This is a genomic window from Bacillota bacterium (genome assembly GCA_040755295.1).
Taxonomy (GTDB): Bacteria; Bacillota; Desulfotomaculia; order Desulfotomaculales; family Ammonificaceae; genus SURF-55.
Map to the genome: position 1 here is coordinate 1 of JBFMBK010000007.1, position 115,343 is coordinate 115,343.

The window sequence follows — 115,343 nt, forward strand, 5'->3', positions numbered from 1 at the left end:
CCGCCTCTATTCCTAAGCGCCCGCCATACCATCATTGACTCGTCAATGTTCCGGACCCTGCAGTACTCCATCCATCTTGGTCATTGTTTTTCCACACTACAAGGTAGTAATCATCGGCTATAATGGTGCCACCATTCTGAGAGTAGTATTTCTGCTGATACAAGGTTGTATATGGAGTAACGGTAATTGAGCAAATTTTGTTATCAATTACAGTGTCAACTCTCCATACCTCAATAGTTATATCATGCGGAGTTGCACTAGCCCCACCTGTCTTGTAGTACTCCCATAGACTTCCTGAATTGGTCAGAGTGCCAGCTGTTAAGCTGTGCACAATTCCATTGTCTTTCCCATTGACGTAGTAGCCATCCCAGGGCATGTCCCAAGCGTAATTCGAACTATTGGCAAGCGCAGGAAGTGCCATGATCAGGAGCCACACGATTGCTATGCTTATGCGGATAATCTTTTTCATAATGATTACTCACTCCTCTTTCTTATAAAAAATTTTTTTTGAACGTTTCCCCTCAGAGCCTCCAGCATTTATCACCTCCCTTTCCCGTGCACCACTATCTCCGCATGAGGAAGTCATCAAATATCAACTCTTTCTCACCTCCCATACTCTTACCGCATATCTTGACAAGGAACCATTTTTAAGCTCCTACTTATATAACGCACAAGGGAGGGGTTTGGATTAATTTTCTTTAAAAAAATTTTCCTAAAACAACAATAGCCCCTGATTGCGCTCGCCGGCGTGACCAGGGGCTTATTAAGCCGATGAAAAGGTAATCCCTTAGTTCTTTTGCTAATATAATAAGGGAAGCATCATTTTTTAAATTGAAATCCTATATTTCTTTCATTGATTCCGCCATCTTGAGCGCTTTCTCCGGTAACATGCAGCCGGAAATTCTGTAGAACACTTCTCCCTGATTCCAGGACAGACTGAGCCAGCCGTCTTTTTTTCGTTCAACCAGCATTCCCTGTGCGTCACAAACCTTCAGCTCTGTTTTTTTGTAATCACCCGGATCAAACGCCTGGTCAACGTCCGGAGTTTCGGAACCCCACTGCTCAACGGTAATAAACTTCCCGTTGGCTTCGTAACGGCTGGTTATTCTTACGAGAGAACCGGATGCCTCTTCGCCGGTATGTCCTACCAGCCTGGAATGTCAAGGGGACGGTTCTTCTGACAACATTTGATAATGGATACTACAGCCGCTGCCGGTTGTATGCAAGGAACGCTCTGCGGGAGGGACGCCCACGCCGACACGGCGAAGGTTCGGCTAAGCAGACAGGCGCGCGCATCGTGCCGAAGTTACAGTAAGTTTAAAGTAGGATAGTTAAGCGAGTTTTTGTTACCAACCAGGCAGCAGTAAAGGCTGACGTCAGGCTCTATAAGTGCGCCGTTGTTTGCTCCGAAACAAGCCGATGTCGCGTCGTCCCGGAGCACAGCGTCTCCGGCATACACCCGGCAGGCAAATCTTATCGTTTCGCTTCAAGCTTCTTGTCCTTTCTAAGAATCCTCGGATAATTCAGTGAGTGTCCTAAGTCACTGTCATCTTCAGAACACGGTTGTATAACACCACCGCAGGCAGACCCTATAAGCTTCCGCACTTTTCCCGCCACGTATTAATGTACTGGGATGGCCGCCGACTCCCAATACTACGGTTTACGGTGTCAAGGCCGGCTGAAAAGTTCCGTTTTTTACTGATAAAATGTCCACATCCCCAACAGGGTCGCGTTGCCGAAAACACCTTCCTTGTAGGCGGCCCCGTTGACAGGTCTTCTTTTCGTTCGGATGGTTGTATATGGCTCAGTCAGGTTCAGCCGTTGACAGTTTGATTATTGTCTTTCTATAATTTAAGGGTAACGGTTTTGATCTTTCGTTCCATCTATTTAAAAGAGCCGCCCGTCAAGGGTGTGCCAAGGAGTGGTCGGAAATGTGCGAGGCTAATGCCTATCTCCGCCAGGGAGAGAATGACGAACTGGTGCTGGAAATGGTCGACAAGGTGGTTCCGTTTGAGGACGGGTTAATGCTTGAGGATATTTACGGGCGGAGGAAAATCGTCAAAGCCAGGATCAAGGAACTGGCCCTGGTTGATCACAAGATAATCTTGGAGCGGGAATAAACCGTGCAACAACAGGCATGGAGCCCGGCAGCGGGCTTTTCTTTTTAAGAACTATTCAGGTAATTTTGTAGGGCGCGGCGTTAGGTTATGGTTGAATAGTATAGTTTCTTATAGCTTGTTTCCGGGGTGGGAGATAGGGTGTCAAAGAGACTGAATGAAGGACTGCAGTTAACCTTTGAGGACCTTGCCGGACCGCAGACGCTTGAAGAGTTAAAGAACAGCATCAACGACTGCCGGAAGTGCGGTCTTTGGGAGGGCAGGACCAATGTGGTTTTCGGTGACGGGAACCCTTACGCGCTGGTGATGCTTGTGGGAGAAGGGCCGGGGGCCGATGAAGACCGTCTCGGCAGGCCGTTTGTGGGGGCGGCGGGCAAGCTTCTGGACCGGATCCTCGAAGCCTGCGGGATAACGCGGGAAGAGGTTTACATAGGCAACATTGTAAAGTGCCGGCCTCCCGGAAACCGCGTACCGCTCAGAGAAGAGGCGGAAGCGTGCCTGACCTTTCTACAGCAGCAGATCGGACTTATCAAGCCGAGGATCATCGTGCTGCTGGGCTCAACGGCCCTTCAGAACCTGATTAGTCCGGACGCCAGGATTACCAGGGTGCGCGGTCAGTGGCTGGGTCCGATTTACGGCGCCAGGGTGATGCCCACCTACCATCCGGCGGCGTTACTGCGCGATCCGGGTAAGAAACGGGAAGTTTGGGAGGATTTCCAAAAGATTCGGGACGAGTATAACGCCTTGAAGAACGGCTGACCTGCTTCCGGGCTTTATTGTTGCGTGACCGGGCAGGTGCGTAGTAGAATTATCGAACGATGTTGTCCGCTTTAGGTTCAGTCACCATGCCGTGATTCCGTCCCGGCGGGCTTGTTGCAGAACCGCTGTCAGCCGGCTTTCTGCGGCGCTTATATTAAAAACGCTTGTATCCACAAAGTCCTTGTCGCAAAGATCGAACTGCCTGTACCTGATCCTCACGAGCTCCAGCACCCGATGAAATTCCTCAATCAGGGGTTGTTCCTGTTTCGGACGAATCAGAAAAGGAAACGGCACGTCATAGACTCCTTTCATCCGGTTAATTTAACCGTCAAAACGGCGCCGGGGCATACCCGTAGCGCTCACATGGACGGCTGGTAGAATCCTATGCTTGAACCGGAAGAATAAGCCCATATTATTTGTCTTCACAATAAAACCTCGCGTCCGGTTCCAGGAGACTGCTGCAAAACGGCGTCTGTCTGTTTCAGAAGTCGGATACAGGATGTCGGAAGTCGGAGTTCTGAAAGGCATTCACTGTTACGATATCCTCACGTCAAATCTGACATCGACTTCTGACCTCTAATTCAGTACGCTTCGTTCCGGCCTTTGGGAAGTGCGAAGTGTGAGGTTGGAGATGTGCGAGGTTTGCAGGAATGTGTTCTGTGAATTGCGCCTTCGATTCCCTCTTCGAACCTCTCATATCTCTGCGCACGACAGGGACACTTATGGAACCCGAACCTTGACGATTGGCCGGTTATTTGATTAACTATAAAAGAAGTAAAATATTTATCGCTGAGTTCTCAAAGGAGAAACGGGGGACCCAGGTTTATGGGGTGAGTCCCAGCACTCAGAAAATAAATATCTTGCTAAAACAATAGAACGCCTTCATTGGGTGTTTGAGCATCTGAGTAAGATGATTCGTTCTGAGTGCTGGGTAGGGTTAGCTTTCAACCCGAACCCGTCAGCTAACCACGTAAGCGTAGAAGGACTTGTAGAACGCCGGCACGGTGTTTTACCCTTTTATTATGTACACCCCAGAGAACTCCGGGGTGTTTGTTATTTTCCGGAGGTAACAGTTTCCCCTGCAATATAACAGACGCCATATGAATTTTTCGCTAAGCCGCAATTTCAACCGGGCACGGCTTGTAAAGAGGCTTGAGTCCCATCCAGTTGTACGTTGAAAGGAGCGTGACATCTATGGGGAGGTTGATAATCGCTTCCAACAGATTGCCTGTTACAGTCAGCAGGAAAAAGGACGGTTATCATTTCCTGTCCAGCATCGGCGGGCTGGCTACGGGGCTCAAGTCTTTTTACGGCGCCCGTGACAGCATATGGGTAGGGTGGCCCGGAGAGATGCAGGACGATAAAGACAAGGTTTATGTTAAGGAGAAACTTTTAAAGGAGTTCAACTGCCACCCGGTCTTTCTTTCTTCCCATGATGTCGACGGGTATTACGGCGGTTTCAGCAACAAGACCATCTGGCCGTTGTTTCATTATTTCCCTTCGTACACCGTGTATGAAAAAACTTACTGGAAGGCTTACGAGCGGGTGAACCGGGTTTTTTGCTCCGAGATCGCAGGCCTGGCAAAACCGGACGATATCATCTGGATTCACGACTACCATTTCATGCTACTTCCCGGAATGTTACGGACGGATTTGCCCGGGGCCACAATCGGATTTTTTCTGCATGTACCATTCCCCTCGTTCGAATTATTCCGGCTGTTGCCCTGGCGCCGGGAGATTCTCACAGGGCTGCTCGGCGCGGACCTTATCGGTTTCCATACCTACGATTACGCGCGGCACTTTCTGAGCAGCGTGCTCCACCTGCTTGGCTATGACCATAAGATGGGGGAGATCACCACCAGGGACGGTATCGTTAAGGTTGATTCGTTTCCCATGGGAATAGATTACGACCGGTTCTCCGGGGTGGTAAGCGACGTGAAGGTTCAAAGAGAAGCCAAAGCCCTGAAACAGAGGTTGCGCGGCAGGAAGATTATTCTATCGATAGACCGGTTGGATTATACCAAGGGTATACCGCAGCGTCTGGAGGCCTTTGATCTTTTTCTTACAAAATATCCTCAGTGGCATGAGAAGGTCACAATGATCCTGGTAACGGCGCCTTCACGGGTCAGTCTGGACCAGTACCGGCTTTTAAAGAAGCAGGTGGATGAGTTGGTGGGAAACATAAACGGGAAGTATTCCACGGTCGGGTGGGTTCCCATCCAATACCTGAGCCGTACGCTGCCGTTTCAGCCTCTTGCGGCCATGTACGACGTTGCGGACATCGCCCTTATCACACCAGTCCGCGACGGCATGAACCTCATCGCCAAGGAATACATCGCTACAAAGGTGGACGGAAAAGGGGTCTTAATCATCAGCGAGATGGCGGGGGCGGCAAGCGAATTAGGGGAAGGTATAGTAATAAACCCGAACAATAAGGAGGAGGTTGCGGAGGCGCTGAAGGAAGCCCTGGAAATGCCCGAGGAAGAACAGATAGTGCGGAACAGGGTGATGCAGAAGCGTTTGAAGCGCTGGAACGTGACGCAGTGGGCTGAAAAGTTTATAGAGAAACTGCTTGAAGCGAAGAAGCGTCAGGAAGGGTTTCTGGTGAAGCGGTTGAACCCTGCGATAAAAGACGGATTAGTGGAAGAGTACGCAAAGGCCGATCGCCGCCTGATCTTCCTCGATTATGACGGGACGATTGTTCCGTTTTTCGACAGGCCTGAAGACGCAAAGCCGGATAACGAGATTCTAAGCCTCCTCAACGAAATCGCCTACATTTCACAAAATGAATTGGTTATCATCAGCGGACGCGGTAAGGATACCCTTGATCAATGGTTCGGTGATCTGCGGGCGAGCCTGATCGCTGAACACGGTTTGTGGATAAAAGAAAGAGGTAAAGAATGGGGAATGACCGAGTCCCTGACCGGTGAATGGAAGAAAGGGATGCGTCCAATATTCGATCTGTACGCGGACAGAACACCCGGGTCCTTTGTCGAAGAAAAAGACTTTTCCCTGGTGTTTCATTACCGGAAGGCCGAGCCGGAGTTGGGCGTGCTGAGGGCCGGGGAGTTGATGAACAACATCGCCGACCGCACAGCAAATTCGCAGCTTCAGGTGTTGCAAGGCAATAAAGTGGTCGAAGTTAAAAGCAGAGGGACAAACAAAGGGAAGGCGGCTTTGCGCTGGCTCGCAAAAGGCGGCTGGGATTTCATTTTGGCTGCGGGCGATGACTGGACGGACGAGTATATTTTCGCTGTTCTCCCCGAGACGGCTTACTCCATTAAGGTGGGGTTGGTCCCGTCACAGTCAAGGTTTAACGTCTCGTCGATCCAAGAGGTGCGATCGGTATTGAGGGAATTGGTATAATACCCGCAGTCATAAATCGTTCACACGGAGGTTGTTATGTCTTTTGATCTTCCATACGCAGCAATGTTGATACCCGTATTTTTTGTTTTGGGAGGACTCCTTGCCGGCATAGTCATAGAAAAGGTGGTTATAGCCGGCATCCACAGGATGGCCAGGAAGACCAAGTGGCAGGGTGATGATATTATTATTGGCTCCTTTTATCGAATCATAATATTCTGGGGTTTTCTGGCCGGCGTTTACGGGGCGGTCCTTACTGTTTCCCCGGCGCCGAGCATCCAGAGATTGCTTGACAAGATGCTTCTGGTGATCGCCATTCTATCCGTTACCTTGTTTTTTATGAGGCTCGCGGAAAGCTTTATCAACCTGTACGCCGAAAGAGCCAAAGGTGTTTTACCTTCCACAACGTTGTTCGTAAATATCGCCAGGGCTTTCATTTTAATCATCGGACTGCTTGTCACGTTACAAGCGCTGGGTATTCCAATAATGCCGATCTTGACGGCTCTCGGTGTAGGGGGTCTTGCGGTTGCGCTCGCGCTCCAGGACACGCTCTCCAATTTGTTTTCCGGGGTGCAGGTGATCGTTTCGAGACAGGTAAGACCGGGGGATTATGTGAGGCTCAACAGCGGCGAGGAGGGTTACGTAACGGATATTAACTGGCGCAACACCGCCATTCAGTCCTTGGCCGGAAACACATACGTCATTCCCAATGCCAAACTGGCCTCGGCCATAGTCACCAACTACAACCTTCCGGAACCGGAGATGTCGATGCTGGTCCAGGTCGGGGTAAGTTACGACAGCGACCTGGACAAGGTCGAGAGGGTGACCGTTGAGGTGGCAAAGCGACTGCTTTCGGAAATGCCGGGCGGCGTTCCCGAGGTCGAACCTTTTATCAGATACCACACCTTCGGCGACTTCAGTATTAATTTTTCCGTCATACTAAGGGTAAAAGAGTTTGTTGAACAGTATCCCGTGAAGCACGAGTTTATTAAACGGCTGCATCGACGGTATGCCCAGGAAGGGATTGAAATCCCGTTCCCGATCAGGACGATTCACCTGGAAAATGCGGAATGCGAAAATAATCAACCGCCAAGACACCAAGGGGAACAAAATGAGGAATGATGAATACGAAATGCGGAATCGAAATGTAAATCAATATTGCATTTGAGCCTTTTTTTCACGTTGAACGTTGAACGGGCCTGAAGAGCTACCTCAGTATAAGGTTGAACTACGCCTCCGTGGGGGCTTATTTTTTTTGTGATATAATGTAGCGGAGTATTTTTCGAATTGGTGTGATAAGGTGTCTACGTTTAAACTACAATCAAGTTTTACGCCGACGGGCGACCAGCCGGAGGCCATCAGCTGCCTGACCGCGGGGCTGCAAAACGGGCACCTGATGCAGACGCTTCTTGGCGTCACCGGTTCAGGAAAAACCTTTACCGTAGCCAACGTAATTGCCGCGCTGGGCAGACCGGCGCTGGTGCTCGCCCCGAACAAGACCCTGGCGGCCCAGCTTTGCAGTGAATTCAAGGAGTTTTTTCCGGAGAATGCGGTCGAGTACTTCGTGAGTTACTACGATTACTATCAGCCGGAGGCTTACCTGCCGCAGTCCGACCTTTATATCGAGAAAGACTCTGCGATCAACGACGAGATAGATAAGCTGAGGCACGCAGCGACGGCGGCGGTCCTGGGGCGCAGGGACGTGATAATCGTGGCCAGTGTTTCCTGTATTTACAGCCTGGGCGACCCGGCGGAGTATGCGGCGCAGGTCGTCTCGCTACGGCGGGGGGAGCATTACAACCGGGACGAGATCCTTCGAAAACTGGTGCAAATCCGTTACGAGCGCAACGACATTAACTTCACCCGCGGTAAATTCCGGGTGCGCGGCGACGTGGTCGACGTTTTTCCGGCATCAACGTCCGAGGCGGCAATCCGGGTGGAGTTTTTCGGCGAGGAGGTCGAGCGTATCGTCGAGTTCGATCCCCTGACGGGAAACGTGGCCGGGGAACGCTATCATGTGTCCTTTTTCCCCGCTACGCATTATGTCACCACGCGTGATCGCCTCGAACCGATAATCACGGAGATCGAGGCGGAGCTGCAGGAGCGGGTGGCATGGTTTCAGCAGCAGGGAAAGCTTATCGAGGCGCAGCGGATCGAAAACCGCACCCGTTTTGACCTGGCGATGTTGCGGGAGATAGGGTTCTGCAAGGGGATTGAAAACTACTCGCGCTACCTTACCGGACGGGCGCCGGGCGAGCCGCCGTACACGCTTTTGGACTATTTCCCGAAGGATTTTATAATGTTTGTGGATGAATCGCACGTATCGATCCCGCAGCTTCACGGCATGCATGAAGGCGACCGGGCGCGGAAGCAGGCGCTGGTGGAATACGGTTTCCGGCTTCCCTCGGCCTTCGACAACCGTCCGCTCCGGTTCGACGAGTTCGTCGAGCGGGTAAACCAGGTGGTTTTCATTTCCGCCACGCCGGGTAATTATGAACTTCAAAAGAGCTCCCTAGTGGTGGAACAGATCGTCCGGCCCACGGGCCTGGTTGACCCTTCGGTCGTGGTACGGCCGACAAGGGAACAGATAGACGATCTGCTGGGGGAAATCAAGGCGCGGGTGGCTAAAAACGAGCGGGTGCTCGTGACCACTCTGACCAAACGCATGGCGGAGGACCTTTCTGATTATTTAAAAGAGGCCGGGATAAAGGTTCGTTACCTCCACAGCGATATAGATACGCTGGAGCGTATGGCGATTATACGCGACCTGAGGATGGGGGTTTTCGACGTCCTGGTGGGGATCAACCTTCTGCGGGAGGGCCTTGACCTGCCGGAGGTCAGCCTGGTTGCCATACTGGATGCGGACAAGGAGGGGTACCTCCGTTCGGAGCGCTCGCTTATCCAGACTTCGGGGCGGGCGGCGCGGAACATCAACGGACAGGTGATCCTGTACGCCGACAAGGAAACGGGTTCGATGCGCCGGGCGATTGCGGAAACGGAGCGGCGGCGGCGACTGCAGTTGGAGTACAACCGCACGCACGGCATCACACCCCGTACGATTTATAAACCGGTGCGCGACGTGATCGAAGCGACTAAGGTGGCGGAAGAAGAAGGGGTCTATCAGGTCAAACCCGGCGAGATACCGACCGAAAAGCTCAAGCGTATGGCGGCGGAATATGAAAAACAGATGCGCGAGGCGGCGCGCAGTCTCGAATTCGAGCTTGCGGCGCACCTGCGGGATATACTGCTGGAGTTAAGGGCCGAACTCGCGAAGAGAGAAGGGCCTTTTAAAAGAAGTCAGAAGGTAGAAGGTAGAAGGTAGGAGATAGCGAGTTGCGGGTTGCGGGTTGCGGGTTACGAGTTACGAGTCACGAGTCATGGGTTGCGGGTTACGAGTCTTTAGTTCCGGGATTCTTATCCTATATTCTGGCTACTGACTACTACATACTTTGATTTTAAAGCGGTGGGATATCAACGGTTATGCAAAAAACGATTTTGGTAAGAGGCGCAAGGGTACACAACTTAAAGAACATCACGGTGAGTATCCCCCGGAATGAACTCACGGTTATTACGGGGCTTTCGGGATCCGGAAAGTCCTCGTTGGCCTTTGACACAATTTACGCCGAGGGTCAGCGTCGTTATGTCGAATCGCTGTCGGCATACGCCAGACAGTTCTTAGGGCAGATGGATAAACCCGACGTTGACGGCATCGAAGGGTTGTCACCGGCCATTTCCATCGACCAGAAATCCGCAAGTCACAACCCGCGTTCAACCGTGGGTACGGTGACCGAGATCTATGATTATCTGCGGCTTCTTTACGCCCGCATCGGACAGCCGCACTGTCCCCAGTGCGGTCTGCCCATCCGGCAACAGGCGGTTTCCCAAATGGTGGACCGGCTGCTTGCGCTTCCCGAAGGGACCAGGGTCTTTATTTTAGCCCCTGTGGTGCGGGGGAAGAAGGGGGAGCATGCCCGGATTTTGGACGACGCCCGGAAGCAGGGGTTTATACGAGTGCGGGTGGACGGCGTGGTCCAGGAGTTAGCCGATGCCGAAATCCGGCTTGATAAGAACAAGAAGCATAACATCGAAGTCGTGGTCGACCGGTTGGTAATAAAGGAAGAGGCGGCCTCCCGCCTGGCCGACTCCTTCGAGACGGCGCTCAGGCTGGCCGACGGATTGGCGGTGGCGTCGGTCATGGACGGGGAAGAGCTGCTTTTCAGCAGCAGGTTTGCCTGTCCGGAATGCGGGATAAGCCTGCCCGAGCTTTCGCCGCGGCTGTTTTCCTTTAATAGTCCGTACGGCGCTTGTCCCGACTGCACCGGTCTGGGTTCCCATTTAAAGCCCGATCCCGAACTTATCATCGACCGGCGCAAGAGCATCCAGGAGGGCGCTGTGGCGGGCTGGTCGTTTTACAGTTATCAGTATCACTTGTTGGAAGGGCTGGCGAAACACTACGGTTTCGCCGTTAACGAACCGTTCGGGCGGTTGGCGCAGGAGCACCAGCGGATTATTCTTTATGGTACCTCCGGCGAGCGGGTGCGTTTCGTACACCACGATATGAGCGGAAGGCGCCGGGAGTACCTCGCGCCTTTCGAGGGAGTAATACCGTATCTTTCCCGGCGTTACCGCGAGTCGACATCGGACTATATAAAAAGTGAAATCGAACGTCTGATGCGGCCGCAGCCCTGCGGCACTTGCGGCGGCGCCCGTTTGAAGCCCGAGGCGCTGGCGGTGAAGGTCGGGGGACAATCGATAAATCAGGTGACTACGCTTTCCGTTGCGGAAGCCCTGCGGTTTTTTGACGAACTTGAACTGGGTGCGCGCGAGCAGATGATCGCCAGACAGGTTTTAAAGGAGATAAAGGCCCGCGTCGGCTTCCTCGCCAACGTGGGCCTGGATTACCTGACCTTCGACCGTTCGGCGAACACCCTCTCCGGAGGGGAGGCACAGCGCATTCGTCTTGCCACGCAGATCGGTTCGGGGCTGATCGGTGTGATTTATATTTTGGACGAGCCGAGTATAGGGCTTCACCCGCGGGACCAGGGGCGGTTGCTGGCGATGCTCAAGCGCCTGCGGGACCTCGGCAATACCGTGATTGTCGTGGAGCACGACGCGGAGACGATTCTGAGCGCCGACCATATCATCGATATAGGGCCCGGGGCGGGGGCGCACGGCGGACAGGTGGTGGCGGAGGGCCCGCCGGCTGAAATCATGCGCCATCCCCAATCACTCACCGGGAAATACCTGAGCGGACGGAAACAGATACCGGCGCGGGCCCGCCGGCGTCAGGAAGAGCGGTGGCTGAAGGTGCTCGGGGCGGGCGCTCACAACCTGAAGGGTATCGACGCGGCGTTCCCGGTCGGGCTCTTCACCGCTGTCACCGGTGTTTCGGGCTCGGGCAAGAGCACGCTGGTCAACGATATCCTTTATCGGGCGCTGGCGCGGGAGCTTCACGGGGCGCGCGAACTCCCCGGAACCCATCGGGCGCTCGAAGGACTGGAGAACATCGACAAGGTGATTAACGTCGACCAGTCTCCTATCGGACGCACTCCCCGGTCCAATCCGGCCACTTATACCGGGATGCTGACCGATGTCCGCGAACTTTTTTCACTCCTTCCGGAGGCGCGGGTGCGGGGTTATAAACCCGGGCGGTTCAGCTTTAACGTCGCCGGCGGCCGGTGCGAGGCCTGCCGCGGGGACGGCATCGTCAGGATTGAGATGCATTTTCTGCCCGATGTCTACATACCCTGTGAGGTCTGCAAGGGACGGCGGTACAACCGGGAGACACTCGAGGTCAAGTTCAAAGGGAAAAGCATCGCCGGTGTCCTCGGATTTTCGGTGGATGAGGCGCTGAAGTTTTTCGAAGACCTGCCGAAGATTTACCGTCGTCTGAAAACGCTGCACGACGTGGGTTTGGGTTATATCCGTCTGGGGCAGCCCGCGACCACGCTTTCCGGCGGCGAGGCCCAGCGGGTGAAGCTGGCGACCGAGCTCTCGCGCCGGAGCACCGGACGGACGCTTTACATCCTGGACGAGCCCACTACGGGTTTGCATTTTGACGACGTCGCGAGACTGCTCGAGGTGCTTCACCGGCTGGCCGACGCGGGCAACACGGTCGTTGTGATTGAGCACAACCTGGATGTGATAAAAACAGCGGATTACATCATCGACCTGGGGCCGGAGGGCGGCGACAGGGGGGGCACGGTTGTTGCCGAGGGTACTCCCGAGGAGGTGGCGCTTGCGCCGCCGTCTTACACCGGACAATATCTCCGGCAGCATCTGAGCGATCTGAAGGACAGGCTGGCCGCGGAGGCGGCGGGAAAATAGTTCAACGTTCAACGTTAGGGCTAATGCTGATGGGCTTTTGGGGTCGGTTTTAAGTTCAAAGTTTATAAAACAGGAGTCGAATTTAGAAAACAGAAGATGGACCAGAAGCTGATTATGACGGTTGACGCTGACGGTGGGGTAGATATCAGATTGGAGCATCCCTTAGCGGAAAAGGCGAAAAAGCTTCCGGAGCAGCCCGGGGTTTACCTTTTTCACGACGCGGCCGGCGAGGTGATCTATGTAGGAAAAGCCGTGTCCCTGAAAAACCGGGTACGTTCCTATTTTCAGAGCGGCCGTCACGCCAAGGTTCTGGCGATGCTGGATAAGGCCTTCGAACTCACCTTCATCGTTACCGAAAACGAGGTGGAGGCGCTGGTGCTTGAATCCAACCTGATCAAGCGCCACCGGCCCCGCTACAACATAATCCTGAAGGACGACAAAAGTTACCCTTACATTAAGGTCACCCTTGATGAAGAATACCCGCGGGTACTTTTTTCCCGGAGGCGGCTCAAAGACGGCGCGCGTTATTTCGGTCCCTTTACGTGGGCCGGCGCGGTATACGAGACGCTGCGGTACACCCGGACCGTTTTCCCGTTCCGTTCGTGTAAAAAGATGGTGCCGGAGCGCAGCCGTCCCTGTCTGAATTACCACATTAAGCGCTGTCCGGGGCCGTGTACCGGTCAGGTAGATCCCCGTGTCTACCGGCAGGGTATAAGTAACCTGTGTATGTTACTCGAAGGACGGTATAAGCCGGTAATGAGACAACTTAAAAAAGAGATGGAGACGGCGGCGGCAGGCCTGGACTTCGAAAAGGCGGCCGTGCTTCGCGACCGGCTGAAGGCTTTGGAGGCAATTCTTGTTCGACAGCGTGTGGTTTCCGGAAAAAACGAGTATCAGGACGTGATAGCGCTCGGCCGCTCGGGCGAGAGCGCGGTTGCGGCGGTGCTTCAGGTCCGGAGCGGAAGGCTGGTCGGGCAGGACCTGTTTACGCTGGCCGGGGCGGCCGGACGGAGCGACAACGAAGTGACCGCCGGTTTCCTTAAGCAATATTACAGCGGCGTGGCGACGTCGATACCGCGCGAGGTGATCCTCCCGGCGGATCCGGGGGATGAGGGCGCGGTCTTAACCGCTTACCTCAGGGGAAAGGCAGGAAAAACCGTCGTCCTTACCGTTCCACGCCGCGGCAGAAAAAAGGAGCTTCTTGAACTCGCGCGCAAGAACGCGGCGCTGGGACTGGAAGAAAAGGACCCGCAGGAGCTGCCGAAAGAGGACGCCCTCATAGGGCTGGTAAAATTCCTCGGGCTTAAAGAGCTGCCGCGGCGTATCGAGGGTTACGACGCCTCCTGTCTCCAAGGGACGGCGCCGGTGGCGGTGATGGTGGTTTTTCAGGACGGAAAACCGCAGAAAAACGGGTACAGACGTTTTGCGGCGGGACCTACGGGCAAACCGGACGATTACGGTGTTTTACGGGAAGCGCTGAAACGGCGTCTTGACCGGGCAAGGGAGGAACAGAGCGCCGTTGAGGAAGGTATTCTGTCTCAAAAGTCGGCCAAGTTCCTGCCGCTTCCGGACCTGTTGCTGGTTGACGGAGGCGCCGGCCAGGCCGCGGTGGCTCAGGAGGTGCTGTTGAGTTTCGACTTTACAGGGATCCCTGTGCTGGGGCTGGCCAAGGAAAACGAATGGCTTTACCGGCCCGGCCGGGCGGCGCCCATCATGATTCCCCGGGACAGCGCCGCTTTGATGCTTCTGCAGCGGGTGCGGGACGAAGCCCACAGGTTTGCGATTGGTTACCACCGCAAGCGCAGAGGAAGGAGTCTAAGGTCCGTCCTCGAAGAGATTGAAGGTATCGGACCGGTGCGGCGCCGCGAGCTTCTGCGCTTGTTCCCTTCGCTTGAAGCGCTTAAGACGGCGGATACGGACGCGCTCTGTAAGGTTCCGGGAATGAACCGGCGCGCCGCTGACGCGGTTAAACGCTACTTTCAAGATGCGGTGCAGGACGGAGTCAAGGAAAAAAACTAGTGCCGTTTAAACCGGGTGCAGGGGTATAACCGGCAACAACGGCGAATATAAACATAAAACCGTGACCCTGAAAAAAAACGGTTACAGAAGCTGATCATGGAAGGTCTAACAGGCGCGAACAATGAACAGGATAAAGCTGATTGCGGCGGACCTGGATGATACCTTGCTCGATCCCGGGCTTAACATTACCCCGCGGGTAAAAGAGGCGGTAAAAGGGGCTTTGGAACGGAAGGTGAGTGTCGTTATCGCTACCGGCCGGATGTTTTGCGCCGCGCTTCCTTTTGCCCGGGAGCTTTCTCTCGAAACTCCCCTTATCACCTACCAGGGAGCGCTGGTAAAGGACCGGGCAGGAAGGGTGTATTTCTATCAACCGGTGCCGCTCGAGCTTGCGCAAGACGTAATCACGCATCTTGCCCCGACCGGTTTCCACATCCAGGCTTACGTTGACGACACCCTTTGCATGCCGCGGCTTTCGCCTGAAGGGGAACGGTACGCCCGGCTTTCCGGGGTTATCCCACGGATTGTAGGGGACTTGCTGCGTTACTTGAATGTGCCACCGACGAAAGTACTGATGGTGGCGCCGGAAGAAGAAATCGACAAGCTTCTGCCGGGGCTTTTGAAGCGCTACGCAGGTCGTTTGCATGTGAGCAAATCAAAGCCTCATTTCCTGGAGTTCTCACACCCCGAGGCCACAAAGGGTGAGGCTCTGAAAAGGCTGGCGACCGCGTTCGATCTTAAACGGGAAGAAATAATGGCTGTCGGCGACAGTTACAACGACATTCCGATGCTTGATTTTGCCGGAACGGCGGTGGTTGTGGGAAACGCCCGAGAGGAGATAAAATCCCACGCCACTTACGTCACCGCGCCTAACAGCGAGGATGGAGTGGCGGCGGCCATTGAGAAACTTGTTTTAGGGAAGGTAGAAGATAGAAGGTAGAAGATAGAAGGTAGAAGATAGAAGATAGAAGAGGGGAGTCCTCAGTCGACAGTCCTCAGTCCGGGGAGCAGTGGAGGAGAGATGATTGTGGTTTGAGGGTTGTAGTTTTGACTTAGGACTTGGGACTTGACGATTCATCCCTCAGTGTCCTTCTGAGGTTATAATCGGTTCCGGCTTGTCCGGGTTAGGGGGAAATTGCTTGGGCAATTACGTGGTGGGGGTGGATCTCGGCGGGACAAAAATATACACGGCTCTGGCCACGCTTGACGGCAAGATACGGGCGGAATTGAAAGTCCCCACCCTTGCCCGGGAGGGCTATGAGGCTGTTCTCAACCGCATTGCGGAAACGGTAACGGAGGTACAGCGGTCGGCAGGGGTATCGGGAGGTCTTCTCCGAGTTGGGATCGGCGCCCCCGGACCTCTCAACACGGAAACGGGCGTTGTATACATGGCGCCTAACCTAGGGTGGCACAATGCGCCGCTCAAGGCTTCCCTGGAAGAGATTATAAAGGTTCCGGTTTTTGTCGATAATGACGCCAATCTGGCGGCATGGGGTGAGTTCGTTTACGGCGCGGGAAGAGAGAGCAACGACCTGGTTTACGTAACGGTCAGCACCGGGATCGGCGGTGGTCTGGTTCTGGGGGGGCGGCTTTACCGCGGAGCGGGTTACGGCGCCGGTGAAATCGGCCATATCACCGTCCTGCCCGACGGGCCTTTGTGTCAGTGCGGGAACAGGGGTTGTCTTGAGGCGCTCGCTTCGGGGACGGCGGTGGCCCGGGAGGCTAAAAACCTTATCGCCCAAGGGCAGGGACGGGCTATCCTCGCCGCGGCGGGCGGAGTGATTGAGACCGTGACTGCGGAAACCGTGAGCCTGGCGGCTTATCGGGGTGACGGCGAGGCGCTCGGTCTTTTCAACACAGCAGGCGGTTGGTTGGGGATCGGTGTAGGGGTTGTTTTAAACCTGCTTAACCCGGCCGTTGTTGTTCTCGGCGGTGGTATGATGAAAAGCGCATCCCTTTTCTGGGGGACTCTGGAGGAAGAAACGAGAAGCCGTGCCTTTTCAAGCGCGTGGGAGGCGGCGCAGGTAGTAACCGCCGAACTGGGTGGAAGGGCGGGTGTTTTCGGCGCCGTCGCCTATGCCCTTAAACCAGGATAACAGTTCGGAATTAATTGAACCGCCAAGACGCCAAGGATAAATGCGGAATGATGAATGCGGAATGATGAATGGATGCAAGGGGAACGTTGGCACCGCGGATTATACAGATAGGTATAACTAAGCGATTTTTTTGACTCAGGACTGGCGACTCGTGACTCGTGACTGGCAACTAATGGTGGAGGTTAAGAAATATAGTGCGTTTTGGTATAGAGGCGTGGAGAACCTTCGAACGGGGATGCGAGCGTGAGTGGCTGGTCACCAACGGGATCGGCGGTTACGCTTCCGGCACCATTATCGGGGCTAATACGAGAAGGTATCACGGACTCTTGGTTGCGGCCTTGAAACCTCCGGCGAGACGCTTTCTTCTCCTGGCCGGGCTTGACGAAAGAATAGAGAGCGCAGGAGTTTATTACAACCTGGCGACAAACCACACCGCGGGCGGGGTGACGGAAAGCGGTTATGTCCACCTGCAGAGGGTGGTCATCGACCCCTTTCCGGAATTCACCTATTGCTTCGGAAATATCCTCCTACGGAAGCTTATTTTTATGCCCTACGGCGTAAACGCCACTGTTATCCTTTACCGGATATACAACGGCGGCTCGGCGGCCCGTATCACCCTTGCGCCGATGGTCAACTGCCGCGGTCATCACGGAAACAGCTTCAAAGGCGAGATCGGTTTCCGCCAGGAGCCGGTTTCCGGGGGTGTAACGGTGCACGGCGGTGCAGGGTCGCCGCCCTTGATACTGCAGAGCAGCAAGGGGAAGTTTTATGCCTCACCAGACTGGTTTTACGGCATGCATTACCCCGCGGAGGCCGAGCGGGGGCTTAACCCCTGGGAGGACCATTTCCTGCCGGGACGGTTCGATGTGACGCTGCCGGCGGAGAAGGAGACCGTTTTCACGGTGACGGCTGCGGCGGGCGAGGGTCTCGATCCGGCCTCGGCCGGGGCGCTTCTTTCGAAGGAGAAAGAAAGATTTCAAAAGCTTGAAAAAGACACCGGCCTTAACGACCCGTTCGCCTTGGACCTGGCACGGGCGGCGGACGCTTTTATCGTTAAACGGGCCGCCACCGGTTCCGCGACCGTGGTTGCCGGCTACCCGTGGTTCACCGACTGGGGTCGCGACGCCATGATCGCTTTACCCGGTCTTTGCCTGATAACCGGCCGGTATACTGAAGCCCGGGAGATACTTACCCTGTTCGGTTCACACCTCAGGGGCGGACTTCTACCGAACCTGTTCCCGGAAGGCGGCGGGGAGCCGCTTTATAACACGGTGGATGCCGCGCTCTGGTACTTCCAGGCCGTCCATAAGTATTTTGAGTACACTGCGGACGAGGATTTTGTTTTGAAGAAAATGCTTCCGGTGCTGACCGGGATCCTGAACCACTATGCGGAAGGAACGCATTTTGGGATTCGGATGGATAGCGACGGCCTCATTCAGGCCGGTGATCCCGGTATACAGCTCACCTGGATGGACGCAAAGGTGGGCGGCTGGGTCGTCACGCCCCGGCACGGCAAAGCGGTCGAGATAAACGCCCTCTGGTATAACGCCGTCTGCATCATTGAAAACCTGTATCGTCATTTCGGGCTCGCTTTCCCTTTTACCGGGCTTAGCGACCGGGTTCGAAGCGGCTTTAACGCCTTCTGGTGTCCGGATGGCTACCTTTACGATGTCCTGCGCAGCGACGGCAGCGACCCCGCTATCCGTCCCAACCAGATTTTCGCCGTGAGCCTCCCGTATTCCCCGCTCGAACCGGAGCGGGCCCGGGCTGTGGTGCACCTTGTCGAGCAGGAACTCTACACCCCTTACGGTCTGCGTTCCCTTTCCACAGGAGATCCGGCTTATAAAGGCCGCTATACGGGGGATGTTAAAAGCCGGGATGCCGCATACCACCAGGGGACGGTTTGGAGCTGGCTCCTGGGACCCTTTGTTACCGCTTACCGGAAGGTCCATGGTCAGTCCGTGGCCAGCCGGGAAAGGGCGCGCGCTTTTATTGCGCCTTTTATAGATCATATCGGCGATCACGGGGTGGGTTACGTGTCGGAAATCTTTGACGGGGACGCGCCTCATTGGCCCAGGGGTTGCTTCGCCCAGGCCTGGGGCGTGGCGGAGATCCTCCGGGCGTACGTGGAGGACGTTCTGGAGGCCGATAAAGGGAAGAATAAAAAAAGGCAGCGGCAATAGTTTCAATAAGAAGTCTGTTTAAAAGGAGTCGTGCATACTGACCCGGCATTGCCGATCTGATGTAGCTATGCGAAGCTTATCAGGGCGCTCGGCAAAGCAGTACTATTTAAAAGGAGGAGATCGGTTGGTGGATCTTAATGACGCTGCGAAGTTAAAGGCTCTGGATTCGGTGGGAATGCACTCCGCGCTGGCGGATCTGGGCGCTCAGTGCACCCGGGCGTATGCCGCGGGGCAGAAGGCCCCCATGCGGACGGTAGACGACGTGCGGGCGGTGTTGGTGACGGGATTGGGGGGGTCCGCCATCGGCGGCGATCTTCTACGAGTTTACTGCCAGGAACGCCTCGGGGTGCCGGTTCAGGTGAACCGGGACTATACCCTGCCGGCGTTTGCGGACAGCAAAACACTGGTTTTTGCGGTAAGCTATTCGGGGAACACCGAAGAGACTTTAAGCGCTTACCACCGCGCCCGGGAAAAAGGGTCCCCGGTCGTCGTGTTAACCTCAGGCGGGAAGCTGCGGGAGCTTGCGGACGGGGATAACGTACCTGTCGTACAGATACCCGCCGGGTTGCAACCGCGGGCGGCGACGGGTTATCTATTCCTCCCGATGCTTGCGATCCTTGAACGGATGGGTCTCTTTGAGGGCGTTGGGGCGGAAGTGGATGAACTGGGGCGGGAAATGAAAAGGCATGCCGCCGTGTACGGTATAGAAACGCCAGCCGATAAGAACCCGGCCAAACGGCTCGCGCAGAAGTTTAAGGAACACATTCCGGTTATCTGGGGGGCCAGCGGCAGCACCGAGGTTGTGGCCCAGCGCTGGAAGGGGCAGATTAACGAAAACGCAAAGGCACCGGCCTACTGGAATGTTTTTCCGGAGCTTAACCACAACGAGATCGTGGGTTTTGAAAATCCCGCGGATTTGCTTAAGAAACTCTGGGTCGTTATGTTAAAGGATAAGGGTGATCACCCCCGTGTAGGCTATCGAATGGAAGTCACCAGCCGGGTTATAGCGGATAGGATCGCCGGTATTACCGAGGTAGTATCCACCGGAAGCGGTATGCTTGCCCGTCTCTATTCTCTTATTTACATGGGTGACTGGACGAGTTTCTACCTCGCGGTGCTTTATGGCATTGACCCCGGACCGGTTAAGGTTATAGACTACTTAAAAGGGGAACTGGCCAAGCGGTGAATTGAATTCGGCAGGGAAAAGCCGGAGGCCAGGAGGTTCATGGTCCCAAGTCAAATTCAATTAAATTCTTGAATGGTTTGCTTAAAAGAGGTACTTGGAATGCCGAGTTCCCGGCTGGTAATATTGACAGGGCTTTCGGGTGCGGGCAAGTCGCAGGCGGTGCGGTGTCTGGAGGACATCGGCTTTTTCTGCGTTGACAATCTGCCTCCCTCCTTGATCCCGACCTTTGCGGACCTGTGCGCGAGGGCGGCGGCGCCCATCCAGCGTATCGCCCTGGTCGTGGACGTACGTGGCGGTGAGCTCTTCGACGCGGTTTTCAAGGTGCTTGCGGGTCTGGACCAGGATGGGTTTCCGTACGAGATCGTTTTTTTGGAGGCTTCCGACGAAACACTGGTGCGGCGTTTTAAGGAATCCCGCCGCCCTCATCCGCTGGGCGGCGAACTGCTGGACTCGATAAGGGAAGAACGGATGCGGCTGCAGGAACTTAGGGGGCGGGCGCACAAAGTCATCGACACCACGGAGCTTCCGGTCCAGCAGCTTAAGGAACAACTGACCAACCTGTTCGGAAGCGGAGAGGATCTCCGCCGTTTCCGGATAACCGTTCTATCTTTCGGATATAAGTTCGGCATTCCGCTGGACGCCGACCTGGTAATCGACGTACGTTTTCTGCCCAATCCCCACTATATCGCACGCTTACGGCCGCTTACCGGGGATGACCCGGGCGTAAGGGAATTCGTTTTCGCCTCTGCGATAACCGTTGAATTTCTGACCAAATTCATCAACCTGGTGGACTTCCTGATCCCGTTATATATCAAAGAGGGGAAGACGATGCTGACCGTGGCCGTGGGTTGCACCGGTGGACGTCACCGGTCGGTGGCGATCGCAGACAGACTGGACGAGATTCTTTCGGCAAAGGAGTACCAGGTAACGGTGCGCCACCGGGACGTGCAGCGGGAAGTCAATCAGTAGGCTGATGTCTCCGCAGCGCAGGTCGGGGGCACGGTATATTGAAGCCGCCGTAGCCGACGAAACCAATTAAAGGCCGCGAGGGAGGGCCTTTTTTAACGTTTGTGTTTGCTTGCCGGTCGCCGTGTTTGTCCCGGCGGCCGTTCTTGTATGGTTCCTGTAAACCGCTGTGCAAGAGCAGGGTACAAGAACGCGGTTAAATGTGTTCTGGGTGGTAACCGGCACATAGAGACCCCTGTATGCTGAAGCGGGTCAGTACGACGGGAAATACAGCAACCGGCGGTTTGTATGCGAGCTGAAACGTTATACCCTTTAACGTGGGCGGGTTTCATAAGCCGTCCTGGGGGAAAAAGCATCGCAACCCGCCGCTGATTGGTGATATAATGTCGGTGAAAGGCGTTGTGATAATGGGCGTTTCGTCTTTTTCCGGGGCTGCCAAAGGGGATCTGGTACGGGTCATCGGGGAGCGGCCATGCTGTATTCTGAGTGAGCTTGCCGGATTGGCCAGGGTCGCCGCGCGCGCGGTAAAAGGTACCGGTGACGGGGTCGATATCCGCACCGAGAACCCTGCGGTCGCCAGAAAGGTATACAGGTTGGCGCAGGCCGTGTTCGATCTCCCCGTCACGATCGTTACGCGGGAACAAAGACGGTTTCGAAAAACGAAACTCTTCCTTGTCCGGATTCACGGGGAACCCAATAAAATCATGGTTAAAGTAGGTATTGCCGACCGTTTTGGACATCCCCTTCCAGGTATTCGACGTATGCTGTTGCAGAGAGAATGTTGCCGCCGGTCATATCTCCGGGGGCTTTTTCTTGGCGCAGGCTGGGTCAGCAACAGCGGCGAGGGGTATCACCTCGAATTCATATCCCCGTCAGCGGTTTGCGCCCAGGATATAATAGACCTGCTGAACCGGTTTGGATTAAAAGCACGCTCTGCCGCAAAGAAGAACGGTTATGTGGTTTATCTCAAGGAAAGCGCCGCGATAAGCCATTGTCTTAAGCTGATGGGAGCTGCCGGCGCGCTTTTGGATCTGGAAAACGCCCGCATTTTTCGGGAAATAAAGAACAGGGTCAACCGTCTGGTGAACTGCGAAACCGCCAACCTCAACAAGACCGTTGAGGCATCGCTGCGGCGCAAGGAAGAAATAGAACTTATTATTGCGCACATAGGGCTGGAGGGAATACCGGATGAACTAAGGGAACTCGCACGCTTAAGGCTGATTCATCCGGAAATCACCCTGACGGAACTGGGCGAACTGCTGTATCCTCCGCTAACAAAATCCTGTGTTAATCACCGCTTACGTAGACTATCCGCTATTGCCCGGCGTATAAAAAAGGATAAGGGTGTTTTAACCCACAACGTAACACCCGACTCAAAGTCCAAAAAACGGTTTCCCCGCGGGCGCAAGAAGATTTGGCGGAAAACAACCATACAAGGAAGATAATAATCGTACGAAATTAAGCCACATCGTGTTAAACTCCTGGAGGGAAGGTTATGGGTACCGGTCCGAATGTACGCCTTGAACACACGCAAAAACTGGTTTTTAGAAACGAACTTCAACAGGCGGTAGCGATACTGCAGTTCTCCTCACAGGAACTTGAAGGTTTCATTAGTGAACAATTGGTTGAGAATCCTCTGCTTGAGATGAGGGAAGAAGAAAGCTGCGGGGATTCCTTCGGAAATGAAGCAAAAGGAACCGAGGAGGAGCGGGAAAGCACAGACTGGATAGACTACTTTTCTGATTCAAGTGACTTGGGTCTGGCACGGGATGACGGTTCTGCTTCCCGCGGTGTCGACCCGGAACGCTCAAGCGGAGTGCTTACCCTTTACGACTTTTTGATCACCCAGGTCGGGTTACTGCGTCTTTCTAATTATGACCAGTTGATCTGCGAGTATATAATCGGTAACATCGACGGTGATGGTTATTTCCGAATAAACACACGGGAGGCCGCCGGATATCTCGGGGTCCCTCAGGCCGCGGTAGAGAAGGCGCTTAAGCTGGTGCAGACACTGGATCCTCCCGGTGTCGGGGCGCGCAACCTGAAGGAATGCCTTCTCTTACAGGCTGAGAGTGCGGGATTGTCCGAAGGGCTGGTAGGGGCGATCGTTTCCGGCCACCTTGAAGCGGTGGCTGCGGGCAAGTTGGCGGGAATCGCGCGTCAACTCGGCGTTGCGACAGAGGAAGTGTCGCAGGCGGTCGGATTTATACGCTGCCTTAACCCAAAGCCTGGGAGCAGTTTTCCCGGTGAACCGGTACAGTACCTTTTACCGGACGTGATCATTGAAAAGGTGGGCGGGGAATATGTGGTTCTGATTAACGAGAACGCCTATCCGCGTTTGGTGATAAACCGTACGTACCGAGAACTGGCCCGACGGGATACCCCTAATCCTGAAGCCAAGGATTTCATTCAGGCGAAGTACAAGCAGGCGCTTTGGATTATTAAAAGCATCGAGCAGCGCAGGACGACCGTTTACCGGATAGTTACCGAGTTGGTTAAGCGACAGCGCGGTTTCTTGGACGTCGGTATCGCTGCCTTAAAACCGCTGACCTTGAGGGAAGTCGCCCAGGCGGTGGAACTTCACGAATCCACGGTTTCGCGGGCGGTGTCCAGAAAATACGTGCAGTGCCCGAGGGGGATCTTCAAACTAAAGGTCTTTTTCAGCGGGGGCTTAAGCGACGCAAGCGGCCAAGCGGTAGCCGCCCAATCGATAAAATGGTTGATTAAGGAGATTGTGGCTTCTGAAAACCCGGAAAAACCCTTAAGCGACCAGGAGATCGCCAACATCCTTGCCGCGCGCGGGCTCAAGGTTTCTCGGCGAACGGTTGCGAAATACCGGGCGGATCAGGGTATCTCCGGGACTGCCAAGAGGCGGATTCGGACAGGGGATTCGAAGAAAAAAGTATAGAATTAACGAGGCATCTATTTAGGGTCAGGATTCAGTAGCCGGTGTTTATGCGGCTTACTGAGCGGTCTGAATTTATAACGGTTCTCTCAAATATTAGGGAAGGGGTAGTAAAAAGAATGAGTACAAGAGTAGGAATCAGCGGTTTTGGACGCATCGGACGGCTTTTCATGCGTGCGGCGCTCGGACGGAAGGGAATCGAGTTGGTTGCCGTGAACCATAAGTCAAGGAGGCTTTCCGGTAACGCGGAGGAATTCGCGGGTCATTTGGCGTACAGTCTTAAATACGATTCGATCCACGGAACGTTCGGCCCCGATGTGAGCAGCGCAGGAGGGCTTATCAAGGTTGATGAGCGCGAGGTAAAGATCTTCTCGGAAGCGGATCCGGGGAGCATTCCCTGGGGCGAACTGAAGGTTGACATAGTGATTGAGTCGACCGGGAAGTTTCGCGACGGCGCCGAAGCAGCCAAGCACCTTTCCGCCGGCGCGAAAAAAGTAATCATTACTGCTCCGGCCAAAAACGAGGATATAACGATCGTGATGGGCGTAAATAATGACTTATACGACCCTGATAAACACCATATCCTTTCAAACGCGTCTTGTACAACCAATTGTCTCGCTCCCGTCGCCAAGACACTTCACAAGCGTTTTGGTATCGTGAAAGGTTTGATGAACACAATCCACGCCTATACCAACGACCAGCAGATGCTTGATATGCCTTACAAAGACTTTCGCCGCGGCCGCGCGGCCAATATGTCCATCATACCTTCCACGACCGGGGCGGCCAAAGCCATCGGACGGGTTATGCCGGAACTCGAAGGCAGGTTGAACGGGCTTGCCTTCAGGGTCCCTGTTCCCAACGTTTCGGTGGTGGACCTGGTTGTGGAGCTTACCATGCCTGTAAGCGCGGCGGAAGTCAATGCGGCGTTAAAAGAAGCTGCGCAGACCGACTTAAAGGGTATCATGGATTACACTGAACTGCCGCTGGTTTCACACGATTACAACGGGAATTCCTATTCCTCTGTGGTGGACGGGTTATCGACCATGGCGATCGGAGACAACCTCGTCCGGGTGGTTGCCTGGTACGATAACGAATGGGCTTACGTTTCCCGTGCCGCTGACCTGGTTGAATATATCGCCGCAAAAGGTCTAAAGTAATTCCAGCGGGGAAGCATATTTTCAGGGGATTACTACGCGTATAGCGCGCCGTGATAAATGAAAATAAAGACCCGTAAGCTGATTACTTGGAAGCAGCAACGTAACATGGGCGGAACGCGGCGAGAAGTAATGCAGTGCAAGGAAGACCGGCGGAGACGAACCGGAGCGTACTTGGTGCGTACGTGAGGATTCGGCTCCGCCTGGCTGACGCAGCAATGCGTTGCTTATCGTCGCGCCCATCAGAAGAAGAACACATTTTCAAGGGAGATCGATTTATGCCGAAAAAAACCGTACGGGACGTCGATGTCAAAGGCAGGCGGGTGCTCGTCAGGGTAGACTTCAACGTTCCGCTTAAAGAAGGAAGGGTAGCCGAGGATTCCCGCATCAAGGCTTCGTTACCGACGATTGAGTATCTCCGCCGGCAGGAGGCGCGGGTTATCCTGGTCTCGCACCTGGGGCGGCCGAAGGGGACGCCTGACGACCAACTCCGGCTCGATCCCGTGGCTGCCAGGTTGGAGGAGCTTATAGGGCAGCCGGTCAAGAAGGTGAACGACTGCACCGGCCCGGTGGTTAAGGCGGCTGTTGAAGCGCTTCATTCCGGAGAAGTGTTGTTGCTGGAAAATATCCGCTTCGAACCGGGCGAGACAAAGAACGACCCCGGGTTGGCGCGGCAACTGGCCGATATCTGTGACGTCTTCGTAAATGACGCCTTCGGTACCGTGCATCGCGCGCACGCTTCGAACGTGGGCGTGGCGTCGCTGCGTCAGGCGGTGGCAGGTTTTTTATTGGAAAAGGAGCTTGACGTGCTGACCCGGCTTTTGAAACAGCCGGAGCACCCTTTTGTCGTGCTTATCGGGGGCGCAAAAATCTCGGATAAGATCGGCGTTCTGGAAAACCTGGTGGAGCGCGTCGACGGCCTGCTTATCGGCGGCGGGATGGCAAATACCTTTCTTGCAGCGCAGGGTCATAAAATGGGGCTCTCGCTGGTGGAGCCGGAAAAAGGGGACGTGGCGGGGAGCCTTCTTTCACGTGCCCAAGCGCGTAATTCGCGGTTGTTGTTACCGGTTGACCTGGTGGTTGCGGAAAGCCAGGAACCGGGTGCGCCGTACCGTGTGGTCCCGGTGGATGCCGTCCCCGACGACTGGATGGCGCTCGACATAGGTCCGGAAACGGTTCGTTTGTTTGCCGCGGCGCTGGAAGACGCCAAGACCGTTTTCTGGAACGGGCCGCTTGGTTTATTTGAACAGGTGCCCTTTGACACCGGTACGGTCGAAATCGCCCGGGCGCTTCCCGGAAACGGGGTTACCACGGTGGTAGGCGGTGGTGATACCGTGCGGGCCGTCAAGCGCGCCGGGGTGGTGGACAGGATTTCGCATGTGTCCACCGGCGGCGGAGCATCTTTGAAACTCCTGGAGGGGAAAGAACTCCCCGGGGTGGCGGTTCTGCAGGACAGGTAGGAGTCAGAAGGTAGAAGATATTATTCTGTATTCTGCATTCTTGATAAAGGGGGGAGATTCCTTGGCGCGCGTTCAGATGATTGCGGGCAACTGGAAGATGAATAAAACGATACCGGAAGCTGTTGCCTTTGCGGAGGAACTGCTGCGGAGCAACGGGTTGTCCGGCGTGGAAGTGGTGTTGTGCCCGGCTTTTCCCGCCCTCTGGCCGGTTGCCGAAGCTGTGTCGGGAAGCGCCGTCCGGGTTGCCGCTCAGGATGTTTTCTGGGAGGAGCGGGGGGCGTATACCGGGGAGGTCTCACCGGTGATGCTGAAGCAGGCGGGATGCCGATATGTAATCATCGGTCACTCCGAAAGACGGCAGTATTTCGGCGAGACGGACGAGACGGTTAACCGGAAGATAAAGACGGTTTTGCGCCACGGTTTACTGCCGATCATCTGCGTGGGCGAGATACTTGAGGAGCGGGAAGCGGGGAAGACCTTTGAGGTTGTCGGACGGCAGATACACGGCGCGTTCGAGGGAGTGGACGGTGACGCTGTAAAGGAGACGGTAGTCGCTTACGAGCCGGTTTGGGCCATAGGCACCGGACGGAACGCGGCGCCGGAAGACGCCCAGACGGTGAACCGCTTTATCCGGGAAAGCCTGGAAAAACTGTATTCCCCGTCAGTAGCGGAGCAAGTCCGAATCCAGTACGGCGGGAGCGTTACGCCGGAAAACGCCGCGGTTCTGCTGTCACAGCCGGACATCGACGGCGCCCTGGTAGGAGGAGCAAGCCTTAGGGTGGATTCGTTCGCCGGTATAATTACAGCTGCGCCGAAGGTATAAGGAGGTTGAAAATGAGTATCATCGCTGACGTTTTTGCAAGGGAAATACTTGATTCGCGGGGCAACCCCACCATCGAAGTGGAAGTGGCGCTTGAAGACGGTATCGTGGGACGGGCGGCAGTCCCTTCCGGCGCCTCAACCGGCACCTATGAAGCGGTTGAGCTGCGTGACAAGGATGAACCGCGCTACGGCGGCAAGGGTGTATCCACGGCGGTGGAAAGCGTCAACAGCGAGATCGCTACGGAAATGGTCGGGATGAACGCCGTTGACCAGCAGGAGATCGATGAACTCCTAATCGAGCTTGACGGTACGGAGAATAAATCGCGCCTTGGCGCAAACGCCATTCTTGGGACGTCAATGGCGGTAGCCAGGGCGGCGGCGGATTTCCTTGACTTACCCCTCCATCGTTATATCGGAGGTGTCGGGGCTTCGCTGCTCCCTGTGCCCATGATGAATGTCTTAAACGGCGGCAGACACGCCGACAACAATCTGGACATTCAGGAATTCATGGTTGTACCGGTCGGCGCCGGTACTTTTGCGGAAGCCCTCCGGATGGGCGCAGAGGTTTACCACCGGTTGAGAAAGGTCCTTCAAGAACGGGGGCTTACCGCCGCGGTCGGTGATGAGGGCGGTTTTGCTCCACGGCTCACTTCCAACGAAGAGGCGCTGAAGCTGCTGATAAACGCTATTGAAGGCGCCGGCTACCGTCCGGGGGAGGAAGTGGCCCTGGCGATAGACGCCGCGGCAAGCGAATTTTTCAGCGAAGGCCGGTACGTTCTAAAAGGCGAGGGGAGGACGCTAACCGCGGCGGAGATGACTGAATATTACGAAGGGTTGGTAAAACAATACCCCATCGTTTCCATCGAAGACGGACTGGCGGAGGAAGACTGGGAGGGATGGGAACTTCTGACCCGGCGCTTGGGAGATGCGGTACAGATCGTAGGTGACGACATATTCGTTACCAATCCCCGGCGGTTGGACCGGGGTATATCCGCGGGTGTGGCAAACTCGATACTTATAAAACTGAATCAGATCGGAACCCTGACCGAGACGCTGGAAACGATCGATATGGCGCGCCGGGCGGGATACACTACGGTAATTTCGCACCGTTCCGGTGAGACCGAAGACACCTTTATCGCCGACCTGTCGGTTGCGACCCGGGCCGGACAGATTAAGACCGGCGCCCCCTGCCGGAGTGAACGTGTGGCCAAGTACAACCAGCTTTTGCGAATTGAGGAGCAGTTAGGTGATAGTGCGCTCTATCCCGGAAAAGACGTTTTTCGGCAATCGGGAACCGGTAGTCAGTAGGTTGTAGTCAGTAGTTAGTAATCGGTAGTCAGGGAAAGATGTGCCGGATTGCTTCAACTGGATACTGAATGCCGCCTACTGAATTCCTTGCTAACAACCTGCTGTGAATCTTCAGTATTGCCGACGCGGCTGGGGCGTGTTATAATATTTTCCGGTTTGGAGGGAAATTAATGAAAATAATTATAACCGTTTTCTACGTTTTGGTGTGTCTTCTACTGATTGCCGCAGTAATCTTACAGTCCGGACGGAGTGCCGGACTTTCGGGGTCCATCGGCGGTGCTTCCGAGAGTATTTTCGGGAAGAAAAAAGGCCTGGATGATTGGCTGGCCAAGGTTACGGTGTGGGTGGCGGTGGTATTCGGCGCAACCTCGTTGTTGCTGGTGGTATGGAAGTAGGATTAAAGAAGAGTTTGCTAAGCAGAAAAGGTGAAAACGAAAGCCCGCCTGTACAGGCGGGCTTATTGCACTCATGCGGCAATTGGAAAAGGCGATGTTACCAACCGAAAGCCGCTCTTTTACGTGAACGCCTTTTCAATCGGCGGCGCAACTTGCTTTTTCCGTGACATGCAGCCTGCTACCCACATGGACGCACCCTCCGGCTTTTTGCCGAAAGCCTTCTCCATGATCGCCGCATCACCGGCGAAGTACAGCTCCGAACCTTCCTTAATGATATCCGTGCCGATGAAGACGACCATTTCATAACCCTTACCGGCCTTAAGCTCGTTAAGATACGCGGTTATCTCGCCGGCTCTGTCGTAACACTCGTTAATGTCCACCAGTTCGGTCTGGCCGATACCGACTTTCTTGCCCCCGAAATTGAAGTCCTTAAAGTCTACGTGGACAACGTCGGCGATGGGTTTGCCCTTGATGCTCGCCTTGGACTTCTTGATGTCGATGCCGAAGGTCATTATATCGGCAATCCCGGCGATTTTAGCCAGTTCCGCGGCCACCGCTTTGTCATCATCAGTGGTGGTGGGGGACTTAAAGATAACGGTGTCGGACAGAACCGCGGAAAGGAGCAATCCGGCAAGGGTCGCGTTGCCCTTGATCTGATCCATATATTTCTTGGCGAGAACGGTTGCGGTGCTGCCAACCGGCTCTACCAGGATGTTAATCGGCGTGTTGCAGATAAAGTTCATCTTGTGGTGGTCAATAACCTCAATGATCTCAGCCTTATCGCCGCCGTCTACCACCTGAGAGGGCTCATTATGGTCCACCAGAACGAGTTTCTTCCCCTCGGCGTTCGCCAGCAGCATCGGCGCCTGTACCTTAAAGTGGTCAAGTACAAAAGCCGTTTCCTCGTTGAGTTCTGCGGGTCTGGCTGCTGTATAGCCTTTCAGCGCGGCATATACGATCGCGGAACAGACGGTGTCGGTATCAGGGGCTTTATGCCCGATTACGAAGACTTCACTCACAATCCATACCTCCTAAGCATTATAAATACTACTTTCATTAAGTTCAAATTCTTTTTTTGCCGGCGGTGCGGTTTAAGCCGCAAGCAATGATTTCTAAGAAAATACTGCTGAATCCACCTCCTTTGTATCATTTCCTTGATACCTGAAGCGGTATTCCGATAAACTCTTCTAAGGAGATGCTTTTCCCGCTTCTCCTCAACTTAGCAATTAGTGAATATTTTCGCGATGTCCCCTGATTATTCCTTTTAAAATAATAAAAAAATTTAGACAGTTTATTTGACTTGAAGCAAGCTTCAAGGATTGCGGGCTGCGCAGCCGCTGAGTTGTCCCCAATCCCCCTCTTCGGGATTGGTAAGGTTTTGCCTCTTGTTTTTAACGGATTCAGAAAATTATAATGGGCAAGGTGAGGGTTATGGCAAACGCAAGGAAGCTTCTGCGAACGCTTGATTATACGCTGTTGATAACAGCGATCTTGATCATAGTTTACGGTCTTGTGACCATTTCCAGTGCGACGCACGCCACCAGTTCGGCGGGCGGTGACGCGTATGCTTTCGTGAAGCGTCAGATGGTTTCGGTCTGTATCGGGTTTATGGTCGCCCTTTTTTTCATTGGCTGGCGGTACGAAGACCTTTCGCGTTATGCTAGATGGTTATATATCATCAACCTGATTACACTGACGGCGGTAATGTTTATGGGGCACAGCGCCCTCGGCGCACAGCGCTGGATCAAGCTCGGGCCGATGCAGATCCAGCCTTCGGAAATCGCCAAGTTTGTAATAATCATAACCCTGGCCAATTTTCTTGCCCGCCATGAAGGAAAACTTGACCGACTGCGGGATCTTATACCTGTGTTTTTGTACGTGGGTTTGCCGCTGGTGCTTATCTTAAAACAGCCGGACCTCGGGACATCCCTGGTCTTTATAGCCGTCACCTTCGGTATGCTGTACATGGCCGGCGCCCGTCCGGTCCTGCTTCTGGCTCTCGGAGGAACGGGATTGTCCGCGGTTTTTCTCTGGATATGGGCGCACCTGACACATAACGTTTGGATTCCTCTTCAGGAATACCAGCTTGCCAGATTGACGATATTCCTTAACCCGTGGAAGGACTGGCAGGGGGCCGGTTACCACATGATCCAATCCCAGATAGCCCTTGGTTCAGGGGGGATCTGGGGACGGGGTTTATTCAACGGCACCCAGAACCAGTACAATTTTCTTCCGGAACAGCACACAGACTTTATTTTTTCTGTGGTGGGTGAAGAGCTGGGATTTATCGGCGCAGCGCTGCTGCTGATTTTATACCTGGTGCTGATGGTCCGGTGTGTGAGGATCGCCGCCGCCGCGAAGGATACCTTTGGGCGTTTAATAGCGACGGGTGTTACGACGATGCTGGTCTTTCACCTGCTGGTCAACTTGGGAATGACGATGGGGATTATGCCTGTAACCGGCATCCCGCTGCCGTTTTTCAGTTACGGTGGGAACGCGATGATTACAAACCTTGCGGCGGTCGGTTTACTGGAAAATATTTATTCCCGGCGGCAGAAAATCTTGTTTTAAACTAAAGTAAGAAAGAAATTACCACAGAGGCACAGAGGCCATATTCCTCATTCATAATTCATCATTATGTATTAATCATTTGATGAGAGGCTTTACGTGGCGCTTTTTGACGATTATGCCGGAGATTATGAGTTATGGTATTCGACTCCTCGGGGCGAGTTAGTCTGGCGGTTTGAGCGGGAAGCCCTTCTGCAGTTTTTAGATCACCTTCCGGGGGGGCGAGTACTGGATATCGGTTGCGGCACGGGCATCCTTTCCCGGGAACTGGCTTACAGAGGTTTGGAAGTGACCGGGATAGATATCTCCATGGCTATGCTTAATGAAGCCCGAAAAAAATCTTATGGTTTGGGTATTACCTTTCTATACGCCGACGGCGGCGCCCTTCCTTTTCCCGAATCAGCATATGATGCGGTGGTCTGTTTTACCGTACTGGAATTTGTGGACAGACCGGATGATATTTTAATTGAGGCCTGGCGGGTATTAAAACCCGGCGGGAAACTGGTGATCGGTTTTCTCAACCGGTTTAGTCCTTGGGCTGCGGCACGGCGCGGGCAGGGCGTGTTCACCCATGCCCGGTTTTATACATACTGGGAAATGCGGCGCTTATTGAAAAGGATTTTTCAAGATTTAGATGTTGAGTGGACGGGGGTGATTTATTTCCCGCCGTGGCTTGGGGGGAAGGACCTTAGATTTGCCGGGACCCTTGATTTTTTTGGGCGTCGCATCGCGAAACCTTTCAGCGCGGTTATTATCCTCCGCATCAGGAAAAAATAATAAAATTATGAAATTTTTCTTGACCTGCGTACCTATATTTTCTAAAATATAAGGAGGATTTTGAAGAAACGTGACGAAACGTGTCGTTATGTGTCTGTGCGGAGAGGGTGTTCGTCTTGGAACTATTCAGCGGAGTTCGCAGGGTTCAGTGTTCAGCGGCTGTTGCCGGAATCGTCTTCTTTATTCTGGTGGTGGCGCTGATGGATTATTCTACGGAAGGCCGGCCCTTCCAAATAATCGTGCCCCTATTCTATTTCCTGCCGGTAGTCCTGTCTTTTTTAATCTCCCGTGTCGCCTCAATAGCCATAACCGCCCTTAGCGCACTTTCCGCTTGCCTTGTTACCTTTTTAAAGGGAACGGTGTTGTATTCGGGCGATGCTCTAAACATCGGTATCCTGGTGGTGGCGGTTATTTGTGCCTCGGCGCTTTACCTCGTCGCCGGATCGTTCAGTAACGCGGTTGCCAAAAGGCAGCAGGCTGAAGAACGGGCGCGGCGTTTGCAGGAAGTGTTTTTTGGCGTTATTAGTTCCTTGAGCCGGGTGCTTGACGCACGCGATCCTCATACGGCCCGGCATTCCCAGAGTGTGGCTGATTACGCCCTCGCGATCGCAAAAGAGATGGGACTGAGCCCTTCCCATCGGGAAACCATCTATTTTGCCGGGATACTGCACGACGTCGGAAAAATAGGAATATCCGAGCAGCCGCTTCGGAAACCAGGGAAACTCACGATGGAAGAATGGGAAGAGATTAAAAGGCACCCCGTTTTGAGTTACAGTATCCTGCGCGATATCCCCGAACTGGAGGAGATAGCAATCATAACCCTTTATCACCACGAGCGCTGGGACGGAGAGGGTTATCCATACGGGGTGAAAGGGGAGAGTATCCCGTTGGGGGCACGAATCTTGTGTGTGGCCGATAGTTACGATGCGATGACGTCGGAACGGGTTTATAAAAAAGCGATATCCCGGGAGAAAGCCCTTAATGAATTAAGACGGTGTGCGGGAGGTCAATTTGATCCTGAGGTTGTGGAAGTGTTTTTACGGTGTTTCGAAAAGGGCACCCCGAATAAGCGGTTAGAGCATCCGAAAAAAGAATTTGATATTGTTGCCGTTTAAATGATGGGAAAGCCCGAAAGGGCTTTTTTTTATTGCCGGGGTAGTTATGCTTTATTTGTTCTCAGGGTGACATATTCCCGGAAACCGCCTCATAGGATTTCCTTGGAGACAGGCCTTATTCTGGAAGTCGGATGTCAGAGGTTGAAAGTCGGAACAGATAACGAAGCTGTGCGAATTAAGACGGTGTATCAAGCCTCCGACTTTTTGCTTAACTGCCTACCTCGAAAGGGGGATTCCTAAATGGCGGGACTAGGGGACTGGCCTCAGGTGCAGCCTCGCAGGGTCGGAAAAGGACGGCGTTATGCCGTTCAGGTGGTGGTTGCCTTCACCATCTTTCTTCTCCTCCTCGGGCTGAAAGAAATGGGTGGCGACTGGGGCGCCAGGGTCCAAAAGGACCTGCGTTCAATTCTGACCACGGAATGGAACTACCAGCCGGTCTTGGAGCGCGTGGTGCGCCATGGTTTGGAAGCGGTGGACGTCGACCTTCCCTATCTCGAGGAGCCGTCGAAACCGATCGCCGCCCCGGTGGAGAATCAGTTTTGTCTACCGGTATCGGGCCGGGTGGTGCGGGGCTTCGGATGGAGCAAGGATCCGCTTGACGGGCTGGAGAGATACCACACGGGAATCGACATTGAATCCTCGGCGGGAACACCGGTGAAAGCGGTCACCGGCGGCGAAGTGGTGAAAATAGCCACTGATCCGGTTCTTGGTAGTTACGTTATGTTGGATCACGGCAAGGATATCGCTACCCTTTACGCTCAACTGCAGGAGGTTGACGTGGCGCTGGGCCAACGGGTCGCTGGCGGAAGGGTCATCGGTCTGGCGGGAACAAAGGGGGATATCACGGGGAGCGGTCTTCATTTCGAGTACCGGGAGGGCGGGCGTCCGGTTGATCCCCTGGACAGGGTTTCTGTTTTCAAGACCGGGGATGGGCGGTAGTGGGGTTATCCCTCCGCGGAATGACCATCCGGGTCAACCCTTTGTTCCTGGCCGCCTTTCTGTTGTATTACGCCGCCGGGGTGCTCGACCGGGCGGTGATCGCGTTCGGCTCGGTCCTGCTCCATGAGATGGGACATGTTCTGGCGGCGAGCGGTTTCGGGGTAAGGGTAAAAAGCGTGGAGCTTTTCCCTTTCGGAGGCGTGGCGCGATTTGAAGGAACGGGTATCCTGCGCCCTGCGAAAGAAATCGGCATCGCCTTGGGGGGGCCGCTTACAAGTGTCGCCCTCTTCTGCGTCGGTCAGGGGTTGGTGCAGTATGGGTGTCTTGGCGGCGCCAGAGCGCAGTTTTTTCTGGCGGTTAACCTGATGATCGCCGCCTTTAATCTTCTACCCGGCCTCCCCCTCGACGGCGGAAGGATAATGCGCGCGCTGCTCACGACGCGGAAAGGTTCAGGCCCCGCAACGTCAATAACCGCAATAACCGGGCAGATAATCGGATTCCTGTTGACGGTCCTGGGGATCGGGGGATTCGTCGCTCATCTTTGGGGACTGGAAGCGGCGGCCGCCGGTCTTTTCATTCTTTATGCGGCGACGTCGGAGAAAAGACAGGCGGCGTATTTGTTCGCGCATAACCTTGTGCTGAAAGAGCGGGAGCTTTCGGAGCGTCTTGTGCTTCCCGGAGAGCTGTTGGTGGCGGTTGAAGAAGCGCTTCTTATCGAGGTTTCACGGCTTTTTAATCCGGGGCGTTTTTATTTTATAGCGGTTACGGACAAGAACGGGAATGGCGTTGGACTCCTCAGCGAAACAGAAGTGATTGCGGCCCTTACCTCTTTGGGATCGGGGACACAGATCGGGCTCTTGCTGAAAGAGTCACGGCGGTGTCTATTTTAGAGGAGTTAGCCATGCGGACGCAGGCGGCTCCGACTGAAGAATGAAAATGGGGTCACCTGTAAGTCGGTTGCTTTGATGCAGAAGAATAACATAAACGTAACGCGGCGAGAAGTGACGCAGCAATGCGTTGCTTATCGCTGCGCCCTACGAATGAACGCCTATTTTCGAAGGAGGATGCAATGGATCATGGTGTATTAAGGAACAGTTTTTTAGGTGGCAGGGTTTTAGAAACCAGGGAAGAATAGAGTAGGTCAGGTTTGACTTGTAAATCAAAATGTGGTATAAGTGTTTGCAGTTTTCTGGAGGATGAATCGGTGCAGGATGTTGAGCAGCTTTTTTCGCGGGTGGAAAAACCGGGACGTTATGTGGGCGGTGAGTATAATTCAGTCCGGAAAGGGTGGGATGAGGTACAGGTACGGGTAGCATTTGCTTTTCCGGATGTTTATGAAGTGGGAATGTCTCATCTGGGTCTGCAGATTCTTTATGCCGCCGTTAACGATAGAGCGGATTCTCTTTTGGAACGGGTATTCGCACCTTGGCCGGACATGGAAAGGCTCCTGAGAGAAAACAACATTCCGCTTTTTACCCTCGAATCACGCCGCCCGGTAAAGGATTTCGACATCCTCGCCTTCACGCTTCCATACGAGTTGACCTATACCAACGTCCTGAACATTATAGGACTGTCCGGGATTGACCCTGTCGCGGAAGCCCGTAAGAATGATGACCCTTTGGTTATTGCGGGTGGTCCCTGCGTCTTCAACCCGGAACCGCTTGCTTCCTTTATCGATCTCTTCGCCGTCGGCGAAGGGGAGGAAATAATCCAAGAGATCCTGGACGCCTATATCCTTTCCCGTAAAGCCGGGGAAGGACGCCGGGAATTCTTGCGCAGAGCGGCGGGTGTGCCCGGGGTCTACGTGCCTTCCCTGTATCAAGTCGCCTACGTTCAGGGTGAAGTTGAGGGAGTCAGCCCGCTGTACCCGGACGTTCCTGCACGCGTAGCTAAGAGGGTGATACGCGATTTTGATTCCGTTTCTTTCCCGGTTCATCCGGTGGTTCCTTTGATCGAGGCCGTTCATGACCGGGGGATGCTCGAGGTTTTTCGGGGGTGCACCCGGGGGTGTCGTTTTTGTCAGGCCGGTGTTATCTACCGCCCGGTGCGTGAAAAGAAAAAGGAAACCCTGATTAACCAGGGTCTTGAGTTAGCGCGGAATACCGGCTACGACGAGATTTCCTTAAGCTCCCTAAGCTCCGTTGACTACTCGAGCCTTTCGCCGTTGATTGACAGGCTGCTGGAGGCTTTCAATACCGAGCAGGTCAGCATATCGCTTCCTTCCCTGAGGGCTGATGCTTTTTCCGTAGGGATTGCCCGGCGGCTTCAGGAGGTGCGAAAAAGCGCGCTTACTTTTGCGCCCGAAGCCGGATCACAGCGACTGCGTGACGTAATCAATAAAAAGGTAACGCGCGAAGCTCTCTTGAGCGCTGCGGAAGCGGCTTTTGCATCCGGTTGGCTGCGGCTGAAGCTTTATTTTATAATCGGTTTACCCACGGAAACGGAAGAAGACCTGGAAGGGATCGGTGTTCTGGCCAGCGACCTCCTGGCGGTCGGAGAAAAGTGCGGTGTTCCCAGGGGGCGGCTGCAGCTCACCGTAAGCGCGTCCTGCTTCGTCCCCAAGGCGCATACCCCGTTTCAGTGGGAACCAATGGCTTATACGGAAGCGTTGAACGGTAAAATAACGTTCCTGAAGAACAGACTGAAGGATCGCCGGATCGACTTTGACTGGCATGATCCCAGGATGAGTTTTATGGAAGCCGTATTTTCCCGTGGCGACCGCCGGTTGGGCGGGGCGCTTCTGGAAGCCCACAGAAGCGGTTTCCACTTTGACGGCTGGCGAGAGTATTTTTCGTTGGAACGGTGGGAGGAATCATTTGCCAGAGCCGGGTTGGATCCGGCTTATTACGCTTACCACCGTTACAATTACAGCGATGTGCTGCCCTGGGATCATATCGATAGCGGTGTCAGCCGGGATTTCCTAATGGAGGAACACCAGCGGGCCTACCGGATGGAACCCACAGCCGACTGCCGTGAGGGCGAGTGCGCCGGTTGCGGTGTTTGCACAGTTTTCGAAGTGGAACCGGTTATTTCGGAGGTCGGAGATCGGATGTCGGAAGTCGGACCCTGATATAATCCGAAAAGTGCTGCTTAACAGTTCCGGCGGTAAGATGAAGCTTCTTAGCGACAAGTCCCGGAAAGGCACGGAGTTTTGAGATAACGGGCATGCACAGAAGTCAAAGGCGGTTTTGCTGGGGATCGGTCTCCCAAGATTGATTTTTTGCGACAGGGGGACGGTTGTGTTTCGTTACAGGGTAACCTTTAGAAAAGAAGGACCGGTGCGCTGGATAGGACACCTGGACGTTGTGCGGGCTTTCGAAAGGGCGCTCCGCAGGGCGGCGTTGCCGTTGTGTTACTCGGAAGGTTTTAATCCTCGGCCGCGTATGGTTTTTGCATTACCGCTGCCCGTGGGTGTATTAGGTTGCCGGGAATTGATGGACCTGTATCTCAGGACGCCGGTCAGTCCTGAGGCGGTGAAGGCGCGTCTTTCCGATGCCTTCCCGGAAGGGCTGTACGCAGGGATGGTAAGAAGGATACCGCGGAACGCGCCGGCGCTGATGGCTGTGGTAAACCGCTCAACATACCGGATTGAAGGAGTGATTGACTGCGGGATTTCGCCGGAGGCGGTTGCGGCAGCGGTACAAGCGGTTTTGGATGCAGGGGAGATTAAAATTACGCGTTATGGTAAAGGCAAGGTAAAGGAACACGACATCAGACCGGGGATTTTCAGTTTCGAAGCTAAATGTACCTCGGGGAGGGTCAGCGGGGTTATGACGGTTAAAGCCGGCCAGCAGGGGAATGTCCGTCCGGAAGAGGTTATTGGGGCCTTCATCCGGTTTGGAGGTTTTTGCACGGACCCGCTTGATTTTATGTATTACCGAACCGGCCTTTTTACCGTAACGGCTGATCGCATGATTAGTCTCGGGTAAAAGTCACAAGGAAAAACGGGAGCGAGAACAGTGTTAAAAGAGATAATAATTTCGAAAGCGGACGGGGGCAACCGCGTTGCGGTGCTGGAGGAGCACTCCCCGGTCGAGGTTTATTTCGAACCTCCCGGTGCGGAACTGGTGGGGAGTATTTTTAAGGGTAGAGTAGAAAACGTACTGCCGGGTATTGAAGCGGCATTTGTTGATATAGGGCTTGAAAAAAACTCCTTTCTGTACGTGCATGACGCGCGGGCTGTTGCCGAGAACCAGGGACGGCGTTTCAGAATAAAGGAATTACTCCGGACGGGACAAGAGGTAATCGTTCAGGTGGTGAAAGGACCCTTCGGGGCGAAGGGGCCTCGGGTAACCACGCAGATAACGCTTCCGGGGCGATACCTTGTACTGGCGCCTACGATGCAGCATACGGGCGTCTCCCGTCGCATCGCACCACCTGCGGAACGCGAACGTCTGCGGCGGCTTGCGGTAAATCTTTGCCCCCCCGGAATGGGGCTTATTGTCCGGACGGCGGCCGAAGGCGTGGGTGAGGGGGAACTGCAGCACGACCTGGAAACCCTCTTAAAGGAATGGGAAGATATCCGCCGGAAGGGCCGCGAGCCCGGGCCAAGGGCGCTGTACAGGGATATTGAACTTCTGCCGCGTATCCTGCGCGACTTTTTTACCCTTGATGTCACGCGTTTGATCGTCGACTCTACCGAGCTTGAGGCGCAGGTATTTGCCATCATGGATGAACTTGGGCCGGGACTGAAGGACCGGGTTCAACTGGAAACCGGCCGGGATTTGATGGCCGCCTACGGTGTAGACCGTGAGGTTGAACGGGCGTTGAAACGCAGGGTATGGCTCAAATGCGGCGGTTATATCGTTTTCGACCAGACAGAAGCGCTTACTTCGATAGACGTTAATACAGGGAAATATGTGGGTTCGCAAAGCCTTGAGGAGACGGTGGTAAAGACAAACCTAGACGCGGCGCGTGAAATCGCGCGACAATTAAGGTTGAGGAACATCGGCGGCATAATTATCATTGATTTTATCGATATGGTTGAAGAAAAACACCGGCAGGAAGTGTTGAACACTTTAGATGAGGCGCTTAAACGGGACCGCGTCCGCTCGCACATCCTCGGAATAACCAGACTCGGTCTGGTGGAAATGACGAGGAAGAAGGCTCACCCCGGGCTTTCGGAGATGCTGCTGAAGCCGTGTCCGTATTGCGAGGGTACAGGTCGTCTTTCCATTGATGAAGAAACAGATTCTTTGCCGTTAGGGTAAATAGGCGGTTTATGCCGGCCTTATCCTCAGAACTGTTGACTTTCGTACCGGGCTCGCCGTAGTTAAAAACATTTACAGCCCGGCATCACGTGTTCGGTTTGGGCGGGTTCGGGTCTCTTGTCATTCTGTGACAACTTTGTGTCTGAGCCTAAGCATATCTTATGCTTTAAATGTTTGAAATGACCGGAGGTGTAACCAGTTGATTGCTGGCGTACGGGTTCGGTTTGCTCCGAGCCCTACAGGTAGCCTGCATATAGGGGGAGCGCGGACGGCCCTCTTTAACTATCTTTTTGCCCGCGCTAACGGTGGCAGGTTTGTGCTGCGTCTGGAAGACACCGATTTTGAGCGCCGTATTGCCGGGGCAGAAGAAGGGATTATTCACAGTTTACGCTGGTTGGGCTTGAACTGGGCTGAGGGGCCGGACGTCGGGGGTGAATATGGTCCTTACCGCCAATCCGAACGGCTTGACGTCTACCGCCGGGAGGCCGAGCGCCTCCTGACGGCGGGATTTGCTTATCGCTGTTACTGCACACCCGAAGAACTTGCCGCCGATCGGGATGAAGCCCGGCGCGCGGGGCGCGCGCCCCGTTATAACGGCCGCTGCCTTCGGATCACCGCGGATGAGGCGGCCGGGAAGGCTGCGGCCGGTATCAAACCGGTAATCCGCTTAAAAGTACCCGAAAGCGGCCGGACTACGGTTGAGGACCTTATACGGGGTTCGGTGGTCTTTGAGAACTCTACGCTGGATGATTTTATTATAATGAAATCCAGCGGGGTTCCCACCTACAATTTCGCATGTGTGGTCGACGACGCCACGATGATAATCACCCACGTCATTCGTGCGGAGGAACACCTTTCAAACACACCTAAGCAACTTCTGATTTACCAGGCGCTTGATTATCCCGCACCGGTTTTCGCGCATGTTCCTATGATTCTGGCGCCGGACCGGGCTAAGCTTTCCAAGCGCCACGGGGCAACCGGGGTGGAGGAGTTCCATTCGCAGGGCTACGTTCCGGAAGCGCTCTTTAACTACCTGGCTCTGCTGGGATGGTCACCGGGCGACGAACGGGAAATACTCGGCAACGATGAGATCATACGGGAGTTTTCTTTGGCGGCGGTCTCCAAACATGCCGCCATCTATGATGTTCAGAAGCTCACCTGGCTTAACAGCCAATATATCAGCAGCATGGGGTTGGAGCAACTATACGAGCTTGCATTGCCTTTCTGCGTGGAAGCTGGTCTGGTCAGCGCTCAATCTGCGGTCACGGAGCGGGAGTACCTTCTCAGGGTGCTTAAAGCGGTGCGCTCACGCTCACGGACCCTGCGGGAACTGGCCGATATGGCCTCTTACTTTTTCCGGGACGACTTTGTTTACGACCCCAAGGGCGTTAAGAAGGTCTTCACTGCGCAGGGGGTGCCGGAACTGCTGCGCGAGGGTGGGAAGGCGCTTGCGCCGGTGGAGCCTTTCGAAGTCAGCAGCGCCGAAACCGCTTTCCGGGAGCTGATTGAAAAACGCGGGATAAGCGGCGGTACGCTGATTCATCCGACACGACTGGCCTTAACGGGGCGTACGGTCGGCCCGGGCCTCTTCGACGTTATCGCCCTCCTCGGGAAAAACCGGACTCTTGAAAGACTTCAACGAGCCGCTGCGTGGATCGAGCGAAACGTGGCACCTAAGTAACTCGGGGCAGTTTCTCTTGCCACGGATAACAGCTTTATTGTATAATAAATTTTGTGAATTGCGGGATGGTGTAACGGTAGCACGCATGGCTCTGGACCATGTAGTCTAGGTTCGAATCCTGGTCCCGCAGCCAATTGGGAAGTTAGAAGTGAGAGGTCGGAGGTTGGATTATAGAATTTAGAATTCTATTCTAACCTTGAACGTTGAACCTTGAACGGACCCCGAGATTCAATCCGTCTAAGCTTAACTTAACTCGGTTATATGGCGCTATCGTCTAGGGGCCCAGGACACCGCCCTCTCAAGGCGGAGACACGGGTTCGAATCCCGTTAGCGCTACCATTTCGAAAGACACACCCCGACTTGCCGGGGATATTTTTTTACAAAGGAATTATGCCGTCACCCTTTTGCGGACAACCTGTCCATTTATGACATGCTAGGAAAGGGTGTCCTGATATTCTGTGTTTATGCAGTGTGTGTCCGGACGGGGCCTGAATAGCTGTCCCGCCGGTTCCGGGGAGGTATCATCAAGCAGATCGACTTTTTCAAGGAGTATTACTCTGTATATTGGAATTAGGAGAGAAGGGAGTAGTGGTTTAATAGAACTGTATCACCTTCAGGAATTCTGTTATCATCAGCCCCGCCAACAACACCCAAAAGATCAGTTGAATCGAACTGCCCGGTTTGCAAAGCAAACCTGCTATCAGAAATATCATTCCGGATACGATTATAACAAAAGTAAAACTCTCTGATGGAATCAATCTTGTACACCTGCCACAATATGGTGACATAGGATTAATTTATTGTATATTACCATAACCTGAACTAGTTGAGCTATTATAATATTTTTCAAGCTTGAGGTAATATCGTAAAGATACTGAGGATGTGCCTGTAGGAATAACAACGAAGGCATCTTATCCGACACCCGGCGGGTGGGTGCCTTGCGTGCCGGCAGCTAAACCATTCTCTCCGGGGCCTCAAACTTAACGTAAAAGACGGTGCCTTTGCTGCTTGTATCGACCTTTATTCTTGCGTCGTGACGGTAAGCGATGCTGTAGCACACGGGCAGACCAAGACCGGTCCCTTCCTTCTTTGTGGTTAAAAACGGCGTGCCCAGTTTATCGAGAACCGCGTCTTCTATACCCGGACCCTGGTCTTCTACGGCCAGAACAACCGCTTTCCCTTCGACATAAGTCCTGATGGTGAGCAGACCGCCCGGATTCATTGCCTCCAGGCCGTTGCGGGCCAGGTTAAGAATTATCTGACGCATGTCGTTTTCGTTAAGAAGCAGATCGGGAATTTCCCCCAGTTCCTTTTTAATGGCTTTACCGGCGGCCGCGGCGTCCGACTCTATTAAGGGATACAGCGTTTCCACCGAGGAATTGAGGTTATGGGCGGATTTATTTCCGGGATTATCCCTGGTAAGACACAGGAATTCCCGTATTATGGAATTAACCCTGTCAAGTTCCTCAATCATCAGGGCGGAGTAGTTCCGGTACCAGGTACACTGTCCTTCTTCCCGGATGCCGGCCAATTGAAGGAAACCTTTGACGCTGCTGAGCGGGTTCCTTATTTCGTGGGCCATAGCTGCCGCCATTTCCGCCGCAAGAATGAGACGGTCCAGACGCGCGATTTCTTTTTCGAACCGTTTCCGTTCAGTAACGTCAGCGATCATTCCCAACGCGCCCGAGTATTCCCCGTCCTTACTAAAGATAGGACTTACGGACGCGATTGTCCAAAGCTCATCACCGTTTTTCCGCCGGTACTTGAAATCGAGTTTTTCGCATATACCTTTCCCGCGCCTCCGTATGTTGGATTCCGCGATTTCTTCCCATTTGTCTTCCATGAACTCCAGTAAGGGACGCCCCAGCATTTCTTCAACGGTGTAACCAAGCATTTCAGCCATCTTTTTGTTGACAAAGACAGTTTTGTTGTCGGCGTCGATGATCCAGGTCCCTTCGTTTGCGGTTTCAAGGATCTGTCGGCACCGCTCCTCACTCATCTTTAAGGAGTCTTTGGCCCATTTAAGTTCGGTGATATCAACCGTTACGCTGAGGATACATTTCTGGTTGTTTAAGGTAATTATTTCCGCGGAAATAAGCCCTTTATGTATTTCTTGTGATTCCGAACGAAACTCTACCTCAAGATTGCGAACCACCCCGTTTTGCGCTAAAGTCCTGGCTATTCTGCCGCGGTCACTCGCGCTCAACCAGATATTAAGTTCATCTGCCTTATGTCCGATCACCCTTTCAGGGCATGTGCCCATTGAATGGTAGAAGCTGTCGTTTACGCTAATGAAGCGCCAATCCTTACAGGTGGTAATGACCGTTAGATTGGGGTTGGCATCAAAAGTCTTTTTATAACGTTCTTCTGACAGCTTCAATTCCGAATATGGGTGTTTCGAAGAAAGGAAGATGATCCCCCTTAAGACAAAGACATGGCTTAACAGATTAAAATTGTGTCCCATTATTCCGTAAACGCCTGCAGGTTCCGCTGTAAATAGTGCCGTTCCTGCGGCGCAAAGGATGGCAAGGGCAAAAATATTTAAAACTTCACCCCTTCCGGTATTACATTTGAATAAAAGGAGTAGCAGATAGCCGCTGCAGTTGAGACACAGCCACCATGTTCCCAGGGGGGTGAGCCCGCCGCCTGTCGTATAGACCGGCGGGATGTTGCGCAAGGTGAGCAGTATGGTAATAACCGCAAAAGCTGTAACCAGGCTGAGAACCAGGAGTTGTGATTTAGGGCGCCCGGTTTTATAATCGGCTGCGGCAGCCAGGAAGGCCAGACCTTCGACGCTTTGACCTATATTCCGGAACCATGCCCACAGGTGGGGGTTCTTGTTGAAAAAGCAAGGGTACGAAATCATGTGCATAAACGGGAAAATAACAACGAGAAGAAAAGCGAATCCAAAAAGCCTGCCCAGAGGGGTTTCTGCATCGTAATTAAGCCACGAAACTAAGAAAACGGTCACTGCAACGGTAATGCATACGGTTTCCACCGCGAAGTGCCATACTAATTCCTGATGAGCGGACAGAAAGGGGAATATGGCTTTACTGAGTAAATAATTCGATATGCATATCAGAAGGAAAAACCCCAGATTCTTAGTGCGGGGAATCTTGCCCCAGGTTTGCCGACCGACGGTTAGTTCCATGGTTTCCATTCCTCAATGGCTTCGCAAAGACGTACACCAACATCATTCATGCGCAATAAATGAGGTGCAAATAACAATGTAATTAATGGGCGCTTGAAGAGACCGAGAAGCGGCATGAAGGCCCTGAAAATTACATAATACTGTTTCTTAGTCAGTGTATTCAAGTCCTCAATTTGCTTTATCTTGCTATTATTTAATTTTAATGGAAAAGTATGTTATTGCAATAACCAAATAATGTTGACGTATGCCGCTTCATGGAGAATTACGACTGACTTCGCGGTTATCGTACGCCATGAAACATGAAATATCGTTGCTATTCCTGCTTTTTGATACAATCTGTCAGTTCATGAAGGAAATAACCCGGCAAGCACGAATTTATTGAATTATGAAGCAATTAACATAATGCAGAATCTTCGGTCTATAACTTGTGCAAAGGCGATATTGGAAAATTTACTCCTGATCCATTACGGAACGGTTTGGTTCCAACCCCTGAGATATTCGGACAGCCGCCTGCAGCCAGGTGCAATCCCGTTCCTGAGTGAACAATGAGACTACGGGCGGTTTTCACTGTTTTTACAACCTCAGTGGTTTTAGGCAGAAGTCAGATGTCAGATTTGACGTGGGAATTTCATAACCGAGAATGCCATCAAAAACTCCGACTTCCGAAATCCTGCACCCGACTTCTGAAACAGACAGGCTCCGTTTGGCAACAGCCTCCTAAAGAGCATTAAGCCCGTGTAATATATAATCGATAGATGTTGGATCTATTGAAGCGTGTGTTTCTTAATATGAAACGTAACCTTAAGGCTTTTTCTAATATTACCGGTACTCCGAAACTAATTTAGACTCCTCTGGAGGAACCCTAATATGACTCTTCGCAAAAAAACGCTTCTGATCGTCGGGGTAGTACTGGCTTGCATGGTGGCGGTATTAAGTATCGGATCCCAAAGACTGCTTATGGAGGGCATTTCCAATATCGAGGATCAGAAAATCGAAAAAAACCTTGGCATATCGTTAAACGCCTTGTCGGGACTGTTGGAAGACCTGGATGTTAAACTGGCTGATTGGGCCGCGTGGGATGATACCTACGCTTTTATGGAGAATAAGAACAGTGAATACATCAAATCAAACCTTGTGGATTCGTCGTTCTTGAACCAGGATATCAACTTAGTTGCGTTTATCGATTCCTCAGGCCGGATTGTATTTGCTGGATGCTTTGATCTTGATACAAAAACTGAAACGCCCGTACCTCAAAGCCTCAAGAAGTACCTTTCTCCGGGCAGTCCGGTTTTCCGTAAGGAAGAGAGCGTAAAGGGGATAATCAATCTGCCCGAAGGCCCCCTGCTTGTGGCGGCACGGCCGGTCTTGACCAGTCAGGGCAGCGGGCCCAGCCGCGGGACGGCAGTGATGGGAAGATACCTCGACGACTCGGTAGTTGCGCAACTCGCGGAAACCACCGGTTTGTCGCTTACGGGACATTATTGGGACGACCCCCGAATGCCGCCTGACTTCCAAGAAGCGCGGGGTTTGTTAACCAACCGGACGTATCTTCTGTCACTACCTGCCGACGAGGCAAAAGCAACCGGATATGCGTTGGTAAAGGACCTTAACGGCCAGCCGGCTTTCATACTAGGGATGGAGACGCAGCGGGAGTTGTATTCGTTAGGCCGGGATAACATGCGCCGGTTTGTCTTATTCTTCGCAATGCTGGGGCTTGTACCCGGCTTTGTGGCCTTATTGTTTTTAGAAAGGGTTGTTTTGTCCCGTTTAGACCGTCTTGGCAAGGAAGTTCGCGGCATCGGCGCCAGCGGTGATCTGTCGGCACGCATACCGGTGACCGGCAAGGATGAACTATCGGGCCTCACAAGTACGATCAACGAGATGTTGGACGGTCAGGAGCAGTACCAACGGAAAATACAGGAGAGCGAGGAATTGTTTAAAACCTTGTCGGAAAGCTCCCAGACCGGTATTTACATTGTTCAAGAGGGAAGGTTCAAATTTGTTAATCCCCGTTTCCCAACACTTACCGGTTACAGCCCCGAAGAGTTGGTGGACATGGAATCATACCGACTGGTCTTTCCAGAGGATAGAAGCATGGCCAGGGAGAATGCGGTGGAAATGCTGAAGGGCAGGCGTCTTGTCCCATACGAATTCAGGATTCTGACCAAGGACGGTGAGATAAGGTGGATGATGGAAACGGTCAGCTCAATCCGATATCAGGGGAGACAGGCGACCCTGGGAAACTCCGTGGATATAACAGAGTACAAAACGGTTGAAGAGGCGCTGCGCGAATCGGAGGCAAAATACCGGACTGTTTTCGAAAACACCGGGACCGCTCTTGCTATTATCGAAGAAGATACAACACTGTCCCTAATAAATACGGAGTTTGAGAAACTCACGGGTTTTTCCAAAGGGGAAGTTCAGGGAAAGAAAAGTTGGACGGAGTTTGTATCGGACAGAGTGCTTTCTAAAATGCTTCAGTTTCATCGCCTGCGCCGGATTGACCCTGATGCCGCCCCGAGGGATTACGAGTTCGAGTTCGTTGACAGGAACGGTATGGTCTTGAATGTCCTGATTACCATCGCGATGATCCCGGGGACGAAAAAGAGCGTCGCTTCTCTCCTTGAAAACACCGAGCGGAAGCGGGCCGAGGAGGCGTTAAAGGAAAACGAGGCGCGCTTGCGCCAGATTACGGACAACATGCTGGATATCATCAGCCAAACGGACGTTGAGGGAGAGCTTCAATATATAAGCCCGTCGCATAGATACGTCCTGGGGTACGAACCGCAAGACCTGCCGGGAAAGACCGTGTTCGACTACGTACATCCGGATGATCGAAGCGGCGTGGTGGAAGCCTTTAGAAAGGTTATCGAAACCCGGTTGGGAACGCGGACGGAATATCGTTACCGGCATGCTGACGGGCATTATGTTTGGCTGGAAGCAAGCATAACGCACATGCTTAATGAGAATGACAGGGTAGCCGGGGCTGTTATCGGCGCCCGTGATGTTTCGGAACGGAAACAGATGGAGGAGCAGTTAGGGAACGCCAAGGCGCTTTTAGAGGGAGTGTTGGACGCCATACCGGACGCCGTCGGCATTCAGGATCCCGACCACCGGATCATTCGGCTGAACCAGGCCGGTTACCAGTTGCTGAACCTCACCCCCGAAGAAGCCCAGGGGAAAAGGTGTTATGAACTAATCGGCCGAGCTAACAGGTGCCGGCCGTGCGCCACCGAGCGGGCGTGGAAAACGAAGCGGTTGGAGAGGGTGGAGAAGTTCGTTCCCGAGCTTGGCTTATATCTGGACTGCCGGAGCAATCCCATCCTTGACGAGAATGGCGAGATACAGATGGTAGTGGAACAGTTTTACGATGTCACTGAGCGCCGGCGCATGGAGGAGCAGTTGTGGCACCTGAGTCTGCACGACAACCTTACCGGTCTATACAGCCGTACATACTTCGAAGAAGAGATGCGCCGGTTGGAGGGAAGCCGCCATGCCCCGATAGGTGTGATTGTCTGTGATGTGGACGGGCTTAAGCTTGCAAACGACACCCTGGGCCACAGTGCCGGAGACAGGCTGCTGATGGCCGCGGCTGAAGCAATCCGTAAATCTTTCCGCCCGGAAGACATGGTTGCAAGAATCGGCGGCGATGAGTTCGCCGTCCTTCTTCCCAACAGCGGAAGAACTATTGTGGAAGAAGCCTGTCGCAGGGTTCGTGATGCCGTCGCCGCGTACAATACACAAAACCCCGAGGTTCCCCTTAGCATTTCTGTCGGATTTGCGGTAAGCGATGAAAAGGGCGCCAACATGGTCGACCTTTTTAAAGAAGCCGACAACAATATGTACCGGGAAAAGCTGCACAGCAGCCAGAGCGCCCGCAGCGCCACCGTTCAAACCCTGATGAAGACACTTGAGGCAAAAGACTTTATCACCGAAGGACATGTTGATCGCCTGCAAAACCTGGTGGCTAGTCTGGCGGCTGCTGTAGGCGTTCCAGAGAGTAAGATAAACGATTTGCGTCTTTTGGCTTTATTCCACGACATCGGCAAGGTGGGCGTATCGGACCGCATCCTGCTTAAGCCGGGGCCCCTGACACCTGAGGAACGAGTCGAAATGCAACGACACTGCGAGATAGGGCACCGCATCGCCCAGTCCATTCCCGACTTGCCGCCGATTGCCAATTGGATTCTTAAGCACCATGAATGGTGGAACGGGGAAGGTTATCCTTTGGGGCTGGAGGAAGAAGAAATCCCGCTTGAGTGCCGGATCCTGGCCATTGCAGATGCCTATGACGCCATGACCAACGACCGTCCTTATCGCAAGGCGATGAACCGAAAGGAGGCTCTTGATGAACTGCAAAGGTGCGCCGGTACTCAATTCGATGAAGAGTTGGTTGAAGTATTCGTAAAAATGATCGAAGAAGAGTCAGTAAACTCGGAAGAATAAATGCACTAAGGTCAATCCTCCTTGAGCAGGATTGACCTTTTCCGTGTTGGGGTTTAGCAGGGCTGCTGTTAAGGTTCGACTTTCTCCGACCGGAGCAGGTATTGATGGAAAAAGTACTCTCCAAGCGCGATCAGTACTCCAAAAATAAGCAGTGAAAGAAGAGTGGTCCGAAAAGCCGGAACAAGAAGGTCAACCACATAGGCGGTTATTACGCCCATAAGACCGTCACCTATTGCCGCCACGATGTTGCCGAAAGCAGGAAGAACCAGCAGGTCGCCCACAAGATAATTAAGGGCGGTTGCTATAATGGCGACAACAATTACCCATCCCCAGGTATTCCCTCTAATGAAGCCCAGTGTAGCAGACGCAAAAACGAAAGTCATGACCAATTTGACCAGAAGAGCTGATCCTGTCTTACTCATGCTTTCACCCCCAATGTATTTTTTCCACGGAGGTGTTTTTTTATCCGGCGGTTCTGTCTTCCCGCTCTCGCGGGAAGATGCGGCTTTGTTGCGGACTAAAAAGCGAGCTGTTTTTAACGGGCTGAACTTTTTTGACGTTAAAAGGCGAATGGCAGTGAATTATCGTGATAATTAAAATATAATAATGGGGCAAGAGACAGAGTGGCCATGTTTTACCCGCGTCGTTGTGTATACGAATTATAGGAAAGTCATAAAGGAAATTCCGGCAGCTGTTATTTCGGGAGGAAATGAATTGACAGGAAAGAGGCCGAAAAAGCGAAACGACCAGAGCATGGGGAAAGACGAACGTATCGCAGACGGCGCCTGCGACGGCGGCCGCTCTTCCGGGCGGTCCCCCCGGCTGTTTATACCCCGGAAGGATTGGCGGGAAGATGTTGTTCCGGTGCGCGGGGAAGATGTGCGCTACCTTACGCGTGTCTTGCGGCTGGGCACCGGTGATGCCGTAACCGTTCTCGACGGTCAGGGGAGAGAGTTTAGCGCGGTCATAAAGACCGTCAGCAAGGAGGCGGTATTACTCGCCCTTGTAAGGGAGATTACGCCGGATACCGAAACGGGGGTTAAGGTTACGCTTTTTCAAGCCGTTCCCAAAGGGGACAAGATGGATCTTGTGGTCCAAAAGACAACGGAACTCGGCGCGTTCCGCATTGTGCCGGTTATCACGGAAAGAGTGGTCGTGCGTCCTGATGAAACGCAGGCTGCAAGGCGGCGGGACAGGTGGCAGCGGATAGCGCGCGATGCGTCGAGGCAGTGCGGCCGGTCCGTGGTGCCGGCGGTGGAATCCTTTCTTTCCTTCCAGGCGGCGCTGGAACTGCATCATGACGCTTCTCTTACGGGGATAATGCCATGGGAGGGAGAAGCGGATCTCTCGTTACGCGGTTTCTTGACGGGCGTCCTCAACGTTCCGCCCGCGGAAAGAAGAGGCGGTATTTCCATCTTTATCGGACCGGAGGGCGGTTTCAGCCTGGCTGAGGTTGAAGCCGCGCGTATGCTCGGGGTGGTAACGGTCAGTTTAGGGAAACGAATCCTTCGTACCGAAACGGCGGGAATGGTCACACTCGCCTTGGTGCTTCATGCGTTCGGCGAATTAGGATGATAGGGGTGTCACATGCCGAGTGTTGCTTTTTATACCTTGGGGTGTAAGGTGAACCAGTACGAAAGCGCGGCCCTTGCCTCGCTTTTTGCCGGTCACGGCTATCATATCGTCGACCCCGGGACGGGGGCGGATGTTTATGTAATCAATACCTGCACCGTCACCGGCACGGCGGATCAGAAGTCACGACAGGCCGTAAGGCGCGCCGTTCGACGGAATCCAAACGCTACGGTGGTGGTAACCGGCTGCTACGCCCAACTTTCGCCGGAAAAAGTAGCCGCTATTCCCGGTGTTGATATAGTGATCGGAACCAGTGGGCGCAAAGAAATGGTCAAAATGGTAGAGAAAGCGATGACGACCGGGTCCCGGATCGTGAGGGTTCACGATTTTACAGACGATTGCGCTTTTGAGGAAATCCCCGCCCTTTTTGAGGCCAGGACGCGAGCCTATCTCAAGATACAGGAAGGCTGCCGGGATTTCTGTACCTATTGTCTTGTTCCATACGCCCGGGGGCCGCTGAGAAGCCGGTTCCCGGATGCGGTCCTTCAGGAGGCGGAGCGTTTAGTCGCCGCCGGATTCAAAGAGCTGGTCCTGACCGGTATCAACATCGGAAACTACGGAATTGAACTCAGCCCGACGGTCGGACTGCATAGGCTGATTTCGCTAATCCTGGAGCTCCCCGGCGTCGCCCGGGTACGTCTGAGTTCGATCGAGCCGGGGAATGTCGTACCGGGTTTAGGTGATTTAATGGCGGATGAACCGCGGTTCTGCCCGCACCTTCACCTGCCGTTGCAGAGCGGTGACGATGACATACTTAGACTAATGGGCCGAAGGTACCGTACGGCGGATTACCGGGCTATGGTCGGTCGTCTGCGCGAACGTATGCCCGATGTTTCGGTTAGTACGGATGTGATGGTCGGCTTTCCGGGCGAAACCGAAGCAGCGTTTACAAATACGGTATCTTTTATCCATGAAACCGGTTTTTCCGGGCTTCACGTTTTTAAGTTCTCGCCCCGGCCGGGTACGCCTGCTCAGACCTTTTCGGGCCAGGTGCACGGGCGGGAAAAGGAAAGACGTTTGCGTCTGCTGCTTGAGGAAAGCGGGGATTTAACGGCCGCCTTTGCCGCCCGCTTTGTCGGCCGGGTGGTGCACGTGCTGGTGGAAAGGATGTGTCCCGAAGGGTTTTGCGAGGGGTTCAGCGAGCACTACCTTCCTGTTGCTTTTGAGGGGGCGGAAGAATCTGCGGGCCGTATCGTACCGGTAAAAATCTCTGCGTTCGATAAAGGAGTTCTTAACGGATTTTCCTCTTTTTAAAATAAAAGGGTCTATCTGTTGCAGTGCGGAAGGATTTTTTATAAACATGTGGAATATTCACATTTTGGAGGTGTAGTGCGTGGAAGAATGTCTCTTCTGCCGGATAATCAACAAAGAGATTCCGGCAACGGTGGTATATGAAGATGAAGACATCCTGGCCTTCAACGATATAAACCCCGTAGCGCCGATACACGTACTGCTTATTCCCAAGAAGCATATCAGCACTTTTTTCACCATGGAGCCGGGGGATGAAATCCTGGTGGGCAAGCTCCACCAGGTTGCCACGCGCGTAGCACAGAGCTTGGGCCTGACCGAAAAGGGATTCCGCTTGGTGTCCAATTGCCAGCGGGGTGGGGGGCAGTTGGTTTTCCACCTTCACTTCCACCTGATCGCCGGACGTCCTTTCGGATGGCCGCCCGGATAGTTGACAGGACCAAGAATTTAGGCTAAAATTTTTATATTTATTACTACTGGCAATTGGTTTTTCTTAGAATCACGGACAGTTCTGTTTTTAGTTCTAGTTTGGGGTTCAACCCCCGTGTTGTTAAGTTATTTGAGCGGGGGGAGGGGTGGTATGGCAGAAGTTAAGGTTGGCAAAAACGAAACCTTGGACAGCGCCCTTAAGCGGTTTAAGCGATCCTGCCAACGGGCCGGCATTTTAGCTGAAGCCCGCAGGCATGAGCATTACGAAAAACCGAGCGTGCGTCGGAAAAAGAAGTCCGAAGCGGCTCGGCGGCGGCGACGGTCGTTTAGCACTTAGGGACTAATAACTCTGAACAAAAAGTTGCCTTGTACATAAGGCAACTTTTTTATTTTTAGCATTCAGGCATCTCCCTACAGGAGCGTAGATAAGCTTTCGGATGTCAGGTGTAGGCGGTAAGAAGTTGAATTTCTCGAAGATTCGCTGTTGCGAATTACTCTGTTGGGTCTGACTCTGATCTTTGGCTTCCGTCATCTGAATTTGGTACGTTCAGCGCTGCCCAGGCCGCTTTCACGTTCTGCTTGCGTCGATAATTTTTTATTTTATCTCTCCCACGGGCATAGAGATCTATAGGAGCGCCGTAAATCTTTTAGTCGGCCTTAAATGTGTCCCGGAGCAGGGACTGCGGGCTGGAAGGAACTCTTGACTGTCCCCCTTACTTCGCAGTAATAAAACGGCCTTCTTGCGGAGGGATTTTTTTATGCATTTTCGGGATATGCAGCAAAAAATTAAAAGGAAGGCTGTCAGCGTATTGGAGTTACCAAGTGACGTGGCCTTGGACCTCCCTAAAATCATCATTACGGGAAATGTCCATGTTTTAATTGAAAATCACCGGGGTATTTTGGCTTACAGCCGGGAGACAATCAAGGTTCTGGTACAGGTAGGTGAAGTGATTGTGTCAGGCCGGAACCTGGTTATTCGCAGTATCGCCGCCGACGAGGTGGCGGTTGAGGGAGAAATTCAGGGGGTGACTTTCAGTTAAGTTGCGAGTTGCGAGTGACGAGTTCCGGGTTTCGCGTTCCGGGTTTCTTGCTTCCAACTCGCAACTCGTACCCCGTAACTCGAGACTCGCGACTTCTGTTTTAGGAGGGTTGATCTTGCGCTTCATTTCTTACCTGAGAGGTTATGTTTCTCTAGTAGTCGAAGGAAGGGCGCTTGAACGTTTCATAAACATGGCGGTGAGCCGTGGTATTAAGTTTTGGGACGTAGCCCGTTTGGACAAAGAAAGGTTGATCCTCCGGGTCCGCCTCGGCGCCGTGGGTTCTTTGAGGCATATAGCCCGCCGCACGGCCTGCAGTTTTAAGGTAACGGAGAAGATGGGACTTCCTTTTATGATTTGGAGCATGCGTAAACGCAAGGCGTTGTATGGCGGGGCGCTCTTCTTTTTCGCTGTGTTGTACTTTTTGTCTTCATTCGTCTGGTCGGTCGAGGTTCACGGGGCGAAAAGGACGGATCCGGCGGTTGTCCGCCGGGTCGCGGCTGAAGCCGGTTTAAAGACCGGTACACTTAGATATCGTGTCCGGGAGACGGAAGTTGAACAGTTGATAATGGAGAAGTTGCCCGACATCGCCTGGGTCGGGGTTGATGTACAGGGCAGCAAGGCCAGGGTCACCATAGCGGAGAAAAAGCTGCCGGTGAGGTTCCCGACAACCCCGGCGCATGTCGTCGCCCGAAAGACGGGTCTGGTAAAAGAGCTTCTTGTGCTTGAAGGCCAGCCCCTGGTCAGCGAAGGGGACACGGTGATTGCGGGACAGGTATTGATATCGGGTGTGGTGGTTCCGGAAGAGGTTGGGGAATCCGGGACTGTTCCCGGCCCGCCCGTTTATGTACGGGCCAAGGGGCTCGTTCGGGCACGTGTTTGGTATCAGGGTTACGGGGAGGCGGCACTGTTGGAAAAAGGCAGCCGGGATGGAAAAGTTGCGCGGACCTTGTTTATAAAGACAGGAGAACGTGAAATCAGGCTGGTTGGTCCAAGACAACCGCCTTTTCGATCCTTCAAGGTCCGGAAGACGTCAAAAAGGCCTATGCAATGGAGGAATTTTGGCGTTCCCGTGGAACTGATAATAAAAGAATACGTTGAGCTTGTACCTTATGAAACCCGGCGCAGCCGGGCCCAGGCCCGAGAGCTTGCGGAAAAAAGGGCGCGGTCGGCCGTAAGCTCTTCCTTACCGGGACAAAGGCTTATACTTAGGCAAAACGTGGAGGAAATCCGTACGGCGCAGCCCGAAGGCCTGGTCCGGGTGAGGCTTAAGGCGGAAGTCCTCGAAGAAATAGGTGTGGTAAAAGACTTTAATCCTTGAGGGGGTTAGTAATACAGTTTGACAGAGATTGAAATCAGGGTACCGATTGAGAACCAGACCGCAGCCGAGGAGATTCTCGGGCGTTTTGATGAAAACCTTAAGGTGATCGAAAAAGCCACAGGTGTTAAGATGGTTTTGCGTGACGGCGATTTTGTATGTATGGGGACGCCGTTTCAGGCCGAACAGGGGCAGGAGATATTGAACAGGTTAAAGGATTCCTTCCAAATGCGGGGAGAGATCACACCTCAGGATTTAAGCCGTGTTATTCAAGCGGTGAAGAGTGGTGAGGCTTCCGAGGAGAAGTCTTTGGGAGACGTGTTGCTTACGACGCCGCGCGGCAAGCAGGTGCGTCCGAAAACCGCGGGACAGCGCCGTTATGTGGAGGCGATGCGCCGGTATGATATTACGTTTTCAATCGGACCGGCGGGAACCGGAAAGACGTATCTGGCGGTGGTAATGGCGGTGGTCTGGCTCCGCCAGAAAAAGATAAGCCGGATCATTCTTACGCGGCCGGCGGTGGAGGCGGGTGAGAGGCTCGGTTTTCTACCCGGAGGACTGGAGGAGAAGGTTGATCCATACCTTCGCCCCCTTTATGACAGTCTTTACGACGTATTGGGGCTAGAAAACACCGAGCGTTACCTTGACAGGCGGGTGATCGAAATAGCGCCTCTGGCGTTCATGCGCGGCCGCACCCTTGAGGATGCATTTATCATCCTCGATGAGGCTCAGAATACCACGCCCGAGCAGATGAAAATGTTTCTTACGAGACTGGGGTTTGACTCCAAGGCCGTGATTACCGGCGATGTTACGCAGGTAGACCTCCCGCGGGGACAGGAGTCCGGGTTGATCGCGTCCCACCGGATACTAAGCGGGGTGGAAGGCATCTCCTTTCAGTTCCTGACAGGGGCGGATACCATAAGGCACCCGCTGGTGATGGAGATTATTCAAGCATACGAATCGGCAGGCGAAAAAGCCGATAAGTAACTATTCAGACCTGTATTACACTAGCGGAACGCGGTGAGATGCAAGCAGAGAAAAACAGATGTCGGATACAGGATGTTAGAGGTCGGAATCTTCGTAGAAATTCGCTAATGCGAATTTTCCCCGGATTACTCTGACTTCTGAAACGGCTATGCGCAGCCTGTCGCCGCGCCCAACGAAGTGCCTGAATAGTTTCAAGCCGATAAGGAGTGAAGTTTGTGCTGAGTCGCTTGGCCGAACGGGCGAGCGTTCTATCCGATAAATTTAAAACGACGTTTAAAGAACCGAGGTTGAAACGGGCGGGAGCGGCCCTGTTTTTATTTATTGCTCTTACACTGCTGATCGCGGTCAAATTCTATCCTGAAAGGGTAAGCCTGGAGGCCGGGCAGGTGGCTCCGCGTACCATCAAGGCCCCGCGCTCGGCGGTGTTTGAGGACAAGGCACGGACCGACGAACTCCGGCGGGAAGCTGCAAATAAGGTTCAGAAGATGTACGACGTCGACCCAAAGGTGGTCGAAACAGTTAAGAAGGATATAGCGGAGCTGATTCGCAAGGTTATCGTAGTCGGAAAACAACAGGAGAAAAACCAGGCGGATAAGGAGACGGCCCTCAAAGAAGCGCTTCCCTTCACATTGCCGGACAAAACCCTGAAGCCGCTTCTTGAGATACCGGAAGCCCGTTTAAAGCGTCTTAACCAGGAATTGAACCGTATCGTCGACCAGGTGATGGCTCCTCCCGGGATTCGTCAGGAGGATCTGACGAGTGTTGAAAAAACCTTCAATGACAGGCTCGGCCTGCTCAGCCTGGAACCTGCGGAAGAGGTTTTTGCGCAGAATATAATACTCTATACCGTCCGTCCGAACAGCTTCTACAACGCCGCCCGCACCGAAAAACTGCAGCAGGAAGCGATGGATGCGGTACAGCCTGTAGAAATTACCGTACGGACGGGGGAAAAGATAATCGGTGAGGGGGAAGTCGTTACACAGGAACATATTGCCAAGCTGAAGGCAGCAGGGCTTTACCAATCCACGTTCCGCGTGGGGGCGATATTAGGGGTTTCCTTTGTGGTCCTTTTGTTGGTCGGCGCTTTATTCTATTATCTTTTTCAGCAGCACCGTGAGGTTTACCTTGATCCGATGCACCTTTACCTGATCTCTCTGGTTATAGTGGGGGTGCTTCTGGTAGCTAAGATCGTCTTTGCCATCGATATAAGGCAGTGGACGGGGGTGACCTCACAACTGGGATATGCCGTGCCGGTGGCCACGGCCGGGATGCTGATCGCCATTTTGGTTGATTCGCGGATCGCATTGATGGTGGTATTCATGACCGCTATTTTTGCCGGGTTAATGACGGACAACCAGCTTCGTTTTGTATTGGTGGGTTTCCTGACCGGTATTACAGGCGTGTACAGCGTTTCTCACCTGAGTCGCCGGGGTGACTTAGTCCGGGCAAGCCTTTATGTGAGCGTTGCGGCCATTCTGGCGGCGCTGACGGTAGGACTTGCTTCGGGCACGCCGCTGTCGGTGCTTCTCCCGGTAGGCATCGGGCTTGGGCTCATAAACGGTCTACTTTCTTCAATCTTGACGAACGGCGCTTTACCGGTTCTTGAATATACGTTTGGAATAACCTCGCCGGTGAAACTGCTGGAGTTGACCAACCCGGGGGAGCCGTTGCTGAAGCGTCTGCTTATGGAAGCGCCGGGTACTTACCACCACAGCATAATTGTAGGCAATCTGGGTGAAGCCGCCGCGGAGGCGATCGGTGCGGATGTGCTTACGGTACGGGCGGGCGCGTATTACCACGACATCGGCAAGCTCCGGCGGCCGTATTTCTTCATGGAAAACCAGATGGGACAGAATAACCCGCATGACAAACTTGCGCCCACGCTGTCAACGCTCATCATCACCTCCCACGTCAAGGACGGGATCGAGTTTGCGCGTGAGAACAAATTACCGGAAAAGATAATAGGGGTTATCGAACAACATCATGGTACGAGCATGGTGGGTTTCTTCCACCAGAAGGCGCTGGAGTCGGACCAGAAGGACCTGGTGAGTGAAACGGATTTCCGTTACCCCGGGCCGAAGCCCCAGACACGCGAGGCGGCGATCGTTATGCTGTCCGACGCGGTTGAAGCGTCTGTCCGATCACTGAACCAGCCGATGCCGGGACAGATTGAAGGCTTGATACACCGCATTGTTAAAGACAAGCTGCAGGACGGGCAGCTTGACGAGTGCGCGCTTACCTTCAGGGATCTCGAATTAATCGGCGGCGCGTTCGCCAGGGTGTTGAGCGGCATCTTCCATCACAGGGTGGAGTATCCGCGACAGGACGAGAAATAGGTATTATCGGAGGGGATTCCCGGCGTCTTAACGAAAGCAAAAGTGAAAGATAAACGAACGCCGCGACAAGCAAAAGAAGTACTATTTTCAGTGGAGTTCGACATGCCGCCGAGGGCGGTCCAAATGAAGAATGAAAATGGGGCGACCCGTAAGCTGGTTATCAGATGCAGAAGAGTAACATAAACGGAACGTGACGAAGAGCGAGCGGTACAGGAATCTAGCACTCAATTCAACTAGGAAAGTAGCAGTTTCATAAAACGCTAAATGTCGTCAAAACCGCTTGTTTTTTTGCCAGGATAAGTTTGAGTGATGGGAGACGGGCCGGAGCGTGAGGGAAATATGTGAGGACCCGGCCGGTGAGCCTGACGAAGTAATGCGACGCTTATCGCCCACGATCTAAGGAAGAACGCTTATTGTATGGGGAGGAAAATCCGGGTGACGGTAATAGTACAAAATCTGCAGGATACAATACCGGTGACGGAGGAGTTGATGGCGACCGCCCAACGTGCCGCTGAAACCGCTTTGACTTTGAACGCGGCTCCGAAAGAGGCGGAACTCGGCGTCACTTTTCTTGATGACGCCGAGGTTCATGAACTTAACCGGAAGTATCGCGGGATGGACCAACCTACCGATGTCCTTTCCTTTTCTATGGGGGAGGAGGAGCCGCAGGAGGACGGTACGACAGTGCTGCTCCTCGGTGACGTGGTGATTTCAATCGAGACCGCCTCGCGACAGGCGGCGGATTCGGGGCGCGATCTGGCGATGGAAGTGGCGCAGCTTGTCATTCACGGAACACTCCATATCCTGGGTTACGACCACCAAACGGACGAAGAAGAGGCATTGATGAGAGCCCGGGAAGAAGAGATGCTGAGTAGAATAGGAAATCAAGCATGAAAAACTTTATTTTTAAAGGAGTCGCCCGGGCCGCGTTGCTGCATAAAGAAATCTGAAAATGGAGAAGTAATGCGAAACTCATCGACACGCCTCACGGAAGAACGCTTATTTTTGGGGGAGGTACAAAATGTCGGACGACTCTGAGCTGATTTTAATGGCTCTCGCGGCTCGCGAAGGCGCCTATGCCCCGTATTCAGGCATCCGCGTCGGGGCGGCGCTTCAAACAGGGGACGGCGCGATTTTTACCGGGGCAAACGTAGAAAACTCCTCGTACGGCGTGACGATCTGCGCTGAGCGGGTGGCTGTGGCGAAAGCGGTAACCGCCGGGCATCGGGGTTTCACAGTACTTGCCGTGACCTGGAACCGGGAAGGTTTTTGCCGTCCGTGCGGCGCCTGTCGCCAGGTTCTTCGTGAATTTGGTCCTTCGGTGCGGGTCTTGATGGCAAATGCGATGGGCGAATACGAGGAGGAAAGGCTGGAGTCGTTGTTGCCGAAGGCTTTCGGGAAATGAGCGAAAACGATCACCGTTCCGGGTTTGTGAGCATTATCGGCCGGCCGAATGTCGGGAAGTCCACGCTGCTAAACCGGCTGGTAGGTTCTAAGGTGGCTATTATCTCAGATAAGCCCCAGACCACCCGGCACAGGATCCAGGGGGTCTTGACCCTTCCTGACGCCCAGATTATTTTCCTCGATACGCCGGGTATTCACAAGCCGCGGCACCAGTTGGGTCAATACATGGTGAAGGTAGCGCTGAACACCCTCCGGGAAGTGGGACTCGTGTTGTTTTTAGTGGAGGCGAACGCCGCCTTCGGACCGGGTGACGAGTATATCCTTGAACGTCTGATAAGTGCGAAAACCCCTGTCGTGCTTTGCATTAACAAGATCGACCTGATGCCCAGGGAATCACTGCTTCCTCTCATCGCCGACCTGCAGCAGAAACATAATTTCGAAGCTATTGTGCCCTTATCCGCATTTTCGGGCGAAAACACGGACAGGCTTATGCAGGTTATTCTTTCCCACCTGCCTCCGGGACCCCGCTACTATCCACCCGACGAGGTCACCGACCAGCCCGAGAAAGTGGTGATCGCGGAGTTGATTCGTGAGAAAGTCCTGCACTTGGCCCGGGAAGAGGTCCCGCACGGGGTGACGGTCACGGTCGAAGAAATGGAACTGCGGGCAGGAGGCAAGGCAAGAAAAGACGGTTCACCGGGGATGCCGGATGCCGGGGGGAAAAGGCCGGAAATCACCCGGGTTTCGGATGCACAAAGCTCAATAAACCCCGAATCTCTTGGCCGAAAGGCCGGGAACGAAGCTCTGATGCGTCCTCCCGGTGAAGTATTGTTTATCCGGGCGGTGATATACACCGAGAGGGATTCACATAAAGCGATTATTGTGGGCCGCAAAGGGCAGATGCTTAAGAATATCGGTCAGCTTGCCAGGGAAGAGATTGAGGCTCTTTTCGGATCCCGGGTCTACCTGGACCTTTGGGTGAAGGTCAAGCCCAACTGGCGCCGGAACGGAACATTTCTCGGCCATTTCGGCTACCAGCAGGATTAACGGGCATGGGACCCGGCGCAGGGGTTTCTGCATGGTATTGCAGCGTATTTAGTAAGTTGACATACGGACTTCAGACTGCTAGAGTGGAAATTGTTATATGAGTTGAAAAAGCCTTCCAAGTGCAGTAATCGAGGGCTTTTTTTTTGAGGCGAAAGAAATGACCGTTGAGTCGAAAAACGTATTGGCTAAAATTCGAAACTTCCTGGCTGCCGGACCCAACGAAGGGTTAAGGAAACTCTTGCGTGAAGTGCATTATGCGGACCTTGCCGAGGCGCTTCCCGAACTTAATACGCCGCACCAAATAAAAATCATCCGCATGTGCGAGCCCGCCAAAGCGGCGGCTGTACTTTACGAGCTTGACCGTTCCGAGGTGGCGGCGCTGCTGGAGGGACTGGGCGAATGGCGGGTGGCGAGTATCCTCCGGGAGATGTCTCCCGATGACGCGGTTGACCTGCTAGGGGGTATGCCGCGCGAGGAGCAGGAGCGTTTCTTGACCCTGATGGGATCGACGGAAGCCGAAGAAGTCCAAGGGCTGCTTGAATACGGCCCGGAGACCGCCGGCGGCATCATGACCACCGAGTATGTAGCCGTCCGTGACGACATCAACGCCCGCGAGGCGCTTGAAAGCCTTCGGGCTACCGCTCCCGACGCCGAAACGATATATTACGTTTACGTGGTCAACAAGGGAAACCAACTGGTAGGCGTGGTTTCTTTGCGCGAGTTGATTCTTTCCTTGCCCGCCACACGGGTGGCCGATGTAATGCGCACCGAGGTTGTCAGTGTTGGCGTTCAGACGGACCAGGAAGAAGTCGCGCGGATTGTCGGGAAATATGACTTCCTGGCGGTTCCGGTGGTTGACGACCGGCGCGGATTACTCGGTATTATAACCTTCGACGACGTCCTCGACGTGGTGGAGGAAGAAGCGACGGAAGACATCCTCAGGCTGGCGAACGTCGAATACGAGGGGAGTTACTTTGAGACTGCCATCCTGAAAAGGGCCTGGAGCCGTCTCCCCTGGCTTATCGTATTGTTATTCGGCGAACTCCTTGCCGGCCGTGTTATTGAGAACTTCTCCTTTACTCTGCAGACAGCCACGGCACTGGCCTTTTTTATGACGGTGATGGCCGGCGGGCCGGGGAACCTCGCGACCCAGACGCTGACCGTAATCGTGCGCGGTCTGGCCACCGGGGAGGTCCACCCGCGGGAGGTCCTGTCGGTGATACTTCAGGAAATCAGGGTCGCGGTGATTATCGCTTTGGTTTCGGGGTTGGTCCTTACCGGAATTGCTTTCGTGTGGCAGGGACAGCTTATCATCGGTTTCATCGTTGGGGTGTCTCTGGCTTTGAGTATGACGGCGGCGGCCGTTGTGGGGAGTTTCGTGCCGCTGGTGATTAACCGGCTGGGGGTGGACCCGGCCCTTGCTTCAGGACCTTTCATCGCCACGCTGATGGATGTATGCAGCATGTTGATCTACTTGGGTTTTGCCACCTTCACGCTGCACCGCTTCGTGACCTGATCTTCTCACATTGTTTTTCAAGGGTTACGCGGGTCCGGCATCACCCTGTTCGTGATAATGTAGATAAAATGCCGGGTTGCCGAGCGGAGTCCTTCGAGCAATGCGCCGGAAAAACGACGTAACTACTATAAATGACAATAAACAAGAAATACAATAAAGGATGAAAACATGCAGGGGTTTTTTCTGGGACTGGCCAACGGGACAACCTGTCTTGCTTACTGTGCGCCGGTATTGGTCCCTTACCTTCTCGGGGAAGGAAAAAACGTCCGGCGGAATATCGTCGCAATGGGGCAGTTCCTGGGGGGCAGGCTTTGCGGTTACCTTTTCTTCGGCGTGCTCGCCTGGGCCACAAACCAGGCAATCCTTCGGGAGGCGGGTTTACGCGACTTGCTTTTTGGTCTGATGTATACGGTACTGGCTGCCCTGCTATTCGTCTACGGCTTTTCAAACCCGCCGTCGGCCTGCACGGGAGGCCTCGCCGGTCGTCTTGCTCCTTCGCTGTTGTCCCGGCGGCAGTACCTGCTGCCGGCAGCTCTCGGACTCCTAACCGGGCTTAACCTCTGCCCGCCTTTTTTACTGGCGTTTACGGGGGCGGCGGGCGCGGGAAGCCTTTATAAAAGTCTGATGTTCTTTTTCAGCTTTTTTTTGGGAACCTCGGTTGTTATACTACCGGCGGCGTTCCTCGGCGCCTTAACAAACTTAAAGCCAATACGCACCGTCGGCAGACTGTCGGCGGCATGCGTAGCCCTATACTATCTATACCTGGGGATTGTAATCATCGGAGGAGGGATCGGTGGTCGATGAGTGATGCTCCGGCAGAGGTTCAACCGCTCCTCCGGAAGGCCGGTCTTTTTAAAGACATATTATTGAACCTTCCCATGATGCTGTTGACGGCCATGATGCTGACCGGCGGGCAGGCGCCCGGGGATCTCCTGCACCGAACGACGCTGGCCGTAACCTTTATCTTCGTCAACCTGTTGTTCTTTTTAATGGTGCGAACCGGTAAGACCCATAAGTACCGTTCGTCTTTGTTTATCATCATCGCGGTTTGTTTCGTTATTTCTTTCGTTTCGAACTTGATCGAAGTGAGGGGGAGCATGGTCTTAACCGCGGAGGACATGTACAGCGGCGAAACCCCTTTCTGCCACCTGGTTATCCCGATGATAATCATTCCCGCAGCGTTGACGCGAACCATTATTTTCCCCGGTTCTATGCTTGAAGGTTTTGCCTCCATAGCCTCTATGATTGTTTTATGGACCGGTGCTTCCCTTGTGCTGGGCCGCGCCTGGTGCAGCTGGGTCTGTTTCTTCGGCGGGATGGACGAGGGGTTTTCCCGTTTGTGCCGCAGGCCTGTCATTAAGCGGATTGACCGCAAATGGACCTATTTGCCGTACGCGGTATTACTGGCGGTGGTCTTGACCTCGGCCCTCACCCTCAGTCCCACATACTGCGAGTGGCTCTGTCCCTTTAAGGCGGTCACTGAGTTTGTGGAGATCAACTCCTTCAAGGTCATGGTGCAGACCGTTATCTTCGTTTCTTTGTTCGTCGGGCTGGTTGTCGTTTTGCCGGCGTTGACCCGGCGCCGGATACAGTGCGGTCTGTTCTGTCCTTTTGCGGCCTTTCAGTCGCTGACCAACAAAATAAACGTCTTTGACGTCCGCATCGACCGGGATAAGTGCAACCTCTGCAAACGGTGCATAAACGCCTGCCCGACTTTTTCCCTCGATGAACAAAGCGTCCGAAACGGCCGTACGTGCCTGTCGTGTACAAAATGCGGCCAATGCGTGGATAACTGTCCCCAGCAGGCGGCTTCCTTCCACATCAAGGGCACGCCTGTCGCCGTCGGCGGGAAGGCGCGCATGCTGTTCCTCTACCCGGCCTTCCTTTTCGCCGTGATTATCGGTGGGGGAATGATTTCAGACGCGCTGGCGCGTATAATCAAGCTGATTTCAACCGGAAGCATGATTCATTAGCTGACAGGGGAAGGATGAGGAGATGCTCCGTCTAAAAAAAGTTTTGGGATACGCCGTGGCAACCCTGGCCGTTCCTCTGATAATGGCGACCTTTATTGGAATGGATACCTGGACTCACGGGCTGGTATCCGTTACGGGAATCACCGTTTCGCCTTGGTTTACCGGTGGCGAGGTGATCAGGACGATAGAGCATGGGAGGTACCGTACCACGCTGCACCGCCCGGTTTTCGACGGCTTGCTCGGAGAAAGAAAACAGGGGTTTGTACAGGTGGACTGGTCGCCGCCGGAGGCGCTGCCCGAGTATGTCTGCGAAGATGTCGATTACGACGGTGACGGCTTCAGGGATTTCTCCGTTAAAATCAATACCAGAACCTGCGCCGCCACTTTAATGCCCTGCGGTCCTACTGTGATATCCCTGGAGGGAAGCTACCGGCTCAAAGACGCGTTGGCGGTCAGGGTGCTGCTCAGGGGGCGGGAATGGCCGCGTGAGGCGCGCTAAGGCTCTTTAGTTTCACCCCAACGGTAGGTCGGCCGGTTTTTCAAACCCAAGAGATCAAGCAGGCGGCCCACGGTGAAGTCGACAAGGTCGCTGACGGTTTCCGGCCGGTGGTAGAAAGCGGGCACGGGCGGGGCGATTACCACGCCCATTCGCGCAAGCTTGAGCATATTTTCGAGGTGAATGGCGCTCAAAGGCGACTCCCGCGGCAGGAGAATGAGGCGGCGGCCTTCCTTCACGGTTACATCCGCGGCGCGCTGGATGAGGTTTTCGGCGTAACCGGCGGCGATACCGGCGAGGGTCTTCATGCTGCATGGCGCGACGACCATCCCGTCGTGCAGGAAAGAACCGCTGGCCACGGGTGCGATGAACTCGTCTTCAGTATACGTGTGGGTGGCGAGCGCGCGGATGTCCGCCGGGGAGTGCGAGGTTTCCAACGCGGTTATGACTTCGGCCTGGCGGCTGATAATAAGGCGGGTTTCTACCCGGCAATCGTTCAGCGCCTTCAAGAGCGTTATCCCATAGATAACCCCCGAGGCGCCGGTGATACCGACAACGACTCTCAAAGGTGACCTCCTGTCCTCACAACGTAACCATTCAGATCCCGAGTGGGCGCGGTAATAAGCGGCGCATGGCTGAACAGTTACCTAATAACAAGTTTTTCGGGCGAACTGTGGTTTGCTGACCGGCGCCCTTCGCTGCGTTTAATGGTTTCTCTAATGATTGTAGCCAAAACCGAGCCGATTTCCAAGGATTTTTACTGTAATGCCCTTTGAGTTTTTTCAAACGCCGCATTAGATTTAAGTATGGGGTTGGCGGGTCCTTGGCATATCGTCCGTCAATTGATAGAATTAAAATGCAGGCTTCCGGAAAATGATGCGGTTGAGTCCATGGAAGGAGAACGTTAAGGTCTATCATGCATTGGTGTGACAAATTGAGGGTGTACCTGGACGAGTACCAGGAGTTCGAGCCTACTTCGATAGCGCCGCCGCGTTACTTTACTCCTTATAAGCATGTCTATCCCAGGTGGGATTTGGCGATAAAGGCAAGACTTCCGGAATTAGGTGATGTGGTCCTGGCAGTGATGCGGGACCAGCCTCCGGGAATGGGCTCGCTGGCCGTTCAGGATGACAGTTGGTTCCTTCTGAAAGGCAGGACGATCGTTTCCCTGGATTTATGCGACCTGACCGAGGTTTCGCCGCAGACCGTTCTTTGGACGGGGCTTGCGGCATGGAAGAAACACCGGATAAAAGACATCTCTGATTTGCTCGACCAATTTTCACGGTAACTCGTTCTCCGATGTCACCCTTCAACATCTTGCGTTGTTTCCCCTTTTACTTTCCCTCCGGGGACCGTTAATCGCGCAACGCTGTATCTCCAACAATGCTTTTAGGGCGAATGCAGGTTCTTCCGCCCATTCCTGACGTTAAAACGGTACGGTTCCATTCATGCAAGTAAAATGCGAACCCCCCCGGCAGATGTTGCGTCATATATAGTATTGATGCGTCCTTATGGGATATTGGCCCAGCGGCGGGAGGCTTCGCTCACCCGGTCCAGACGCCGTATCGTGCCTTGTAGCGTAACACGCACCTTATAACTGAGCCCTACGAAAGGACGCTTATTTGCTGTACTTCAGTTTTTTATAAACGTTGAACGTTCAACCGACCCCACCCAGCACTTAGAGCAGCTTTTAAGCTTCGGTGCGAAGACCTTCATCAGCCTAAAGGAAGTGATGGCTTTTCGAAGCGTAAAGATAATACTGAGTGCCGGGCTGTCGGTATACGGTTTAATGTCCTGGTAAGGATCCTGGAAGAGATACGGGCGGCGGCGGGACATAAACCGGTAATCGTTCACTCATGGAACCGATGTGCGAAGCAGAAAAAGACGGTAGAGGGGCAACCTGACAGCCAGCATTTATACGGCACAGCGGCGGATGTTTCCATCGACGGGGTACCGCCGGCGCAGCTCGCAAAACTTGCAGCAAACTGCGGTGCGGACGGCATCGGCACGTACCCGAAACGGGGGTTTGTACACGTTGATGTGCGAGGTTATCGGGCAAGGTGGGAGGGCTGATTAAAGACAAGAGATATTTATGAGGGACCTTGTAGAACCGGTGTCTGTAAACATATGCCATAAAAAATATTTTTCGGCAAATGTCGCAACACGGGTAAATACTGACCCATGTCCGGTGCAACCGTTACCGGGACTAGCCAGTCCCGGTTTTTGTTATAGTATAGCGATTAGTCAGCCATAATCCTAAGGCGGGTGCCGTTTCCCGGCACACCTTTGGAACAACCGGTTCAATACTTAAAGGATGGTCGAGAATTAATGTTTTAAAAACCTGGTTTGAGGTTGGAATGTGATGACTGATAATGTCAAAAACCACATGCTCATACGGGAATTTGTATTCAAAAAAAAGAAGGGGTAAAAATTGAATTGTCTAATTTCGGGAATGAATGGTTTATTTTTAGTTCGATAAAGGCCCGGTGTGAAAGAAATGGTCGACTATTATAAAGACCTAGCGGACAATATCTGGAGTAAAATGGTGAACCTTATTGGGGTTCATACCGTAATGGTTTTGGTCCAGAGGGCGGTATGGATTACAGGCCAGAATTACGACGAAGCCAAGTCCATTCAATTCAACAAGGAGGGTATTACCTTTCAATTCGAAGGGGTTGAACGCGGACGCGCCAAAGCTGTATTTGAGGAGTTTATTGCGTCGCTTGTTGAAATTCTGACCAGGCTTGTCGGCAGGGATATCGTTCAAAGAATCATCGAAATAGATGACACGATAAAAAGCAGGGGAATCCAATGAAGCGTTTAAGAACCGGGATACACGGCCTGGATAGGATTTTGTCGAGTGGAATCCCCGAATACTCATCGGTATTTATCGCCGGGGCGCCGGGTACGGGAAAGACCATTTTGACACAAAACATCCTGCACAACCTGGCTAAAGAGGCGAAGGTCCTGTACATCTCCACATTGTCGGAGCCGCAGATAAAGGTTATCCGCTACCAGCAAGAGTTAACGTTCTTCGATCCCGATGCGTTTATGAAGCGCGTTATTTACCATGATATCGGCGGTATTATAAGGCAGGATGGCGCAAGGCGGGGGTTGGAGGAAATAGAAAGGCTGGTGAGGGAACACCGGCCTATAGCCGTCGCCGTTGACAGCATAAAGGCGATCGTCGATCTTATCGGTTCAAACCTCGAGTTCCGGGAATTCATTTCTGACCTGACGGTAAGACTTGCCGCCTGGGAGTGCACCGCTCTTTTTGTCGGGGAGTACTCGGAAGATGAGCTTGCCTCACGTCCAGAGACCGCTATCGCCGACGGTATCTTCTTTATTTACGGGATGGAAGAAAAGAAACACCAGAAGCGTTACCTGAGGGTGCTGAAGATGCGGGGGGCTGACTACGCGTCCGGGGAACACCTTTTGAAAATAACAAAAGACGGTGTAAAAATCTATCCGCGGCTCAACCCCGTCGTTGCCGACCAGAGTTATCTTGCTTTCGGCAATCGTCAGGCCACCGGGGTTTCCGGCCTCGACCGGATGCTGGGGGGCGGTATTCCCGCCGGTGCGACGACACTTATCGCGGGGAGCACAGGTACGGGGAAGACGCTGCTGGGTTTGAGTTGGCTTATACAGGGCGCAAGAGAAAACGAATCAGGGATGATCGCAAGCTTTGAAGAGAACCCGCTTAACTTAAAATGGTGCACCCGCACATTCGGCTGGGAGCTTGATTCTCTCGAAAAACAGAATCTCATTCGTTTCTTTCATTTTTCCCGATCGAATTGGACGTTGACGAGCACGTTTGTATCCTGAAGGAAATGGCGCGGGAAAGGAACGTGAAGCGGATAGTCGTCGACAGCATCTCTGCTTTTGAAACAGGGATGCCGGACAAACAAAAGTACACGGACTTTATCTGGGGCATGGCGGATTTTTTTAAGACACAGGGCATTTCGCTTTTGCTCACGCAAGAAAGTTGTAATCTGTTCGGTACGCCTAAGATATCGGATCACGGTATCTCCTACATCGCGGACAACATCCTGTTAATCCAGTATATAAGAAAGGAATTTGAACTTCACCGGTTCATTAACGTCCTGAAGATGCGCGGAAGCGGGCATGACAATCGTATGAAGGAATTGATAATCGGCGATAAAGGGCCGGTGGTACTCGACAGGCCGGGGTGGAACAACGGTTCCGATGCGTCCGGTTGCGCAAGCGCCGACGTTCAATAACAGGAATTAGACAATGACCGATTGGATCCTATCGCCCAAGTGGCGTGAATTTCAAGAGTCAATCGCGTGGACGTCCGGATTGACCATCGGGGTGATCGGCCGGAAGGGGGAGTTGGAAACCCTCTATAACCGGTTGCCGCCGTTTTCCGGCTTTGAGGATGATCCGGCGCTCGCCGCCGTTTACAAAGAATTTTTTCGGAATGTGCCACGGCTTTTACACGGGTCAAAGGGGAAAATATTCATACATGATCCGTTGAAACTCCCAAGCGCGTTTATTCCTCTGGGCAACGGTTCCTTTCTTTTCCTCAACGGTGGTTTCCACGAATCATATCAAGATCTTCGGTCTGCACCTGATGCACAGGACTCGGACGGTCTTTTCACTGAGAACGGCCGCCGGGATCGTATTTCAGCCGTCAAAATGAACGACTTAAAGAACAAAACAAAACGTATAGAGGCGGTATACGAGCGGATAGGCCGTTCTGCAATTGAAACCACGGAATTCGGACAGCAAATGGTACTCCTTTCAGCGATAGAGGAGATTAACAAGCTTATGGTGAGCCTTTTTTCCCCGGACAGGTTTGACCTGCAGCGCGTTCAGGATCTGGCGGTGAATTCGCTTGTAATCCTGCTGGATGCCGAGGGAGCATGTGTTTTTACCAACTACGGCAACGGTCAAATAACCACCGCATCCAAAGGACTGCACAAAGAACTCTTGGACGGGCTGAAAAAGGAATGGGCGGATACCGTTAGCCGTAGCGGGGAATCGGCGGGAGTCGTCCGGTGGCTCAGCGGGGGGAGGAATATTGATTCAAGATTCAGGATTGAAGCGGAATTCATGCGAAACAAGGGTTCCACAATTTTTCTGGGGGTTATTAATTCCGGGAATAAGTACGTGCGTATGGTTATTGAGGCTTTGGCCAGACAGGTTACCATCGCCGTCGAGGTGGCCGTGCTTTACGCCATTATCCGGCAGCAGATGGGAACGGTTATAAACTCGGTGCGTCACGGAATAGTTTTGATAAACTCCGAAGGTGAAGTAATCATGTTCAACCGCGCTGCTTCGGATACCCTGACGGTTTTGGGGATAAGCCTTGATTTCGGCTGTTCGATATTCGGGCTGGGGCTGAACCGGGGGATGGAAACCGCCATAAGAAAAGCGGTATCCACCGGCGACGCCTTTCTTCAGAAAAAGGGTGATTTCAGGAACGGGAAGGGCATGCTTCATTTGAAATGGGATGTCACCCCTCTTTTGGACGATAACGGCGCTATCACCGGCGCAATTCTGATTTTTGAGGATGTAACCGAGGCGGTAACCCTGCGGCGAAGGATGGAGGACTGCGAGCGTCTTATCACTGCAGGGGAGGTAGCCGCGGGCCTGGCCCACGAAATCCGCAATCCCCTAGCGGCGGCGGCGGGCGCCATACAGCTTTGCGAGATGATATCCGACCCGGCCAAGCAGCAGGAGGTACTAAGGAAACTGCGCGGCGAGTTGGACCGGATGAGCAAAGTGCTCACGGACTTCCTGCGTTTCGCCAAGCCCGGGGGAAAAGTGGACATCCAGCCGATAAACCTGGTCGCCCTGGTGAACGACCTGGAGTTCCTCATACGCAGCGAGGCTCTGCAGTATGAGGTTGCGTTAATCTTTAGTGAGGCTCCGGAGGTGTTTCCTATAGTGAGGGGCGATGAGAATAATCTCAAACAGGTATTTATTAATATTGCGAAGAACGCGATTGAAGCCATGCCGGAAGGCGGCCTGCTTAAAATCTCGTGGCTGCGCAATGACAACCGTGCGGGGGTACAGTTTGAGGATAACGGTCCGGGAATTCCCAGGGAAAACCTGCCGATGATCTTCCGGCCTTTTTATACCACCAAGCTCGGGGGCACCGGATTGGGGTTGTCGATATCCTCAGCTCTCATCAAGGATATGGGAGGGGAAATGAACCTGAAAAGCGTTCCGGGAAAGGGAACGACCATACAGGTGATGCTTCCGACCTGCACGGAATTAATAGGAGATGATTACAAACACTAAAATCCACGCATTTTTTACGGAGGGAGATGGAGATTCAAATGAGCAAGGTTGACGTGGTTGTTGTTGATGATGATAAAAGCGTACGCTGGTTATTGGAGGAAATGCTTTCTTTCGGTGAGATCAGTCATCGTGTTGCTGCCTCCGGTCCCGAGGGAATTCGTCTTATTCAGGAACACAAGCCGCGGCTCGCCATCGTCGACGTACGGTTGGGGTCAATGAACGGCCTCGATGTGGCTAGGCGGACCACCAACGGCGGCACCAAGGTCATTTTTATGACCGGTTATGGAGACGTCATCAAGGATAAGGTTGAAGATGATTTACCAGTGATCAGTATTATAGAGAAACCCTTCGATATTCAGGGTTTGCTGAGAATTGTCCGAAACGTTCTTGACGAAACAGCTTAACCCCTTCAGGGGGTATGTTACCAAGAGGTTACAGGCCCTATGGCCGGAGATGAAGTGCATAAACGCACGGGCACGGTTGTCGGGATACGAGCTGTGTTCGGTCTTCACCGGCTTGCTTCTTTGTCTATGGCATCGACAAGAGGCGACAGTTCCGTCAAGCGGTTTTCGGCCAAAAGAGCCTGCATGATCTGAATATGGTTGATAAAATCATGGCGTTGTTTCCTTACTGTGTCAATTTGTTTCCGCATTTCCGCGGCGGGCGCCTCCTGGGCGATTACCGCCGCTTCTCGTTCGGACAACTGAAGAATCCGCCAGATGATAAACGGCGGGAACAGCAATGCCGCTATCAACACGATAAAGGTGACGGTTTCGGTCGCTCGGTTGGCTTCGTCAAAACTTGAGCTGAAAAAAAATTCATTAATAACGGCGCCTAAGAGAATTACTTGGATCACCAGAGGCAATACGGTTTTTACACGGAACCCTAAATTTGCTTGTATCCATAAAAATCCGCCATTTTCTCCGGTAGCTGATATAGGCAAGAATCGCGGTAGGAATATCTATTGAAGGAGGGAAAAGAATTCTTTTAATGGGTGAAGCGAGGTAGTCAGCGGTAGAAACGCCGAGGACATAGTGCCAGGCAAAGGAACCTCCTACCTGGGTTATCATAGTAATAAATTCAAATAGGAAAACGACCAGGAAGACTTTAGGAAGGCGAAATAAAAACTTAATCATTAAGATATCAAGCATAATCGCTATAGCAACTCGTAATGATTGAGGACTGTAGAAAGCAACGGTACCGCAAACTCCGGAGATTACGGCAAAAGCCAATATCTATATCTGCTTTCATACACGTTATGCCTGGTGAGAACAAGGGCAAAGGGTAAACACACCAGAGGACTCAGAACTGATGTATAAAAAATTAATCCAAAATCAAGCATTGAAGGCGTGTTCACCATATGATTCCTTTACCTATCATGAAAATCACCCAACCTCTTTAATGTCCTTCCTTAATATCCCAAGTATGATGTATATTCAGAATAAAAAAGTATCTTACCTAAAAAATCTGAATGATTAATTTTTCTTTTTAATATTAAAGTACTGGGAAAATACTAGAGCGAGATTTAAAAGCTCTATTTAAGTTCATTGTACTTTGGTGTATTATTTTATACAACAGTGTTTATGTTTTCCAAGGAGGTCATTATGTCCGACAGAGCTTTTAAGGTTGTGGTCGCGGATGATGATGAACCGACCCGCAGTCTTTTAAAGACCATGCTGGAGACCTTTGAGAGGGTAACGGTTGTCGGTATGGCCGACAGCGGCAGGGGTTTGCTCAAGCTGGTGGAAGATACAGCCCCGGAAGTGATTTTTGTAGACGTTCAAATGCCTGATCTTGACGGGTTGAGTGCGGTCTTTCGTCTTCAAAAAGAACACCCGGATGTTTTTGCTGTTTTCATAAGCGCTCACGCTCACTATGCCGCCGAGGCGTTTGACCTTGATGCCGTGGATTACGTGGTGAAGCCGCTGAACCGGGACCGAGTCGGGCGGGCACTGGCAAAAGCGAGACGATTCGTTGAGTTGCGATCTATAGTCGCCGCTGCAGATTTCACGTTGAACGGTCCGGACAATACAAAAAGACTTGTGCTGAAGTGCGGTCATGGCGCAACCGTGGTAAAAACGGATGATATATTTTTCATTGAAAAAATGGGGAAAAGGTGCATCATCCACACGGACGGCAGCCGGTACGATACTGTGGACAGGCTTTCTTCTATAGAACGACAGCTTGATGCAAGGTTCTTCCGCTGCCATAAAAGTTTTATCATTAACATCAACCGGGTGGAGAGGGTTATTCCTTACGCGGACCGGGCATACGAGATCTCATTCCGCGGTTATCCTTATAAGGTCACGATGCGCCGTGACCGGTTTGAGGATTTCTGCCGGTTAGTCAAGAACGAAAAGAACGCGTAACAGGTGCCGTCACGAATTCGTGAAGGGGTCAGGTGGCAGTTATGTATTGGCGAATATCAGGCCGGAATGCGGTCTTTATTGTGGCTTTTTCCCAGTTGGTGCTGCTGTTTGTGGCTTATTACGTGCATTTCCAGGGAAAAGTCGTTTTCTCCCCAGGCCGGCTGGTTGTCCCGGTTGCCTTCGCGGCAAGCATACTGCTCGGTTTATACATCGCCAAGAGAATGGTTAACCTTTATGAAAAAGATGCTCTACTATCCACCAGAGCCGCTATGGCCGAGAGCTTCACCAGCCTGGCCCAATCGACGTATGCTCAGAACCGGGAGTTTACACGGCACATAGAGAGGATTTCATCCCTCTGCAGGGAAAACAGAGTTCAGGACCTGTCCGATTACCTCGCAGAAATGTCGGGGAACATCTCCGTGCTTAACAGCGTGTTGAAGGTGGACAATCCGATAATCGGCGCCCTTTTAAAAGCAAAAGCGACCGAGGCCGATATCAGGCGCATCAAGCTTGAGATCGATGTTTCAACCTCGCTTGATCATTTAGGGATAAGGGCTCTTGCGGTAGCGCGAATCATCGGCAACCTTATCGACAACGCATTTGATGCGGTTTCCGGTTTACAGGCGAACAGAAGGGTTGATGTGAGGCTCTACCGGGAAGGACCCCTGCTGCAGATTATGATCAGCAACCAGGGCCCGGCGATAAGTGCGGACGCCGCAAACCTTATTTTCAACCCCGGTCACACCACAAAGGGAGAAGGCCACAGCGGCCTCGGACTGCATATAGTAAAGACCCTTACAGAAGAACTGCTCGGCAAAGTCGATGTTATTTCGGACGAAGCAAAGGGGACGTGTTTTACAGTGACCCTGCCGGCGTAGTTTAGAGGTCGGGTGAGATGTGAGAGGTGAGATGTGAGAGGAAACCAAGAATAACCGCGGCATGTATTATATAACCTTACCGGGTTGAAAAACCAAATCCGTTCCACAAGGAAGTTTATTATTTTCCCCGTTGATGCTTTACGCTTCTACGCAGTATAATGCGGTTGGAGAAAGGCTGCGGCATAGACGACGAATCGCTGCCGATTGGCTTTCCAGCCGTCGTCTTCATAGATGCTCCTGCCGTTAAACCGCTGGAGTAATTACTGTATGTTTTTGTTTTAGGAGGAAAATAGCGCATGAGCATCAGGCATAAAATCCTAGCCGGTTATCTCAGCGTGTTTTTGATATTTGTGGTTCTGGGTTTCATGGCGCTGTCAAGCATGCACCGGATGCAACGTTCCTATGACGACCTTATTGTTCACCGGGCCGGTACGGTAAGCAAAACAAAGAATCTTTTACTGGCGGTTGAATATGAGGCTTTGATGCTGCGAACATACCTCCTGACCGGCAGTCGGGAGTATCAAACCGAATTCCGGCGGCAGGCAGACCAGGTGGACCGGCGGCTTGAAGAACTCGAGAAGGATCTGCGAACAAGCGATGAAAAAGCGCTTTTTAAGAATTTAAAACAAACGGTAGACGGTTTCACCGAGGTATACGCGCAGAGCATCGTTGCGGTGCGCGAGCGTCGGGACCTTACGGACCAGGAAAAGCTGACCGAGGTGGTTCGTCTTACGACGGCCCAGCGGGGTACGGTTCGCGGCGTAATCGCCCAGGGGCAGGCGTTCATCGACTACCAGCAGCAATTAATGGACGAGAAGGCGAAGAACAACGCCAGGCTGGTGAACAGAATTACCACCGTCGCCACCGTGCTCGGGCTCTTTTGTCTTCTCCTCGGAATCGCTGCGGCTCTTTATATTTCGAGGATGATCGCCGACCCTGTCCGGCGCATTGAAGAGCAGGTGAAGCGTATTGCGGCGGGCGACCTGACGCCGCAGGAACTTGAGGTCGCTTCCAGGGACGAGATAGGGCGTTTAGCTCGATCATTCGGGGTTATGCTGATGAACCTGCGGCGTCTCACCGGAAGGCTTCAAGCCACAACGGAAGAGATGGGCAATTTTGCCGCCGATTTGCGGGAAAAGGCTCAGGAAGCAGCGGCAGCGTCCAGCCACACCACAGCCGTTCTCAACCGGGCTCTTTCCGCTATAGAGGATGTATGCAGCCGAGCGCAGAAACTGTCCGGGGTTTCAGAGCGCACCACGGAACAGTCCGAATACATCCAGGAAACGGCGACCCGCGTTTTAAACCAGATGGAATCGACGGTCCGAATCGCCGCCAGGGCCAGCAAGGGGGTTCGGGACCTCAGCGCGGCGCTGACGGATGTAAAGCAGATTATCGAGTTCATCTCGCAGTTTGCCGATCAGGCTGACCTCCTGGCCCGGAAGGCGACAGACGAACTCACGGTGGAAGGAAACAGCGGTCAGACGCAAGGAGTCTTCGTGGATATGGCGCATGAAATCCGGACGCGCGCGCAGGAAGCCGCCCGCACCACCCTTGATGTCGCAGGCCTGATCACGGCGGTACAGGAACATACGCGCGAGGTTATTTCCTCGGTTGACGAGGACTGCCGCCTGGTGGGCGAAGGGCGCAGCGCTACAAGGAAAGCGACGGAGGCCTTAAGCGGGCTCGTGAAGGAAGTGCGGGAGGTCACCGCGCAAATAAAGGAGACAGCGGAATCCAGCCGTGACTTCAGCGCCGCGCTTGAAGGTGTAACATCCGCTTCGAAGGCGCAGACGGCGCTGGTGGAAGGGGTCGCAAAGGCCTGCAGCATGCTGGACGACCTGGTCGTCGAACTGCAAGAGGCGCTGGCTGCGTTGAAGCTTTAGACACTTGTTTCTATAAATAAATAGGACCACAGGCTCATAATAAGACCCCTTTCCCGTTCTACTCTTATGGGCGGGAACCTATTGTTGTTCTGCTTTCCGCTTTACCTCACCCTGATTACAGGTCTTACCTCAGAGAACAGCATCGCCTTTCCATATTTGATTCAGTTCTGCTGCGGGATTTGTGTTCCGGTAGAAATTACCTTTAAAGACGTCACGTCAATTATCCGAATATTTATAAAGGACTATGTACCGGCGGAATTAGGCTTGTACCCTCCTTTTACACAATTATTAAAAAACAAGGCTGTAGTCCTGGAAGAAATGAGACCATAGTCCCATGTGTGGGGTGAACGCGGCTGGTATAATAATGTCGAAAAATAACGAAAGGAGGCGTTCTTAATGAAGAAAGTAATTGCCATATTCAGCGTCCTGCTCCTTGTCTTAGGTATACCGGCAACAGCCCTTGCGGCTACGGATACAACCAATGTTACGGGAGACATCGCAGAAACGATTTCCATCAGCACGCCGGCAACGATCGCTCTGGGCGCCCTGACGGTAGCAGCGAACAACACGAGCGCCGACCAGACGCTTACCGTTTACGCCAACAACTCGAGCAAGACGGTGTCTCTCACGGTGTGTGACAACAATCAGGTTGCCGACATCGGGAAAATGGCGTCAGGGGCAAATATTCTGACTGACCCGCTTAACGTAAAAGGCGGGGACGTGGCCGCTTACACCGCCCTGCCCGAAGTCGCAGCCAGTACGATCACCTTGGAGAATGCGGGTGCGGTAAACGGCGCCACGGGACAGTACCAGGTTACTGATTTCAGCGTGAGGCAGTACGTGTACTGGAGCGATGAGCAGGCTGCCGGTTACGCCATCACCCTGCTCTTTACAACCGGTTACACCACTTAACGGTTTGGGGGCGGTTATCGCCCTTCAGGATACCGGGCGTGAGGGCTTGAAGACTTAACGGTGCCGGGATGCGCAGAATGCTGACCGGCACCCTCCAATTGGCCTGTAAGGTTCCGTCGGCGGTGGAAACGTTGAGCGCCCCGGCAACATGGGAACCCCTGCCGTACTCAGGAACATTCACGCGAAGCAGGTGTCTAAGTGATGTGAGGGTTGTTTCGATTAAGCCGGTACAGATAAAGACAGGCGGAACTTAGAAGATAAAAAGGGAGGTCGTGTGGCAGGGGAGGTGTTTACAATTCCGAGGAAGCGCCCGGACGGTGGGTTCGGTTTCGTTCATTAACTTATGGCCTCTCCCGCTTTAAACCATTTGATTGTCGCGGAGGGGAATGCCGTGAACGGACAGCCGCCTGGTTATAAGACAAGTCCATGTGCGACAACTTCCGGATTCGAGCCGAATGCCGGCAGGGTTGTCTTTTGCTTTTTACGGGCGGGTTCTGCATGTCAGACGCAATTATTCTACCATTATCGGGCTTTGGCAAGGGGGTAAAAAGTTGAGAAAGACGTTATCAGGGATTGTCGCTGTTTTGACGTTTATGTTAATTGTCGCCGTCTTTGGGGTTGAACGGGCCGGCGCGGCCTTCAGCGTCGGCGGCGCCATGGTGGACATGGAGGCTTCTCCCGGAACATATAAACATGTAATGCAGGTAAGCCTGGGACCCGACGACGCCGCCACCGATGTCCAGGTGATACTGGGGGGCCTCGGCCAGCAGTCCGACGGGGTCGTGAAGGTCCTGTCGCCGGCTGAAGACACCAGCCCTTATTCGGCATGCGGCTTCATCAGTCTGGACCAAAGCCGGTTTCACGTCGGACCGGACCAAAGCGTTCAGTTCAACGCCTTTATTAACATTCCGGAGAGCGTGGGCGCGGGGGGCAGGTACGCCGCTATCCGGGTCTGCACCGTTCCCTCGGGCGGGGGTACGCTGCAGGTTGCATCCGGGGTGGACATCCCCGTCAAGCTCACCATTAAAGGAACGAGTCTGACGCATACCGGTGAGATTAACGGACTCGGCGCCGGACCCGTAACCGTAGGAAAACCGGTAGAGATATCTACAACATTCAGAAACACCGGAAACCACCATTTCAAAATTAAGGGCTTTGTCACGGTAAGCAACGCCGACGGGCAGACGATCGGCAGCGCATCCATCCCTCTTACGGCTGCCAACGTGATTCCGACCATGTCCCGGCTGCTGAGATCGACCGTTACGCCCGTAAGCGTTCTCACTGCAGGTGAATACACGATACATGCCAAGATAATGGCTGAGGACGGCGCCGTGCTGGACGAGGCCGAGACCAAATTCACCGTGAACCCGGAGGAAGACTTCACAGATATCGCCGGGCACTGGGCTGAGAATGATATTAAAACAATGGCGCGACTGGGCATCGTCAGGGGCATGGGGGATAAAAGGTTCAACCCCTCGGGTGCGGTAACACGGGCGCAGTTCGCCGGTTTTCTTATCCGTAGTTTAAACATCCAAGAAACCCGGCCTTCTGAGGGCTATTTCGAGGATGTACCCTCGGACGCCTGGTACTATGGGGCGGTGGAGACGGCCTACGCCAACGGACTTGCCTTCGGTTACGGAGACGGGACCTTTAAGCCCGATGCGAACATAACGAGGGAGGAACTTGCGGCGATGGTGGTGAGGGGCCTTAATAAAGGTGGAAAGACAGTGGCCCCGGCGGACCATAAGGTTCTGTCGCAGTTCGTAGATAAGTGGAAAATAAAACAGTGGGCGCGGGATTCGGCAGCTATCGCCGTCAGGGAAGGCCTCATAAAGGGTCAGGAAGGCAAGCGGTTTGCGCCGTCTAAAAACGCTACCAGGGCGGAAGCGGTTGTAATGCTGAAGCGGATGCTGGTCAGCCTTGGAAGACTGTCCGGATGAGTGAGGGGGAACCTATAGCTTAAAACGTAGGCAAAGACTGAAGGTCGTGACAGGCGGCGTTGCGGAGCTTTATTACGAGCGAAGCGGCGACGGTCCGAAGGCGAATCGCTCTGCGAGGAAAAGGACGGAGAAATTACCCATGGTACTCTTGATGCGGCAAAAACCGAAGCATAGAAACCGCTATTTGTTATTGCGGCAAAGTCTGATGACAGCCGTAATGGTTGCTTGCTGCTTTATCTGCACCGGCACCGCCGCCCTGGCCGCGGGCTGGAGGACCGAGACGGTGGACAGCGGCGGGGTTGTCGGAGAATACACGGGCATAGCCGTAGATTCGTCCGCGTACGCGCACATCAGCTATTACGACGGCACCAACACCGACCTGAAGCACGCCTACCAGGACAGCAGCGGCTGGCACACCGAGTTCGCGCAGGCATCGGCCGCAAACGATATCGGACAATGGACGTCGATAGACCTGGATGGGTCCGATTACCCATACATAAGCCACTACGGCGCGAGCGGCAACAACCTGAAATATACCTACCAGAACGTTTCGGGCTGGAACAACGAGGGACCGGATTCGACGGGCGACGTGGGCAAGTACACCTCCACAAAAGTGGATGCGTCGAATTACCCACACGTCAGTTATTACGACGCTACCAACATCTACCTGAAGTACGCTTATAAGGATGCCGGCGGCTGGCACATAGAGACGGCGGACACCGGTGCGGGGACATGGACTTCCCTGGCGCTCGACTCGTCAGGCTACCCGCACATCAGCTACAAATATTCCGGGACCAGTGATCTGAGGTACGCCTATAAAGACGCCGGCGGTTGGCACATCGAGAGCGTGGATACCGCGGGCAACACCGGGGGCCACACCGCTATCGTCCTGGACGGCTCGAACTACCCGCACATCAGCTATCGCGACATCACCAACGCCAAATTGAAATACGCCTACAAGGACGGTTCGGGCTGGCATATCGAAGACGTGACCGTGGCCGGCAACGATGCATGGTATACCTCGATTGCGCTTGATTCGTCGGGTTATCCGCATATCAGTTACTATGACTACGTAAACTTTGACCTCGGTTACGCTTATAAGGACGGCTCGGGCTGGCACATCAGTACCGTGGACGGCACAGGGGACGTCGGGGCGTACACCGCGATAGCGCTGGTGTCCGATATCCCCCGGATAAGCTACTACGACGGTACCAACGGCGACCTGAAGTACGCCTGGTGGGACCCCGATACCGTCGCGCCTACGGTACAGAGCACCGACCCGGTTGATAGCGCTACCGATGTGATCGTCGGGAAAACAATTACCGTAACCTTCTCTGAGAATATCCAGGCCGGCTCGGCTTACGCGAGCGTAAACATAAAGGACCAGACCGGTGCGGATGTGGCGTTTGCCAAGAGCATCGCCGGCGATGTCCTCACCATCGACCCGACGAGCAATTTGAGTTATAGCGTGAGTTATACCGTGTATGTGCCCGCGAATTCAATAAAGGACATGGGGGACAACGGCCTGGCGGCCGACTGCACGTTCAGTTTTACGACCGAAGCCGACACAACGCCGCCGGCGGTGCAGAGTACGGACCCGGCCAACGGCGCTGCCGGCGTGGTCGTGGGCAAAACGATCACGGTCACATTCAGTGAAAACATCCAGGCGGGCGACAATTACGCTCAAATCACATTGAAGGATAATAACAACAATAATGCCGCTTTCACCAAGAGCATCGCCGACGCGGTGTTGACCATCGATCCGACCGGCGACCTCAACAGCAATTTAACCTACACCGCATCGATTCCCGCGGGTGCCATCAAAGACTTACTCAACAACGCGACTACAAGCGAATACAGCTTTAGCTTTACCACCGAGAATACGGGTTCCACCGCGACGGTGGACAGCACGGGCAACGTCGGGCAGTACACATCCATCAAGGTGGACGGGTCAAACAATCCTCGTATCAGTTACTACGACGTCACCAACGCCGACCTGAAGTACGCTTACAAGGACGGCAGCGGCTGGCACACCGAGACTATAGATAGTACAGGCACTGTGGGTTTGCATACCTCACTTGCCATTGACGCTTCCGGTTACCCCAGGATCAGTTATTCCGACAATACGAACTATGACCTGAAGTACGCTTACAAAGACGCCGCCGGCTGGCACACGGAAACCGCCGATAGTGGCGGCAGTGTGGGGCAATACTCTTCTATTGCTCTTGACGGTTCCGGCTACCCGCATATCAGCTATCATGACTGGATTTTCAACTACGACCTCAAGTACGCTTACAAAGACGCCGGCGGCTGGCATGCCGAAACGGTGGATGGTGCAGGGAGTACAGGTACATATACCTCCATCGCGCTTAGTGTTTTGAATTACCCTTATATAAGCTACTACGATTACACCAACTATGACCTGAAGCTGGCTTACAAGGACGCCGGCGGGTGGCATACCGAGACCGTGGACGGCGCGACCTACATGGTGGGTTCTTATACCTCCATAGCGCTTAATGGTTCCGGTTATCCGTGCATCAGCTACTATGACGATTCCAACGACGATCTGATGTACGCCTATAAGGACGCCGGCGGCTGGCATACAGAGACCGTTGACAGCACGGGCAGCGTGGGATCGTATACATCATTGGCCCTCGATACTTCCGGTTACCCGCATATCAGCTATTATGACGGCAGCCCACTCGATTTGAAATACGCTTATAAGGACGGCTCCGGGTGGCATCTTCAAACCCTGGACAGTAACGGCACCGTAGGGCAATATACGTCGATAGACATCGACTCATCCAATTACGCGCACATCAGCTATTACGACACGACCAACGGTGACCTAAAGTATATCTGGACGGGCGACACCAGTGCGCCGACGGTGAGCAGCACGGGCCCGGCATCCGGCGCGACCGGCGTACTCGTCGGTCAGACAATTACCGTCAATTTCAGCGAAAACGTGCAGACCGGGGACAATTACGCAAGCATCAACCTGAAGGATGAATCCGGCAATGACGTGGCCTTTGTCAAAAGCATCAACGGTGCGGCGCTTACGATCGACCCGACCAGCAACCTTGATTACAGCGTAACCTACACGGTCTACGTCCCGGCCGGCTGCGTCGAAGACATGGTAGGCAGCGCCCTGGCCGCCGACAACAACTTCAGTTTCACCACGGAGGCGGACACTTACGGGCCCACGGTGAGCAGCACCAATCCCGGTAACGGTACGGGTTGCGTGCCGACAGGCCAAACCATTACCGTTACCTTCGGTGAAAACGTCCAGGCGGGAAGCAGCTATGCGAGCATCAACCTGAAAGACCAGTACGGCAATAACACGGCTTTTGGCAAGAGCATCAACGGCCAGGTGTTGTCCATCGACCCTACCAGCAACCTTAAGTATTCGGTGACCTACACGGTCTATGTTCCCGCGGACTCGATCGACGACCTGCTGGGGAACGGGACGGACAGCGACTATACCTTCAATTTCACCACCGGAACCGGCACCGGTGACATGACGATCGTTGACGGCACGGGCTCGGTGGGGCAATATGCGTCGATAGCACTTGACGGTTCCGGCTACCCGCACATCAGTTACTACGACAGCTTCGTGAACTACGACCTTAAGTATGCCTATAAGGACGCCGGCGGCTGGCACACCGAGACGTTGGACAGCGCTGGGAGCGTGGGTACGTATACTTCTTTGGCTCTCGACGCATCCAATTATCCGCACATCAGTTATTACGACGGCACGAACTACGACCTCAAGTACGCCTATAAGGACGCCGGCGGCTGGCACACCGAAACCGTGGACAGCGCGGGGAGCGTGGGACAGTATACGTCGATCGCCCTTGATAATTCAAATTACCCGTATATTAGCTATTACGACGCTACTAACTATGATCTCAAGTATGCGTATAAGGACGCCGGCGGCTGGCATGTAGAGACCGCGGAGGGCGCCAACAGCGTGGGAATGTTTACGTCCATATCCCTTGATGCGTCGAACTACCCGCACATAAGCTACTACGACAACGTACCCAACTACGATCTGAGGTACACGTACAAGGACGCCGGCGGCTGGCACGCCGAAACCGTGGACAACAGCGCTACCTATCCCGGCCAGTACACGTCGATAAAGCTGAACGCGTCCGGTTACCCCCACATCGGCCATTACGACGGTTCCAGCGCCGACCTCAAGTACGCCTATAAAGACGCCGGCGGCTGGCACTTGGAAACCGTCGACAGCGCGGGGAGCGTCGGATCTTATACATCATTGGATCTCGACGCGTCGGACTACCCGCACATCAGTTATTTTGACGGCGGTAACTGGGACCTGAAATACGCCTTTAAGGACGGCAGCGGGTGGCATACATACACGGTTGATTGCACGGGGATGGTCGGACAGTTCACGTCGCTGGTCCTCGACACGAACGACGTGGCGCATATAAGCTACTACACGGTAACAAACGCCGACCTAAAGTACGTTAGTTGGTCGCCGGGAAGCAGCCCGGCGGTAGACAGCACCGACCCGGCGGGCGGGACCGTTGACGTGGTGGTCGAAAAAACCGTTACCGTTACCTTTGACGCGGACATTCAGGCCGGCGACAACTACGCCCAGATAGACGTGAAGCACCAGAACGGCACAAGCATTCCCTTTACAAAGAGTATCGCGGGCGCGGTGCTGACGATCGACCCGACCGGCAACCTGGCCAACAGCGTCAGCTACACGGTGTACGTCCCGGAAAACGCGGTGAAAGACCTAAACAACAACGGACTGGCCGACGATTACACCTTCAGCTTCACCACCGAGGCGGACGCCGGCGCGCCGACGGTGCAGAGCACCGACCCGGCAAACGGCGCCACCAGCGTGGCGATAGACAAGACCATAACCGTCACCTTCAACGAGGACATCCAGGCGGGTGACAACTACGGACTTGTCAACCTGAAGGACCAGGGGGGCGTCGATGTGGCGTTTACCAAGAGCATCGCCGGCGCGGTGTTGACCATCGACCCGGACAGCGACCTCAGCAACAGCGTTACGTATACCGTTTACGTTCCAGCGGGCTCGGTGAAAGACCTTACAAACAACGCCCTTGCTGCCGACTACACCTTCAGTTTTACCACCATAAGCGGGTCGACCACCATCAGCATCATCGCGCCGGACGGCGTCAGCGGTTGGAGTCTGGACCCGTCCGCCGGCCAGCCCGAGACAGAGTCCGGCACCCTTTCCGTTACCGTTGATCCTGCCGGCACACCCTGGGAGGTCACGGCGGCCGACAGCGACACCGTCAATACCAACGGGAGGATGACCGCCTGGAACGGTTCCTACGACACCGACAGCAAACTGCAGAACGCGATGAAGATTGCGGGAGATTACGAGGTGACTTTGCCCAGCGGCGGTAAGATCGCCGACGGCGCCGGGGGAGGGTCCGTCCCGGTGACCTTCAAACAGACGGTGGGCTGGGTGGACCAGCCGCTATCGGGGGGCTACTCCTATAAGATTGTTGTCACCTTTACCGCATCGGTCACGGTGTAGGGGGAGCGTATCATGTGTCTAAAGTCTTTTATAGCATGCCTGCTGGCATTTTCACTAAGCCTTGCGCCAGCAAACACTTGTTTTGCGAATCCCGGTTTGGTGGTCGGTGGGGCCACCATCGACAGGGAGGTCGGTCCCGGTATTTACAGCCACGTAATCGCGGTCAGCCTGGGGCAGGGAGACCCGGCCACCGACGTCCAGGTTAATGTGAAGGGTTTCGGGCAGAAATCCGACGGCGTCCTGGAACCTGTTTCGCCTGCTCTTGACACCGGTCCGTACACGGCGCGCGGCTTTATCAACGTAGACAGCGCGTCGTTTCACCTTGATCCGGGAGAATCGAAGGACGTTAACGTCACTATCAACGTTCCCGGCGGCGTCGGTGACGGAGGAAGGTACGCGGTGATAAGCGTTTGTTTGTCTCCTCCCGCCGGGGGAGACGTCAATGTGGCGTCCGGCATAGTCGTCCCCGTCGTATTGACCATTCAGGGGAGTGAGTTTGTTCACAGCGGGGAGATAAGCGGCCTGTCCGCCAATGTTGCAAACGAGGGACAGTATGTAGAAATAATGACCGGTTTTCGAAACACGGGGAACCATCACTTTAAAATTAAAGGAGAGGGTACGGTATACAGCGCCGGCGGACAGGCGCTCGCAACGATAAGCGAGCCGCTTGCCGCTTCTTCATTGATCCCCGCCATGTCCATGCTGCTTAAGGCAACTTACGCGCCGGCGGGAGGACTCAGCCCGGGTAATTACTCGGTCCTTTCTAGGGTGATGCTTGAGGACGGCACCCTGCTGGACGAAGCCACCGGGCAGTTTACGGTGACTGTTAAGACGCCCGGACCCGCAGGCGGCGGTTACTCAGGTTTGCCGGGGAGAAACCCAAATGTCAATACGCCATTATCCCCGGCATTTAACGATATCGCCGGGCACTGGGCTGAAAGCGACTTAAAGGTAATGTCCGGGTTGAGAATCGTCCGCGGGGTCGGCGGCGGAAAGTTCTGTCCGGACAGGCCGGTTACCAGGGCGGAGTTTGCGGCCTTTTTGATCCGGAGCCTGGGTATCGAAGAAGTCCAACCGAAGGGCGGTCATTTCAAGGATGTCCGGGACGGCGATTGGTATTACGGGGCGGTGGAAGCGGCTTTTAAGGCGGGACTGCTGCGGGGATACCCGGATGGTTCCTTGCGGCCGAACGCCCGGATTACCAGGGAAGAGATCGCCGCAATCCTGGCACGGGTTTTGACCCAGAACCAGAAACAGGCAACAACCGATATCGAGACGGTGTTAGCGCGATTCACCGATCGGATAAGGATCGCCATTTGGGCCCGAAAGGCAGCCGCGCTGACCGCGCAGGAACGCATAATCGAGGGCCGGAGCGGTGGGCTGTTTGCGCCAAAAGAGAACGCGACCCGGGCGGAAGCGGTTGTCCTGCTGAAACGGATGCTGGTCAGCCTCGGGAGGCTGTCTTGTTGATTAGTTAAGATAGCCGCAGGTTAAGAAGAGGCATGAAGAAACAGTGGGGGGCGGTTACTCCTACAGGATAGTGGTCACCTTTACCGCATAGGTTGTTGTTTAACCATACTTTAAGACATGCGGATACTTTAACCGCTTCAGTTTTTTCACAAGTCCTGCTTTTAAATTAGTAAGCAGGTCTTTTTTTTAGTCCCAAAATGGTATTATCCGTTGTATATTTAGATAAATCCAGGGTGAAAATTATAAATCCGATATGGAAACGGCGTCAGTTGTTGCCACGTGAAAAGACAATTATACGTGAAAAGTAAGGACAAAGCAGACGAGTAATTTTAATTAAAGGAGAGGATGCCGATTGAAACCATCAAAACCCAAAGTCGAAGTAAACGGTTGGACAACCAGGCGGTTGACCTGGCGTGGTTCCCTGATCTCGGCCGTTGTGTTTGCGCTTGCGCTCGTTGCCGCGTTTACGGACGGCGTGGCCGCAGCCGGCGCCTGGAACATTGAAACGGTGGACAGCGGGGGAAGTGTCGGGAAGTGGACCTCTATGGCTATTGACCCGGCGGGATCCTCCCACATCAGTTACTACGACCGGACCAACGGGGACCTGAAATACGCCCGCCAGGACGGAGGCGCGTGGGTCATTGAGTTTGCGAAACAAGCCGGCGCCAACGTGGGGAAGAGCACGTCGGTCGCGCTCGACGCGTCCGGTTACCCGCACATCAGTTACTGTACCGGCGGTACACCCACTAAATTAATGTACGCTTATAAAGACGCTTCCGGTTGGCATTCCGAGCTCGTCTGGGGAGGTACGGTAGACGTCGGCGAATACAACTCGATAGCGGTAGACGCGGACGGATACCCCCACATCAGCTTCTACAATTCCCAGGGCCGTTTGATATATGCGTACAAGGACGCCGGCGGCTGGCATTTCGAGGGGGTGGACGCATCGGTGAATGTCGGCGGCGCTTGGAATTCCCTGGTCCTCGACAGTGCCGGCAACCCGCATATCAGCTACAAGCGCATCACCTGTTGGTCAAAAAGAACCTACAATTGGACCCTAAAGCGCTGGATCTATAAGGAGTGGCTCGAACACAATCTGGCATACGCTTACAGGGACGGCGCCGGCTGGCACGTTGAAATCGTGGACAGCGGCAACAGAATGGGCCCGTATGACCACCTGATAGATACTACTTACGTGGAGGAAATGGAAAAGCCGAGAACGGGCAGCCACGGCTCGATATGCCTTGACGCCTCCGGTTTACCGCATATCAGCTACCGCGGCGGCGCGGCCTTGAAGTACGCTTATAAGGACGCCGGCGGCTGGCACGTCGAAAAGGCCGATGATGCAGCTACGGCCAATTTCACTTCAATAAAAGTGGGGGGTTCCGGCAGGCCGCAAATCAGCTATTACGACATTGTAAATTGCGATCTGAAGTATGCTACGAGGGATGCTTCCGGCTGGCTCATTGAAACGGTAGACTCCATCGGTGTTGTCGGCAAGTATTCGGCCCTGGCGCTGGACGCCGGCGAGAATCCCCGCATCAGCTATTATGACGAGACAAACGCTGATCTGAAATACGCCTGGCAGGCCCCGTAAATGCGGGTGTAAACTAACAGACGTGAGTAAAAAGAGCACCGCGGGCGCGGTGCTCTTTATTTTGCTTTAAGGTTTCCGGGTGGAAAAAGCGTAAAATAATTGGTTTAAACGCTTCAATGACTTTGCGCTGAATTTAAAATACTGCTGGAAAATTACCGGGCAAGAAGGAAAAATGCGAATAAAGGCGAAAAGGTGAATAATCGGCTATCAGTACACAACATTTCGCGGGCCGTTACGGGTGGCTTCAGCCTAAACGAAAACTGATTGAAAGCTGGTCGAACTATGGTTCTCGTAAGGTGGGTAACCCGTTTCGCTTTCAGGTGTTGTCTGCCCAGACGCAGAATGGTACTGGGGACGGCGCTTTTTTTCTTTATACTTGCGGTTGTTGGGACGTGTGACGTTGCCTTGGCGTTTCAGACTCCGGGATACTGGGCAACGGAGTACGTCGCCTACGAGGGGCACACCGTAGGAAGGTTTTCATCGCTTGTACTTGACGGGTCAGGAAATCCCCACATCAGCCATTACGATGCGACTAGCGGCGACCTGCTCTATTCATACGAAGACGGCTCAGGCTGGCACACCGAAAACGTGGACGGCGCCGGGAGCGACGTGGGGAAGTACACGTCCATCGTCCTTGACGGCAGTGGTTACCCCCATATCAGCTACTACGACACCACCAACGGCAACCTGAAATACGCTTACAAGGATGCCGGCGGCTGGCACGCGGAGACCGAGGACCAGGACACGGCCGGCAACGTCGGGCAATATACGTCGCTGGCCTTGAACGGGTCCGGGTATCCATGCATCAGTTACTACGACGTTAGCAACACCAATCTCAAGTATACCTATAAAGACGCCGGCGGCTGGCATGCCGAGAACGCCCATGGTTCGGCCAACGATGTTGGGAAGTACTCGTCCATGAAGCTGAACGCGTCCGGGTACCCCTGTGTCGGCTACTACGATGCGACGGCCGGCGACCTGAATTACGTCTATAAAACCGCCGGCGGCTGGCAGGCGCCCGCCCAGGTGGACGGCGCCACGAACAACCAGGGGCAGTACTCGTCGCTGGCGTTTAACGCCTCCGGGTATCCGTGCATCAGCTACATCGCCGTTGCCAACAACAATATCAGGTACGCCTGGTGGGACGGCGCAGCCTGGAACAAACAGGCCGCATCCGCCGGGATCTTTCAGGGCACGGATACGTCCCTCGCCTTTGACAACAGCGATCTGCCTGCGATCAGTTATTGCGATTTGTCCGGTGACCTGAGTTACGTGTACAAAGACGCCGGCGGCACCTGGTGGTCTCAACACCCGAACGTAGCTTGTGGATCAACTTATCAAACCTCTTTGAAATTCGACGCTGACGGCAACCCACGCATCAGCTGTTACTACTCGACCACAGGGATATTAGGTTATGCTCGGTGGGTCTACGATGCCGCTGCGCCGACGGTACAGAGCACCGACCCGGCAAACGGCGCCACCGGCGTGGCGCTTAATAAAACCATTACCGCCACTTTCGACGAGAACATTCAGCAGGGCGCCAACTGGAGCAGCATCGCCCTAAAAGACCAGGCCGGCGCCGACGTTGCTTTTGCCAAGAACATCGCCAACAGCGTCCTTACCATTGACCCGTTTAGCAATTTCAACTACGGCGTGACCTACTGGGTGTACGCCGTGGCCGGTTCGGTAAAGGACATGGCCGAGAACGGTTTGGCGGGCGACTACGTGTTCAGCTTTACCGCCGTGGCTGATACGACGGCCCCTACCGTCAGCAATACGAACCCTTCTAACGGCGCCATGTACGTTCCCCTGACCAAGACGATAACCGTCACTTTCAACGAGAACATCCAGGCCGGGGACAACTACGGCAGCATTACCTTGAAGGACAGTGCGGAAACAACCGTGGCTGTCACCAAAAGCATCAACGGTGCCATACTTACAATCGACCCCGACGGCAACCTCGACTATAGCGAAACCTATACGGTGCGGCTTCCGGCCGGTGCTATCGAGGACGTGTGGGGGAACGGCCTTGCCGGTGACTACACCTTCAGCTTCACCACGTCAGGCTGGTGGACCGAGACCGTGGACGGCGCAAGTGCCAACGTGGGGCAATGGACTTCGATTAAGATCGATGCTTCCGGTTATCCGCATATCAGTTATTACGACACCACCAATACCGATCTTAAATACACTTACCAGGACGCCGGCGGCTGGCACACCGAGACGATCGACGGCGCAGGTGTCAGCGTGGGGCAGTATACGTCCTTGGCCCTTGATACTTCCGACTATCCGCGCGTAAGCTATTACGACACGACCAACGGCGACCTAAAGTATGCATATAAAGACGGGTCTGGCTGGCACACTGAGCAGGCGTCCGGCGCCGGCGTCAACTCGGGTTTATACACCTCAATAATTCTTGATGCGTCCGGCTACCCCCATATCAGCTACCTTGAGTGGTACAACTCTGGTCCATACGGAGAACCTTTATATAATCTCAAGCATGCTTATAAGGACGCCGGCGGCTGGCACACCGAGACGGCGGACGGCGGTGATTGTTTCGGCGACACTACTTCGATCGACCTGGACGCGTCCGGTTATCCCCACATCAGCTATTGCAGCGCGATATACGATGTGTGGCAGGATACTTATGTCGCCAACCTCAAATATGCGTACAAGGACGGGTCGGGGTGGAACTTGAGTGCCCCTGATAGTGCGGGTGACATCAGCGGTCACTGGCCGTCTCTGACCCTGGATGATTCTGATTATCCTCATATAAGTTATCAAGATAGCGCCCACCTGGAGTACGCATATAAGGACGGTAGCGGCTGGCATTACACCACTGTCGATAACTCAGCGGGTTCATGTACGTCTATCAGCCTGGACGTTTCCGGGTATCCGTGTATAAGTTACAGCGGCGGGCTTAAATACGCCTATAAAAACGCGTCCGGCTGGCACACGGAAACCGCGGACAGCGCAGGCTACTATACGTCGTTTGCCTTCGACACGTCCGGCCTCCCTCATGCCAGCTACTGGGACAACGCCAACGGCGACCTGAAGTATGCTTACCGGCCGGCCGATGTCTACCTGCCGACGGTACATAGCACCAACCCTGCCGATGCGGCCGTTAACATCCCGGTAACCAAGACCGTCACGGTCACCTTCAGCGAAAACGTGCTGGCAGGCGCCAACTACGGACTGATCACCCTGAAGGACGGGGACGGCGCCGACGTGGCGTTTTCCAAGAGTATCAACGCCGCGGTGCTGACCATCGATCCGAACGGCGACCTTGAACGTAGCGTCACCTTTGCGGTTTATCTTCCTCCCGGAGCGGTCAAGGACACCGCGGATAATGCACTGGCCGACAGCTGCAGTTTCAGCTTTACCACCACGGCCTGGCAAATAACTACCGTGGACGGTTCAGGGGGAGGTTATACGTCAATAGCTCTCGACGTATATGGGTATCCCCACATAAGTTACACAGCCGGCAGTACGTTGAAATATGTCTATCAAAATGCCTCAGGCTGGCATACGGAAAACGTGGCAAACGCCCGCGTGGACGCTATGTGGACTTCAATCGCCCTGGATGCGTCGGGGAAACCGCATATTAGTTTCTGTGACTATTATTGGGATGAATTCTGGAACTATGATGGAGACTTAATATACGCTTTCAAAAACGGAAACTGGCAGACATACAATGTGGATAGTGCCGGCGACGTTGGTTATTACAATTCAATAAAAGTAGACTCAGGGTACCCGCACATCAGCTACTTCGACGATACCAACAACGACCTGAAATACGCTTCCAAGGACGCCGGCGGCTGGCATACGGAAACCGCAGACAATACAGGCAACGTAGGTAAAAACACGTCAATAGCCATTGACGGTACCGGGTATCCGCACATCAGCTACTTCGACGATACCAACTACGACCTTAAATATGTATACAAGGACGGCGGCGGCTGGCACGCCGAGACCGTGGACAGCGCCGGCAACGTGGGTTCGTACACTGCGATCGCTTTGGATGCTTCGAATTACCCCCATATCAGCTATTACGACTATACCAATACCAACCTTAAATACGTGTACCAGGACGGTTCCGGCTGGCACGCCGAAACCGTGGACGGCGCAAGCGCAACCGTAGGTTGGTACACATCAATAGCTTTGGGCCCTTTTAATTACCCGCGCATCAGTTACTATGACAATACCAACGGCGACCTCAAGTACGCGTACAAAGACGGTTCGGGCTGGCACGCCATGCAGGCGGACGGAACGGAAAGCAGCGTAGGCACGTACACGTCGCTGGCTTTGGACGCCTCGTATAACCCGCATATAAGCTACTACGACGGCGCCAATTACGACCTGAAGTACGCTTATCGGGATTTCTCTGCGCCGACAATCCAGAGCACCGACCCGGCAAACGGCGCCACCGGGGTGGCTGTAAACAAGACCATTACCGTCACCTTCAGCGAGGACGTCCGGGCGGGCGGCAACTATCCGCAAGTTAATTTGAAGCATCAAGACGGCAGCAACGTCGCATTTACCAAGAGCATCGCCGGCGCGGTGCTCACCATCGATCCCACAAGTGACCTGAGCAACAGCGTCACCTACACCGTTTACGTTCCGGCGGGTTCGATAGAGGACTTAACCGATAATGCACTCGCCGCCGACTACAACTTCAGCTTTATTACCACTTCCGGCGGCGGCGGACCAACCATCTCCATTACCCCCCCCCCTGGTATCAGCGGCTGGAGCCTGAACCCGTCTGCAAGCCAGCCCCAGACACAGGCCGGGACTCTTATCGTCGGAGTGGATCCCGACGATGAGTCCTGGGAGGTTACGGCGGAGGACGCCGACACCGCGAACACCAACGGCAAGATGACAGCCTGGAACGGTTCTTACGACACCGGCAGCAAATTACAGAACGCGATGAAGGTAGCGGCGGAATACGAGGTGACGCTGCCCGTCGGCGGCAAGATCGCGGATAATACCGGCGACCAGTCTGCTGATGTGACCTTCAAGCAGACCGTAAGTTGGGCGGACCCGCCGCTGTCCGGCGGTTACTCCTACAGGATTATTGTTACCTTTACCGCATCGTTAACGGTATGATTGCTGTATAACATAAGCTTGCAGAAAACCTTAAAGGTTCTTTGCGGAATACAAACCTGCAGTTAAATGCAGGTTTGTTTATTATAACAGTTGTTTGGCCCGCGGTTTGCCGAACCGGCAGACCGCCAAGCCACCGGGGTTCTATAATCAGTCGTACGACTCTGATGGATACCGAATGCGCCTGGCGACTTAAAATTGTCAAAAAATTCTGACAAATAAAACCAGAATTTTCTCTAAAGAAACACAACCGCAATAACGAAAATTATTATGTAAATAAGTATGGCCTCCTAACATATCACAATTAAAACCGTAGCCTATTGTACCATATTGCGAAAAATAATTTCTAACGCTCGCAGCCTATTCAATATTACTAATCCAAAGACATTAAGGTGTTGCCTGAAGACTTTCTAAGGCTGAAAGGCTTTAGCGGGAGGGCGAGGCGAGTGGTTCCAAGAGAACCGGCCGGGCAAATAATCGGCATGTATCGGAAATTCGCCAGTATAAGTTTTGTCCTGGCATTGGCATTCTTTTTTCTTTTGCTGAGCGCCGGCCCCTGGAGTGTCCACACAACGGCTTTGGCCGCGCCCGCTGTTCTTAATACCGACCCGGCCGACGGCGCTACCGGCGTAGTAACGACCAAGACGATCACAGTTACTTTTGACGTATACATACAGGCCGGTTCCGCCTACGACACCATCGCTCTGAAAGACCAGAGCGGCGCCGACGTGGCGTTTAGCAAGAGCATTACCGACAACGTGCTCACGATAGACCCGACCAGTCTTCTCGAATGTAGTGTGACTTACTGGGTTTATATACCGGCTCTATCTGTAGAGAACCTTTCCGGCGAGCCTTTGCAGAGTGACTACAACTTCAGCTTTACCACTGAAGCGGCGCCTGTGGTGAGCAGCACCGATCCCACCGACGGCGCCACCGATATCAGGGTAAACAAAACCGCAACGGTTACCTTCGGTAAAAACATCCAGGCAGGCGCTGCTTACGCTGCTATCGCTCTTAAGGATCAGAGCGGCGCCGACGTTCCTTTCGCAAAGACCATCGCCAGCAATGTGCTCAGCATCGACCCGACCAGCGACCTGAATTGCAGCGTCAGCTACTGGGTCTACGTTCCCGCCGGCGCTATCGCCGACACGTCAGGAAATCCTACGGCGGCCGACTGCAACTTCAGCTTTACTACCTCTCCGGGCAAATGGTATTGCGAAATTGCGGATGCGACGGCCGACATCGGTCACTGGACCTCCTTAGCTTTAGATGTATATGGTCAGCCGCACGTAAGTTACTACTATGTTACCGGCGGTGACCTGATGTACGCGTACAAAGATACCGCCTGGAATACGGAGACTGTGGACAGCGGAGACAGCGTGGGGCAGTACACCTCGATGGCTCTGGATGACGCGAATTATCCCCATATCAGCTACTACGATGTTACAAATACCGCTCTTAAATATGTCTATAAGAACGTTTCAGGTTGGCAAGTGGAGACCGTCGACGGCGCCGGCGACGTAGGCACGTATAATTCCCTAAAACTGGACTCATCGGGGTACCCGCACATCGCTTATTGCGATACGACCAACGGCTACCTGAAGTACGCTTACAAAGACGCAACCGGCTGGCACATAGAAAGTGTTGTCCGAATCGGCGGCGCCAGCGCCTGGATTTCTCTCGCTATTGATGCTAATGGATACCCGCATATGAGTTACCTTTACTCCGATAATTGGGACCTCAAGTACACGTACAAAGACGTTTCCGGCTGGCACACCGAGACCGTGGAAAGTTCCGGCTATCCCGGGTATTACTCATCACTGGCCATTGATGCGTCCGGCCGTCCACATATCAGTTACGTAAAAGGCGCTGAGGCCATAGGTGGTCCGACCAACGACCTGAAGTACGCCTACAAAGACATTGACGGCTGGCATATCACGGCGGTGAACACTCCCGGTTGGGACTACTACTCGTCTTTGGTTCTTGACAGGTCGGGGTATCCGCATATCGGCCACTGGGACGCATCTAATAAATATCCCAGATATTCGTATCAGGATGTTTCCGGCTGGCACAAAGAGACCGTGCCCGACGGTTTCTATTCCGGCGAGTTTGTTTCTCTCGCTCTTGACGCTTCCGATAATCCGCGGATGACTTACTACAGAAGCGTCGGCGACGACCTGAAGTACGCCTGGTGGCTGACCGACGCGCCGACGGTGACCGGAACCGACCCCCGCCGCGGCGCCGCCGATATCGCAATCGGCAAGACGATCTGCCTGACCTTCACCGAGGATGTGCAGGAAGGTGACAACTACGGTTCGATCACCTTGAAAGACGGGGGCGGCAGCGACGTTTCATTCACCAAGACGTTAAGCGGGAAGACGCTGACCATCGATCCCGACAGCAACCTGGCCAACAGCACGACCTTCACGGTGACGATTCCAGCCGGCGTGGTGAAGGACGTGACGAACAACGTACTGGTAAGCGACTTCAGCTTCAGCTTTACCACAGAACCGGCCCCTGCAGTCAGCGCCACGAACCCGGAAAGCGGCGCCACCGACGTCCGGATCGACCAGACGATTACTGTAACGTTCAATAAAAACGTCCAGGCCGGCGACAACTATGGGCAGATAAACCTGAAGGACGGAGACGGCGGCGATGTGGCTTTCAGCAAGAGCATCGCCGGCAGCGTCCTTACCGTCGACCCGACCGGCGTTCTCGAATATACCGTTACTTATACCGTGTACATTCCGGCGGGATGTGTAAAAGATGCTTCCGGCACCGGGCTGCCGGGGGATAACGACTTCAGCTTCACCACCGAAGCGCTGCTTGCGGTGTGGGACACCGATCCCGCCAGCGGCGCCGTAAATGTCCCGTCGGCCCAGACGGTCACTGTTACCTTCAGCCAGGACATACAGGCACATACCAACTATGCCTCGATCAATCTGAAACACCAGGACGGCAGTGATGTCGCTTTCACCAAAGGCATCAACGGCGCCGTGCTTACCGTCGATCCTAACACAGACCTCAGCTACGGCGTGACGTATACGGTCTACGTGCCCGCCGATTCGGTCGCCACACTGGGTGGCAGCGGGCTGCCGTCGGACTATAATTTGAATTTTACCACAGAGGCCGGAGGCAGCTGGCAGTTGCAAATCGCGGACGAATGGGGCCTGACCGGCTTGTGGACGTCCATAACCCTGGATGTCTATGGGTACCCTCGTATCAGTTATTATTACGATTCCAGCGACGACCTGAAGTATGCGTATAAGGACTCCTCCGGCTGGCACACGACGACCGTGGATTCCGGGGGCGGTGTGGGGACGAATACTTCCATAGAAATGAATTCCGCCGGCTATCCCTGCATAAGTTACCGTGACGACACCAATGCCAATGTCAAGTACGCTTACCAAGACGCAAGCGGCTGGCATATGGAGCTTGTGGATGCGGAATACAGCGCCGGTTCCAATCAAACCGGTCTGGGTTTTGATTCTACCGGCTACCCCCATATCAGTTATCTTAGAATGATAGATGCCGGCACTTATCGCCTGATGCACGCATGGAAGGAGGCTGACGGCTGGCATAACGAGATCCTGGACTCCGATCTCAGCAGACCGGGACAGTGGTCATCCCTCGCCATAGATTCTTCCGGCGGAATCCATATCAGTTACTATCTTATCGGCGGCAACGCAACGCTGAGATACGCCTATAAACCGTCGGGCGGCGCCTGGAGCATTACCGACGCTGACCCCAGCGCGTGGATAACAGGTGAGTACTCGTCAATAGCCCTGGACGAATCGGGTTATCCTCATTTCAGTAGTTCCGACCGCACCAACTGGGACCTGAGGTATGTTTATAAGGACGGCGCCGGCTGGCACAGGGAGAACGAGAATATTGACAGCGCCGACCAGGTCGGAACGTGGACATCGATAGGGGTGAAAAACGGCTATCCGCATATAAGTTATTATGACATCACCAATACAGCCTTGAAATACGCCTATAAAGACGCTTCGGGCTGGCATGCGGAAACAGTGGACAACAGTGCAAGTGTCGGCCAGTATACCTCAATTGTCCTGGACGTTTCCGGAAGCCCGTATATCAGTTACTACGACGCGACTAATTTTGACTTGCGGTGTGCTTATTGGCTGCCCGCCAAACCAATGGTCGCCGGCGTCGATCCCCTCCGGAACTCTGCAAGCGTTACACTGGACAAGACCATCACCGTCGGTTTCACCGAGGATGTGGTTTCGGGCGACAACTACGCCGGTATCGCCTTGAAGGACCAGAGCGGCGCGGACGTCCCGTTCACCAAGACGCTAAGCGGCAGGATGCTGACCATCGATCCGAACGACGATCTTAGTTACAGCGTTACCTATACGGTCTACGTCCCGGCAGGTTCGGTTAAAGACTCAGGCGGCAACGCCCTGGCCGGAGACTTCGACTACAGCTTTACAGCAGAACCGGACATATACCCGCCGGCCGTAAGCGGCACCGATCCGGCGAACGGCGCTACCGGCGTGACACTCGACAGAACCATAACAGTCACTTTTGATGAAGACATTCAGGCAAGCGCCAACTATGCCTCAATCAACCTCAAGCACGAGGACGGCAGCGATGTTGCGTTCGGCAAAAGCATCGCCGGCGCGGTACTCATCATTGATCCGGACGCCAACCTAAGCGGCAGCGTCACCTACACCGTTTATGTCCCGGCAGGCTCAGTAAAGGACCTTGCCGACAATGATCTGGCTGCCGACTTCAACTTCAGTTTCACCACGGAGGCGCCGTCAGCCACCATCACGATCACCGCGCCCGCCGCTATCTCAGGCTGGAGCCTCAGCCCGGCTTCAAACCAGCCCCTTACGCAGTCCGGAACGCTTTCGATTGACGTCGAACCCGGCACTGAATCCTGGGAGGTTACCGCCTCCGACGCGGATACCGTGAATACGAACGGAAAGATGACCGCTTACAACGGTTCATACGATCTTGCGAAGAAGCTGCAGAACGCGATGAGCGTGGCGGCGGGTTTCGAGGTGACCCTGCCCGCCGGGGGGAATATCGCTGAAAACACCGGCGACCAATCGGTGGATGTAACCTTCAAGCAGACGGTGGGATGGACTGACGAAATACTGTCCGGGGGTTATACCTACCGGATCGTCGTCACCTTCATCGCGTCGATTACGGTTTGAAGTTAAGGAAATACAGCGGGCATTAATTCAGATAAGTTGGGGTATCCGAGTTAATTAAAACCAGACATAGGGTAAGGCAATCAACCGAGCCGTTAAAAATACTTTTCTTTATTGTTTTAACAACATGTTAAAATAAAGATTAAACAACAATTCATTATATAATTATCTACTAAAATGATACAGGGCTATACTATAAGACCCTTTAAGCACGGCGATCTCGGGCAGGTTCTATACCTCCACGGCCTTGTTTACAGCAGTGAGCATGGTTTCGATCTGAGCTTCGAGGGGTATGTGGCGGCAGGGATCGCTGAGTTCGCCTGTTCGTTCAAGGAAGGAAAGGACCAGCTTTGGGTAGCGGAGGCGGACGGGCAGGTTGCCGCTTCCATCGCTGTCTTCGGCCGCTCGGAGTCCGAGGCGCAGCTTCGCTGGTTTATCGTTCACCCCGCTTACCGCGGTTTAGGCATGGGAAAGGCTCTCCTCAAAGAAGCGCTCGAATTTGCAAAAAGATGCGCCTACACGACTGTATTCCTTTGGACGCTGGGCCACCTTGACGCGGCGCGCCACCTATACAAGTCGGCTGGTTTTGTCCTGGCCGAAAAGAAGACGCACGTTCTATGGGGGAAGCTGCTTACGGAGGAGCGTTACGATTTAAGCCCGAACCCTTAGTTCCCCTGCGGTTTTGGACTAGGTATCTACTTCGAACTTTTTAATAATAATGTTATTGCCCTTCAATGGGTAGCCACGATGGATGCTGATGTATTGACAGGCAAAATTCCGACGAGTTAATATTTACCATAGCGGAATTTAAAGAGGAGGTGGCGCCGTGAAGAAGATCGCCTTAATAAGCTGCACCATGGTCAGAAAGAGGAACCTTTGTCCCGGCGACGTGAGATGCCTGGTGGCGATGAACCGGAGGGAAGGGGAGTTCGAGCGGTATAAGGATGAGGATGTGGCGGTGGTCGGTATTGTGGACTGCGGCGAATGCGAAGGGAACAAAAGCGGCAGGGTGGTGTTGAGCCTGGCTACGTTAAAGGGACCGCTTGCGATGCTTAACGAAACACTGGACGTCATCCATATCGGAACCTGTATCATGAGCTTCTGCCCGCGGAAAGACGATATCCTCAAAGCCGTCAGGGATAAGGTGGGGATAGACGTCGTCGAGGGAGGGCACAAGTATATGCCGCCGAAAATCTTTTAACTGACAGGCAGGCATTTGTTCTTAAGTTGCGTGTAGCGCAAGTAAAGTTATCGGTATGGAATCCTGTGCTTGCTGTTTGGGAACAGGTTTACGTCCTTGTGACGAACTTGTTTTGCAGCACTCTTATAAGACTACTTGGCTATTTTACAGTTGGCGCCGAGCTTTTCGAGCGCTCTTTTTTCGATTCTGGACACATAACTGCGGGAGATGCCGAGCACGTTGGCGATCTGGTGCTGCGTAAAGCACTGTCCGTTTAGGAACCCGTAGCGCGCGATGATGATCTTTCGTTCCCGGGAGGAGAGGTGGGAGAGTTTTTCGCGCAGCGACTTTTGTTCAAGGTGCTGTGAAACCTGGTCTATAACGGAATCCGGCTCGCTTCCCAGGATGTCGATGAGAGCTACCTCGTTCCCTTCCTTGTCTACGCCCACCGGTTCATTGAGCGAAACCTCGGCGCGATTCTTCTTGGCGGCACGGAAAAACATGAGGATTTCATTTTCTATGCACCGGGCGGCATAGGTAGCAAGACGTGTGCCCTTATTGGGGTTGTACGTTTTGATGGCTTTGACAAGACCCACCGAGCCTATGGAAATCAAGTCTTCTGCATCGTACCCGGACCCTTCATACTTCTTCACGATATGAGCCACCAGGCGCAGGTTGTGTTCTACGAGGATGTTCCGGGCGGATTCATCACCGCGGAGCATCTGCCGGATATGTTTCTTTTCCTCTTCTTCCGAAAGCGGGCGGGGAAAGGAGTTGTTCGTAACGTAGCCGAGAAGCGGAAAAAACCCACTCGCCAGGGATATGGCCGTGGCAAATGCTGCTATCATTAAACCCCTCCTGAAGATGTCAATCTCCGGACGACGATGCATATCGTCGACATTTACTGCAGATTTGCGGCGGCCGGTTCGGCATCGGCCAAGGGATTGTGATGCCCGCTCCAACCGGACGAAAGGGGCCGAGCCGGCGGCAATGTCATAAAGGAATGTATTTTAATGTTACGCTTCGTGAAAATTGATTGTGCCTGTCCGGTCGATTTTTGTCTTCAACCTCTGGCGATTCAGGCAGATTTGGGTTAAGCTAAAAAAATGGGAAACGCTGAGCGGCTGAATATTTGCAAATGGGGGTGGAGCTTGTAGAAGCGACTGCAGTAATCCTGGCCGGGGGCAGGAGCACCCGTATGGGAACGGACAAGGCCTTTCTGGAGGTTGAAGGGCGCAGGCTTATTGAGCGTGACGTTTCTGCCCTGGGAAGGGTCTTTTCCGAGGTTATCATAGCGGGTGATCCCGGGGTATACGGGGGGCTGGCCGATCGGGTGGTGAAGGATTTCTTTGAGGAGGCGGGGCCTTTGGCCGGGGTTCACGCCGGACTTTCTTTTGCAAGCCACGACCGGGTTTTTGTGGCTGCCTGCGACCTTCCCTTTATAGACGGCGAGATGGCGGCATTTATTGTGCAAAGACTGCAGGGGTATGACGCTTCGGTCCCCTGTGTGGGAGGCAGGCTTCAGCCCCTCTTTGCGGCCTATAAGAAATCGTGCCTGGCTCCGGTCAGCCGTTATCTTGAAAAAGGAGGCCGTCGGGTGGTGAGCTTTCTGGGTGAGGTCCGGGTCCGTTATCTTACGGAAATGGATTTTGCCGGGTGGCCGCACTCCGGCAGGGTGTTTTTTAATATAAACACCCCTGGTGAGTTCGAACGGTTAAATCATGATATAATCACTTCCGTGCCGGTCGTGGGAGTGACGGGGTTTTCGCGTACGGGGAAGACGACTCTGCTTGAAAACCTGGTGGCATCCCTTGCTTCCTCCGGTTATCGGGCGGCCGTTTTAAAGCACACGTGGCACGAGGTGCGTGATACAGGGGGTAAGGATACCGACCGCTTTATTAAGGCGGGCGCGGAGAAAACCGCACTGACCGGGCCGGGCGGCATATTATATTTTCAACGGGAAGGGCACCCGGCATTGGGGAAGGTTTTGAGTCTTATGGAGGATGGGGTGGATATCATACTGGTCGAGGGTTATAAAGAAGCGCCTTTTGCCAAGATCCGGGTAATGGGTGAAACCGGAATCGATGGCGGGGAGGAGATCGGCTCCGGCGGAAGGACCGTGGCGGTCGTCGGTGAAACGGACGATGCCTCCCGCCGCGGGGTGCCTGTGTTTTCACGCGACGATATTAAGGGGATAAGCGGTTTTATCATCGGCCGTTTTTTAGCGCGGGGGGACAGGAATTGCTGAAGCTGTTGCGTCCGGACCTCTACCTTGGATCACTCTTCGATATTACACCGAAGATGCTCGAAGACCTGGGGATCAAGGCTTTGATCCTTGATCTCGACAACACGCTGGTGGTCCGGGGTGAAGAAAAGGCTGAACCGGAGGTATCGGAATGGCTTAAGGCATTGCAGGAGCGCGGTATCAAGCTCTGCATCGTGTCGAACAACTCGCGGGGGAAGGGCGGTAAAATCGCCCGCGCTCTGGGTTTACAGGGGGTATTCAGGGCTATAAAACCGTGGGGCAAACCGTTCCGGAAGGCGCTGCGGCTTTTGGGGGAGAAGGCCTCAAGTACCGCCATGGTAGGCGATCAGTTGTTTACGGATGTCTTGGGGGGAAACCGAATGGGACTTTACACCATAATGGTCACCTCTCTGGGTGGTCCGGATTTTATCCTGACGCGGCTTATCATCCGAAAGTTGGAGCGAATCGTGTTATCCCGGCTCGGATACAAAAGTAACCTGTTCCGTGGGGTACGGGGGTGAAGGTGATGGAAACGCCTTTGATAAACGGCAGGACAAGGGTTGTCGGTATCTTTGGGGATCCGGTGGAGCATACCTTTTCACCCGCGATGCACAACGCGGCATTTGCGGCTTTATGCCTGAATTTCGCATACCTCCCGTTTCGGGTGCGGAAAGAGGAGTTACCGGCGGCGGTAGCGGGATTAAGGGCGCTCGGTCTGGTCGGCGTAAACGTTACGGTGCCTCACAAAGAGGCGGTATTGCCCTACCTTGACGAGGTTACGCCCGAAGCAAAATTAATAGGTGCGGTAAACACGGTTGTAAACCGTAACGGCAGGTTGACGGGGTATAATACCGACGCCACCGGTTTTCTGCGGGCGCTCAGGGAAGCGGGCTGTGAGCCTGCAGGCGCGGAAGCGGTAGTGCTCGGCGCCGGCGGGGCCGCAAGGGCGGTGTGTATGGCGCTTGGAATGGCCGGCGCGCGCCGGATTGTGGTCTTTAACAGAACGTACGAACGCGCACAGGCACTTTCACGAGAGGTGCAGGCAAACACGGAAACCACGGCGGTCGCCCTGCCCTGGGAAGATCTGAACAAACGCAAAGCCGATGTTTTTCAGGCTGCGGGCGTTGTGATTCAGACGACGAGCATAGGGATGCACCCTGAAAAGTCGGCTTGCCCCGCGGTATCGCCGGCAGCCTTCCGGAAAAACCAGTTGGTGGTGGACCTTATCTATAACCCCGTGGAAACACGTTTTCTTCAAATGGCGGCCGAGGCGGGCGCCGCAACGCAAAACGGTTTACGGATGCTGCTTTATCAAGGGATTGCGGCCTTCGAGCTGTGGACGGGCAGTTCACCGCCGGAAGAGATAATGCTGCAGGGCCTTGCCGCAATGAAAGGCGCTTAATAGTACCGTCCGGCGAACTTCGACGGTATTGCTGACGGGGCTTGTTCATCGATAAAAGGGGAAAACCAACCGGGTATACCGGTCGTGATTTTGGTTCCCATAAAACCTAAAAGGACGTTCCATTAATAGCACGATATGCCAGACGGATACCTGTTGCAGGATTTTTGTTAACTTTAACGAAATATTGTAGAAACTGGCTGAATGAGAGCGGCAAAACCTCTTAACCATGAGGAATTATTGACTCTCTCTTGAAAAACAGGTTAATAAGGCTTTTAAAGAATCTCGGAGACCGCGAAAAACAACCCAGCACTTAATGAAGAGTTGATACGCACCGATTTGAGTGCCGAGGGAGGGTGAGGATGGCCGGCGCGGAGCTGAATTAAAGGTTGGAGGTCCTCCAAACTGGCCAGGCGTGGTTTTGTAGGGGTCTCCCGGGAGGAAGGAGTAAAATATGGATCTCCGTTACCTTACGGCGGGGGAGTCACACGGTCCCGCCCTTATGGCGATTATTGAAGGAATGACGTCCGGCCTTAAACTGACGGCCGATTATATTAACAGGCAACTGATAAGGCGCCAGGGAGGCTACGGCCGTGGGGGGCGGCAGAAGATAGAAAAGGACGAAGTGGAGATCCTGAGCGGGGTGCGCGGCGGGTACACGCTCGGTTCCCCGATCGCGCTCAAGATCGTAAACCGGGACTGGGTGAATTGGCACCGCGTGATGGCGGCGGATGCCGCGGCCCGCGTCGATGAGCGCGTAGTGACCCGGCCGCGTCCCGGACATGCGGACTTGGCGGGAGCGCTGAAATACGGACACCGCGACATCAGGAACGTCCTGGAGCGTTCCAGCGCCCGGGAGACCGCGGCCCGCGTCGCCGTGGGCAGCATCGCCAGGAGATTTCTGGAAGAGCTGGGAATTGAGGTTGCCGGACAGGTCTTGAGCATCGGGCCGGTGCAGGTAGAGGCCATGGATGGGCTACCGGCGGAAATCCGGGGGAAGGTTGAAGATTCACCGGTATCTTGCCCGGACGAGAAAGGCGGCAAGTTGATGGTGGAGGCGATTGACCGGACAAAGGCCGCCGGAGACTCGCTCGGCGGTGTTTTTGAGGTGCGGGTTTTCGGGGCGCCGCCGGGCTTGGGCAGTTTTGTGCAGTGGGACCGCAGGCTCGATGGGCGTCTTGCTCAGGCGGTGATGAGCATCCAGGCGATCAAAGGGGTGGAAATAGGACTTGGATTTGCGGCGGCAGGTTTTCCGGGGTCGATGGTTCAGGACGAGATTTTCTACGATCCGGCCTGCGGTTTTCATCGTGAGACAAATCGCTCCGGCGGGGTCGAGGGAGGAATGACGAACGGTGAGCCTGTTGTTGTCCGTGCGGCGATGAAACCCATACCCACGCTGGCCAAACCGCTTCGGAGCGTGGACCTTCACACTGCTGAACCCGTGCAGGCGTCATACGAGCGTTCGGATGTATGCGCGGTGCCGGCCGCCTGTGTAATCGCCGAAGCGGTCATAGCATGGGAAATGGCGCGGGCCTGTATGGAAAAGTTCCAGGGCGATACATTAAAAGAAGTGAAACTAAACTTGGCAGGATACAGAGAACGGATAAGGCTGGTGGAGCTGTGAAAAATGTCGTCATAATCGGGTTTATGGGTACGGGCAAAACCGCGGTGGGCAAACGGCTCGCACGCCTTCTCGGATGGAAGTTCGTGGACACCGACGCGGAGATAGAGCAGTTGGCCGGGAAAAGCATCCCCCAGATCTTTGCGGAGGACGGCGAGGTGCGTTTCAGGTCGGAAGAGAATCTTATCTGCCGGCGGCTGGCCTTCCGTTCCGGGCTTGTCATCGCCACCGGGGGAGGGATGGTTCTTAACCCGGAAAACGTTGGGCTCCTGCGGCAGAATGGGATTTTTATCAGGCTTTACGCCGATCCGGAGGTAATTATTGAGCGGGTTAAGGCGAAACAAAGAAGACGGCCCCTTCTCAAAGGGGATGTGAAAGAAAAGGTACAGGAACTTCTGGCGCAGCGGGCATCGGCGTATGATATCGCCGAGTTTACCGTGGATACCGGAAAGCAGGGGCCCGACCAGTCGGCACGCATAATTTTCGAGCATCTCCAGGGGAAGGGTCAATTAACATGAGATAGAGCTCCCGCTCTTAAGGAAAAAAACTGACTTAGAGCCGCCTTCCGGAGGCCGCGAAAAGTGAGCCTGACAGAATCAGGCGACGTTTTGCATATATCTTCCGGGGAAAGGACCGTATCGGTGAGGGAAGTTAAGGTTGAACTGGGGCCGCGGAGTTATACGATTTATGTCGCAGCAGGAACGCTTGGGGATTTCGGGTACTACGCCGGGCGTCACCTTGCGGGCAAACGGATAATGGTTGTCACGAACCCCACGGTGGGAGGGCTTTACGGGGAGGTCCTGCGCCGGAGCTTGACATCCGCGGGATTCACGGTGATCTGGGCGGAGATTCCCGACGGTGAAGCTTATAAAAACCTGAGCACCGTGGCGGGTCTTTACGACGCCGCCCTTGACGGGGGGGTGGAACGGGGGGACGCGGTGGTCGCGCTTGGCGGGGGCGTGGTCGGCGATATCGCCGGCTTTCTGGCGGCCACTTACATGCGGGGTGTAGCGCTGGTCCAGGTACCGACCACGCTCCTGGCCCAGGTGGACTCGAGCGTAGGCGGTAAAGTCGGGGTGAATCACCCGCGGGCTAAGAACATCATCGGCGCCTTCTATCAGCCGTTTTTTGTGTTTATTGATGTCCGGACGCTTGCCTCGCTGCCCGACAGAGAGGTCCGGGCGGGACTCGCCGAGGTGATTAAGTACGGTGTGATCAAGGACGCCGAATTCTTCCAATGGCTTGAAACGAATATCGAAAGGCTGTTGAAGCTGGAACCTCCCGCGCTTGAATACGCCGTGTCGGTGTCCTGCCGTATTAAGGCGGCGGTGGTTTCCGCCGATGAAAAGGAAGAAGGGATTCGTGCCATCCTTAACTTCGGGCACACAGTCGGACATGCTCTTGAGGCGGTAACCGTTTACCATCGTTTTGTGCACGGCGAAGCGGTGGGGGTCGGCATGGCGGCGGCGGGAAGGTTGGCGGCGGACCTGGGCTTTTTCGACAAAACCGGGGTCGAGAGCATAACCGCCCTTATAAACCGTGCAGGCCTGCCGAGTGAAATTCCACCGGATATCCCGATAGAAGAACTTTTAGAAGCTGTGCACCGAGATAAAAAGGTATCCGACAGTCAGTTAACTTTTGTTTTTCCGGAAGCCATCGGGCGGGTACGGATCGTCCGCGGTGTACCGGTTGCGGCTGTGCGGGCGGTTGTTACGGCGTCGAAGTAAGTTTGGTAAACGGGGGCATTAAGATGGCTTTAGCCAGAGGACAACGGCGGCTTTTAGGCGATTTTCTTTTAGAAAACAAGCTCATTACGCCGGCGCAGCTTCAGGAAGGGTTGAAGCTGCAGCAGAAGACCGGCGAACGGCTTGGGAAGACGCTGGTTGACCTCGGTTATGTTTCCCAGGAAGACATCGTGGATATTCTGCAGTGCCAGCTCGGAATACCCCAGGTAAACCTCAGCGCTACGAAAATAAACCCCCTTTTGTTCGATAGTGTTCCGGAAAACCTCGTGCGCCGGCACAAGGTCATTCCGGTTAAAAAGGAAGGAAACAAGTTGACCGTCGCGTTGGTCGACCCTCTTAACATGGTGGCGATCGACGACCTTCACCTCGCTACGGGCCTGGAAATTGAGCCGCTGCTGGCTACTGAGAGGGAAATCGACAGCGCGATACAACGATACTTCGAACTGCCCGGGCTCGGCAAGGCGATGGAGGAGTTGGAGGTAACCGAAATCGCGCAGATGGAGGCGGTAAACCTCGACGGGCGTGAAGAATCGATAGGAGATGAAGCACCCATCGTACGCCTGGCCAACTCACTGGTCATCCAGGCGATAAACGACCAGGCCAGCGACATCCACATCGAGCCCCAGCAGGAGAACGTACGGATAAGGTTTCGCGTCGACGGAATGCTGCGGGAGGCGACGACCCTGTCACGCAAGTTCAGGGCGCCTCTGATTTCGCGGATTAAAATAATGGCCGGCATGGATATCGCCGAGCGCAGGACCCCTCAGGACGGCCGCATTCAGATCCGCTACCAGGAACGTGATGTTGACCTGCGTGTTTCCACCATGCCTACGGTTTTCGGGGAAAAGGCGGTCCTCCGGATTCTGGATAAAGGGAAAATGCTTCTCCGGATCGACCAATTGGGTTTCCAGGAGGAGAACTTGAGCCGCTTTAAGGAGATTATCCGGCATTCTTACGGCATGATCCTGATTACGGGACCGACCGGCAGCGGAAAAACCACCACGCTCTACGGCGTGTTGTCGGAGATCAACTCGCCGGAGTTGAACGTGATAACCATCGAGGATCCCGTTGAGTACCTTCTGGCGGGTGTGAATCAGGTTCAGGTCAATACGAAGGCGGGGCTGACCTTCGCGCGCGGTCTGCGTTCGATGCTGCGCCAGGACCCCGATATTGTAATGGTCGGGGAGATCAGGGACGCCGAAACCGCCGAGATAGCGGTGCGCGCGGCGATGACGGGACACCTGGTCCTTTCGACGATGCACACAAATGACGCCGCGGGCGCCGTAGCGCGGCTTTTGGACATGGGAATAGAACCGTTCCTGGTCGCTTCGACGCTGATCGGAGTTACGGCGCAGCGGCTTGTACGGATGGTGTGTCCCCGGTGCCGGGAGGCTTACCAACCTGAGACGGGAGCGCCCGAACGCTTCTTCATGGGAATGGGGCCTTCCGATCCCGTGACCGTTTACCGGGCAAAGGGATGCCGGTACTGTGACAATGCCGGTTATCGAAGGCGGACAAGCATCTGTGAGGTGCTGCCGGTAACGCCTGCCATCAAGGAAATGGTCATCAGGAAGATGCCTGCTTCTGTAATTCGGCGGCAGGCGGTAGCCGAGGGGATGCGAACCCTTCAGGAAGACGGGATCCAGAAAGCCCTGGAAGGGACTACCACCATTAAAGAGGTCATGCGGGTGGCGTACTTGGAGGATAGTTAAACAGTAGATAGTAGGTGTGAGTTTTCAGTAACGAGTTGCGAGTTGCGAGTCACGAGTCATGAGTCGCGGGTCACGAGTTACGAGTCACGAGTTGCGAGTCACGAGTCACAAATCATGAGTCACGAGTAAAGACTCCTTTACTCTTGGCTCCTGTTGTCAGACCTCGGACGTTGAACCTATTTGTTAGGGAGTTGCCCATGCCGCCCAAGGCGGCACCACGATGAAAATGAGACCCGTAAGCTTGAAACTTAGAAGCAGTAGCCGTTAACCGGTATTTGTTTTATTATCCATGGCGTCCTTGGCGCCTTGGCGGTTGATTTTATTTAGGGAGGGGTACTTAAGATGTTAATACCCGATATCCATATACTCTTAAATCTGGCGGTGGAGCAGAAGGCTTCGGATATTCACCTGACGGTTGCCGTGCCTCCGGTTTTCCGGATCAACGGCGAACTTGTTCCCCTGAGTCTGGACATGGAGGGACAATTGACTCCCCGTGTCACCGGCAGCGAGCTGAAGGGGGAGGAAGAGGGCATCCAGACGCTCACCCGGGAGGATGTCGAGGACCTGGTGCGGCAGTTGATGACCGAGCATCAGTTAAAACGCTTTGCGGAAATCGGTGAGGTCGATTTCGCTTACGGAGTATCGGGCCTTGGGCGCTTCCGGATTAACTGCTTTAAGCAGCGCGGCAGCCCGGCGGTGGCCATCCGCGTCTTAAACACCCGTGTGCCGGCGATCGCCGACCTCGGACTGCCCGATGTGCTCGCGCACTTGGCGCGGCGCCCCCACGGGCTCGTCCTGGTGACCGGGGCGGCTGGAAGCGGTAAATCTACAACCCTCGCGGCAATGGTCAACCTGATCAACCGGGAGCGGCGCTGCCACATTCTGACCCTCGAAGATCCCATTGAGTATCTGCACCGTCACAACCGCTCGATTGTAAACCAGCGCGAAATCGAAGACGACACCAGGAGCTTCGCCACCGCGTTGAGGGCGGCCCTGCGCGAAGACCCCGACGTGATAATGGTCGGTGAGATGCGCGATCTCGAAACCACCGCCATCACCGTCACCGCCGCCGAAACCGGCCACTTAGTATTGGCCACGATGCACACCCCCAACGCCGCGTTTACCATAGACCGCATCATCGACGTCTTTCCGCCGCACCAACAAGGGCAGGTGCGGATTCAGCTTGCCGGCGCTATGCAGGGGATTATCGCCCAGCAGCTTCTCCCGCGCGCAGATAAGAAAGGCCGCGTTGTCGCGGTTGAAGTGCTGATTGCGACACCGGCGGTGCGGAATCTCATCCGCGAAGGAAAGACGCAGCAGATCCCCACTCTTATACAGACTGGGAGCCGGTACGGAATGATATCTTTCGACCAGAGCCTGAAGAGCCTCAGCGCACGGGGCTTTATTACGAAGGAACAGATGTTCTCCCGTGTCGAGGATTCGGAGGCCTTGCTGCGGGGAACTTAAAAACTCCAAAAATCAAGCAGGAAAACCGTAATTTCTGCCGAATCTTTCCTATGAGAAAGGTTATTACCACCACCAGGTCGATAATAAGCAATGGTCTATAAAATGTCGCCCATAATTTGTCTATTTAAATTAACATTGTCTGATTAATTACAATTATGAACGCCTTTGAGGGGGTTCATTTTAATTGTTGGAGGGAATTTGAGGAATTGGTCGGAAGTTTGATGATAAGGTGTGAACGTGGTTTCACTGTTGTTGAATTATTGATAGTAATATCCGTTATTGTTATCTTATCTTCTATTGTGGTAATTGTACTCCCCGGAAGGGTGGACAACATGAGAGAAAAAGCGGTTATGACCGAGTTCCGCGGGATCAAAACGGTATTGGACGAGCATCTTGAATTGAACGACTATTTACCCGATAATACCAGCATTGAAACGGTACTACAAGACGACAACATTAACTGGACCGGTGTTACGGGAGGCATCACTGACCCTTGGGGCAACGCCTACTACTACCGGGCAGCGGCGGGAAATACCTACATCGTGGTTTCGAAAGGAAGAGACGAATTACGTAACTCTGGGGACGAAATCTTTGTCAGACAGAATGTGCCGCCGACAAGAGATAAATATACCTATCAATCCGGGGGCAGTTATTCAAACGGTGTGGCATGGTAAGCTGCCAAAGGGGTTGCCGTTTGGTTGTGTTTAATGCCAAAATGCACCGAATCATTGTGTATTAAACAATAGACCGGTAACTTTATAGTTTAATCGTTTACGGGGAGGTCCGTTGGGTGCTGCGACGGGTGCGAAAGATATGCCGTTGCCTTTATCAGGACGAATGTGGTTTCACCTTGATTGAGCTCATCATTGTCGCGATCTTGCTAGGTATCCTCGTTATAGTTTTTACCTCCGGCATCAAGGGTAAGGTTACTAAAGCCAAACAAGACAAGGTGATCGCGGACCTGCGGGCGATGAAAACCGTTCTTGACACCTACTTTAACGACTATGGCGAGTACCCAAAAGGAAGAAGAAACGGGTGGGGTACCCCTACGATTAATGACGTGATGCGTGAGCACGGAATCAACTGGGACCCGTATTCTCTGGACGGGTTAAGAGACCCGTGGGGTCATGCTTATGTATACAGAACCCCTCAGGTTATTCGGCCTGGTATGGATACCTTACACGGGGGTCCCTTTATGAGCAAGTACCGTACAGGCTATTTGTTGTTTTCCTGCGGTCCTGACCGCCAGTTACAGAATGGTTGGAGTCCCGGTGAACAAAAACAGAGCAAAGACGATATCTATGTGACGCATAATCGTTCGCCTGCCGAGAATTTGACGAACTGGAGGACAAGGTCGGAGTTTGTCCCGGAGTTCGGAGTACAAGGCGGCAATGACGCTTACGAGTCCCGTTCATGTTTGGATACGAGTATCCTTATTTTCGGTGGCGTGTTTTAAATACGTTATTAGACATTAGTATTGTTGTTCCCCACGGGGGAGGGCAATTATGGATTGTCATAAATCCCGCTGGATGAACGTTGGTCGGGAGAATGAGAAAGGTTTGACCATAATCGAATTATCTATAGTCGTCAGCATCATTCTGATTCTGGCATCAGCGCTCATATTACCTGGGGTCAGGCGCTTTTTAAACGCTGCAAGGGAAAAGGAGGCCGTGGCCGAGCTGCAGGCGATGAAGAGCGTGATGGATACATATTATGCGAATTACGGCATACTCCCTTCAGGTCCTTACGGGAATCCTGTGTCCAGGACAGGCCCACTCCCACACCCGCACATCGGGGAAGTGTTAAGGGAGAAGGGTATTAATTGGGACGATGATTCTTTCAACGGCTTATTGGACCCGTGGGGCAAGAGTTACGTGTATCGAACCGACATGTGGCACCCGGGGCATCCGGGAACCCGTCAGCGATACATAATTTTTTCCAAAGGACCGGACAAGCTTGAGGAAAACAGGGACGACATTTACATAACGGAGAATCGTTTTACATCTAAAGACTTGACAAATATAAAGACGGATTTTGGTTTTACCTATATGGGTGGTCCTCACGAAGTCTATGAGGCTTATTCCAACCGGCAAGGAGCTTTAGATTCTACGGTGGACTAAAGGTGAAGCAGAACGTGTCTAGTCAAATAATAGAATCCTGTATGTGTTTCAAAATTATAAACATTTCTGCTATGCGAAGAGTATCAACTTGAAACGACATACGATCAGATAAAATAACAGCTCTACCAAATATTATGTAAATGAGGGAGAGAGTCTTATTGGCCCGGGTGTTTGCATACAAGACGAGAAGCCACGAAGGCAGGCATGTCGACGGTTTTCTCGAAGCCGACAGCGAGGCGGCTGCGGTCGGGATACTCAGGGCTAGGAACCTTTTCGTCGTCGATGTGCGGCCTGCTACGGATGCGGGTGGTACAAGCAGGTTCAACATCAGCCTGGAGTCACTTTTCCGGCCGAAGGTTACACTACGGGAACTGGCCATATTCTGCCGGCAGTTTTCGGTGATGCTCGAGGCAGGGGTGCCGGTATTCCAGTCTTTGAACATTCTTGCGGAACAGACGGAGAAATCAGCCTTCAAACAGGCGATCGGGAAGGTTGTCGAGCAGCTTGAGGGAGGCTTCGGCCTCGCGGAAAGCTTCCGTCTTTTTCCGCGGATCTTTCCGCCGGTTTTCACCAGCATGATCGAGGCGGGCGAGGTGAGCGGCACGCTTGAACTGGTTCTCGGGAGGCTCGCGGTGCATTTTGAAAAAGAGCACGAAATCCGGGAGCAGGTCCGGGGCGCCATGATGTATCCCGCGGTGGTCCTGCTGATAGCTTTTATGGCGGTTACCATATTAATGATCTGGGTGATCCCGGGGTTTGAAAAACTGCTGGCCGACATGAAGGCGGATTTGCCGCTGCCAACGCGCTTTATTTTCGGTGTAAGCCGTTTTGTGAGGCATTTCTGGTGGGCGCCTCCCGCAGTTGCGGTTTTGTTTATCTTAAGCCTTAAGTACTTCTTCGGCTCGACGATCGGGGGCAAAGAGCTATGGGACCGCGCGGTTTTGAGAATGCCTATCGTGGGAACAGTGGCCCGTAAGGTCATTATCGCCCGGTTTGCGCGGACACTGGGCTCGATGGTGAAGAGCGGCGTGCCGATCCTGGCGGCGCTGGAGGTGGTGCGGAAAACAGCCGGAAATGCTGTAGCATCCCGGGCGATCGGCGAAACTATGGAAAGCGTAAGCGAAGGGGGGGCGATAGCGGGACTTCTGGAAAAAAGCGGCGTCTTTCCGCCCATGGTTACGCGCATGGTCGCTATCGGCGAGGAGACGGGCGCGATGGAAAGCCTTTTGGAGAAGGTGGCAACATTCTACGACCAGGACGTCGATCAGGCAGTAAAGAGGCTTACGGTCACGATCGAGCCTGTGTTGATTGTGCTGGTCGGTGTTGTTGTCGGTTCCATTATACTATCCATACTGATTCCCATGTTTTCAATTTACAGCAGCTACCGCTAATGAAACGGCTATTATCCATAATTCTAAGGATTCGCGGCTGTTACCGGCGGAAAGGGGGTGGCAAACGGTCGGTTTCTGATGTTAGCTGGAAGACTATGAAAACTTATTGCCGGAGTTTCACAATTATAAGGAGGTCTTTATATTGTTTTTAAAATCAAAGCTGCGTAAACACGCATCGAGAAAAGACTACGGTTTCACCTTAATCGAACTTATAGTGGTCATAGCCATTATCGGGGTAATAGCCATAATCGCGATTCCCAGGCTGACGAACCGGGCCGACGACGCACGGGCGAGGTCTGTTGAGGCGACGCTGCGTTCAATGAGGACCGTCTTGGACGTGTACCGTACGGATTACCAGCGGTATCCTGACGGTTCCGAAATAGGCTCGGTGATGCAAGATCACGGTATAGACTGGACGGGTGCGGCCGGCGGACAGGTTGACCCATGGGGCAATGGTTATGCGTATGGGCAGTTGACAACTGACACGTTTGCTCTGGCATCAAAAGGGCCAGATTCGACGGCAAATACCGCTGATGATTTTTATGTTACAGAACTGGTCCAACCTACTCAGGGCAACACTGCTGGAATTCTTGACGGTACTGACGAAGATGCCGTCTCGAACAACGATACTTGGCCCTAAAAAATATACGTGACGAATAAGCGGAATCAATGGCTTACTTGCTAATTATCGTACTGGGTTTTATTATTGGCAGCTTCCTGAACGCGGTGATTTACCGAGTGCCGCGGGGTGAAAGTATCGTCCGGCCGGGGTCTTCATGCCCCGCGTGCGGCGCCCGGCTGAACTGGTTCGAGTTGGTCCCGGTCCTGAGTTACCTGTTCTTGCGCGGAAGATGCCGCCATTGCGGGGTGCGGATTAGCCCCCGCTACCCTGCGGTGGAGGTTTTAACGGCCGCACTGTTTCTAACGGTCTATGTTTTAACGCTGCGGGACGTAAAGACCGGAACAATATCCGATGGAACGCAACTCGCATTGGTATTGTCAAAAAGACTTTTCTTGACGGCCGGGCTTATCGCGGTATCCTTCACGGACCTCGAGCACCGGCGGATTCCCAACCTTCTCGTGCTGGCGCTCTTGGCGGGAGCGGTGGTCCTGGTCCCGCTTGCCGGCGATGTCGAGGTCATCCAGGCGGCGCTGGGATGCCTGGCCGCCGGTGGAGCGCTTCTGCTGCTCGGCATCTTGTTCAAGGACGGGATGGGCGGCGGGGACATCAAGCTGGCGGCGGTTGCAGGTCTTTATCTGGGCTGGGGGAACGCCGTGCTGGGACTTTTTCTGGGAGCGCTGTCCGGGAGCGTTATAGGTGTGTCCCTGATCATAGCCGGGAGGAAGACGCGGAAGGACTTCATCCCGTTCGGGCCTTTCCTGGCGGCCGGCTTTTTTGTAAGCATGCTCTGGGGCGGGGAAATCGTCCGGTGGTATCTTTCCTATTACGGCATTCGCTGAAGATTTCCGTAAATTATTTTGTGTTTTATTAATGAAAAATGTTTGGGAAACCGGGGTGGAACGGGCTTGCGGAAAAGGTACGAGTTAAAGAGTGTATGGAAAAACGAAGCCGGTTACAACCTGGTGGAAATAGTCGTTCTGCTTTTCGTCATCGGCATACTCGCGACGATTGCTGCTGCGAGCTTCAGCGGCAGTATGGCCCGTCATCGGCTTGTAACCTCCGCCAGAACCATGACGGCTGACCTGAGGGAGCAGCGTGATCTAGCAATGAGTAAAGAGGATCACACGGTAGTTTATATATACATAGATGAAAATTACTATCAAATGCAAAAGAACAATGGGACCTGGGAAAACGTTTATCTGCCGAATACAGTGAGGTTTGCAGCATATTACGATCAGAGCAATACGAAAAAATGTACCAAGATGTTATCTTTTTTCGAACAAGGTAATTCGAATGGTGGTACGTCAAGGCTTATGAATTTAAATGGTGATTCAAAGTACATCAGAGTGAGTCCGGTTACCGGCCGCGTATACCTGTCGGAAAATCCGCCTGGTTAATCTGTCGCTGGCAAAGGTTAGGTACTGCATTAATGTTTGAAAATGAGCAAGGTTTAACCCTGGCGGAGGTCCTGGTGGCGGCGGTAATCCTCGGGATCGCCGCTCTGGGGCTTTTCGGCGCATTCGACACCGGCAGGCGGCTTGACGTTACGGCGCGGTACGATGCGGCTGCGGTTAACCGCGCCCAGGAACTGCTTGAGCAGCAGCGCGCTGTTCCTTATACCAGTCTTGCTCCGGTCCCAACAAGAACCCTTGATCCTGCCGACCAGATATTGGGTCCCGACGCCAGGTTTTGCATAGCGCTTGGAAATGAAAATGCTTCTGCCGGGTGTAATTACAAGACGGTGACGGTTTCCGTATACTACTCGGTACCCCTCGGCACTATGGCCCACACCGTTGCGAGGCAAATAGACCTTACGATGGAACGGAGCAGCCTTGAAACAGCGCTTTAATGAAAAAGGGTTTACCCTTGTGGAGGCCGTTTTAACGGTAACGCTGACAGCGCTGCTGTTTCTCGGCGGCGGCTTGTTATACCGGAATTCGCTTGAGCAATGGTACTGGGCCGACAGGCAAAGCGAGGTTCAGGATAACCTGCGGATAGGTATGGAGAGAATCGTTCGTGATGTCAGGCTGGCGACCGATATTACAGAACCGGTTCCGGGTGCTGAAGGTCCAACACTCATTCTTAAGCAGGGAACCGGCAACATCATTACTTATGAACTCGATGCGGACGGCGAACTTCAAATAAGGCGTGCATCCGCCCAACCGGTAACCACAGGCGTCATAACGGCTGTATATTTTTCGCGAACGGCGGCGAATCCAAGACTGGTCAACATCACAATCTCGGGCAGAAGTCCGGAAAATCCGGAACTGCCCGTTGTTACGGTCCGGACGGCGGCTTATGCGCGGCTGGCTCCGTGAAAATATAAGATAGCA

General features: G+C 53.8%; 88 protein-coding genes, 2 tRNA genes, 2 pseudogenes and 1 riboswitch. Of the genes and pseudogenes, 83 read left to right on the top strand and 9 right to left on the bottom strand.

What is annotated here, in order from left to right; translation table 11 throughout:
* Positions 1-31: 31 nt before the first annotated feature.
* Positions 32-469: a hypothetical protein gene (locus AB1500_06680; protein ID MEW6182849.1), complete on the bottom strand. Its 438-nt coding sequence runs from the start codon at positions 467-469 to the stop codon at positions 32-34.
* A gap of 370 nt (positions 470-839) precedes the next feature.
* The gene (locus tag AB1500_06685) at positions 840-1,151 is read right to left on the bottom strand and encodes a DUF4367 domain-containing protein (GenBank protein ID MEW6182850.1); all 312 of its coding nucleotides are present in this window, start codon (positions 1,149-1,151) and stop codon (positions 840-842) included.
* 780 nt (positions 1,152-1,931) lie between these two features.
* Here AB1500_06685 and AB1500_06690 point away from each other — a divergent pair.
* Positions 1,932-2,120: a CooT family nickel-binding protein gene (locus tag AB1500_06690; protein ID MEW6182851.1), complete on the top strand. Its 189-nt coding sequence runs from the start codon at positions 1,932-1,934 to the stop codon at positions 2,118-2,120.
* Positions 2,121-2,258: 138 nt separating this feature from the next.
* The gene (locus AB1500_06695; protein MEW6182852.1) at positions 2,259-2,876 is read left to right on the top strand and encodes a uracil-DNA glycosylase; all 618 of its coding nucleotides are present in this window, start codon (positions 2,259-2,261) and stop codon (positions 2,874-2,876) included.
* An 81-nt stretch (positions 2,877-2,957) separates the two neighbouring features.
* On the opposite strand, the gene AB1500_06700 is transcribed toward AB1500_06695, so the two are convergent.
* Complete coding sequence (locus AB1500_06700) at positions 2,958-3,170, bottom strand: hypothetical protein (protein ID MEW6182853.1); 213 nt, start codon at positions 3,168-3,170, stop codon at positions 2,958-2,960.
* A gap of 483 nt (positions 3,171-3,653) precedes the next feature.
* A riboswitch (cyclic di-AMP (ydaO/yuaA leader) is annotated at positions 3,654-3,868 on the top strand.
* Positions 3,869-4,070: 202 nt separating this feature from the next.
* Here AB1500_06700 and AB1500_06705 point away from each other — a divergent pair.
* The 17 genes from AB1500_06705 (at position 4,071) to secG (ending at position 29,057) form a co-directional block, all read left to right on the top strand.
* Entirely contained in the window at positions 4,071-6,242 is a 2,172-nt protein-coding gene (locus tag AB1500_06705) for a bifunctional alpha,alpha-trehalose-phosphate synthase (UDP-forming)/trehalose-phosphatase (GenBank protein MEW6182854.1), read from the top strand.
* Between the two features lie 36 nt (positions 6,243-6,278).
* Positions 6,279-7,361, top strand: coding sequence for a mechanosensitive ion channel family protein (locus AB1500_06710; GenBank protein MEW6182855.1), 1,083 nt, complete (start codon positions 6,279-6,281; stop codon positions 7,359-7,361).
* 178 nt (positions 7,362-7,539) lie between these two features.
* Positions 7,540-9,561, top strand: a complete 2,022-nt coding sequence (gene uvrB / locus AB1500_06715; GenBank protein ID MEW6182856.1) for an excinuclease ABC subunit UvrB — start codon at positions 7,540-7,542, stop codon at positions 9,559-9,561.
* A gap of 158 nt (positions 9,562-9,719) precedes the next feature.
* A complete protein-coding gene (uvrA, locus tag AB1500_06720; protein ID MEW6182857.1) occupies positions 9,720-12,566 on the top strand; it encodes an excinuclease ABC subunit UvrA in 2,847 nt (948 codons plus the stop codon).
* A 96-nt stretch (positions 12,567-12,662) separates the two neighbouring features.
* Complete coding sequence (gene uvrC, locus AB1500_06725; protein ID MEW6182858.1) at positions 12,663-14,585, top strand: excinuclease ABC subunit UvrC; 1,923 nt, start codon at positions 12,663-12,665, stop codon at positions 14,583-14,585.
* Positions 14,586-14,706: 121 nt separating this feature from the next.
* Complete coding sequence (locus AB1500_06730; GenBank protein ID MEW6182859.1) at positions 14,707-15,522, top strand: Cof-type HAD-IIB family hydrolase; 816 nt, start codon at positions 14,707-14,709, stop codon at positions 15,520-15,522.
* A 199-nt stretch (positions 15,523-15,721) separates the two neighbouring features.
* Positions 15,722-16,678 carry an ROK family protein gene (locus AB1500_06735; GenBank protein MEW6182860.1) on the top strand — a complete coding sequence of 319 codons (957 nt, stop codon included), beginning with the start codon at positions 15,722-15,724 and terminating at the stop codon, positions 16,676-16,678.
* Positions 16,679-16,872: 194 nt separating this feature from the next.
* Complete coding sequence (locus AB1500_06740; GenBank protein ID MEW6182861.1) at positions 16,873-18,861, top strand: amylo-alpha-1,6-glucosidase; 1,989 nt, start codon at positions 16,873-16,875, stop codon at positions 18,859-18,861.
* Between the two features lie 127 nt (positions 18,862-18,988).
* The gene (locus AB1500_06745) at positions 18,989-20,047 is read left to right on the top strand and encodes a bifunctional phosphoglucose/phosphomannose isomerase (protein MEW6182862.1); all 1,059 of its coding nucleotides are present in this window, start codon (positions 18,989-18,991) and stop codon (positions 20,045-20,047) included.
* 99 nt (positions 20,048-20,146) lie between these two features.
* Positions 20,147-21,016 (top strand): RNase adapter RapZ, encoded by an 870-nt coding sequence (gene rapZ / locus AB1500_06750; GenBank protein ID MEW6182863.1) that lies wholly within the window; start codon positions 20,147-20,149, stop codon positions 21,014-21,016.
* Between the two features lie 380 nt (positions 21,017-21,396).
* Positions 21,397-22,458, top strand: coding sequence for a DNA-binding protein WhiA (gene whiA / locus AB1500_06755; protein MEW6182864.1), 1,062 nt, complete (start codon positions 21,397-21,399; stop codon positions 22,456-22,458).
* A gap of 50 nt (positions 22,459-22,508) precedes the next feature.
* A complete protein-coding gene (rpoN, locus tag AB1500_06760) occupies positions 22,509-23,921 on the top strand; it encodes an RNA polymerase factor sigma-54 (protein MEW6182865.1) in 1,413 nt (470 codons plus the stop codon).
* Between the two features lie 116 nt (positions 23,922-24,037).
* Positions 24,038-25,075, top strand: coding sequence for a type I glyceraldehyde-3-phosphate dehydrogenase (gene gap, locus AB1500_06765; GenBank protein ID MEW6182866.1), 1,038 nt, complete (start codon positions 24,038-24,040; stop codon positions 25,073-25,075).
* A 275-nt stretch (positions 25,076-25,350) separates the two neighbouring features.
* Complete coding sequence (locus AB1500_06770) at positions 25,351-26,532, top strand: phosphoglycerate kinase (GenBank protein ID MEW6182867.1); 1,182 nt, start codon at positions 25,351-25,353, stop codon at positions 26,530-26,532.
* Between the two features lie 76 nt (positions 26,533-26,608).
* Positions 26,609-27,355 (top strand): triose-phosphate isomerase, encoded by a 747-nt coding sequence (tpiA, locus tag AB1500_06775; GenBank protein ID MEW6182868.1) that lies wholly within the window; start codon positions 26,609-26,611, stop codon positions 27,353-27,355.
* An 11-nt stretch (positions 27,356-27,366) separates the two neighbouring features.
* Entirely contained in the window at positions 27,367-28,662 is a 1,296-nt protein-coding gene (eno, locus tag AB1500_06780) for a phosphopyruvate hydratase (GenBank protein ID MEW6182869.1), read from the top strand.
* Positions 28,663-28,832: 170 nt separating this feature from the next.
* On the top strand, positions 28,833-29,057 hold the full coding sequence (secG, locus tag AB1500_06785; GenBank protein ID MEW6182870.1) for a preprotein translocase subunit SecG: 225 nt from the start codon (positions 28,833-28,835) through the stop codon (positions 29,055-29,057).
* Between the two features lie 119 nt (positions 29,058-29,176).
* Here secG and AB1500_06790 read toward each other — a convergent pair whose 3' ends face one another.
* Positions 29,177-30,076, bottom strand: coding sequence for a manganese-dependent inorganic pyrophosphatase (locus AB1500_06790; GenBank protein MEW6182871.1), 900 nt, complete (start codon positions 30,074-30,076; stop codon positions 29,177-29,179).
* Positions 30,077-30,488: 412 nt separating this feature from the next.
* Between AB1500_06790 and rodA the strand changes: the two genes are divergently transcribed.
* The 11 genes from rodA (at position 30,489) to AB1500_06845 (ending at position 41,686) form a co-directional block, all read left to right on the top strand.
* Positions 30,489-31,628 carry a rod shape-determining protein RodA gene (gene rodA / locus AB1500_06795; GenBank protein MEW6182872.1) on the top strand — a complete coding sequence of 380 codons (1,140 nt, stop codon included), beginning with the start codon at positions 30,489-30,491 and terminating at the stop codon, positions 31,626-31,628.
* Between the two features lie 96 nt (positions 31,629-31,724).
* Positions 31,725-32,402 (top strand): class I SAM-dependent methyltransferase, encoded by a 678-nt coding sequence (locus tag AB1500_06800; protein MEW6182873.1) that lies wholly within the window; start codon positions 31,725-31,727, stop codon positions 32,400-32,402.
* A gap of 116 nt (positions 32,403-32,518) precedes the next feature.
* On the top strand, positions 32,519-33,517 hold the full coding sequence (locus AB1500_06805) for an HD-GYP domain-containing protein (GenBank protein MEW6182874.1): 999 nt from the start codon (positions 32,519-32,521) through the stop codon (positions 33,515-33,517).
* Positions 33,518-33,757: 240 nt separating this feature from the next.
* Positions 33,758-34,456 carry a M23 family metallopeptidase gene (locus AB1500_06810; GenBank protein ID MEW6182875.1) on the top strand — a complete coding sequence of 233 codons (699 nt, stop codon included), beginning with the start codon at positions 33,758-33,760 and terminating at the stop codon, positions 34,454-34,456.
* Positions 34,456-35,346: a M50 family metallopeptidase gene (locus AB1500_06815; GenBank protein MEW6182876.1), complete on the top strand. Its 891-nt coding sequence runs from the start codon at positions 34,456-34,458 to the stop codon at positions 35,344-35,346. The genes AB1500_06810 and AB1500_06815 overlap by 1 nt, the downstream gene beginning before the upstream one ends.
* A gap of 314 nt (positions 35,347-35,660) precedes the next feature.
* Complete coding sequence (locus tag AB1500_06820) at positions 35,661-37,526, top strand: TIGR03960 family B12-binding radical SAM protein (GenBank protein MEW6182877.1); 1,866 nt, start codon at positions 35,661-35,663, stop codon at positions 37,524-37,526.
* Positions 37,527-37,695: 169 nt separating this feature from the next.
* On the top strand, positions 37,696-38,385 hold the full coding sequence (locus tag AB1500_06825; protein ID MEW6182878.1) for a TIGR03936 family radical SAM-associated protein: 690 nt from the start codon (positions 37,696-37,698) through the stop codon (positions 38,383-38,385).
* 30 nt (positions 38,386-38,415) lie between these two features.
* The gene (locus AB1500_06830; GenBank protein ID MEW6182879.1) at positions 38,416-39,666 is read left to right on the top strand and encodes an Rne/Rng family ribonuclease; all 1,251 of its coding nucleotides are present in this window, start codon (positions 38,416-38,418) and stop codon (positions 39,664-39,666) included.
* Between the two features lie 199 nt (positions 39,667-39,865).
* A complete protein-coding gene (gene gltX, locus AB1500_06835; protein ID MEW6182880.1) occupies positions 39,866-41,347 on the top strand; it encodes a glutamate--tRNA ligase in 1,482 nt (493 codons plus the stop codon).
* Between the two features lie 59 nt (positions 41,348-41,406).
* Positions 41,407-41,480: transfer RNA gene (locus AB1500_06840), tRNA-Gln, on the top strand.
* Between the two features lie 130 nt (positions 41,481-41,610).
* Positions 41,611-41,686 (top strand) — tRNA-Glu (locus AB1500_06845).
* Between the two features lie 613 nt (positions 41,687-42,299).
* Here the strand turns inward: AB1500_06845 and AB1500_06850 are convergent.
* On the bottom strand, positions 42,300-44,498 hold the full coding sequence (locus tag AB1500_06850) for a PAS domain S-box protein (GenBank protein ID MEW6182881.1): 2,199 nt from the start codon (positions 44,496-44,498) through the stop codon (positions 42,300-42,302).
* An 867-nt stretch (positions 44,499-45,365) separates the two neighbouring features.
* On the opposite strand from AB1500_06850, the gene AB1500_06855 reads away from it, so the two are divergent.
* On the top strand, positions 45,366-48,944 hold the full coding sequence (locus tag AB1500_06855) for a PAS domain S-box protein (protein ID MEW6182882.1): 3,579 nt from the start codon (positions 45,366-45,368) through the stop codon (positions 48,942-48,944).
* 68 nt (positions 48,945-49,012) lie between these two features.
* On the opposite strand, the gene AB1500_06860 is transcribed toward AB1500_06855, so the two are convergent.
* The gene (locus AB1500_06860) at positions 49,013-49,366 is read right to left on the bottom strand and encodes a DUF2512 family protein (GenBank protein MEW6182883.1); all 354 of its coding nucleotides are present in this window, start codon (positions 49,364-49,366) and stop codon (positions 49,013-49,015) included.
* 292 nt (positions 49,367-49,658) lie between these two features.
* Here AB1500_06860 and AB1500_06865 point away from each other — a divergent pair, with 292 nt between their 5' ends.
* From AB1500_06865 to AB1500_06935, 15 genes are all read left to right on the top strand, one after another.
* Positions 49,659-50,519, top strand: a complete 861-nt coding sequence (locus AB1500_06865; GenBank protein MEW6182884.1) for a 16S rRNA (uracil(1498)-N(3))-methyltransferase — start codon at positions 49,659-49,661, stop codon at positions 50,517-50,519.
* A gap of 12 nt (positions 50,520-50,531) precedes the next feature.
* Positions 50,532-51,830: a tRNA (N(6)-L-threonylcarbamoyladenosine(37)-C(2))-methylthiotransferase MtaB gene (gene mtaB, locus AB1500_06870; protein ID MEW6182885.1), complete on the top strand. Its 1,299-nt coding sequence runs from the start codon at positions 50,532-50,534 to the stop codon at positions 51,828-51,830.
* Positions 51,831-51,909: 79 nt separating this feature from the next.
* A complete protein-coding gene (locus AB1500_06875) occupies positions 51,910-52,254 on the top strand; it encodes a histidine triad nucleotide-binding protein (GenBank protein MEW6182886.1) in 345 nt (114 codons plus the stop codon).
* 150 nt (positions 52,255-52,404) lie between these two features.
* Positions 52,405-52,590 carry a 30S ribosomal protein S21 gene (gene rpsU / locus AB1500_06880; protein MEW6182887.1) on the top strand — a complete coding sequence of 62 codons (186 nt, stop codon included), beginning with the start codon at positions 52,405-52,407 and terminating at the stop codon, positions 52,588-52,590.
* A 436-nt stretch (positions 52,591-53,026) separates the two neighbouring features.
* Positions 53,027-53,293 carry a sporulation protein YqfC gene (yqfC, locus tag AB1500_06885; GenBank protein MEW6182888.1) on the top strand — a complete coding sequence of 89 codons (267 nt, stop codon included), beginning with the start codon at positions 53,027-53,029 and terminating at the stop codon, positions 53,291-53,293.
* Between the two features lie 115 nt (positions 53,294-53,408).
* Positions 53,409-54,611, top strand: a complete 1,203-nt coding sequence (gene yqfD, locus AB1500_06890; GenBank protein MEW6182889.1) for a sporulation protein YqfD — start codon at positions 53,409-53,411, stop codon at positions 54,609-54,611.
* Positions 54,612-54,629: 18 nt separating this feature from the next.
* The gene (locus AB1500_06895) at positions 54,630-55,595 is read left to right on the top strand and encodes a PhoH family protein (protein ID MEW6182890.1); all 966 of its coding nucleotides are present in this window, start codon (positions 54,630-54,632) and stop codon (positions 55,593-55,595) included.
* A 215-nt stretch (positions 55,596-55,810) separates the two neighbouring features.
* A complete protein-coding gene (locus tag AB1500_06900) occupies positions 55,811-57,931 on the top strand; it encodes an HDIG domain-containing metalloprotein (protein ID MEW6182891.1) in 2,121 nt (706 codons plus the stop codon).
* A gap of 435 nt (positions 57,932-58,366) precedes the next feature.
* Complete coding sequence (gene ybeY, locus AB1500_06905) at positions 58,367-58,825, top strand: rRNA maturation RNase YbeY (GenBank protein ID MEW6182892.1); 459 nt, start codon at positions 58,367-58,369, stop codon at positions 58,823-58,825.
* Between the two features lie 127 nt (positions 58,826-58,952).
* Complete coding sequence (gene cdd / locus AB1500_06910; protein ID MEW6182893.1) at positions 58,953-59,336, top strand: cytidine deaminase; 384 nt, start codon at positions 58,953-58,955, stop codon at positions 59,334-59,336.
* Positions 59,333-60,382 (top strand): GTPase Era, encoded by a 1,050-nt coding sequence (era, locus tag AB1500_06915; protein MEW6182894.1) that lies wholly within the window; start codon positions 59,333-59,335, stop codon positions 60,380-60,382. Before cdd ends, era begins: the two co-directional genes overlap by 4 nt.
* A 157-nt stretch (positions 60,383-60,539) precedes the next feature.
* On the top strand, positions 60,540-61,898 hold the full coding sequence (gene mgtE, locus AB1500_06920; protein MEW6182895.1) for a magnesium transporter: 1,359 nt from the start codon (positions 60,540-60,542) through the stop codon (positions 61,896-61,898).
* Between the two features lie 168 nt (positions 61,899-62,066).
* Positions 62,067-62,702 (top strand): sulfite exporter TauE/SafE family protein, encoded by a 636-nt coding sequence (locus tag AB1500_06925; protein MEW6182896.1) that lies wholly within the window; start codon positions 62,067-62,069, stop codon positions 62,700-62,702.
* The gene (locus AB1500_06930; GenBank protein MEW6182897.1) at positions 62,699-63,871 is read left to right on the top strand and encodes a 4Fe-4S binding protein; all 1,173 of its coding nucleotides are present in this window, start codon (positions 62,699-62,701) and stop codon (positions 63,869-63,871) included. The genes AB1500_06925 and AB1500_06930 overlap by 4 nt, the downstream gene beginning before the upstream one ends.
* Before the next feature lie 22 nt (positions 63,872-63,893).
* Positions 63,894-64,370 (top strand): hypothetical protein, encoded by a 477-nt coding sequence (locus AB1500_06935; protein ID MEW6182898.1) that lies wholly within the window; start codon positions 63,894-63,896, stop codon positions 64,368-64,370.
* Here the strand turns inward: AB1500_06935 and AB1500_06940 are convergent.
* Positions 64,367-64,933, bottom strand: coding sequence for a UbiX family flavin prenyltransferase (locus tag AB1500_06940; GenBank protein MEW6182899.1), 567 nt, complete (start codon positions 64,931-64,933; stop codon positions 64,367-64,369). The two genes, AB1500_06935 and AB1500_06940, sit on opposite strands and share 4 nt — an antisense overlap.
* A gap of 368 nt (positions 64,934-65,301) precedes the next feature.
* Here AB1500_06940 and AB1500_06945 point away from each other — a divergent pair, with 368 nt between their 5' ends.
* The 7 genes and pseudogenes from AB1500_06945 (at position 65,302) to AB1500_06975 (ending at position 71,041) form a co-directional block, all read left to right on the top strand.
* Entirely contained in the window at positions 65,302-65,655 is a 354-nt protein-coding gene (locus AB1500_06945) for a hypothetical protein (protein MEW6182900.1), read from the top strand.
* Positions 65,656-66,134: 479 nt separating this feature from the next.
* Positions 66,135-66,440, top strand: a pseudogene (locus AB1500_06950) (D-Ala-D-Ala carboxypeptidase family metallohydrolase).
* A gap of 424 nt (positions 66,441-66,864) precedes the next feature.
* Positions 66,865-67,182: a hypothetical protein gene (locus tag AB1500_06955; GenBank protein MEW6182901.1), complete on the top strand. Its 318-nt coding sequence runs from the start codon at positions 66,865-66,867 to the stop codon at positions 67,180-67,182.
* Positions 67,179-68,192 carry an ATPase domain-containing protein gene (locus AB1500_06960; protein MEW6182902.1) on the top strand — a complete coding sequence of 338 codons (1,014 nt, stop codon included), beginning with the start codon at positions 67,179-67,181 and terminating at the stop codon, positions 68,190-68,192. Before AB1500_06955 ends, AB1500_06960 begins: the two co-directional genes overlap by 4 nt.
* 5 nt (positions 68,193-68,197) lie before the next feature.
* Positions 68,198-68,608, top strand: coding sequence for an ATPase domain-containing protein (locus AB1500_06965; GenBank protein ID MEW6182903.1), 411 nt, complete (start codon positions 68,198-68,200; stop codon positions 68,606-68,608).
* Between the two features lie 13 nt (positions 68,609-68,621).
* A complete protein-coding gene (locus tag AB1500_06970; GenBank protein MEW6182904.1) occupies positions 68,622-70,637 on the top strand; it encodes an ATP-binding protein in 2,016 nt (671 codons plus the stop codon).
* 38 nt (positions 70,638-70,675) lie between these two features.
* Complete coding sequence (locus AB1500_06975; protein ID MEW6182905.1) at positions 70,676-71,041, top strand: response regulator; 366 nt, start codon at positions 70,676-70,678, stop codon at positions 71,039-71,041.
* A 104-nt stretch (positions 71,042-71,145) separates the two neighbouring features.
* Here AB1500_06975 and AB1500_06980 read toward each other — a convergent pair whose 3' ends face one another.
* Positions 71,146-71,493, bottom strand: a complete 348-nt coding sequence (locus AB1500_06980) for a Spo0B domain-containing protein (GenBank protein MEW6182906.1) — start codon at positions 71,491-71,493, stop codon at positions 71,146-71,148.
* Between the two features lie 748 nt (positions 71,494-72,241).
* On the opposite strand from AB1500_06980, the gene AB1500_06985 reads away from it, so the two are divergent.
* From AB1500_06985 to AB1500_07040, 12 genes are all read left to right on the top strand, one after another.
* A complete protein-coding gene (locus AB1500_06985; protein ID MEW6182907.1) occupies positions 72,242-73,006 on the top strand; it encodes a LytTR family DNA-binding domain-containing protein in 765 nt (254 codons plus the stop codon).
* 41 nt (positions 73,007-73,047) lie between these two features.
* Positions 73,048-73,884: an ATP-binding protein gene (locus tag AB1500_06990; GenBank protein MEW6182908.1), complete on the top strand. Its 837-nt coding sequence runs from the start codon at positions 73,048-73,050 to the stop codon at positions 73,882-73,884.
* Between the two features lie 296 nt (positions 73,885-74,180).
* On the top strand, positions 74,181-75,767 hold the full coding sequence (locus tag AB1500_06995) for a methyl-accepting chemotaxis protein (protein ID MEW6182909.1): 1,587 nt from the start codon (positions 74,181-74,183) through the stop codon (positions 75,765-75,767).
* Between the two features lie 396 nt (positions 75,768-76,163).
* Positions 76,164-76,679, top strand: coding sequence for a hypothetical protein (locus AB1500_07000; GenBank protein ID MEW6182910.1), 516 nt, complete (start codon positions 76,164-76,166; stop codon positions 76,677-76,679).
* A gap of 551 nt (positions 76,680-77,230) precedes the next feature.
* The gene (locus tag AB1500_07005; protein ID MEW6182911.1) at positions 77,231-78,619 is read left to right on the top strand and encodes an S-layer homology domain-containing protein; all 1,389 of its coding nucleotides are present in this window, start codon (positions 77,231-77,233) and stop codon (positions 78,617-78,619) included.
* Between the two features lie 139 nt (positions 78,620-78,758).
* Positions 78,759-84,158, top strand: a complete 5,400-nt coding sequence (locus tag AB1500_07010) for an Ig-like domain-containing protein (protein MEW6182912.1) — start codon at positions 78,759-78,761, stop codon at positions 84,156-84,158.
* A 12-nt stretch (positions 84,159-84,170) separates the two neighbouring features.
* Complete coding sequence (locus AB1500_07015) at positions 84,171-85,628, top strand: S-layer homology domain-containing protein (protein ID MEW6182913.1); 1,458 nt, start codon at positions 84,171-84,173, stop codon at positions 85,626-85,628.
* A 352-nt stretch (positions 85,629-85,980) separates the two neighbouring features.
* Positions 85,981-87,225: a hypothetical protein gene (locus AB1500_07020; GenBank protein ID MEW6182914.1), complete on the top strand. Its 1,245-nt coding sequence runs from the start codon at positions 85,981-85,983 to the stop codon at positions 87,223-87,225.
* A 282-nt stretch (positions 87,226-87,507) separates the two neighbouring features.
* Positions 87,508-92,331, top strand: coding sequence for an Ig-like domain-containing protein (locus tag AB1500_07025; GenBank protein ID MEW6182915.1), 4,824 nt, complete (start codon positions 87,508-87,510; stop codon positions 92,329-92,331).
* A 443-nt stretch (positions 92,332-92,774) separates the two neighbouring features.
* Positions 92,775-97,511, top strand: a complete 4,737-nt coding sequence (locus AB1500_07030; GenBank protein MEW6182916.1) for an Ig-like domain-containing protein — start codon at positions 92,775-92,777, stop codon at positions 97,509-97,511.
* A gap of 174 nt (positions 97,512-97,685) precedes the next feature.
* The gene (locus AB1500_07035; protein MEW6182917.1) at positions 97,686-98,177 is read left to right on the top strand and encodes a GNAT family N-acetyltransferase; all 492 of its coding nucleotides are present in this window, start codon (positions 97,686-97,688) and stop codon (positions 98,175-98,177) included.
* A gap of 157 nt (positions 98,178-98,334) precedes the next feature.
* Positions 98,335-98,709, top strand: coding sequence for a CGGC domain-containing protein (locus AB1500_07040; protein ID MEW6182918.1), 375 nt, complete (start codon positions 98,335-98,337; stop codon positions 98,707-98,709).
* A 131-nt stretch (positions 98,710-98,840) separates the two neighbouring features.
* Here AB1500_07040 and sigK read toward each other — a convergent pair whose 3' ends face one another.
* Positions 98,841-99,536 carry an RNA polymerase sporulation sigma factor SigK gene (sigK, locus tag AB1500_07045; GenBank protein MEW6182919.1) on the bottom strand — a complete coding sequence of 232 codons (696 nt, stop codon included), beginning with the start codon at positions 99,534-99,536 and terminating at the stop codon, positions 98,841-98,843.
* A 290-nt stretch (positions 99,537-99,826) separates the two neighbouring features.
* Here sigK and mobB point away from each other — a divergent pair, with 290 nt between their 5' ends.
* The 18 genes and pseudogenes from mobB (at position 99,827) to AB1500_07135 (ending at position 115,328) form a co-directional block, all read left to right on the top strand.
* Positions 99,827-100,936, top strand: coding sequence for a molybdopterin-guanine dinucleotide biosynthesis protein B (mobB, locus tag AB1500_07050; protein ID MEW6182920.1), 1,110 nt, complete (start codon positions 99,827-99,829; stop codon positions 100,934-100,936).
* Positions 100,930-101,454, top strand: a complete 525-nt coding sequence (locus tag AB1500_07055) for a YqeG family HAD IIIA-type phosphatase (GenBank protein MEW6182921.1) — start codon at positions 100,930-100,932, stop codon at positions 101,452-101,454. Before mobB ends, AB1500_07055 begins: the two co-directional genes overlap by 7 nt.
* Positions 101,455-101,459: 5 nt before the next feature.
* Positions 101,460-102,335, top strand: coding sequence for a shikimate dehydrogenase (locus AB1500_07060; GenBank protein ID MEW6182922.1), 876 nt, complete (start codon positions 101,460-101,462; stop codon positions 102,333-102,335).
* A 451-nt stretch (positions 102,336-102,786) separates the two neighbouring features.
* On the top strand, positions 102,787-103,956 hold the full coding sequence (gene aroC / locus AB1500_07065; GenBank protein MEW6182923.1) for a chorismate synthase: 1,170 nt from the start codon (positions 102,787-102,789) through the stop codon (positions 103,954-103,956).
* Positions 103,953-104,471: a shikimate kinase gene (locus AB1500_07070; GenBank protein MEW6182924.1), complete on the top strand. Its 519-nt coding sequence runs from the start codon at positions 103,953-103,955 to the stop codon at positions 104,469-104,471. The genes aroC and AB1500_07070 overlap by 4 nt, the downstream gene beginning before the upstream one ends.
* 63 nt (positions 104,472-104,534) lie before the next feature.
* Entirely contained in the window at positions 104,535-105,680 is a 1,146-nt protein-coding gene (aroB, locus tag AB1500_07075; GenBank protein ID MEW6182925.1) for a 3-dehydroquinate synthase, read from the top strand.
* A gap of 23 nt (positions 105,681-105,703) precedes the next feature.
* On the top strand, positions 105,704-107,410 hold the full coding sequence (locus AB1500_07080) for a GspE/PulE family protein (protein MEW6182926.1): 1,707 nt from the start codon (positions 105,704-105,706) through the stop codon (positions 107,408-107,410).
* Positions 107,411-107,752: 342 nt separating this feature from the next.
* On the top strand, positions 107,753-108,877 hold the full coding sequence (locus tag AB1500_07085) for a type IV pilus twitching motility protein PilT (protein MEW6182927.1): 1,125 nt from the start codon (positions 107,753-107,755) through the stop codon (positions 108,875-108,877).
* 221 nt (positions 108,878-109,098) lie between these two features.
* Positions 109,099-109,176, top strand: a pseudogene (locus AB1500_07090) (prepilin-type N-terminal cleavage/methylation domain-containing protein).
* Positions 109,177-109,209: 33 nt separating this feature from the next.
* A complete protein-coding gene (locus AB1500_07095; GenBank protein ID MEW6182928.1) occupies positions 109,210-109,551 on the top strand; it encodes a type II secretion system protein GspG in 342 nt (113 codons plus the stop codon).
* Between the two features lie 116 nt (positions 109,552-109,667).
* Positions 109,668-110,333, top strand: a complete 666-nt coding sequence (locus AB1500_07100) for a type II secretion system protein GspG (GenBank protein ID MEW6182929.1) — start codon at positions 109,668-109,670, stop codon at positions 110,331-110,333.
* A 49-nt stretch (positions 110,334-110,382) separates the two neighbouring features.
* Positions 110,383-110,997: a prepilin-type N-terminal cleavage/methylation domain-containing protein gene (locus AB1500_07105; protein MEW6182930.1), complete on the top strand. Its 615-nt coding sequence runs from the start codon at positions 110,383-110,385 to the stop codon at positions 110,995-110,997.
* A 167-nt stretch (positions 110,998-111,164) separates the two neighbouring features.
* Positions 111,165-112,388, top strand: coding sequence for a type II secretion system F family protein (locus AB1500_07110; protein ID MEW6182931.1), 1,224 nt, complete (start codon positions 111,165-111,167; stop codon positions 112,386-112,388).
* Between the two features lie 142 nt (positions 112,389-112,530).
* A complete protein-coding gene (locus AB1500_07115) occupies positions 112,531-113,028 on the top strand; it encodes a type II secretion system protein GspG (protein MEW6182932.1) in 498 nt (165 codons plus the stop codon).
* 29 nt (positions 113,029-113,057) lie between these two features.
* Positions 113,058-113,849: a prepilin peptidase gene (locus AB1500_07120; protein ID MEW6182933.1), complete on the top strand. Its 792-nt coding sequence runs from the start codon at positions 113,058-113,060 to the stop codon at positions 113,847-113,849.
* Between the two features lie 66 nt (positions 113,850-113,915).
* Complete coding sequence (locus tag AB1500_07125) at positions 113,916-114,407, top strand: hypothetical protein (protein MEW6182934.1); 492 nt, start codon at positions 113,916-113,918, stop codon at positions 114,405-114,407.
* Between the two features lie 32 nt (positions 114,408-114,439).
* Positions 114,440-114,859: a prepilin-type N-terminal cleavage/methylation domain-containing protein gene (locus AB1500_07130; protein MEW6182935.1), complete on the top strand. Its 420-nt coding sequence runs from the start codon at positions 114,440-114,442 to the stop codon at positions 114,857-114,859.
* Positions 114,843-115,328 carry a hypothetical protein gene (locus AB1500_07135; protein ID MEW6182936.1) on the top strand — a complete coding sequence of 162 codons (486 nt, stop codon included), beginning with the start codon at positions 114,843-114,845 and terminating at the stop codon, positions 115,326-115,328. The genes AB1500_07130 and AB1500_07135 overlap by 17 nt, the downstream gene beginning before the upstream one ends.
* Positions 115,329-115,343 lie beyond the last annotated feature (15 nt).

Excerpts from the sequence above, each read along its gene's own strand:
- tpiA (MEW6182868.1), top strand. The coding sequence starts at position 26,609 with ATGATTGCGGGCAACTGGAAGATGAATAAAACGATACCGGAAGCTGTT.
- AB1500_06850 (MEW6182881.1), bottom strand. The coding sequence starts at position 44,498 with ATGGAACTAACCGTCGGTCGGCAAACCTGGGGCAAGATTCCCCGCACT.
- AB1500_07035 (MEW6182917.1), top strand. The coding sequence starts at position 97,686 with ATGATACAGGGCTATACTATAAGACCCTTTAAGCACGGCGATCTCGGG.
- AB1500_07015 (MEW6182913.1), top strand. The coding sequence starts at position 84,171 with ATGTGTCTAAAGTCTTTTATAGCATGCCTGCTGGCATTTTCACTAAGC.
- AB1500_06960 (MEW6182902.1), top strand. The coding sequence starts at position 67,179 with ATGAAGCGTTTAAGAACCGGGATACACGGCCTGGATAGGATTTTGTCG.
- AB1500_07105 (MEW6182930.1), top strand. The coding sequence starts at position 110,383 with ATGGATTGTCATAAATCCCGCTGGATGAACGTTGGTCGGGAGAATGAG.
- aroC (MEW6182923.1), top strand. The coding sequence starts at position 102,787 with ATGGATCTCCGTTACCTTACGGCGGGGGAGTCACACGGTCCCGCCCTT.
- mobB (MEW6182920.1), top strand. The coding sequence starts at position 99,827 with ATGGGGGTGGAGCTTGTAGAAGCGACTGCAGTAATCCTGGCCGGGGGC.
- mgtE (MEW6182895.1), top strand. The coding sequence starts at position 60,540 with ATGACCGTTGAGTCGAAAAACGTATTGGCTAAAATTCGAAACTTCCTG.
- AB1500_06965 (MEW6182903.1), top strand. The coding sequence starts at position 68,198 with ATGGCGCGGGAAAGGAACGTGAAGCGGATAGTCGTCGACAGCATCTCT.
- AB1500_06925 (MEW6182896.1), top strand. The coding sequence starts at position 62,067 with ATGCAGGGGTTTTTTCTGGGACTGGCCAACGGGACAACCTGTCTTGCT.
- sigK (MEW6182919.1), bottom strand. The coding sequence starts at position 99,536 with ATGATAGCAGCATTTGCCACGGCCATATCCCTGGCGAGTGGGTTTTTT.
- AB1500_07000 (MEW6182910.1), top strand. The coding sequence starts at position 76,164 with ATGAAGAAAGTAATTGCCATATTCAGCGTCCTGCTCCTTGTCTTAGGT.
- AB1500_06860 (MEW6182883.1), bottom strand. The coding sequence starts at position 49,366 with ATGAGTAAGACAGGATCAGCTCTTCTGGTCAAATTGGTCATGACTTTC.
- AB1500_06810 (MEW6182875.1), top strand. The coding sequence starts at position 33,758 with ATGGCGGGACTAGGGGACTGGCCTCAGGTGCAGCCTCGCAGGGTCGGA.
- uvrA (MEW6182857.1), top strand. The coding sequence starts at position 9,720 with ATGCAAAAAACGATTTTGGTAAGAGGCGCAAGGGTACACAACTTAAAG.
- rpoN (MEW6182865.1), top strand. The coding sequence starts at position 22,509 with ATGGGTACCGGTCCGAATGTACGCCTTGAACACACGCAAAAACTGGTT.
- AB1500_06710 (MEW6182855.1), top strand. The coding sequence starts at position 6,279 with ATGTCTTTTGATCTTCCATACGCAGCAATGTTGATACCCGTATTTTTT.
- AB1500_07095 (MEW6182928.1), top strand. The coding sequence starts at position 109,210 with ATGAGAGAAAAAGCGGTTATGACCGAGTTCCGCGGGATCAAAACGGTA.
- era (MEW6182894.1), top strand. The coding sequence starts at position 59,333 with ATGAGCGAAAACGATCACCGTTCCGGGTTTGTGAGCATTATCGGCCGG.
- AB1500_07085 (MEW6182927.1), top strand. The coding sequence starts at position 107,753 with ATGTTAATACCCGATATCCATATACTCTTAAATCTGGCGGTGGAGCAG.
- AB1500_06975 (MEW6182905.1), top strand. The coding sequence starts at position 70,676 with ATGAGCAAGGTTGACGTGGTTGTTGTTGATGATGATAAAAGCGTACGC.
- AB1500_06955 (MEW6182901.1), top strand. The coding sequence starts at position 66,865 with ATGGTCGACTATTATAAAGACCTAGCGGACAATATCTGGAGTAAAATG.
- AB1500_07060 (MEW6182922.1), top strand. The coding sequence starts at position 101,460 with ATGGAAACGCCTTTGATAAACGGCAGGACAAGGGTTGTCGGTATCTTT.
- AB1500_07010 (MEW6182912.1), top strand. The coding sequence starts at position 78,759 with ATGGTACTCTTGATGCGGCAAAAACCGAAGCATAGAAACCGCTATTTG.
- AB1500_06730 (MEW6182859.1), top strand. The coding sequence starts at position 14,707 with ATGAACAGGATAAAGCTGATTGCGGCGGACCTGGATGATACCTTGCTC.
- AB1500_06690 (MEW6182851.1), top strand. The coding sequence starts at position 1,932 with ATGTGCGAGGCTAATGCCTATCTCCGCCAGGGAGAGAATGACGAACTG.
- whiA (MEW6182864.1), top strand. The coding sequence starts at position 21,397 with ATGTCGGTGAAAGGCGTTGTGATAATGGGCGTTTCGTCTTTTTCCGGG.
- AB1500_06680 (MEW6182849.1), bottom strand. The coding sequence starts at position 469 with ATGAAAAAGATTATCCGCATAAGCATAGCAATCGTGTGGCTCCTGATC.
- rpsU (MEW6182887.1), top strand. The coding sequence starts at position 52,405 with ATGGCAGAAGTTAAGGTTGGCAAAAACGAAACCTTGGACAGCGCCCTT.
- rapZ (MEW6182863.1), top strand. The coding sequence starts at position 20,147 with ATGCCGAGTTCCCGGCTGGTAATATTGACAGGGCTTTCGGGTGCGGGC.
- cdd (MEW6182893.1), top strand. The coding sequence starts at position 58,953 with ATGTCGGACGACTCTGAGCTGATTTTAATGGCTCTCGCGGCTCGCGAA.
- AB1500_07120 (MEW6182933.1), top strand. The coding sequence starts at position 113,058 with ATGGCTTACTTGCTAATTATCGTACTGGGTTTTATTATTGGCAGCTTC.
- secG (MEW6182870.1), top strand. The coding sequence starts at position 28,833 with ATGAAAATAATTATAACCGTTTTCTACGTTTTGGTGTGTCTTCTACTG.
- rodA (MEW6182872.1), top strand. The coding sequence starts at position 30,489 with ATGGCAAACGCAAGGAAGCTTCTGCGAACGCTTGATTATACGCTGTTG.
- AB1500_06705 (MEW6182854.1), top strand. The coding sequence starts at position 4,071 with ATGGGGAGGTTGATAATCGCTTCCAACAGATTGCCTGTTACAGTCAGC.
- eno (MEW6182869.1), top strand. The coding sequence starts at position 27,367 with ATGAGTATCATCGCTGACGTTTTTGCAAGGGAAATACTTGATTCGCGG.
- AB1500_06985 (MEW6182907.1), top strand. The coding sequence starts at position 72,242 with ATGTCCGACAGAGCTTTTAAGGTTGTGGTCGCGGATGATGATGAACCG.
- gap (MEW6182866.1), top strand. The coding sequence starts at position 24,038 with ATGAGTACAAGAGTAGGAATCAGCGGTTTTGGACGCATCGGACGGCTT.
- yqfC (MEW6182888.1), top strand. The coding sequence starts at position 53,027 with ATGCAGCAAAAAATTAAAAGGAAGGCTGTCAGCGTATTGGAGTTACCA.
- AB1500_06855 (MEW6182882.1), top strand. The coding sequence starts at position 45,366 with ATGACTCTTCGCAAAAAAACGCTTCTGATCGTCGGGGTAGTACTGGCT.
- AB1500_06970 (MEW6182904.1), top strand. The coding sequence starts at position 68,622 with ATGACCGATTGGATCCTATCGCCCAAGTGGCGTGAATTTCAAGAGTCA.
- AB1500_07025 (MEW6182915.1), top strand. The coding sequence starts at position 87,508 with ATGGTTCTCGTAAGGTGGGTAACCCGTTTCGCTTTCAGGTGTTGTCTG.
- AB1500_06995 (MEW6182909.1), top strand. The coding sequence starts at position 74,181 with ATGAGCATCAGGCATAAAATCCTAGCCGGTTATCTCAGCGTGTTTTTG.
- AB1500_06930 (MEW6182897.1), top strand. The coding sequence starts at position 62,699 with ATGAGTGATGCTCCGGCAGAGGTTCAACCGCTCCTCCGGAAGGCCGGT.
- AB1500_06990 (MEW6182908.1), top strand. The coding sequence starts at position 73,048 with ATGTATTGGCGAATATCAGGCCGGAATGCGGTCTTTATTGTGGCTTTT.
- AB1500_07130 (MEW6182935.1), top strand. The coding sequence starts at position 114,440 with ATGTTTGAAAATGAGCAAGGTTTAACCCTGGCGGAGGTCCTGGTGGCG.
- mtaB (MEW6182885.1), top strand. The coding sequence starts at position 50,532 with ATGCCGAGTGTTGCTTTTTATACCTTGGGGTGTAAGGTGAACCAGTAC.
- AB1500_06935 (MEW6182898.1), top strand. The coding sequence starts at position 63,894 with ATGCTCCGTCTAAAAAAAGTTTTGGGATACGCCGTGGCAACCCTGGCC.
- AB1500_07080 (MEW6182926.1), top strand. The coding sequence starts at position 105,704 with ATGGCTTTAGCCAGAGGACAACGGCGGCTTTTAGGCGATTTTCTTTTA.
- uvrC (MEW6182858.1), top strand. The coding sequence starts at position 12,663 with ATGGACCAGAAGCTGATTATGACGGTTGACGCTGACGGTGGGGTAGAT.
- AB1500_06770 (MEW6182867.1), top strand. The coding sequence starts at position 25,351 with ATGCCGAAAAAAACCGTACGGGACGTCGATGTCAAAGGCAGGCGGGTG.